General features: G+C 66.7%; 91 protein-coding genes, 1 tRNA gene and 2 pseudogenes (2 of these 94 cut by a window edge). 40 read left to right on the plus strand and 54 right to left on the minus strand.

The genetic code is table 11. The features are described from left to right. From CKY51_RS00945 to nudE, 5 genes are all read right to left on the minus strand, one after another. On the minus strand, positions 1–871 hold the 5' portion of the coding sequence (locus CKY51_RS00945; RefSeq protein WP_152248752.1) for an SPFH domain-containing protein. It extends 95 nt beyond the left edge of the window; the window shows 871 of its 966 coding nt (coding positions 1–871); the start codon lies at positions 869–871; the stop codon falls past the left edge of the window. Positions 872–1,002: 131 nt separating this feature from the next. Then, entirely contained in the window at positions 1,003–1,338 is a 336-nt protein-coding gene (locus CKY51_RS00950) for a YnfA family protein (RefSeq protein WP_022973902.1), read from the minus strand. Further along, entirely contained in the window at positions 1,335–2,159 is an 825-nt protein-coding gene (gene mazG, locus CKY51_RS00955) for a nucleoside triphosphate pyrophosphohydrolase (protein ID WP_022973901.1), read from the minus strand. Before mazG ends, CKY51_RS00950 begins: the two co-directional genes overlap by 4 nt. Positions 2,160–2,192: 33 nt before the next feature. Further along, on the minus strand, positions 2,193–2,993 hold the full coding sequence (gene cysQ, locus CKY51_RS00960; RefSeq protein WP_022973900.1) for a 3'(2'),5'-bisphosphate nucleotidase CysQ: 801 nt from the start codon (positions 2,991–2,993) through the stop codon (positions 2,193–2,195). After that, positions 2,990–3,538, minus strand: a complete 549-nt coding sequence (gene nudE / locus CKY51_RS00965; protein ID WP_022973899.1) for an ADP compounds hydrolase NudE — start codon at positions 3,536–3,538, stop codon at positions 2,990–2,992. The genes cysQ and nudE overlap by 4 nt, the downstream gene beginning before the upstream one ends. Positions 3,539–3,579: 41 nt before the next feature. Here nudE and bioA point away from each other — a divergent pair, with 41 nt between their 5' ends. Together bioA and CKY51_RS00975 are read left to right on the plus strand one after the other, a co-directional pair. After that, positions 3,580–4,998 carry an adenosylmethionine--8-amino-7-oxononanoate transaminase gene (gene bioA / locus CKY51_RS00970; protein ID WP_031340585.1) on the plus strand — a complete coding sequence of 473 codons (1,419 nt, stop codon included), beginning with the start codon at positions 3,580–3,582 and terminating at the stop codon, positions 4,996–4,998. Continuing rightward, a complete protein-coding gene (locus CKY51_RS00975; RefSeq protein WP_022973897.1) occupies positions 4,989–5,726 on the plus strand; it encodes a 16S rRNA (uracil(1498)-N(3))-methyltransferase in 738 nt (245 codons plus the stop codon). Before bioA ends, CKY51_RS00975 begins: the two co-directional genes overlap by 10 nt. Positions 5,727–5,924: 198 nt before the next feature. Here CKY51_RS00975 and CKY51_RS00980 read toward each other — a convergent pair whose 3' ends face one another. Then, on the minus strand, positions 5,925–6,941 hold the full coding sequence (locus CKY51_RS00980) for a glucokinase family protein (RefSeq protein ID WP_038222752.1): 1,017 nt from the start codon (positions 6,939–6,941) through the stop codon (positions 5,925–5,927). A gap of 717 nt (positions 6,942–7,658) precedes the next feature. On the opposite strand from CKY51_RS00980, the gene CKY51_RS00985 reads away from it, so the two are divergent. From CKY51_RS00985 to CKY51_RS01050, 15 genes are all read left to right on the plus strand, one after another. Further along, positions 7,659–10,346, plus strand: a complete 2,688-nt coding sequence (locus CKY51_RS00985) for a TonB-dependent receptor (RefSeq protein ID WP_152248754.1) — start codon at positions 7,659–7,661, stop codon at positions 10,344–10,346. Positions 10,347–10,550: 204 nt separating this feature from the next. Then, positions 10,551–12,236 (plus strand): alpha-L-fucosidase, encoded by a 1,686-nt coding sequence (locus tag CKY51_RS00990; protein ID WP_152248755.1) that lies wholly within the window; start codon positions 10,551–10,553, stop codon positions 12,234–12,236. A gap of 3 nt (positions 12,237–12,239) precedes the next feature. After that, a complete protein-coding gene (locus tag CKY51_RS00995) occupies positions 12,240–13,307 on the plus strand; it encodes a glycosyl hydrolase family 18 protein (protein ID WP_170292281.1) in 1,068 nt (355 codons plus the stop codon). A 248-nt stretch (positions 13,308–13,555) separates the two neighbouring features. Beyond that, positions 13,556–15,994: a family 20 glycosylhydrolase gene (locus CKY51_RS22320; protein ID WP_022973892.1), complete on the plus strand. Its 2,439-nt coding sequence runs from the start codon at positions 13,556–13,558 to the stop codon at positions 15,992–15,994. 20 nt (positions 15,995–16,014) lie between these two features. After that, the gene (locus CKY51_RS22325) at positions 16,015–18,699 is read left to right on the plus strand and encodes a beta-mannosidase (RefSeq protein WP_022973891.1); all 2,685 of its coding nucleotides are present in this window, start codon (positions 16,015–16,017) and stop codon (positions 18,697–18,699) included. Positions 18,700–18,968: 269 nt separating this feature from the next. Then, complete coding sequence (locus CKY51_RS01005) at positions 18,969–21,629, plus strand: glycoside hydrolase family 3 C-terminal domain-containing protein (protein WP_022973890.1); 2,661 nt, start codon at positions 18,969–18,971, stop codon at positions 21,627–21,629. A gap of 752 nt (positions 21,630–22,381) precedes the next feature. Continuing rightward, entirely contained in the window at positions 22,382–25,312 is a 2,931-nt protein-coding gene (locus CKY51_RS01010; RefSeq protein WP_152248777.1) for a TonB-dependent receptor, read from the plus strand. A 68-nt stretch (positions 25,313–25,380) separates the two neighbouring features. Then, positions 25,381–27,282, plus strand: a complete 1,902-nt coding sequence (locus CKY51_RS01015; protein WP_031340569.1) for a beta-galactosidase — start codon at positions 25,381–25,383, stop codon at positions 27,280–27,282. After that, positions 27,276–28,649 (plus strand): APC family permease, encoded by a 1,374-nt coding sequence (locus tag CKY51_RS01020; RefSeq protein WP_022973887.1) that lies wholly within the window; start codon positions 27,276–27,278, stop codon positions 28,647–28,649. The genes CKY51_RS01015 and CKY51_RS01020 overlap by 7 nt, the downstream gene beginning before the upstream one ends. Then, positions 28,628–29,557 carry a carbohydrate kinase family protein gene (locus CKY51_RS01025; RefSeq protein WP_238319578.1) on the plus strand — a complete coding sequence of 310 codons (930 nt, stop codon included), beginning with the start codon at positions 28,628–28,630 and terminating at the stop codon, positions 29,555–29,557. The genes CKY51_RS01020 and CKY51_RS01025 overlap by 22 nt, the downstream gene beginning before the upstream one ends. Next, a complete protein-coding gene (locus CKY51_RS01030; RefSeq protein ID WP_022973885.1) occupies positions 29,554–30,960 on the plus strand; it encodes a 6-phospho-beta-glucosidase in 1,407 nt (468 codons plus the stop codon). Before CKY51_RS01025 ends, CKY51_RS01030 begins: the two co-directional genes overlap by 4 nt. A gap of 179 nt (positions 30,961–31,139) precedes the next feature. Then, complete coding sequence (locus CKY51_RS01035; RefSeq protein ID WP_022973884.1) at positions 31,140–32,591, plus strand: glycoside hydrolase family 125 protein; 1,452 nt, start codon at positions 31,140–31,142, stop codon at positions 32,589–32,591. A 73-nt stretch (positions 32,592–32,664) separates the two neighbouring features. Next, a complete protein-coding gene (locus CKY51_RS01040; RefSeq protein ID WP_022973883.1) occupies positions 32,665–35,007 on the plus strand; it encodes a GH92 family glycosyl hydrolase in 2,343 nt (780 codons plus the stop codon). 49 nt (positions 35,008–35,056) lie between these two features. Next, the gene (locus tag CKY51_RS01045) at positions 35,057–36,898 is read left to right on the plus strand and encodes a glycoside hydrolase family 35 protein (protein ID WP_031340567.1); all 1,842 of its coding nucleotides are present in this window, start codon (positions 35,057–35,059) and stop codon (positions 36,896–36,898) included. A gap of 333 nt (positions 36,899–37,231) precedes the next feature. Beyond that, the gene (locus tag CKY51_RS01050) at positions 37,232–37,432 is read left to right on the plus strand and encodes a hypothetical protein (protein ID WP_022973882.1); all 201 of its coding nucleotides are present in this window, start codon (positions 37,232–37,234) and stop codon (positions 37,430–37,432) included. Positions 37,433–37,904: 472 nt separating this feature from the next. Here CKY51_RS01050 and CKY51_RS01055 read toward each other — a convergent pair whose 3' ends face one another. After that, complete coding sequence (locus tag CKY51_RS01055) at positions 37,905–38,171, minus strand: hypothetical protein (protein WP_022973880.1); 267 nt, start codon at positions 38,169–38,171, stop codon at positions 37,905–37,907. A gap of 110 nt (positions 38,172–38,281) precedes the next feature. On the opposite strand from CKY51_RS01055, the gene CKY51_RS01060 reads away from it, so the two are divergent. Beyond that, positions 38,282–39,358 carry a sialidase family protein gene (locus tag CKY51_RS01060; protein WP_022973879.1) on the plus strand — a complete coding sequence of 359 codons (1,077 nt, stop codon included), beginning with the start codon at positions 38,282–38,284 and terminating at the stop codon, positions 39,356–39,358. A gap of 32 nt (positions 39,359–39,390) precedes the next feature. Here the strand turns inward: CKY51_RS01060 and CKY51_RS22330 are convergent, their stop codons facing one another. From CKY51_RS22330 to pilG, 13 genes and pseudogenes are all read right to left on the minus strand, one after another. Continuing rightward, a complete protein-coding gene (locus CKY51_RS22330) occupies positions 39,391–39,789 on the minus strand; it encodes a hypothetical protein (RefSeq protein ID WP_155975911.1) in 399 nt (132 codons plus the stop codon). 327 nt (positions 39,790–40,116) lie between these two features. Next, positions 40,117–40,848, minus strand: coding sequence for a copper homeostasis protein CutC (locus CKY51_RS01065; protein WP_022973877.1), 732 nt, complete (start codon positions 40,846–40,848; stop codon positions 40,117–40,119). Next, complete coding sequence (locus tag CKY51_RS01070) at positions 40,845–41,903, minus strand: glycosylasparaginase (protein WP_031340564.1); 1,059 nt, start codon at positions 41,901–41,903, stop codon at positions 40,845–40,847. Before CKY51_RS01070 ends, CKY51_RS01065 begins: the two co-directional genes overlap by 4 nt. A gap of 178 nt (positions 41,904–42,081) precedes the next feature. Next, positions 42,082–42,234, minus strand: a complete 153-nt coding sequence (locus CKY51_RS22335) for a hypothetical protein (RefSeq protein ID WP_022973875.1) — start codon at positions 42,232–42,234, stop codon at positions 42,082–42,084. Between the two features lie 2 nt (positions 42,235–42,236). Then, positions 42,237–42,833 (minus strand): GNAT family N-acetyltransferase, encoded by a 597-nt coding sequence (locus CKY51_RS01075; RefSeq protein ID WP_022973874.1) that lies wholly within the window; start codon positions 42,831–42,833, stop codon positions 42,237–42,239. A 319-nt stretch (positions 42,834–43,152) separates the two neighbouring features. Next, a complete protein-coding gene (locus tag CKY51_RS01080; RefSeq protein WP_022973873.1) occupies positions 43,153–43,629 on the minus strand; it encodes a chemotaxis protein CheW in 477 nt (158 codons plus the stop codon). A 31-nt stretch (positions 43,630–43,660) separates the two neighbouring features. Next, positions 43,661–44,848 (minus strand): chemotaxis protein CheB, encoded by a 1,188-nt coding sequence (locus CKY51_RS01085; protein ID WP_022973872.1) that lies wholly within the window; start codon positions 44,846–44,848, stop codon positions 43,661–43,663. 7 nt (positions 44,849–44,855) lie between these two features. Continuing rightward, positions 44,856–49,979: pseudogene (locus CKY51_RS01090) on the minus strand (hybrid sensor histidine kinase/response regulator); the annotation flags it as partial. 1,542 nt (positions 49,980–51,521) lie between these two features. Then, positions 51,522–51,893, minus strand: a pseudogene (locus CKY51_RS22905) (Hpt domain-containing protein); the annotation flags it as partial. A 59-nt stretch (positions 51,894–51,952) separates the two neighbouring features. After that, positions 51,953–53,989, minus strand: coding sequence for a methyl-accepting chemotaxis protein (locus CKY51_RS01095; RefSeq protein ID WP_022973870.1), 2,037 nt, complete (start codon positions 53,987–53,989; stop codon positions 51,953–51,955). Between the two features lie 39 nt (positions 53,990–54,028). Next, complete coding sequence (locus tag CKY51_RS01100) at positions 54,029–54,559, minus strand: chemotaxis protein CheW (RefSeq protein WP_022973869.1); 531 nt, start codon at positions 54,557–54,559, stop codon at positions 54,029–54,031. Continuing rightward, complete coding sequence (locus CKY51_RS01105; protein ID WP_152248757.1) at positions 54,559–54,921, minus strand: response regulator; 363 nt, start codon at positions 54,919–54,921, stop codon at positions 54,559–54,561. Before CKY51_RS01105 ends, CKY51_RS01100 begins: the two co-directional genes overlap by 1 nt. Before the next feature lie 17 nt (positions 54,922–54,938). Beyond that, positions 54,939–55,340, minus strand: a complete 402-nt coding sequence (pilG, locus tag CKY51_RS01110; RefSeq protein WP_011038048.1) for a twitching motility response regulator PilG — start codon at positions 55,338–55,340, stop codon at positions 54,939–54,941. A 236-nt stretch (positions 55,341–55,576) separates the two neighbouring features. Between pilG and gshB the strand changes: the two genes are divergently transcribed. Then, on the plus strand, positions 55,577–56,527 hold the full coding sequence (gshB, locus tag CKY51_RS01115) for a glutathione synthase (RefSeq protein WP_022973866.1): 951 nt from the start codon (positions 55,577–55,579) through the stop codon (positions 56,525–56,527). Then, entirely contained in the window at positions 56,524–57,402 is an 879-nt protein-coding gene (locus CKY51_RS01120) for an energy transducer TonB family protein (RefSeq protein WP_022973865.1), read from the plus strand. Before gshB ends, CKY51_RS01120 begins: the two co-directional genes overlap by 4 nt. Before the next feature lie 40 nt (positions 57,403–57,442). Here the strand turns inward: CKY51_RS01120 and tsaB are convergent, their stop codons facing one another. The 4 genes from tsaB to mrcB all read right to left on the minus strand — a co-directional run bounded on the left by tsaB (position 57,443) and on the right by mrcB (position 63,675). Beyond that, on the minus strand, positions 57,443–58,159 hold the full coding sequence (gene tsaB / locus CKY51_RS01125) for a tRNA (adenosine(37)-N6)-threonylcarbamoyltransferase complex dimerization subunit type 1 TsaB (RefSeq protein WP_022973864.1): 717 nt from the start codon (positions 58,157–58,159) through the stop codon (positions 57,443–57,445). 338 nt (positions 58,160–58,497) lie between these two features. Then, complete coding sequence (yoaA, locus tag CKY51_RS01130; protein WP_022973863.1) at positions 58,498–60,498, minus strand: DNA repair helicase YoaA; 2,001 nt, start codon at positions 60,496–60,498, stop codon at positions 58,498–58,500. Between the two features lie 197 nt (positions 60,499–60,695). After that, positions 60,696–61,217 (minus strand): tetratricopeptide repeat protein, encoded by a 522-nt coding sequence (locus CKY51_RS01135; protein ID WP_022973862.1) that lies wholly within the window; start codon positions 61,215–61,217, stop codon positions 60,696–60,698. 13 nt (positions 61,218–61,230) lie between these two features. After that, positions 61,231–63,675: a penicillin-binding protein 1B gene (gene mrcB, locus CKY51_RS01140; RefSeq protein WP_022973861.1), complete on the minus strand. Its 2,445-nt coding sequence runs from the start codon at positions 63,673–63,675 to the stop codon at positions 61,231–61,233. Positions 63,676–63,769: 94 nt separating this feature from the next. Between mrcB and CKY51_RS01145 the strand changes: the two genes are divergently transcribed. Continuing rightward, complete coding sequence (locus CKY51_RS01145) at positions 63,770–65,872, plus strand: glycosyltransferase (protein WP_022973860.1); 2,103 nt, start codon at positions 63,770–63,772, stop codon at positions 65,870–65,872. A gap of 20 nt (positions 65,873–65,892) precedes the next feature. Here CKY51_RS01145 and CKY51_RS22340 read toward each other — a convergent pair whose 3' ends face one another. After that, the gene (locus tag CKY51_RS22340; RefSeq protein WP_022973859.1) at positions 65,893–67,407 is read right to left on the minus strand and encodes an ATP-binding protein; all 1,515 of its coding nucleotides are present in this window, start codon (positions 67,405–67,407) and stop codon (positions 65,893–65,895) included. Positions 67,408–67,508: 101 nt separating this feature from the next. Beyond that, positions 67,509–69,668, minus strand: coding sequence for a RelA/SpoT family protein (locus tag CKY51_RS01160; protein WP_022973858.1), 2,160 nt, complete (start codon positions 69,666–69,668; stop codon positions 67,509–67,511). A 310-nt stretch (positions 69,669–69,978) separates the two neighbouring features. Here CKY51_RS01160 and pqqA point away from each other — a divergent pair, with 310 nt between their 5' ends. The 8 genes from pqqA (at position 69,979) to CKY51_RS01200 (ending at position 77,917) form a co-directional block, all read left to right on the plus strand. Beyond that, positions 69,979–70,059, plus strand: a complete 81-nt coding sequence (gene pqqA / locus CKY51_RS01165) for a pyrroloquinoline quinone precursor peptide PqqA (RefSeq protein ID WP_022973857.1) — start codon at positions 69,979–69,981, stop codon at positions 70,057–70,059. A 61-nt stretch (positions 70,060–70,120) separates the two neighbouring features. Beyond that, positions 70,121–71,020, plus strand: coding sequence for a pyrroloquinoline quinone biosynthesis protein PqqB (pqqB, locus tag CKY51_RS01170; RefSeq protein WP_022973856.1), 900 nt, complete (start codon positions 70,121–70,123; stop codon positions 71,018–71,020). Further along, positions 71,017–71,769: a pyrroloquinoline-quinone synthase PqqC gene (gene pqqC / locus CKY51_RS01175; RefSeq protein ID WP_031340561.1), complete on the plus strand. Its 753-nt coding sequence runs from the start codon at positions 71,017–71,019 to the stop codon at positions 71,767–71,769. Before pqqB ends, pqqC begins: the two co-directional genes overlap by 4 nt. Beyond that, complete coding sequence (gene pqqD, locus CKY51_RS01180) at positions 71,766–72,044, plus strand: pyrroloquinoline quinone biosynthesis peptide chaperone PqqD (protein ID WP_031340560.1); 279 nt, start codon at positions 71,766–71,768, stop codon at positions 72,042–72,044. Before pqqC ends, pqqD begins: the two co-directional genes overlap by 4 nt. After that, positions 72,041–73,153, plus strand: coding sequence for a pyrroloquinoline quinone biosynthesis protein PqqE (gene pqqE / locus CKY51_RS01185; RefSeq protein WP_022973855.1), 1,113 nt, complete (start codon positions 72,041–72,043; stop codon positions 73,151–73,153). The genes pqqD and pqqE overlap by 4 nt, the downstream gene beginning before the upstream one ends. A gap of 79 nt (positions 73,154–73,232) precedes the next feature. After that, positions 73,233–73,739, plus strand: coding sequence for a hypothetical protein (locus tag CKY51_RS01190; RefSeq protein ID WP_022973854.1), 507 nt, complete (start codon positions 73,233–73,235; stop codon positions 73,737–73,739). Positions 73,740–74,155: 416 nt separating this feature from the next. Continuing rightward, a complete protein-coding gene (locus tag CKY51_RS01195) occupies positions 74,156–75,190 on the plus strand; it encodes a glucokinase (protein ID WP_022973853.1) in 1,035 nt (344 codons plus the stop codon). Between the two features lie 108 nt (positions 75,191–75,298). Continuing rightward, positions 75,299–77,917: a TonB-dependent receptor gene (locus CKY51_RS01200; RefSeq protein WP_152248759.1), complete on the plus strand. Its 2,619-nt coding sequence runs from the start codon at positions 75,299–75,301 to the stop codon at positions 77,915–77,917. A 52-nt stretch (positions 77,918–77,969) separates the two neighbouring features. On the opposite strand, the gene hrpA is transcribed toward CKY51_RS01200, so the two are convergent. Further along, positions 77,970–82,088 (minus strand): ATP-dependent RNA helicase HrpA, encoded by a 4,119-nt coding sequence (hrpA, locus tag CKY51_RS01205; RefSeq protein ID WP_022973851.1) that lies wholly within the window; start codon positions 82,086–82,088, stop codon positions 77,970–77,972. A gap of 88 nt (positions 82,089–82,176) precedes the next feature. Between hrpA and CKY51_RS01210 the strand changes: the two genes are divergently transcribed. Then, the gene (locus CKY51_RS01210) at positions 82,177–82,737 is read left to right on the plus strand and encodes a Dps family protein (RefSeq protein ID WP_022973850.1); all 561 of its coding nucleotides are present in this window, start codon (positions 82,177–82,179) and stop codon (positions 82,735–82,737) included. Between the two features lie 323 nt (positions 82,738–83,060). Here the strand turns inward: CKY51_RS01210 and CKY51_RS01215 are convergent, their stop codons facing one another. Both CKY51_RS01215 and CKY51_RS01220 read right to left on the minus strand, forming a co-directional pair. Beyond that, positions 83,061–83,483: a hypothetical protein gene (locus CKY51_RS01215; RefSeq protein WP_170292282.1), complete on the minus strand. Its 423-nt coding sequence runs from the start codon at positions 83,481–83,483 to the stop codon at positions 83,061–83,063. Positions 83,484–83,654: 171 nt separating this feature from the next. Then, positions 83,655–83,888, minus strand: coding sequence for a hypothetical protein (locus tag CKY51_RS01220; protein ID WP_152248761.1), 234 nt, complete (start codon positions 83,886–83,888; stop codon positions 83,655–83,657). 388 nt (positions 83,889–84,276) lie between these two features. On the opposite strand from CKY51_RS01220, the gene recQ reads away from it, so the two are divergent. The 3 genes from recQ (at position 84,277) to CKY51_RS01235 (ending at position 87,182) form a co-directional block, all read left to right on the plus strand. Next, positions 84,277–86,082 (plus strand): DNA helicase RecQ, encoded by a 1,806-nt coding sequence (gene recQ / locus CKY51_RS01225; RefSeq protein ID WP_022973848.1) that lies wholly within the window; start codon positions 84,277–84,279, stop codon positions 86,080–86,082. Positions 86,083–86,204: 122 nt separating this feature from the next. Then, the gene (locus CKY51_RS22345; protein WP_022973847.1) at positions 86,205–86,702 is read left to right on the plus strand and encodes a hypothetical protein; all 498 of its coding nucleotides are present in this window, start codon (positions 86,205–86,207) and stop codon (positions 86,700–86,702) included. A gap of 78 nt (positions 86,703–86,780) precedes the next feature. Then, on the plus strand, positions 86,781–87,182 hold the full coding sequence (locus CKY51_RS01235) for a response regulator (protein WP_031340556.1): 402 nt from the start codon (positions 86,781–86,783) through the stop codon (positions 87,180–87,182). A gap of 904 nt (positions 87,183–88,086) precedes the next feature. Here CKY51_RS01235 and CKY51_RS01245 read toward each other — a convergent pair. Then, positions 88,087–88,797 (minus strand): RNA pseudouridine synthase, encoded by a 711-nt coding sequence (locus CKY51_RS01245; protein WP_022973844.1) that lies wholly within the window; start codon positions 88,795–88,797, stop codon positions 88,087–88,089. A 161-nt stretch (positions 88,798–88,958) separates the two neighbouring features. On the opposite strand from CKY51_RS01245, the gene CKY51_RS01250 reads away from it, so the two are divergent. Continuing rightward, complete coding sequence (locus CKY51_RS01250) at positions 88,959–89,165, plus strand: hypothetical protein (protein ID WP_031340552.1); 207 nt, start codon at positions 88,959–88,961, stop codon at positions 89,163–89,165. Between the two features lie 100 nt (positions 89,166–89,265). Here the strand turns inward: CKY51_RS01250 and CKY51_RS01255 are convergent, their stop codons facing one another. Further along, a complete protein-coding gene (locus CKY51_RS01255) occupies positions 89,266–89,895 on the minus strand; it encodes a LysE/ArgO family amino acid transporter (RefSeq protein ID WP_031340551.1) in 630 nt (209 codons plus the stop codon). Between the two features lie 107 nt (positions 89,896–90,002). Between CKY51_RS01255 and CKY51_RS01260 the strand changes: the two genes are divergently transcribed. The 4 genes from CKY51_RS01260 to CKY51_RS01275 all read left to right on the plus strand — a co-directional run bounded on the left by CKY51_RS01260 (position 90,003) and on the right by CKY51_RS01275 (position 94,273). After that, on the plus strand, positions 90,003–90,908 hold the full coding sequence (locus CKY51_RS01260) for a LysR family transcriptional regulator ArgP (protein WP_022973841.1): 906 nt from the start codon (positions 90,003–90,005) through the stop codon (positions 90,906–90,908). Between the two features lie 488 nt (positions 90,909–91,396). After that, positions 91,397–92,674, plus strand: coding sequence for an alpha/beta hydrolase family protein (locus CKY51_RS01265; protein WP_038222669.1), 1,278 nt, complete (start codon positions 91,397–91,399; stop codon positions 92,672–92,674). A 409-nt stretch (positions 92,675–93,083) separates the two neighbouring features. Continuing rightward, positions 93,084–93,440 carry a hypothetical protein gene (locus CKY51_RS01270; protein ID WP_152248764.1) on the plus strand — a complete coding sequence of 119 codons (357 nt, stop codon included), beginning with the start codon at positions 93,084–93,086 and terminating at the stop codon, positions 93,438–93,440. Beyond that, the gene (locus CKY51_RS01275; protein WP_152248765.1) at positions 93,410–94,273 is read left to right on the plus strand and encodes a polymorphic toxin-type HINT domain-containing protein; all 864 of its coding nucleotides are present in this window, start codon (positions 93,410–93,412) and stop codon (positions 94,271–94,273) included. Before CKY51_RS01270 ends, CKY51_RS01275 begins: the two co-directional genes overlap by 31 nt. 237 nt (positions 94,274–94,510) lie before the next feature. Here the strand turns inward: CKY51_RS01275 and CKY51_RS01280 are convergent, their stop codons facing one another. The 22 genes from CKY51_RS01280 to aspS form a co-directional block, all read right to left on the minus strand. Further along, on the minus strand, positions 94,511–94,900 hold the full coding sequence (locus CKY51_RS01280) for a response regulator (RefSeq protein WP_022973838.1): 390 nt from the start codon (positions 94,898–94,900) through the stop codon (positions 94,511–94,513). Continuing rightward, positions 94,897–95,964, minus strand: a complete 1,068-nt coding sequence (locus tag CKY51_RS01285; RefSeq protein ID WP_425509499.1) for a sensor histidine kinase — start codon at positions 95,962–95,964, stop codon at positions 94,897–94,899. Before CKY51_RS01285 ends, CKY51_RS01280 begins: the two co-directional genes overlap by 4 nt. A gap of 321 nt (positions 95,965–96,285) precedes the next feature. Beyond that, positions 96,286–96,361 (minus strand) — tRNA-Lys (locus CKY51_RS01290). A 46-nt stretch (positions 96,362–96,407) separates the two neighbouring features. Next, entirely contained in the window at positions 96,408–97,082 is a 675-nt protein-coding gene (gene queC / locus CKY51_RS01295) for a 7-cyano-7-deazaguanine synthase QueC (RefSeq protein WP_022973836.1), read from the minus strand. 80 nt (positions 97,083–97,162) lie between these two features. Then, positions 97,163–97,846 (minus strand): 7-carboxy-7-deazaguanine synthase QueE, encoded by a 684-nt coding sequence (gene queE / locus CKY51_RS01300; RefSeq protein WP_022973835.1) that lies wholly within the window; start codon positions 97,844–97,846, stop codon positions 97,163–97,165. Positions 97,847–97,890: 44 nt separating this feature from the next. Then, positions 97,891–98,709, minus strand: a complete 819-nt coding sequence (gene ybgF / locus CKY51_RS01305; protein ID WP_022973834.1) for a tol-pal system protein YbgF — start codon at positions 98,707–98,709, stop codon at positions 97,891–97,893. A 6-nt stretch (positions 98,710–98,715) separates the two neighbouring features. Continuing rightward, positions 98,716–99,234, minus strand: a complete 519-nt coding sequence (gene pal, locus CKY51_RS01310; protein WP_152248766.1) for a peptidoglycan-associated lipoprotein Pal — start codon at positions 99,232–99,234, stop codon at positions 98,716–98,718. A 58-nt stretch (positions 99,235–99,292) separates the two neighbouring features. After that, on the minus strand, positions 99,293–100,612 hold the full coding sequence (gene tolB, locus CKY51_RS01315) for a Tol-Pal system beta propeller repeat protein TolB (protein WP_022973832.1): 1,320 nt from the start codon (positions 100,610–100,612) through the stop codon (positions 99,293–99,295). Positions 100,613–100,817: 205 nt separating this feature from the next. Next, a complete protein-coding gene (gene tolA / locus CKY51_RS01320; RefSeq protein ID WP_022973831.1) occupies positions 100,818–101,861 on the minus strand; it encodes a cell envelope integrity protein TolA in 1,044 nt (347 codons plus the stop codon). After that, a complete protein-coding gene (gene tolR, locus CKY51_RS01325; protein ID WP_022973830.1) occupies positions 101,851–102,300 on the minus strand; it encodes a protein TolR in 450 nt (149 codons plus the stop codon). Before tolR ends, tolA begins: the two co-directional genes overlap by 11 nt. Positions 102,301–102,412: 112 nt before the next feature. Next, a complete protein-coding gene (gene tolQ, locus CKY51_RS01330; RefSeq protein ID WP_022973829.1) occupies positions 102,413–103,192 on the minus strand; it encodes a protein TolQ in 780 nt (259 codons plus the stop codon). A gap of 11 nt (positions 103,193–103,203) precedes the next feature. Beyond that, entirely contained in the window at positions 103,204–103,662 is a 459-nt protein-coding gene (gene ybgC / locus CKY51_RS01335; RefSeq protein ID WP_031340542.1) for a tol-pal system-associated acyl-CoA thioesterase, read from the minus strand. Between the two features lie 53 nt (positions 103,663–103,715). After that, positions 103,716–104,756 (minus strand): Holliday junction branch migration DNA helicase RuvB, encoded by a 1,041-nt coding sequence (gene ruvB / locus CKY51_RS01340; RefSeq protein ID WP_022973827.1) that lies wholly within the window; start codon positions 104,754–104,756, stop codon positions 103,716–103,718. A gap of 50 nt (positions 104,757–104,806) precedes the next feature. Then, complete coding sequence (locus CKY51_RS01345; protein ID WP_022973826.1) at positions 104,807–105,925, minus strand: SMI1/KNR4 family protein; 1,119 nt, start codon at positions 105,923–105,925, stop codon at positions 104,807–104,809. Positions 105,926–105,927: 2 nt separating this feature from the next. Continuing rightward, on the minus strand, positions 105,928–107,841 hold the full coding sequence (locus CKY51_RS01350) for a potassium transporter Kup (protein ID WP_022973825.1): 1,914 nt from the start codon (positions 107,839–107,841) through the stop codon (positions 105,928–105,930). 57 nt (positions 107,842–107,898) lie between these two features. After that, positions 107,899–108,483, minus strand: a complete 585-nt coding sequence (gene ruvA, locus CKY51_RS01355; protein WP_022973824.1) for a Holliday junction branch migration protein RuvA — start codon at positions 108,481–108,483, stop codon at positions 107,899–107,901. A 133-nt stretch (positions 108,484–108,616) separates the two neighbouring features. Continuing rightward, the gene (gene ruvC, locus CKY51_RS01360) at positions 108,617–109,138 is read right to left on the minus strand and encodes a crossover junction endodeoxyribonuclease RuvC (RefSeq protein ID WP_022973823.1); all 522 of its coding nucleotides are present in this window, start codon (positions 109,136–109,138) and stop codon (positions 108,617–108,619) included. A 124-nt stretch (positions 109,139–109,262) separates the two neighbouring features. Beyond that, the gene (locus tag CKY51_RS01365; RefSeq protein WP_022973822.1) at positions 109,263–109,997 is read right to left on the minus strand and encodes a YebC/PmpR family DNA-binding transcriptional regulator; all 735 of its coding nucleotides are present in this window, start codon (positions 109,995–109,997) and stop codon (positions 109,263–109,265) included. Between the two features lie 72 nt (positions 109,998–110,069). Next, the gene (locus tag CKY51_RS01370; RefSeq protein ID WP_031340540.1) at positions 110,070–110,741 is read right to left on the minus strand and encodes an esterase/lipase family protein; all 672 of its coding nucleotides are present in this window, start codon (positions 110,739–110,741) and stop codon (positions 110,070–110,072) included. A 12-nt stretch (positions 110,742–110,753) separates the two neighbouring features. Further along, positions 110,754–111,278, minus strand: coding sequence for a GNAT family N-acetyltransferase (locus CKY51_RS01375; RefSeq protein WP_022973820.1), 525 nt, complete (start codon positions 111,276–111,278; stop codon positions 110,754–110,756). 3 nt (positions 111,279–111,281) lie between these two features. Next, entirely contained in the window at positions 111,282–111,575 is a 294-nt protein-coding gene (locus tag CKY51_RS22565) for a hypothetical protein (protein WP_022973819.1), read from the minus strand. 30 nt (positions 111,576–111,605) lie between these two features. Further along, positions 111,606–113,357, minus strand: coding sequence for an aspartate--tRNA ligase (aspS, locus tag CKY51_RS01385; RefSeq protein WP_022973818.1), 1,752 nt, complete (start codon positions 113,355–113,357; stop codon positions 111,606–111,608). 154 nt (positions 113,358–113,511) lie between these two features. Here aspS and CKY51_RS01390 point away from each other — a divergent pair, with 154 nt between their 5' ends. After that, positions 113,512–114,255 carry a DUF3011 domain-containing protein gene (locus CKY51_RS01390; RefSeq protein ID WP_152248767.1) on the plus strand — a complete coding sequence of 248 codons (744 nt, stop codon included), beginning with the start codon at positions 113,512–113,514 and terminating at the stop codon, positions 114,253–114,255. Between the two features lie 108 nt (positions 114,256–114,363). Here the strand turns inward: CKY51_RS01390 and CKY51_RS01395 are convergent, their stop codons facing one another. Further along, positions 114,364–114,669 (minus strand): FmdB family zinc ribbon protein, encoded by a 306-nt coding sequence (locus tag CKY51_RS01395; RefSeq protein ID WP_022973815.1) that lies wholly within the window; start codon positions 114,667–114,669, stop codon positions 114,364–114,366. 163 nt (positions 114,670–114,832) lie between these two features. Here CKY51_RS01395 and CKY51_RS01400 point away from each other — a divergent pair, with 163 nt between their 5' ends. After that, positions 114,833–115,343, plus strand: partial view of an MFS transporter gene (locus CKY51_RS01400; protein ID WP_022973814.1) — the 5' portion only. It continues 734 nt past the right edge of the window; only the first 511 of its 1,245 coding nucleotides appear in the window; it begins with the start codon at positions 114,833–114,835; its stop codon lies off the right edge, out of view.

A 115,343-nucleotide genomic window follows, 5' to 3' on the forward strand; every position in this document is an offset into this window, starting at 1 on the left:
TCGAGCCAATGATGCCGCTCGCCTCCATTGGCATCAGCACGAACTTCTGGTTGGGAGCGGTCGCCAAGGCCTTGAACGCTTCCACATACTTCTGGGCGACGAAATAGTTGATCGCCTGCACGCTGCCCTGGGCGATCGCGTCGGACACCACCTGGGTCGCGCGTGCCTCGGCCTGGGCCAGTCGCTCGCGCGCTTCCGCATCCCGGAACGCTGCCTCCTTGCGCCCTTCCGCCTCCAGGACGGCGGCCTGCTTTTCGCCATCGGCGCGCAGGATCTCCGACTGCCGTGAACCCTCCGCCTCGAGGATCTGCGCGCGCTTCTCGCGCTCGGCCTTCATCTGCCGCGCCATCGCGTCCACCAGATCGCGCGGCGGCTGGATGTCGCGAATCTCGATGCGGGTGACCTTGATCCCCCAGGGGTTGGTCGCATGGTCGACCACGTTCAACAGCTGCGCGTTGATGGTCTCGCGCTGGCTGAGCGATTCGTCCAGGTCCATCGACCCGATCACCGTGCGGATATTGGTCTGCACCAGGGCGATGGTGGCGATTTCCAGATTCGACACTTCATAGGCCGCCTTGGCGGCATCCAGCACCTGGAAGAACACCACCCCGTCCACGCGCACGACGGCGTTGTCCTTGGTGATCACGTCCTGGCTGGGGACATCGAGCACCTGCTCCATCATGTTGATCTTGCGACCGACGCCGTAGACGATCGGCACCAGAAAATGCAGACCTGGCGTCATGGTGTGGGTGTAGCGCCCAAAGCGCTCCACCGTCCACTCGAAGCCCTGCGGCACCATGCGGACGGCCTTGAACAACGCGATCACACACGCGATCAGAATGACGACGGCCAAGAACGAAGTCGGAAACATCAGTGCTCTCCTTGCTGGATCGGTCCAGACGAAAGTATGCCTCAAGCGGCACGCACCTCGCCGCAGACGTGGCGAGGCTGACGCGAGCGCTAGACCTTCTCTATCTTATGGATGACGCAGCCGTGCGGCCGTCAGGCCGGTCGCGGGGCAAACATGATGACGGCCATGCCAAGCAGACAGCATGCGGCGCCCAGCAGATCCCAGCGGGTCGGCGCCACGCCATCCACCCACCACAACCACAACAGCGCGCAAGCGATATAGACGCCCCCATACGCTGCATAGACACGCCCGCTGGCGGTGGGATGCAAACTCAACAACCAGACGAACGCCGCTAGGCTCAGCGCCGCCGGCGGCAGCAACCAAGCACTGCCCTGCTTGCGCAGCCATAGGTACGGCAGATAGCACCCCAGCAACTCGGCCACCGCGGTTGCGAAGAACAGCAGCACTGTCTGCGGCAACGCGCTCATCCGGGCAAGGACTCCTGCCGCTTGACCTGCTTCCAGAGCGCTTCCTGCGCATCCAGCGGCAAGGCATCCAGCGATGTGCCACTGGCCTGCGCCAATGCCTCCATTGCGCGAAAGCGCCGTTCGAACTTCAGATTGGCGTGGCGCAAGGCCGCACCGACATCGACCTGGGCGTGACGGGCCAGGTTGGCGCAGACGAACAACACGTCGCCCAGTTCGTCCTCCAGGCGTGCCTGGTTGTCGCCGACCGGGCCGCGATCGAACTCGGCACGCAATTCGCCGATCTCTTCCTGCAACTTATCCAGCACTGGCGCCGGACCGGGCCAGTCGAAGCCGACCCGGGCCGCCCGCGACTGCAACTTGGTGGCGCGCTGCCACTCGGGCAGTCCGCGCGCGACGCCGGCCAGCGCGGACGCATCCTGTTCGCCAGCGGCCTTCCGTTCGGCGCGCTTGATCTGCTCCCAACTGGTGGCAACGGCCTGGGCATCATCGGCCTGCGCATCGCCAAACACATGCGGGTGGCGGCGGCGCAACTTGGCGCTGAGTCCGGCAACCACGTCGGCAAAGCCGAAAGCGCCCTGTTCGTGCGCCATCTGCGCATGAAAGACCACCTGCAACAACAGATCGCCCAATTCGTCGCGCAGACCGGGCAGATCGTTGCGATCGATCGCGTCGGCGACTTCGTACGCCTCTTCGATCGTGTACGGCGCGATCGTCGCGAAGCTTTGCGCGAGATCCCAGGGACAGCCATGAACGGGATCACGCAGTCGCGCCATCAGGTGCAGCAGGCCGGCGATGTCGCCGGGCGGAGGCGTCTGGCTCATGCCATCTCCAATGTCGAACGGTAGCGACCGACCTCACACCACCCAGTCGCGCCATGGCAGGCCGGGATCGCCCAGGGCGATGAAATCGCCGTTGAGCAGGGTCGGCCGGCGGTTGTAGCGGAACGGCTTGCCGGTATCGGCCGCGATCAGCATGCCGCCAGCGGCATGCAGCACGCACTGGCCGGCGGCGGTATCCCATTCGGAAGTCGGGCCGAAGCGCGGGTAGACGTCCAGGCTGCCCTCGGCGATCCGGCAGAACTTCAGCGACGAGCCCTGCGCAATCACATCGACCGGTCCCATCCGTTCGAGCGCGGCAGCGGTGCGTGCGTCGCGATGGGATCGGCTGGCGGCAACGCGCAATGGCGCGGCCGCCGGCATCCGCGTCTGCAGCAGTTCATCGCGATGACCATCGCGGCGGTAGGCGTTCTCACCACGTGCGGCATACCAGATGCGCCCATCCACCGGCGCCTGCACCACGCCCAGCACCGGCGCGCCCATGTGGATCAGCGCGATATTGACGCTGAACTCGCCATTGCGCTTGACGAACTCACGGGTGCCATCGAGCGGATCCACCAACCAATAGCTGGTCCAGTGCTGGCGAATCTGCCAGTCCACCTGCGCCGATTCTTCCGACAGCACCGGCACATCCGGGGTCACCCGCCGCAGTCCGTCGACGATGACGCGATGCGCCGCCAGATCGGCCTGGGTCAGCGGGCTGGCGTCGTCCTTCAGCTCGACAGCGAAGTCTTGTGCGTAAACCCGCATGATGGCATCGCCGGCATCGCGGGCGATGGCGATCACCGTCTCCCGCAGCTCCATCGGAATCTTGATCACGCGTGTCGCTCCAGCCACTCGCGGGCGATGAACAAGGCCGCCAATGAACGCCCCTCGGAAAAGTCCTCGCGCAGCATCAGCTCGTCCAGCCGCGCCAGCGGCCACGGTACGACCTCCAGCTCTTCCGGCTCGTCGCCTGGCAGCCGCTCCGGATACAGGTCGCGTGCAACCACCAGCCAGGACTGGTGACTCATATAAGTAGGTGCCAGCGTCATCGCCCGCAGCACCTGCAGCTGGCGCGCGCCGTAACCGGCTTCTTCCTTGAGCTCGCGGTCAGCCGCCTGCACCGGGGTCTCGCCGGCATCGATGCGGCCCTTGACCAGGCCGAGCTCGTAACGATGCACGCCGGCGGCGTATTCGCGCACCAGCAGCACGGTCTGCGCATCGAGCATCGGCACCACCACCACCGCACCATGCCCCTGGCTGAGTTGACGCTCATACAGCCGGCGCTCGCCGTTGGAAAACTCCAGGTCCAGCTGCTGACGGCGGAACGGCCCCTCGCCTATTTCGGTGATCGTGTGGATGGTCGGCAGGCGAAGGCTCACAGGCGACACGCAGCGGCAAAGCCGACCGATAGAATAGGGTGATGCATCGACATATTCATGAGCCCGAAATCCTAGCAGACCCGGCAGCCTCCCACGCTGTCGATCAATGGCGGCAGCGCGACCTGGCGGTACTGTGGCATCCCTGCACGCAGATGCGTGAGCACCCGCACACCTTGCCGCTGGTCCCGATCGCGCGCGGCGACGGCGCCTGGCTGATCGACCACGCCGGCAATCGCTATCTGGACGCGGTCAGCAGTTGGTGGACCAACCTGTTCGGCCACAGCGAGCCGCGCATCGCCGCGGCCATCGCCCGTCAGGCAGGAACCCTTGAGCAGGTGATGCTGGCCGGCTTCACGCATGCGCCGGCGGTACAACTGGCCGAGCGCTTGTTGGCGATCGCGCCGCGCCAGGCCGACCGCGCCCCGCTGGCCAAGGTCTTCTATGCCGACAATGGCTCGTCCGGAGTGGAAGTGGCGTTGAAGATGGCCTTCCATTACTTCCACAATCGTGGCGAGCACGGTCGCACCCGCTTCATCGCGCTGGAGAACGGTTACCACGGCGAAACCATCGGCGCGCTCTCGGTCGGCGACATCCCGCTCTATCGCCGCGTTTACGCCCCCTTGCTGCTGGAGGCGACGTTCGCGCCATCCCCCGACGCTTACCTGGCCGCACCTGGCCAGAGTGCAGAAGAGCACGCCCTGCAGGCGGCCGATGCGTTGCAGCAACTGTTCGAACGATCGCCCGGGGAAATCTGCGCACTGATCCTGGAGCCGCGCCTGCAATGCGCCGGCGGCATGCGCATGTACCACCCTGCCTATCTCCGGCGCGCACGCGCCATCTGCGACGCGCACGGGGCGTTCCTGATTGCCGATGAGATCGCCACCGGCTTCGGCCGCACCGGTACGCTGTTCGCCTGCGAGCAGGCCGGGATCATGCCGGACCTGTTGTGCCTGTCCAAAGGATTGACCGGCGGGTTCCTGCCGCTGTCGGCGGTCCTGGCCACCCAGGCGCTCTACGACGCCTTCCTGGACGACTCGCGCGAGCGCGCCTTCCTGCATTCGCACAGCTACACCGGCAATCCGCTTGCCTGTGCGGCGGCATTGGCCAGCCTGCAGATCTTCGAGGACGACGGCATCATCGCGCGCAACCGACACACGGCCGCGCAGATGCAGCAGCTTGCTGCCGAGGTCGGCACGCATCCGGCGGTGGCCGACGTACGCCAAGCCGGCATGGTGGTCGCGTTCGAGCTGACCCAAGACGGCGATCGGCGCACGCCCTTTCCCGCTGCCGCGCGCGTCGGCCTGCATGCCTACCGGGCGGCGCTGGCGCGCGGGGTGGTGCTGCGTCCGCTGGGCGACGTGCTGTATTGGATGCCACCCTACTGCGTGGACGAGACGCAGCTGCGCCTGCTGGCCGACACCACCCGTGACGCCATCGAAGAGGCTGTCGCATGCGTCTGACTCGCTCCCATGTCGACTTGCCGCTGGCGGTTGGGCAGGACGTGCAACTGCCGGAGGAAGCAGCCAATCATCTGCTGCGCGTGCTACGCCTGCGCGAAGGCGACGCCTGCGTGCTGTTCAACGGCGACGGCATCGACTATCACGCACGCATCAGCGCCGCCGGCAAACGCGACGCACGCGCGTCGGTGACGCAGGCCGAGCCGGTCGACAACGAATCGCCGCGGGCGATCGTGCTGATCCAGGGCATCGCCCGCGGCGAAAAGATGGACCTGATCCTGCAGAAAGCCACCGAACTGGGCGTGAGCGCGATCGTGCCGGTCAATGCCGAGCGCACCGAGGTCAAGCTGGACGCCGGACGCCTGGAGAAACGCATCGCGCACTGGCGCAGTGTGATCGTCTCGGCCTGCGAGCAATCCGGGCGTGCACGCATTCCCCGCCTGGCCATCCCTTCGTCGCTGGCGGATGCTGCCGCCGCCACGCGCGATGGCCAATCGCTGCGCTTGACCTTGGATCCGCAGGGTGAGCACCGGCTGGCGACATTGTCGATGAGCGACGATCGTGCGGTACAGATCGCGATTGGCCCGGAGGGCGGCTGGTCGCCACGCGACCGCGCCACCCTGGCCGAGGCTGGCTTTACCGGTTTACGACTGGGGCCACGCATTCTGCGCACCGAAACCGCCGGGCTTGCGGCGATCGCGGCATTGCAGGCGCGCTTCGGCGATCTCTAACGCGTGTGATGTGCTTTGAGGTGCATGCGAAGCCTCCTGTGGCACGTCGAGGCAAGGGCTTGGCTTGCCCTGGCGGCCAGCCAAGCCAGCGCCACGCAGCATCCGCTGCGCAGCGCGGACGGCCAATGCCTCTCATTTCAACGTGCATCACACGCGCCAGGTCGCCCGGCTCGCTGACGGGCGGAGCGGGTGGCCGGCTCAGCGCCCGTATTGAAGAAACCAGCTGGCCGCGCCGATCACGCCCAGCTGGCCATGCTCGACGATGCGCACCGGCACCTGCGCCAGCGCCGGACGCAGCGTGCCCTTGTCGAGCAATCGCTCGACGAAGGAACTGCGGGCGATGAAGTCGGCGATCTGCGGCAGGAAGCCACCCGCCAAGTAGACGCCGCTGCGAATGCCGTACAGCAGCATCATGTCGCCGACGACGCTTCCCAGAAAACCGCAGAACGTCTGCAAGGCCTCGACCGCCAGCGGATCGCTGCCGGCGATGGCCGCGGCAGTGACCTCGGCAGGCGTGGCATGCACGACGGCGGCGCGACGCAAGTGGGCCAGGGTCGTGTAGAGATTGAGCAAGCCGGGGCCGGACAGCAGGTGTTCGGTGCCGACGTGCGAGCGCGTCTGCCGCCATTCCTGCAACAACGCCAGTTCCAGATCGCTGGCGGCGGCCAGTGCCGCATGACCGGCCTCGGTCGGCAGCACCACTGCACCGGCGCCACTGGGAATCCAGACCGCCGCGCCCAGTCCAGTGCCGGGGCCCAGCACCAATGCCGGCCCCTGCGCCCCCTGCTGCGGCCCCGATAGCTGCGCCACCTGGTTGCCGACCATGTAGTTGGCGGCGTAAGCCACCGCCTCGAAGTCGTTGACCAGATGCAGCGTCTGCATCCCGAGTTGCTGACGAATCTGCTCCGGCACCAGGGGCCAGGGCAGATTGGCGGTGATGACGCTACCGTCTTCCAGTGCGTAACCGGCGCTGGCGATCACGCCGCGACGCGTCGGCGGGCATCCCAGCTCGGCGAAGAACGCAGAAAAGATCGCTGCCAGATCCGGATAATCGGCGCAGCGATACGTGCGGTATTCCAGCACTGTCACCGGCTTGCGCGTATCGGCGTTCTCGCGCACCAGCGCCAGGCGCACATGGGTTCCGCCGACGTCCGCGGCGGCGAAGGTCTCAGCACGCGGAAATGCCACCGTTTCCATTGGACTGCTTGCGCTCACGCATTCTCCCGATCAAGTGGCGCGGCCTCCTGATTGAGTGGCAGCGGCCGATAACAATACCAATCCGCGACCGCGAATCGGCAGACAACGTTGTCAGTATTTCCCTGACAACGCAACTGGCAGGGAGATCCAACGGCTGCCAGGAGCCGGATTCGACACCACACGGAAGTGAGCATTTTCACTGGCTATTTCGGCACCGACCCTGAGGAGCGAGCGACCAATACCATCCGCGAAGAAACCGTACGGCAGCGATGGACGCTTCCGTCCGCTTATCCAAGCAACGACGACCGAGAGGAGGAGACACCGCAAAACCCCAAAATTTGCTGCAGTGCAGCGCATTTACAGCCGATCCAGCAATCTGTGACGACGTGTTGACAACGCTGTCAGGGCTACGCGAGACTCGCCGCAAATCGGGGTTTGGGCAGGAGGGGCCATGAACGATTTTCAGCTGAGTGATCGGCTGTCTCCTCGCCCGGAAGGTCCAGGTTCGTGGGTGGCGCGTCGTTCTGGCGCTCGACTCGCTGATGTCGCATCCGCTTCACCGCAACACCGAACGGGGGACACCTCCTCTGCCACGCGCATCGCCAAGGCCGGACTTCGCATGCAAGTCCCTCCGCACGGCGCTCCCGGCTCTGGAAGTGTTGTTTTGCCGCCACGCCGGACGCTCGACCGACAAATGGGTCCCGCGCCCACAGCACTAACCAACGAGGTTTAGTCATGCACAGCCGCACCACGACGTTAGCACTCTGTATCACCGCCGCTCTCTATTGCTCCGGCTCTGCAATGGCGGCTGGGCAGGAACAGACTGCGCCTTCCGGCGCATCCTCGACCACCACCGAGCTGGATACCATCACCGTGACCGGCTACCGCGCGTCGCTGGAGAAGAGCCAGGCGGTCAAGCGCTCGGCCAACTCCATCGTCGATGCGATCAGCGCTGAAGACATCGGCAAGTTCCCGGACACCAATGCGGCCGAGTCGCTGGCGCATCTTCCCGGTATCAGCGTCGACCGCCAGTTTGGCGAAGGTGAAAAAGTCAGCATCAACGGCACCGACCCGGCCTTGAACCGCGTGCTGCTGAATGGCCAGACCATCGCCTCGGGCGATTGGGGCGGCAATCCGACCGACACCAGCGGCCGTACCTTCAACTACACCTTGCTGTCGCCGGAAATCATCGGCTTGATGGAGGTCTACAAGACCCCGGAAGCGCGCATCGACGAAGGCTCGATCGGCGGCACGGTGATCGTGCATACCCGCAAGCCGCTGGATCTGCCCAAGAACACCATCCGCGGCTCGATCGGCTACAACTACAACGACCGCTCCGAAGAAGGCAACCCGCGCGGTTCGGCACTGTGGAGCTGGAAGAACGACGACGAAACCTTCGGCGCGTTGATTTCGGCCACCCATGACAAGCAGGATCTGGCACGCGCCGGCATCGAGTTCTTCGGCTACAGCACCGGCACCACCTACAACGCCGACGGCACGGTTTCCTCGCGCATCAATCCGGCTGCCCAAATCAACGGCAGCGGCGATATCAACACCGCCAAGTTCCCGGTCGGCATCAACAGCGCCTTCTTCCAGCAGACCCGCGAGCGCAACGGCCTGCAGGGCGCACTGCAGTGGAAGCCAAACGAGCAGAACGAATTCAATCTGACCGGCATCTACATCAAGGGCAAGTACAACAACTTCAGCGAATCGCGCTACGTCTGCCCTGGCTGCGGCGATCGCGACAAGTTCACCGAAGCCACCCTCAACAATGGTTACATCGTCGAAGGCCAGTTGTCCGATGCAACCGGCAATGGACAGCCTTACGCGCAGCTCGATACCAACTATCGCGAGAGCACGGTTACCACCAAGAGCCTGAATCTGCGCCACGATTTCTATGGCGAAAACTGGGTGTTCACCACCCAGGCCGGCGACACCAAGGCCACCGGCGGCAAGAACCCCGAGTACCTGATGAAGTTCCTGCTGCAGGACGGCGGCTACAACTTCGCCTACGACGGCAGCCACACCAGCGTGAACTATCAGAACGGCGCAGCCTCCAACTGGGCCCTGCCGGGCAGCCCGGCAGGCCTGCCGGCAGGTTCGACCGCCAACGGCGCAATGCAGGCCGGCGGTATCTACTACGCCAAGAGCGAAGATCAGGAAAAGTACTTCCAGTGGGATGCCGCGCGTGACCTGGCCTGGGGCCCGTTCACCAAGCTGCAGTTCGGCTATAAGTACATCAACCACGATAACGGCGTCGATGCCCGTGGCAATCGCATCAACACCACCGATGCGGTGTCGCTGACCCAGTTCAGCCCCGGCACCACCCCGAGCGGCCTGTACGACGGCCTTGGCGCCAGCGGCGATCTGACCAACTGGTCCACCGCCAACCTGCGTTCGGTGATCAACTACCTGCGCGGCCAGCCGCAGGGCCCCTACAGCATCGACTACGGCTCCTCGTTCGATGTCAAGGAAATCACCCATAACTTCTACACCCAGCTGAACTTCGAGTCCGGCAAGTGGCGCGGCAACCTTGGCGTGCGCTTGGTCGACACCAAGGACAAGTCGCTGTACTGGCAGAACAGCGGTGGCAGCGACTACAGCCATGTCGCGCAGACCACCGACTACTTCAAGCCGTTGCCGAGCTTCAACATCGCCTACGACATGACCGATGATGCCGTGCTGCGCTTCTCGGCCGCCAAGGTCATCGCGCGTCCGCGCTACGGCGATCTGGCCGGTGCCTTCACGTTCAACAGCACCAACACCCAGAACCTGACCGCCAGCGGCGGCAACCCCAACCTGAAGCCCTACGAGTCGACCAACTACGACCTCGCGGCGGAATGGTATTTCGCGCCGTCGAGCATGCTGTCCGGTGAAGTCTTCTATCGCGATATCGGCTCCTACATCGTGACCGACACCAGCGAGCGGCAGCTGACCGATCCGGTCAGTGGGGTCACCGGGCTGTACACGGTCAGTTCGCCCATCAACGTGTCCAACGCCAAGGTCAAGGGTGCGTCGATCAACTATCAGCAGACCTTCGGCTACGGCTTCGGCTTGCAGACCAACTACACCTATGCCGAAGCCAACACCAGCGCTGGCCTGAACCTGCCCTACCTGTCGCGCAACACCTACAACGTCATTCCCTACTGGGAACAGGGTCCGTGGACGGTGCGCGTCAACTACAGCTACCGCTCCAAGTACTTCACCCAGATCGGCCGCTTGGATTCGAAGGTCTTCACCGACGAATACAAGCAGCTGGATCTGACTGCCTCCTATCAGATCAACGATTGGATGGGCGTCAGCTTCAGCGCGACCAACCTGCTGGATTCGACGTACTACTGGTACAACGAAGTGAAGTACGCGCCGATCGGCATGTACAAGAACGGCCGCGGCTACCAGGCGCAGCTGAACTTCAAGTTCTGATGTAACCAGAGCGCGCCACCGACCCTCCACGGTGGCGCGCTCTTTTTTTGCCTGTCGATTGCAATGCAGCGACACGCCATTGTTGTATGCAGGAGTGGATCTGGCCATCGCCCTTGATGCAGGGGCGATGGCGAGGCCCGCTTCCGCCATCTACGCCGCGGTTACCCTGGCTGCGACGTCTCTGCTTACAGGAGTGCAGTTCCCATGACGACCGATAGCCGCGCCCACGCGGCTCCATTCCGCCGCCACGCCGGAGCTGCCCCCAGGAGTCGAACGCTCGCGCTCGCTCTGTTGCTGGCCTGTCCGCTGCTGTCCGCGCATGCTGCCGACGCGCCGACCGCCGCCACTGCAACCACCCTGAGCCCCGAGGCGATCGACCAGCAATGGCTCGATGCCACCGCCCAATACGCCCCCGAGCGCGAGCGACTGGTCCGCGAAGCCGAGGCTGGCGCACGCAAGGGACCATTCCGTCCCGACTGGACCGCGCTGAAGACCTATCGCTCGCCGGCGTGGTACGACAACGCCAAGTTCGGCATCTTCATCCACTGGGGCGTGTTCTCGGTGCCGGCCTTCGGCAGCGAGTGGTACTCGCGCAACATGTACCTGCAAGGCTCCAAGGAATTCGCCCATCACGTGGCAACCTACGGTCCGCAGGCAACGTTCGGCTACAAGGACCTGATTCCCAAGTTCACCGCGCCCAAGTTCGATCCGAATGCGTGGGCCAAGCTGTTCCGCGAGGCGGGTGCGCGCTACGTGGTGCCAGTGGCCGAACACCACGATGGCTTCGCCCTCTATGACTCCAAACTGTCGGACTGGACCGCGATGAAGATGGGACCCAAGCGCGATCTGCTGGGCGAGTTGTCCAAGGCGATCCGCGCACAGGGACTGCACTTCGGCTTGTCCTCGCACCGTGCCGAGCACAACTGGTTCTTCGACGGCGGCCGCACGTTCGATTCGGACGTCAACGATCCCCGCTACGCGGCGCTGTACGGGCCGGCACAGGTGCGCCTGCCGGGCAAGGACGACGCCGATGTCACCAACGACTGGACGCCGGTCTCGCAAGCCTGGCTGGATGACTGGTTGGCGCGCACCACCGAGTTGATCGACACCTACCAACCGGACCTGATCTATTTCGACTGGTGGATCGCCCACCCGACCTTCCGTCGCAGCCTGCCGACCATGTTGGCGTACTACTACAACCAGGGCGCGGCGCGCACCGAACCCGACCGCGGGGTCGTGGTGAACTACAAACTCGGCGCATTCCCGGAAGGTGCGGGCACGCTGGATATCGAGCGCGGTCAGCTCACCGGCATCCACCCGACCCATTGGCAGACCGATACCTCGGTCAGCAATGCCTCCTGGGGCTACATCGAAAACGACACCTACAAGTCGCCTACCTTCATCATCCACATGCTGGCCGACGTGGTGGCCAAGAACGGCAACCTGATGCTCAACATCGGCCCGCGCGCCGATGGTTCGATCCCGGATACCGAGCGCAACATCCTGCTGGCGATCGGCCGCTGGCTCAAGACCAATGGCACGGCGATCTACGACAGCAAACCGTGGCGTGTCTATGGCGAAGGCCCGACCGAAGTGGTGGGCGGCACCTTCCAGGACACCAAGACCAAGCCGTACACGCCCGAGGATTTCCGCTTCACCACGCGCGACGGCGCCCTGTATGCGATCGAACTGGGCTGGCCGAGCAACGGCGAAGCGGTGATCCGCTCGTTGACACCGGCCGATGGCGTACGCGGCGTCAGCTTGCTGGCCAACGGCAAGAAGATCCCCTTCGAACAACGTGCCGACGGCCTGCACCTGCGGCTGCCGGTGAAGCCGGTTGGCGAAAGTGCCTACGTTTTCCGCATCGACCTCTCCTCCCCCACTCCCTAACGGATGTTGTCTTCCATGAGTAAGCGATTGACCTGGATGTTGCTCGCGCTGGCGTTTGCCTGCGCCCCGGCCCTGGCCAAGAACCCCACGGCGTTGTTCTATCTGATGAACACGCAGAAATCGACCAACTCGTTTCTGGCCAATGTCGACAAGATCGACGTGCTGGTACCGACCTGGTATGGCGTGGACCAGAACGGCCTGGTTAGCGGCGGCCCCAACGACTACATCTACACCATCGCCAAGCAGAAGAACCTGCCAGTGATGCCGATCCTGTCGATGACCACCGGCCGCGACGGCTTCCACAAGCTGATGCACGACGAGCAAGCCAAGCAGCGCATGATCGCCTCGCTGCTGATCCAGGGCCGCCAACACAAGTTCTACGGCTTCCAGTTCGACTTTGAGAACATCGCCTGGACCGATCGCGATGCCTATTCGCTGATGGTCAAGCAGACTGCCGATGCCTTGCACAAGGCGGGCTTCAAGATGTCGGTGGCGGTGGTGCCCAATGCGCCTGGCCACGCCGAGGGCGGCCAGTTCGCCAAGTGGATGTGGGAATACTGGCGCGGCGCCTACGACCTGAAGGCACTGGGCCAGGCGGCGGACCTGGTGAGCCTGATGACCTACGACCAGCACACCCGCTGGACCACGCCCGGCCCGGTCGATGGCATGGTGTGGATGAAGAAGCATCTCGACTATGCGCTGACCCAGGTGCCCAAGGACAAGCTCTCGCTCGGCATCGCCACTTACGGCTACCGCTGGTACACCGGCAATCCGGTCAAGGAAGACGGCACCGAAGCGTCGAACATCTCCGCGACCTATATCGATGCCGACGAGTCGTTCCCGCTGGCGATCGAGCAGAACGCCACCGTGCAATGGGATCCGGTCGAGCAGGAATCGTGGTTCTACTTCTACCGCGACGATATGCGCGAGTGGGTGTTCCGCCCGGACGCGCGCAGCTTCAAGGCGCGCTACGACCTGGTCAAACAGTACGGCCTGCAGGGTTTCAGCTGTTGGGTGCTGGGCGCAGAAGATCCCAAGGTGTGGGACGAATTGCCGACGGCACAACGCTGATCGGATAATGCCAGGGCCTTGGCGGGACGCGAAGCGTGCGCCAGGCCCTGCGCAGCACACCGCCGCTTTGCTAACCTGCGGCCGGCCGGTGTCTCGAAACACGCGGCGTCTGCAGCGCGCGCCACCGGCCGCGACTGCAGGCAGCATTGCCATCGCGCGGCCAGACTTGCACGCGCGCGACAGGCGCATGCAGGGTCGTCGACCGTGCCATGGCATGCTGCGCCGCCATCTGTGGGGAAGCTGATCGCATGAGCTACGACGTCATCCACGCCCGCCACCGGCCGCGCGCATCTTTGCTGACGAAGCTGCTGGCGCTGCTCGTCGGCACCATTGCCCTGGCGGGCTGTGCACAGCGCAGCCCCGGCGATGCCTCGCCACGCACCGCTGCACGCACGACGCCCTCCAGTACCGCCAATGCCCCCTTGCCGCTGATTCCCGCTCCGGCGGAAAGCCGCCGCGGCTCCGGCAGTCTGCGCGTGGGACCGGGGACGGTGATCTCGATTGCCGACGGCGACGGCGATGCACGGCGTGCCGGCGAACACCTGGCCATGCTGTTGCAACGCACGCGCGGCCTGAGGTTGGAGGTGCGCAGCGAGACGCAGGCCTCGCCGGCCAGCATCCGCCTGCAGCGCAATGCGCAGACACCGGTGACGCAGCCGGAAGGTTACAGCCTGGAGGCGGACGACCACGGCCTGCGCATCCAGGCGCGCGATGGCGCCGGCCTGTTCTATGGCGCCATCAGCGCCTGGCAACTGCTGACACCGGACGGCGGCAAGGGCCCCGTGGTGATACCGGCAGTGTCCATCCGCGACTGGCCGCGCTTCCGTTGGCGCGGCCAGCATCTGGACGTCGCGCGCCACTTCCACGACGTGGCGACGGTCAAGCACGTGCTCGACACGATGGCCATGCACAAGCTCAATGTGCTGCACTGGCATCTCACCGACGACCAGGGTTGGCGCATCGAGATCAAGCGCTATCCCAAGCTCACCGACATCGGTGCCTGGCGCACGCCGCCGGGCGCAGGCCGGCACGGCACGCCGGAGCGTTATGGCGGTTTCTACACGCAGGAACAGATCAGCGAGATCGTCGCCTATGCGGCGCGGCTGCACATCACCGTGTTGCCCGAGCTGGACATGCCCGGGCATGCGCAGGCAGCCGTTGCCGCCTATCCCGAAGAAGTTGGCGTCCCCGGCGTGCGCACCCAGGTAGGTGTGAACTGGGGCGTCAACCCGTACCTGTTCAACACCAGCGAACGCAGCCTGACCTTCATTACCAACGTGCTGGATGAAGTACTGACGTTGTTCCCGTCGACCTACATCCATATCGGCGGCGATGAGGCGGTCAAGGACCAGTGGGAAGCCTCGCCGGCGGTGCGCGCACAGATGCGCAAGCTCGGGATCAAGGACGCGCATGCGATGCAGGGTTGGTTTAACGAGCAACTGGCGCAGTATCTGACCGCGCATGGTCGCCGCATGATCGGCTGGGACGAGATTCTTGAAAGCGGCGTGCCAGCCAGTGCGTCGGTGATGTCGTGGCGTGGCGTCGAAGGCGCCGTGGCCGCGGCCCGGCAAGGGCACGACGTGGTATTGGCGCCGGGCGACTGGCTCTACCTGGATAACCTGCAGAGCACACGCAGCGACGAGCCCAATGGCCGTCTGACCACGTTGCCGCTGGAACGTGTATACGGCTTCGACCCGGTACCGAGCGGCCTGAGTGCCGAACAAGCCCAGCACGTGCTCGGTGCACAAGGCGCGTTGTGGTCCGAATACATTCCGTCCCGCTGGCATGTGGACCATGCGCTGTTCCCGCGCCTGTCGGCGGTGGCCGAAGTGACCTGGTCGCCGATGAGCGCACGCAGCTGGCCGGGCTTCCTGGCCCGCCTGCCGGCGCAGCTGCAGCGATACCGGGCGTTGGGCATCGACTATAGCGATGCCGCCTTCGCCGCCGACATCGCACTCGATGGCGGCCCCAATCCGGTGCTGGCAGGTGCCCCGGCCAAGGTGGTGCTGAGCACGCAGACCGGGGCCGGCCAGTTGCACTACACCACCGATGGCAGCACGCCGACACCGGCCTCGCCACGCTATACCGCGCCGTTCACGATCTCCCTGCCGAGCACGGTCAAGGCGACCGCCTTCAGCGCCGATGGCGTGGCATTGGCAGCAGTGCGCGGCCGTCAGTTCGACCGGCCCACGCTGCTGCGACTGGACAGCCAAGGACTACGCCACTGCGTGGACCAGGGCGCACTCGGCCTGCGCCTGCCGTTGCTGCCGGACATGGCCGGTGCCGATACGCCGGTCTACAACGTCGATCTGTTCCATGCGTGTCGGCTGTATCCGCAGGCACGGCTGGATGGTATCGGCGCCATCCGGATCGAGGCGGCGCGGCTGGCCAACAATTTCGGCCTGGCGCATGAGCAATCCAAGGTGGTGCAGTACCCGGCGCGCAGCCGCGGCGGCGAGCTGGAAGTGCGCCAGGGGTGCGATGGCGAACTGATCGCCAGCATGCAGCTGCCCAACAGCGACATGCTGGGCGAACAGTTCACGCTGGAAACCCCACTACCTCCACGCACGGGCATCCATGATCTGTGCCTGCGCTTCACTGCCCCCATTCGCGGCCCGTTGTACGCCATCGGTGCCGTCCAGTTGATCGAAACCACCGCGCAGGCGCCCCCCGCCGCCACGCGCTGAGCCCTCAAGGAGAGTCATCCATGCCCCTGTCCCCTCGCCGTTCCGCATCCGCCGCCCTCGGGCTCGCCGTCGCCGTCGCCCTCTCGCCGGCCTGGGCCGCACCGCCCAGTGCGACGCGCTTGGACAGCGGCTGGCAGGTGCGCCTGGTCCCGGGACAGTCGCAGGCCAAGACCTATCCGAAGGCAGCCGACTGGCTGCCGGCGCAGGTGCCGGGCGTGGTGCAGACCGACCTGATCGCCGCCAAGGTGGTGCCCGATCCGTTCTACCGCGATAACGAAGGCAAGATCCAATGGGTGGGCTTGAGCGACTGGCAGTACCGCAGCCACTTCAACGTCGATGCCGCCACCCTCAAGCGCGAGCACGTGGAGCTGGTGTTCGACGGCCTGGACACGCTGGCGGAGGTCACCCTCAACGGCAAGAAGCTGCTCAGTGCCGACAACATGTTCCGGCAGTGGCGGGTGGACGCCAAACCGCTGCTCAAGCGCGGCGACAACGTTCTGGAGATCACGTTCTTTTCGCCGATCAAGAAGATCCAGCCGTGGTTGGCCAAACAGCCCTATGCGCTGCCCGGCGCCTACGACTCGGCGTTCGGCGACGAGCCGGAAGCGCGTCATAGCTCGACCTATGTGCGCAAGGCGCCCTATAGCTACGGCTGGGACTGGGGCCCGCGCATGGTCAATGCCGGCATCTGGAAGGACGTGCGGCTGGAAGCGTGGGATGCACTGCGGGTGGACGGCCTGCATATCGCGCAACAACGCGTGGACGCTGACAGTGCGCAGCTGCAGGCGCAGTTGGAAGTGCAGGCCGGCCGCAGTGGCCCGGTGCAGGTGACACTGGACGTGCTCGGTCCGGATGGCCAGAAGGTCGGGCAGTTCAGCCAGCAGGCGGTGGTCGATCCCGGCCAGAACCGCATCGACCTGCCGGTGCGCATCGCCAAGCCCAAGCGCTGGTTTCCGCTCGGGTATGGCGCACAGGATCGCTATACCTTCGTCGCCAGCGTGCGCGATGCCGATGGCGACAGCCAGCAGGTCAAGCGCGTCACCGGCCTGCGTTCGGTCGAACTGCGGCGCGAGAAGGATCAGTGGGGCAAGAGCATGGAGTTCGTGGTCAACGGCATCCCGATCTTCGCCAAGGGCGCCAACCTGATTCCGCTGGAGGCCTTCCCCACCCGCGTCGACCACGCACGCATGCGCAGCACCCTGCAGGATGCGCGCGACGCCAACATGAACATGCTGCGCATGTGGGGCGGCGGCCATTACCAGGACGACTATTTCTACGACGTCGCCGACGAGCTGGGCATCATGATCTGGCAGGACTTCATGTTCGGCGGCGCGGTGCCGCCGTACGACGTCGCCTTCCGCGAGAACACCCGGCAGGAGGCCATCGAACAGGTCAAGCGGCTGCGCGACCATCCCAGCATCGTGCTCTGGTGCGGCAACAACGAGGTGCAGACCGGCTGGGAAAACTGGGGCGACCGGGTCAAATTCAAGCAATCGCTGGATCCGGAGGAACGTAGCCGCATCGAGCGCGGCATGACCACCTTGTTCGGCACCGTGTTCGGTGAAGTGGTCGCCACCTACGACAGCGACGTGCCGTACTGGGCGACTTCGCCCGGTACCAATTTCGATGGCCCTGCCGACCAGCCCAACGATGGCGACATGCATTATTGGAAAGTCTGGGGTGGCCCTGCGCTGCCGGTCACCGAATACCTCAACGTGACCCCGCGCTTCATGTCCGAATACGGTCTGCAGTCGTTCCCGGACATGCGCACCGTGCGCGCCTTCGCGCAGCCGGGCGATCTGGATCCGGAATCGCCGGTGATGCGCGTGCACCAGAAGTTCGACAAGGGCAACGGCAACAAGCGGCTGATGCTGTACATCCGCCGCGAGTTTGGCGAACCCAAGGATTTCGAGAGCTTCGTCTATCTGAGCCAGTTGATGCAGGCCGAAGGCATCAGCCTGGCTGCCTCGCATCTGCGTGCATCGCGTCCGCAGTCGATGGGCTCGCTGTACTGGCAGCTCAACGACGTCTGGCCCGGCGCCTCCTGGTCCAGCGTGGATTACGACGGCCGCTGGAAGGCGCTGCACTACCATGCGCGTCGGTTCTATGCGCCGGAGCTGATCGCTGCGCTGCGCAACGACAAGGGCCAGACCGAGGTCTCGCTGGTGTCCGATCGCACCACCGCCTTGAATGCGCGTTGGCGCATGCGGGTGATGCGCATGGACGGCAAGCTGCTGAGCAAGCGCGAGCAGAAGGTCACGGTCAAACCGCTCAGCAGCCTGCGCGTGGGCGACTTCAGCGACAAGCAACTGTTGGGCAACGCCGATCCGAAGCAGACCTATGTGGTGTTCGAGCTGTTCGACGGCGACAGGCTGCTGTCGCGTGAGACGGTGTTCTTCGCGCCGGCCAAGCAGCTCGCATTGCCGACCGCGAAGATCGAAAGCCAGTGGCGTGCCGACGGCGATGGCTATGCGCTCACACTGACCAGCAACACGCTGGCGCGCGAGGTCTGGCTGTCGTTCGGCGATGTGGATGCCACGCTGTCGGACAACGCCTTCGACCTGCTGCCGGGCGAGCCAATCACCGTGCGCGTGAGCAGCAAGACGGCGCTGGCGCAGTTGCAGGCCACGCTGCAGGTGCGCGATCTGGCCGCAACGTTGGCCGGCGCTCCGACGGAGCGGCAGGAGGCCGCGGCTACGAAATGAGGAGTAAGCGCCCCTCATCCGCCCTTCGGGCACCTTCTCCCGCGACGCGGGAGAAGGACGCAAGTGCTTGCGATGAATATTCTGCTTCGTTCAAGAGCCCTTCTCCCGCTAGCGGGAGAAGGTGCCCCGCAGGGGCGGATGAGGGCCCAGCGCAGGACCAGTCCCAACCATCACCGATGGCGCGCATGACACCGCGCACCACACCCTTCAGACTGCGGCGCTACCAGAACCATGCCCAGCGGCCTTTGCCGCTGCCCAGGAGTGAATTCATGTCGTCCGTGTTTGTATCGCGCCTTGCCATGGCATTCGGCCTCGGCCTGACGCTGCCAAGCCTTACCCTTGCCGCCCCGGCCGAACGGGACGGATCGCCTGAACAGCGTGCCGCCGCCCTGGTCGCGCACATGAGCCGCGAAGAAAAAGTGGCGCAGGCGATGAACGATGCACCGGCGATTCCGCGGCTGGGCATCCCCGCCTATGAATGGTGGAGCGAAGGCCTGCATGGCATTGCGCGTAATGGCTATGCCACGGTGTTTCCGCAGGCGATCGGGCTGGCCGCAAGCTGGAACACCGAGCTGCTGCAGCAGGTCGGCACGGTCACCTCGACCGAGGCGCGGGCCAAGTTCAATCTGGCCGGCGGTCCCGGCAAGGACCACACGCGCTACGCCGGGCTGACCATCTGGTCGCCCAATATCAACATCTTCCGCGACCCGCGCTGGGGACGTGGCATGGAGACCTACGGCGAAGACCCCTATCTCACCGGGCAACTGGCGGTCGGCTTCATCCGCGGCCTGCAAGGCGACGACCCCAACCATCCGCGCACCATCGCCACGCCCAAGCACTTGGCCGTGCACAGCGGGCCGGAACCGGGCCGCCACGGCTTTGATGTCGATGTCTCCCCGCATGATGTCGAGGCCACCTACACCCCGGCCTTCCGTGCCGCCATCGTCGACGGACAGGCGGGGTCGGTGATGTGCGCCTACAACGCGCTGCACGGCACGCCGGCGTGCGCCGCCGACTGGTTGATCAACGGCCGCGTGCGAGGCGACTGGGGATTCAAGGGCTTCGTGGTCTCCGATTGCGACGCGGTCGACGACATGACCCAGTTTCATTACTTCCGCCCGGACAACGCCGGCTCGTCGGCCGCCGCGCTCAAGGCCGGGCACGATCTCAACTGCGGCCACGCCTATCGCGAGCTGGGAACCGCCATCGCCCGTGGCGACGTCGACGAGGCCTTGCTCGATCAATCGCTGGTGCGGCTGTTCGCGGCGCGCTACCGCCTGGGCGAGCTGCAAGCGCCACGCAAGGATGCCTACGCTCGCCTGGGCGCCAAGGACATCGACAGTGCCGCGCATCAGGCCTTGGCCTTGCGCGCGGCCGCCGAATCACTGGTGCTGCTGAAGAACGCGGGCGGTCTCTTGCCGCTCAAGCCTGGCCTGCGGCTGGCCGTGATCGGCCCCAATGCCGATGCGCTGGCCGCGCTGGAAGCCAATTACCAGGGCACCTCGTCGGCGCCGGTGACACCGCTGCTGGGGTTGCGCCAGCGCTTCGGCGCTCAGCAGGTGCGCTATGCGCAAGGCGCGCCGCTGGCCGCCGGCGTGCCGGGCATGATTCCGGAGACCGCCTTGCGCAGCGACGGCCAGCCTGGCCTGCGCGGCGAATACTTCGACAATGTCGACATGAGCGGCGCTGCCCGCGTCGTCCGCCAGGACCGCGTGGTGAGCTTCAACTGGGATCAGGTCGCGCCGGCCAAGGGCCTGCCGGCCGATCGCTACGCGGTGCGCTGGAGCGGCGAGCTGCTGCCACCCGGGCCCGGCGACTACACCCTGGCGGTTCGCGTGGCGCGCTGCTTCGATTGCACAGGTCACGACCCGGTGCGGCTGTACATCGACGACCAGTTGGTCGTGGCCGGCAATGCCGAAGACAAGCATGTGCCCGCCGGGATGCATAACGCCGACGGTCGCAATGTCGAAACCGTGTTGCACTTCGACGACACTCGCCCACGCAAGATCCGGCTGGAAATGGAACACCGCGGCCAGGATCAGGGCGTGCGCCTGGAGTGGCTGGCACCGACGGCGCCGCAATTGGCCGAAGCCGAGCAAGCGGTCGCACAGGCCGATGCGGTGGTGGCCTTCGTCGGCTTGTCGCCGGACGTGGAAGGCGAAGAGTTGCGGATCGACGTCCCCGGCTTCGACGGCGGCGACCGCAACGACATCGCCCTGCCCGCACCGCAACAGGCGTTGCTGGAGCGCGCCAAGGCCAGCGGCAAACCGCTGGTGGTGGTGCTGATGAGCGGCAGTGCGGTGGCGCTGAATTGGGCCAAGACGCACGCCGATGCGATCGTGGCAGCCTGGTACCCGGGCCAATCCGGCGGCGTCGCCATCGCACGTGCGCTGGCCGGCGACGACAACCCCGCCGGCCGCTTGCCGGTGACCTTCTACCGCTCGACCAAGGACTTGCCGCCCTACGTCAGCTACGACATGAAGGGACGCACCTATCGCTACTTCAAGGGCGAGCCGTTGTTTCCGTTCGGTTACGGTTTGAGCTACACCCAGTTCGCCTACGACGCGCCGCAGCTGTCGACCGCCAACGTGCAAGCGGGCGATGCGCTGCAGCTCACCGCCATGGTGCGTAACACCGGCAAGCGTGCCGGCGACGAGGTCGTGCAGGTGTACCTGCAAGGGCCGCAGGCCCCACTGTCGCCGTTGCGCAGCCTGGTGGGATTCCAACGCGTACATCTGCAGCCGGGCGAACAGCGTGCCGTGCGCTTCACGCTGGATGCGCGCGCCCTGAGCTCGGTCGACCGCAGCGGAACCCGTGCGGTGGAAGCCGGCGAGTACCGGCTGTTCGTCGGCGGTGGCCAGCCGGAGACCGGCGCTCCCGGCCAGACCGCGAGCTTTGCGATCCAGGGCCGTTCGCCGTTGCCGAAGTAAGACCGTGTTCGGCCGCGCCGCGGCTGCCGCTCACAGGCGGCAGCCGCTCTGGGCATTGCAACGCCCAGAGCGGCTGCATCCACCCAAGGCCACCTCAACGCGCCGCATCAGCACGACTGTGCGGCAACGCGCGCAGTTGCACGCCGTGCACGCCGTGCAGTCAACGGCTCCCCCCTGCGATGCCCAGCAGGCGCGATGCGTTGTCACTGTCATCGCGCGTGCATTTCCTCTTGACAGGAGGCGCCGGTGCGCCTATCAATGCTCGCGTTCGGTAAAACTGCAAACGGCAGCACAATCGAACGCCGAGTGACGGCAGCATCGTCTTTCCATACCGCACGCGCACTGGAAGAGGGTTGTATGCAGCACCACCGTGTCCAACACACGTTCCGCGTCACGATCGCCATTGCGCAGTGCAGCGCGATCGTCCGCATGGCTGCATTGCCGGCTCACCTGTCATGACCAAGCACTATAAGCTGAGCGCACTGCGATCGCGCGCCAAGTGCATTGCCGGCTATTCCCCGCCCACCCGCTAGTCCCTGTATCGCTGTCCCAGCTGGCAGCGCCCCCGACATCACCCGTTCGGCTGTCCGCCCACGCTTGCTTGCGTGCTGCGGTGGTCCCGCGTGCGTCGCCGTGGAGCGCTGTCGACACGCAAGGCATCGCAGGGCGTTGCCGACGGCAACGTTGCCCAGCATCTGGCGAGGTGGCACGTGGAAAAGCGCGAACGTTTGAACGGAAAGCAGTGGATTGCGATGTTGCTGGCGACCACCGGCATCGCCTCGGCCACTGCCGCCGTGGCCGGCACGGTGGAAGGAGACGTCAAGGACAGCCGCAACGGCAAGCCCGTTGCCAACGCGACGGTACGCATCACCGGGACCGCGTTCAGTGCAGTGGCCGACGCGACTGGCCATTTCGTCATCCATGACGTGCCTGCCGGGCAGTATGCGCTGGCGCTGGATGCGCCTGGCCTCAGCGCTGCCGAGACCGCGTTGCAGGTCGGCGACAGCGGCAGTACTGCGGTGACGATCACCGCACAGGAGGCCACCCAGATGCGCACGGTCAGTGTGGTCGGCAATCGCTACGATGCCAGCACGCTGAAGAGCAATGCGGCCAATACTGTCGACGTGCTATCGGCCAACGATCTGCAGCGCACCGCCGTGCATAACGTCGCCGAGGCACTGGGTCTGATCTCGGGCATCAATATCACCAACACCGGCTCGGGCTACTTCGGCGGTATCGATGGCGCTGCCCGCGGCGAAGGCATGTTCGCCTCTGTGCGCGGGCTACCGTCCGAATACAACGTCAACATGATCGATGGCGTCACCGTCGCCCAGGGCATGCCCTATAGCCGGAGCGTGCAACTGAGCCTGTTGCCGCCGACCGGGCTGCAGACCATCGTCGCCAACAAGACGTCCACCGTCGAGATGGATGGCGATGCGATCGGCGGCACGCTGGACTTCCGCACTCCTACCGCCTACGACTTCAAGTCCACCACCAGCGGCAGCGTGAACGGCAGCGGCCGGGTGGAGAGCCGCGCGCGCGACTACGGCGGCGACGGCCTGGGCGGCGGTGTCGGCGGCGAGTTCCAGCACAAGTTCGGCCAGGAGCAGCAGGTCGGTTTGTATGTCAGCGGCTATTACGACTACCGCACCACCACCAATAGCGAGGCGGCGGCGGCCACCAGTGCGCTCAACGACGGCTCCTGGCAATTCCTCAACACCGATGCCAGCGGCGCCAACGCGCCGGGCTTCGATCCGCAGCACAACCTCACCAGCACCGGAATGAACGCCGGCATCGCCGCCGGCTGGGAACGCCGCTATGGCGGCAACGCCTCGTTGGACTGGCATGTCGACGACAGCCTGTCGCTGTATGCGCGCATGACCTACGCCTACGCCAAAACCGCGCAGGGCACGACCTTCGTGCAGTTGCTGCCGAAGAATGTGCGTTATGTCACGGGCGCCATGCCGGGCCTCTACACCCCCGATATCGGCCGCATCGCGGCGCGCTTCTGGTACGAGACCAACCCGGAAGTCGCCGACCTGGCGACCTTCCAGATCGGTGCGCGCAAGACGGTCGGCAACTGGACGCTGATGCCGAACGTGTTCTACAGCTTCGGCGACAACGACCGCCCCGACCATGTCGAGATCGATGGCCGCGAAGACAAGTTCTCCGATGCCAATTTCGCCTATTCCGGCAGCAGCCTGATGCAGTACGGCCACGGCGCGTTTCCGTATCCGCAACTGACGCCGGCCTTGCTGGCGCAGGTCAACGCCATCCCCTCGCTGTATGCCGGCAGTTATGGCGAGCTCACCAAGATCTATTCAGGGCAGAAAAAGGGCGGCTTCCGCTTCGACACCCGCTACGACGTCGGCGAGGGCCCGCTGTCGACGCTACAGTTCGGCGTGAAGTACAGCAGGAGCCGGCGCAGCTACAGCAACCGCGACTGGTATACCGGCGGTATCGACGATACGACCACGCTGGGCGACCTGGGCATCTTCAGCGGCAACTATGCGGCGATCTTCCCGGGCAAATACCACTGGACCACGCCGCGGGTCAGCGAGGCGGCAGTGGCTGGCGTCATCGACCAGCATCTGCGCGACGACGATCTGGATACCTGCGGTAACGCTCTGTACGTCAACAACTTCAACTGCAACACCATGCGCGGCACCGAGGCGGTGGGTGCCGCCTACGCCAGCGCCACCTTCGACGTGGGCAACCTGGAAATCGTGCCGGGCGCGCGCGTGGAGCATACCGACATCCACAACACCTTCTGGGTGACGCCGGTCGACGCCGACGGCAACGAGATCGCTGGCGCCTTCGACCACAACCACACCACCTATACCCAGCCGCTGCCGAGCGTGTTCCTGACCTGGCGCCCCGATCAGCGCACGGTCTATCGCGCCTCGTTCTGGAGCAGCTACACGCGCCCGGCCTTCATCCAGTTGGGCGGCGGCAGGCAGGTGAGCGTCTCCAACGGCATCACCACCATCACCCAAGGCAATCCCGACCTCAAGCCGATCACCTCGAACAATTTCGACCTGTCAGGCGAATGGTCCACCGAGCATGGCGGCTTCTTCTCGGTGGCAGGCTTCTACAAGCAGCTGCGCCACTACATCTACGATGCCGGCTCGGCGCAGGCCAATAGCGACACCACCGGAAGCGGGACCACCTTCTACCACATGCCCACCAATGGCGGCGAAGGACGCGTCTACGGTGCCGAGCTGAGCGCGCGCCAACGCTTCCAGGATCTGCCCGCGCCATTCGACGGCCTGGGCGTGAGCGTCAACGCCACCCGTCAGCATGCGCGTGCCGACCTCGGCATGGACGGCTTCGACAACGAGCACATGCAATCGGCGCCCGCTGCCATGGCCAATGCCGAGTTGTTCTACGAACACAGCGGCTTCTCGTTGAACCTGAGCTACCACTTCAGCAGTTCCTATCTGCTGAGCTACGACTTCCTGCATCAGGGCGCCCCCTGGAACGATCTGTGGGCCCGCCCGACCCGACGGGTGGACCTGCACACCGGCTATCGCTTCGACGATGGCTGGGCATTGGATCTGTCGATCTCCAACCTGACCCGCGAATACAGCTACTGGGGACACGTCGGTCGCCACAATCTGGCGATCTCCGACATCGTCGATGCCGGGATGACCACGCTGCTGACCGCCAAGTACGCGTTCTGATCGACGGCCGCACCGGGCCTTGGCGGGCCTGGTGCCCTACAGCTACGCCTTTGCTGATGGAGACGCCGATGAAACGCAGAAGCCTGTGCGCGTTCGGCCTGCTGGCGCCCTTGGGGCTGGCGGCAGTGCCTGTGCTGCAAGACCCGCAGCATGCTCCGCGGCCGGACGGCCGCGTGCATACCTTCGGTCTGGCAGACGGGCGGTTTTTGCTGGACGGGCGGCCGTGGCAGATCCGCAGCGGCGAACTGCATCCGCTCCGGATCGCGCGCGCCGATTGGCAGCACCGCATCCGCATGGTCAAGGCGATGGGCTTGAACACCATCGCGCTGTACCTGATGTGGAATGCGCTGGAGCGCGAGCCCGGCCAGTTCGACCTGGACAGCGGTGAGCGCGATTTCGCCGCCTTCATCCGTCTCTGCCAGCAGGAAGGCCTGTGGGTGTATCTGCGCCCTGGCCCATATGTCTGCGCCGAGTGGACGCTGGGCGGCCTGCCTCCCTACCTGTTGCGTGAACCTGGCATCCGCCTGCGCGATCGCCACGATGCACGCTACATGCAGGCGGTGCAGCGCTATATCGCTACGGTGGCGCCGCGCATCGCGCCGTTGATGGCCAGCGCCGGCGGGCCGGTGCTGATGCTGCAGATCGAAAACGAGTACAGCATGCACGGCAGCGACGTTGGCTATTTGCAGGCATTAGCCGCGCTGTGGCGCGCCAACGGCATCGACGGCCCGTTCTCGTTGGCCGAAGGCCTGCGCGACCTGCGCCGACGCAAGGCGTATCTGCCGGGCGCGGCCTTGGGCCTGGACGGTGCCGACCTGGCGGAGCTGCGCGACGCTGCTGGTATCGCCGGACAGCCACCGGTGTGGGTCGCCGAGGGATATCCCGGCTGGTTGACGCATTGGGGTGAGCCGGACTTCGCGCGCCGCGACTATGCGCCGAGGCTGCAACAGCTGATGGCCGCCGGCTATTCGTTCAACCTCTACATGGCGCATGGCGGCACCAACTACGGCCTCGGTGCAGGCGCCAATGCCGAAGACGACGGCTCGCAGTTCCAACCGGTCATCACCAGCTACGACTATGGCGCACCGATCGATGAAGGCGGCCGCGCCACCGACGCCTACTTCCAGCTGCGGCGGATCATCGCCGCACATGGCGGTGCCACCCCGCCACTGCCGCCCACACCGGTACGCGCGCGCTTCGCAGCGGTGCTGGCGCAGCCGCTGGCGGCACTGTGGGACAACCTGGCCGACCCGGTGCCGACTGCGCTGCCCACCGACAACCAGCGCCTGCTGCGGCAGGACCAGGGACTGGTGGTCTATCGCCGCCGCATCGAAGGCGGCACCGAGCTGCGGCTTGGGCGAGTGCATGACTATGCGGTGGTGCAGGTCGACGGCGCCGAGCTGGGCCATGTGTCGCGGATGCTGCATCCACGGCTCAATAGCACGCCGCACCTGCGATTGCCGGAGACCGGCGCCTCGACACGGACGCTGGATGTGGTGGTGGACAGCTTCGGCCATATCAATTTCGGTCCGGCACTGGGCGACCCCAAGGGTCTGCTCGGACCGGTGCAACTCGACGGTGACAGCTTGCACGACTGGCAGGTGCACGCGTTCGCGCTGGACGGCGAACGTGCACCGGTGCTGCAACCGCTGCGCGGTCCGGTCAGCAGGCCCGGGCTGTTCTTCGCTGCCGAGATCGTGCTGGAAACGCGCGGCGACCTGTATCTGGACATGCGGCAATGGCGCAAAGGCTATCTCTGGATCAATGACCGCCTGCTTGGGCGCTATTGGGACATCGGACCGCAGCAGTGCCTGTACTGCCCCGCCGCCTGGTTGCAGCCTGGGCGCAATCGCGTGCTGGTGCTGGACCTGCATCGACGCGAGCCCGCCTGGCTACGGTGTGCGGACGGATTGACCGTCGCCGCGCGCGCGGCCGATGCAGCGAGCGATGCGCGGTGCTGCACATGTTGACGCCGGCCGCTACCTCGCTGGCGGCAACGTCCCAGCCCACCGCGCCGCCGCGCACGCTGGGATTCTGGAGCGCGTTGTCGGCCAATCTGCTCAACATGATCGGCATCGGTCCGTTCATCACCATTCCACTGGCGCTGTCCGCGTTGGCGGGACCTGCGGTACTGCTGGGTTGGCTGGCAGGCGCATTGCTCTGCCTGTGCGACGGTCTGGTTTGGGCCGAACTGGGCTCGGCGATTCCGCGCTCGGGCGGGCCCTACCATTATCTACGCGAGGCCTACGGCCGCGAGCGCTGGGGACGTTTGTTCGGCTTCCTGTATCTGTGGCAGACGCTGTTGACCGCACCATTGTCGGTGGCCTCGGCGGCGGTGGGCTGCGCGCAATACCTGGCCTTTCTGCTGCCCGGCCTGCAGCAGGGGCACCGCATCGTCATGGCGATGGCGCTGTGCCTGTTCAACACCGCGTTGTTGTACCGACGGGTGCGCTCGGTGCAGATGCTGTCGGTCGCCATCAGCGCAGTCGTGCTGGCGGCCTGTGCTTGGATCGTACTGAGCGGCCTGCTGCATTTCGACATGCGCACCGCCGGCGATTTCCTGCACGCGCGCGCCGCTTCGCCGCAGGGATTCTGGCTGGGATTCGGCGCAGTGGCGCTCATCGCCGTCTACGACTACGGCGGCTACAACAACGTGTGCATGCTGGGCGGCGAGATCCGCAAGCCGCGACGCACGATTCCACGCGCGGTGCTGATCTCGATCCCGCTGGTGGCGCTGCTCTACATGGGCCTCAACATCTCACTGCTCGGGGTGCTGCCGTGGCAGCAGGCGGCACAGTCCAAGGCGGTGGTCGCCGACTTCATGCAGGCGATCTACGGGCCCATCGGCGGCACCGTGGCGGTGCTGCTGATCGTGCTGGCCAGTTGGGGATCGGCCCTGGTCGTGCTGCTGGGCTACTCGCGCGTGCCGTATGCGGCCGCAGCATCCGGGCAGTTCTTCGCGGTGTTCGCACGACTGCATCCACGGGGTGGCTTTCCCACCGTTTCGTTGGTCAGCGTCGGCATCGGCTCGGCACTGGCCTGCCTGCTGTCGCTGGACGATCTGATCGCCACCTTGATGATCATCCAGATCCTGTTCCAGTTCCTGGCGCAGTGCCTGGCGGTGATGCTGCTGCGTCGGGACCGGCCGCGGCGCGGCCGTTTCACCATGCCGCTGTATCCATGGCCATTGCTGATCAGCGTGATCGGCTGGCTGTCTCTGCTGGCCACCAGCCCGGGACGCCGCGTGCTGGCGGCGCTGGCGGCGCTGGGCGTAGGGGCGGCGCTGTATCTGATCCAAGCCAGGAGGACGCGGACATGGCCGTTCCCACTGCAATGAGCGCTGCCGACGTGATGGTGGTCGGCGAGATCTATCTCGACCATATCTTCGGCGGCTTCGCCGCCTGGCCCGCGCCGGGCGAGGAGGCCTTCGCCAGCGACTATCGTCGCGAGCTCGGCGGCGGCACCATCATCACCGCCTGCGGATTGGCGCGGCTGGGTCGGCGCGTCGGCGTGATCGGCGCGATCGGTGCCGACGACCGCCCGCTGTTCGCGCAACGGCTACAGGCGTTCGGCATCTCGATCGACGGCTTGGCCGATGTCGCCGCCGGCACCGGAGTCACCACCAGTGTGTCGTTGCAGAACGATCGCTCGTTCTTTACCTATCACGGCGCCAACGCCGCGCTGACCGAACTGCTGCTGCGCGAACACACCCTCGCGACGCTGTGCGCAGCGCGCCATGTCCATTTCGCCATGCCGTTGCCGGCCGAGCTGGCACAGCACGTGCTGCCGCCGCTGGCACAGGCCGGCTGCAGCACATCGCTGGATGTTGGCTTCTCGCCGGCCTGGCTGACCGATCCGGCCAACCATGCCACCTGCCGCGCCGTCACCACCTTCCTGCCCAACCAGAAGGAAGCCGCGTTGATGGGCTGCGGCGACAGTACCGACGCCAGCCTGGCCTGGGCGCGCGCGCTCGGTCTGCAGCAGGCAGTGATCAAGCTCGGCGCCGCCGGCGCGATGGTCGTCGACGCCAGCGGTGCACGTCGCATCGCCGCGCCGGCCGTGCAGGTGCGCGACACCACCGGCGCCGGTGACGCGTTCGATGCCGGCTTCATCGATGGCTGTCTGCGGCACTGGCCGCTGGACGCCTGCGCACGCCAAGGCTGCCTGTGCGGCGCGGCCTGCTGTACCGCACTCGGTGCCCTGGATGGCCTTCCCACCTCTCCCACCCTCGAGGAATTTGCATGAGCAGTCCCCAGCAAGATCGCAAGATCACCCTGATCGGCGGCGGCGGCGTCCGCGCGCCGCTGGTCGTCTATGGCGTCAACGAAGCCGCCGAAGCGCTCGGCGCGCGCGAGATCGTGCTGTACGACCCGGACCAGGAACGACTGGCGCTGATGGTCGCGCTGGGCCAGGCCATCGTTGCCGAATCCGGTGGCGCCCTGCAGGTGCGCGCCGCGTCCTCGCTGGAAGCGGCGATCGAAGGCGCGCACTTCGTGCTCAGCAGCATCCGCGTCGGCGGCATTGCCCAACGCGCCGCCGACGAACAGATCATCATCCGCCACGGCTATTCCGGCCAGGAAACCACCGGCCCCGGTGGCGTCGCCAAGGCTCTGCGCACGGTGCCTGTCGCCATCGAGCAGGCGCGTCTGGTGGAGCGCCTCAGCCCCGAGGCCTGGCTGGTCAGTTTCACCAATCCGGCCGGACTGATCACCCAGGCCATCAGCCGCCATACCCGTGCACGCGTGGTCGGCATCTGCGACACCCCGGTCGAATTGTTCCACAACATCGCCCGCGCGCTCGGCGAGCCCAGCGAGGCGATCGCCTGCGACTACGTCGGCCTCAATCACCTGGGCTGGATTCGCGGCGTGCGGCTGCGTGGGGAAGACATCCTCGATCGCATCCTGGCCGACGATGCCATCCTGCGCCAGCTGTACCTGGCACCGTTGTTCGACTTCGACATGCTGCGCGCGTTGCGGCTGATCCCGACCGAGTATCTGTACTTCTACTACGAGCGCGGCCGCGCCCTGCACAACCAACGCGCCAGCGGCGCCAGTCGCGGTGGCGAGATCGAGCGCCTCAACCGCACCTTGATGGCGGACCTGCGCAGCCGGCTGGAGGCTGGCGACGACAGCGGCGCCGTGCAGACCTATGCGGCCTATCTGGCGCAGCGCTCCGGCTCGTACATGAAACTCGAGGCCGAGGCCGGCTCGGCGTTCGCGGCGGATCTGGCACCGCAGCCGGATCCGTTCCGCGCCAGCACCGGCTACCACCGCATCGCCGTCGACGTGATGAGTGCGCTGACCGGTGCCCGCCCCGGCCAGCACGTGGTCAATGTGCGCAACCGCGGCGCGATGGCGGAGCTGGCCGACGACGACATCGTCGAGATCGCCGCGCAGATCGATCGCGACCGCATCACGCCACTGCCGGCAGCCGCCCTGCCGGACGCGGTGCATGGCCTGGTCCGCGCCGCCAAGGCCTACGAACACGCCGCGATCGACGCCGCACTCAGCGGCAGTCATCTGGACGCCTGCAAGGCCATGTTGATCCACCCGGCGATCGGCGAGTGGAGTCCGGCCCGGCGTCTGCTGGAGGACTTGTTCGACCAGGCGAGCGACGACTCGCATTGGCGCAGCACCGCGCACGGGTGACGCCAGGGCGGCCGGCGTACGGGCCCGGATTGTGCGTCCGCACTATGCACTCGCGGCGCACACGTTGTATGTTCATTGGGAATTGGTCATGCATAGGTCTCATCACCGACATGGCCGTCCCTGGACGGCACGGGCGATGTCGCTGCCGGCCACCTGCCACTCGAGGACGCTTCACGCCCATGCCTACCCGTCGCCAACTTCTTCAACTCCTTGGCGTCAGCGCAAGCGCCGGCCTGCTGGCCGGTGCCCTGCCCGCGCTGGCCGCGCCCCCCGCAGCTGGCGCAGGCAATTTCGTCAGCAAGCGCCCGCCCAAGGCGCAGCGCCGTTTCGTCAGCGCGGCGGTGGAGCGACAGATTGCCCAGGTCAAGGCGCGCATCGCCGACCCGGAACTGGCCTGGTTGTTCGAGAACTGCTACCCCAACACCCTCGACACCACGGTCGAGACCGGTACCCGCAACGGCAAGCCAGATACCTTCGTCATCACCGGCGACATCCACGCGATGTGGCTGCGTGACTCGTCGGCGCAGGTGCATCCCTATGTTCCGCTGGCCAAACACGATGCCGCGCTGCGGCGCATGTTCCATGGCCTGATCCAGCGTCAGGCCGCCTGCATCCAGCTCGATCCGTATGCCAACGCCTTTCTGCCCGATGGCCAGACCCAGCGGCTCAAGTGGTCGCTCCACGACATCACCGAGATGAAACCCGGCGTCGGCGAGCGCAAGTGGGAAGTGGACTCACTGTGCTATCCGATCCGCATCGCGCACGAATACTGGCGTGCGACCGGCGATCGCGCACCGTTCGACGACGACTGGCGCGCGGCCATGCACCTGGTGGTGAAGACCTTCCGCGAGCAGCAGCGCAAGCATGACCGCGGGCCCTACACGTTCCAGCGGCCTTCGCCACTGGCGACCGAGACGGTGGTGCTGGAAGGCTACGGTCAACCGACCCGGCCCAACGGCATGATCCATTCGATGTTCCGTCCATCCGACGACGCCTGCCTGTTTCCGCTGTTCGTGCCGGCCAATCTGTTCGCGGTGACCTCGCTGCGGCAACTGGCGACGATGAGCACGCAACTGCATCGCGACACCGTCTTCGCCGCCGAGTGCACCGCCTTGGCCGACGAGGTCGAGACAGCGACGCGTCAATTCGGCCAGATGCGCGATGACGATGGCCAGCCGTTCTGGGCCTACGAGGTCGATGGTTACGGCAACCAAGTGTTCATCGACGACGCCAATGCCCCCGGCCTGCTCAGCCTGGCCTACCTGGGGTGCTGCGAGCGCGACGACCCGGTCTTTCTGCGCACCCGCCAACTGGCCTGGAGCGCACGCAACCCGTATTTCTCGCAGGGGCGCGCGGCCGAGGGCGTGGGCAGCCCGCACAGCGGCCTGGGCACCATCTGGCCGATGTCCATCATCCAGTACGCACTGGTCAGCGACGACGACGCGCAACTGCGCCAATGCCTGCATTGGCTCAAGACCACCCACGCCGGCACCGGCTTCATGCACGAGGCGTTCAACAAGGACGATCCCAGCACCTTCACCCGCGACTGGTTCGCCTGGGCCAACACCTTGTTCGGCGAGTTGATCCTGGATCTGATGCAGCGCAAGCCGCAGCTGTTACGCGCAGCCTGATCCTCCTTCCACGCGCAGAGGCAGCGTCTGACGGCTGCCGACGCGCGAGTCACCGATTCTCGAGAGCATATCCATGGCAACACGACGCGGTTTTCTTCAAGGCGCCATCGCTGCTGCACTGTTCGGCAGCGTCGGCCTGCCCGGTCTGGCACGGGCACGCGCCGGCACCTACGCGCTGCCGGCCGACGCCCGCGCGCGCGCCGAGCTCACCCGCCACGTGGACGTGTTCATCGGCACCGGCGGCCACGGCCATACCTTCCCAGGCGCCACGGTGCCGTTCGGCATGGTGCAGCTGAGCCCGGACACCTACAACGCGGTCTGGGATTCGTGTTCCGGCTATCACGAGTCCGACGGCTCGATCATGGGCTTCTCGCACACCCATCTGTCCGGCACCGGCATCGGCGACATGCTCGACTTCCTGCTGGTGCCCGCCACCGGCGACGTCAAGCTGGTACCGGGCCCACTGGACAATCCCGATGCCGGCTACCGCTCGCGTTTCGATCAAGCCGACGAAGCCGCATCGCCGGGTTACTACCGCGTTCGGCTGAAAGACAGCGGCGTGCATGCCGAGTTGACCGCCACCACGCGTGCCGGCCTGCATCGTTATCACTTCCCCAAGGGCAAGCCGGCGCATCTGCTGCTGGACCTATGCCACGGCATGCAGGACAAGCCGGAGATCCCGACCCGGGTCAGCGATGCGCAACTGCGCGTGGTCGACGCGCAGACCATCACCGGCGGGCGCCGCGTCTACCAGTGGGCCAAGGGTCGCTACATCTACTTCGCCATGCGGCTGTCGCGCCCGTTCGCGCAGGCGCAGCTGTATGCCGAAGACCAGCCGATGGCCAGCGACGCACGCCAGGCCGATGGCACGCATCTGAAAGCCGCCCTGCATTACCCGGATGCGGCCGACTCGCCGCTGTTGGTCAAGGTCGGCATTTCGGCGGTCAGCGCCGACAACGCACTGGCCAACCTGGACGCCGAGCTGGTCGATTTCGACTTCGCACGCGTGCATGCGCAAGCGGTCGCGGCGTGGGAAAAGGAACTGGGCCGGGTGCACATCGACAGCGATGACGATGCCCAGCGCCGCATCTTCTATACCGCCCTGTACCACAGCCTGCTCGCGCCCACGCTGTTCAGCGATAGCGACGGCCGCTATCGCGGCATGGACCTGCAAATCCACCAGGCGCCTGCCGGTTACCACAACTACAGCACCTATTCGTTGTGGGATACCTACCGCGCCCTGCATCCGCTGCTGACCTTGGTGCAACCGGAGCGGGTGCCGGACCTGGTGCAGTGCCTGGTGCGCGGCGCCAACGAAGGCCCGGCCGGGGTGGGCATCTGGCCGCTGCAAGGCGTGGAGACCGATTGCATGATCGGCTATCACTCGGCGGTGGTGCTGGCCGAGGCGCATGCCAAGGGCTTTACCGGGATCGACTGGAAGGCCGCCTGGCCGGCATGGCGCAAGCGCGCGATGGACGATGACGTGCATGGCCTGGCGCTGTACCGAACGCTTGGCTACATCCCCTGCGACAAGGTCGACGAGGCGGTCAGCCGCACGCTGGAATTCGCTTACGACGATTGGGCGGTTGCCCACATCGCGCAGGCTGCCGGGGCCAACGACGACGCGCGGCAGTTGCGCGAGCGCTCGCGCAACTATCGCAATGTGTTCAATCGCGCCAGCGGCTTCGTGCAACCGCGTCTGCAGGACGGGCAATGGGCCAGCCCATTCGATCCCCGCGCCATGGGCCATCTGCAGAAATGGCGCGACTTCACCGAATCCAATGCCTGGCAGGCCACCTTCCTCAACCAGCACGATCTGTACGGGTATATGGATCTGTTCGGCGGTCGCGACGGTTTCGTCGCCAAGCTCGACGAATTGTTCTCCACCAGTTCGGAGCTGCCGGCCGATGCGCCACCGGACATCGACGGGATGGTCGGTCAGTACGCCCATGGCAACGAGCCCAGCCACCACGTGGCCTATCTGTATGCCTACGCCGGCCAGCCGTACAAGACCCAGGCGATGGTGCGCCGCCTGCTGCGCGAGCAGTACCACGATGCCCGCAACGGCCTGTCGGGCAACGAGGATTGCGGACAGATGAGCGCCTGGTTCGTCCTCAGTGCGTTGGGGCTGTATGCGGTGGACCCGGTCAGCGGCAACTGGATCCTCGGCAGTCCGTTGTTCAAGCGCGCCGAGCTGGACGTCGGCCACGGCCGCCGCCTGCGCATCGTCGCCCACGACAACAGCGCCAGCAACGTCTACGTCCAACGCGCCCGCTGGAACGGCAAGCCGTACACCCGCAGCTGGCTACGCCACGCCGACCTCGCCGCGGGCGGCACGCTGGAACTGGAGATGGGCCCCAAGCCCAACACCGCGTTCGGCGCAGGCAAGGACGATTTGCCGCCTTCTTTCAGCTGACGCCCCGTTGCCCGTCATGCCCGAATTCGCTAACGGAAGAATCCCCCACATGCTGCGTCGCTCCCTGTCTGCCCTCGCCCTGTCGCTCCTGCTGTCGCTCCCCGCATCCGCGCAGCAGGCGCATCGCAACGCCTGGCCGACCTTCGCCACCGAAGGCACGCACTTCATCCGCGACGGCAAGCCGTACCAACTCCTTTCCGGCGCCATCCATTTCCAGCGCATTCCGCGCGCCTATTGGAAGGACCGCTTGCAGAAGGCGCGCGCCCTGGGTTTGAACACGGTGGAAACCTATGTGTTCTGGAATCTGGTCGAGCCGCAGCAAGGTCGCTTCGACTTCAGCGGCAATAACGACGTCGCCGCGTTCGTACGCGAAGCGGCCGCGCAAGGCCTGAATGTGATCCTGCGTCCCGGCCCGTACACCTGCGCCGAGTGGGAAGCCGGCGGCTATCCGGCCTGGCTGTTCGGCCCAGGCGATATCCGCGTGCGCAGCCGCGATCCGCGTTTCCTGGCCGCCAGCCAGGCGTACCTGGACGCGCTCGCCACTCAGGTGGGGCCGCTGCTCAACGGTCATGGCGGCCCCATCATCGCCGTGCAGGTCGAGAACGAATACGGATCCTATGGCGACGACCACGCCTACATGGCGGCCAACCGCGCCATGTTCGTCAAGGCCGGCTTCGATCAGGCCTTGCTGTTCACCTCCGACGGCGCAGACATGCTGGCCAATGGCACGCTGCCCGATACGCTGGCAGTGGTGAACTTCGCCCCCGGCGAAGCCAAGAGCGCGTTCGACAAACTGATCAAGGCACGCCCCGCGCAGCCGCATATGGTCGGCGAGTACTGGGCTGGCTGGTTCGACCATTGGGGCAAGGCGCATGCCCGCACCGACGCCAAGCAACAGAGCGAGGAACTGGAGTGGATCCTGCGCCAGGGCTACTCGGCCAATCTGTACATGTTCGTCGGCGGCACCAGCTTCGGCTTCATGAATGGCGCCAACTTCCAGACCAATCCCAGCGACCACTACGCACCGCAGACCACCAGCTACGACTACGACGCCGTGCTCAACGAAGCCGGCCAACCCACACCCAAGTTCGCGCTGATGCGCGATGCCATCGCCCGCGTCACCGGCATACAGCCGCCAGCCCTGCCCAAGCCGATCGCCAGCGCAACGCTGCCGGAAACGGCGCTGCCCGAATCGGCGTCGCTGTGGGACAACCTGCCGGCGCCGATCGCCATCGAGACGCCGCAGCCGATGGAGCAGTTCGGCCAGGACTACGGCTACATCCTCTATCGCACCCGCGTCAGCGGCCCACGCAAGGGCAGCCTGTACCTGGGCGACGTGCGCGACGTGGCACGCGTCTACCTGGACCAGAAGCAGGTCGGCAGCGTGGAGCGGCGCCTGCAGCAGGTCGCCACGCCGATCGACATTCCGGCCGGCGAACACACGCTGGACGTGCTGGTGGAAAACAGCGGCCGCATCAACTACGGCCTGCGCCTGGCCGACGGCCGCGCCGGACTGGTCGACCCGGTGCTGCTGGACAACCAGGCCTTGACCGGCTGGCAGGCCTTCCCCTTGCCGATGCGCACCCCCGACACCCTGCGTGGCTGGACCCGCGCCAAGGTCGACGGGCCCGCCTTCCACCGCGGCAGCCTGCGCATCGGCACGCCCACCGACACCTTCCTGGACATGCGTGCCTTCAGCAAGGGCGTGGCCTGGGCCAACGGCGTCAACCTGGGCCGGCACTGGGCCATCGGCCCGCAGCGTGCGCTCTATTTCCCGGCGCCATTCCAGCGCAAGGGCGACAACCAGGTGGTGGTGTTCGATCTGGACAGCGTGGCGACGCCGCGCGTTTCCGGCCTGCGCCAGCAGGTCTGGGTCACCCCGCAGGACTGATCCAGGTCGTGGATGGCTGCTGCGCGCCGCCAGCCGCGCGGCCGCCGCAGCCCTGCCTGCTGACAACGGCAACGCTGGCGGATCAGGCCACTGCGCTAGGCGGCGTCTGCCCTGTGGCGCCTGGCGGGATGCCCACCGGCCTTCCGATCTGCGGTCTTCAGCGCCGCCCGCACTGGCCGCTATTGGGAACAGCCAGATCGGCAGGACTGCCGCACCGACGTGCTTCCATCGGCGCGGCCGTCCAGGCAAGATCACCGGCCCGCGGGGGCACGCCTCGGCGGTCTTGGCCGTTGTCCCAACGGATAGCGGCATGTCGTGGTCCCAGGAGTGTTCATGTCGTCGCTCGCCGTTACGCAAGACCCGGTCTCCGCGGTATCGGAGCAGACCCAGCACGCATTCGCCGCCCAGCTGCAGACCGGTTCGGTCGGCCGCGCCGAAGCCGCGCATCTGATGGCCTTCCTGTGCCAGACGCAGTCGGCCAAGCAGCCGCAGACCTTGTTGCCGCCGCAAGGCCGCGATCAGGACGCGGCCTGACGCGACCTCGGCGCGCGTCGCGCATCGATCAGCGCGGACACCGGGATCGATGGCAACGTCCGCGACCGACCGACAGCGCACATCGCCCACACGATAGAGCCCCCTCCCCCACGCCCAGCGCTGCGTGATGGTGGGTGGCGATCAGCGCGTGGCAGCGCCGTTGCCGGCATTGAACAACTGCAATTGCGCAGATGCACCGCAGCGAAGCTGGATGGGATGTTCAGACGCATGCGCGAGGCCGTCACCGGGGCGAAGTGATCGATCTTCATGCGACCGATCGCCTGCGCGGTGGCCAGCGGCGCCCACGTGCCGTCCTGCCAGACGTCCACGACGGACTGCCGCACGCGCCGGCCGTCGTTGGTCCGTTCCATGCGCATCGCCGTATCGACGCTCAGCAGCGGCTTGAACTGCCGCTCCATGACCGCGGTCTGCAATCGCGCCAGCGCGCTGCACACGGTGCGGCGCTCACTGTTCACTGCGGCGGCGATGCAGTGCTTTGCTCGATTGCACGCAACCAGATCGCGGTTGCCGCCTCAGCGCCTGGATTGCCCGACCGATCCCGATAGACGCACGACATCGGCCTCCGCAGCAGGCCGCGCCTGTCCGGTGCGATGACCAGCACCGGCTGGCACTCCACGCCGAACTCCGGCACCTGCCAGGCGACCTGCTCAGGCGGGACCAGCGCGTTCCAACCGATCGCAGACAGTTGGCGCACTGGCGACAGCGGCCCGGTCGGCATCGCGGATCTCGGTCATGCTCGGCAAACGACGCAGACGGAGGTGACCGGGGGATATGGTATTTAATAGATCACAAATAGGTATCTTTCTAAGCAAGACAGGACTGGACCAGATGCGACCGTTGGCGCTGTTGCTGTGTTGCCTGACCTCCGTGGCGAGCGCCCAATCCGCCTCGCCCCTGGTCTCGAGCGAATTCATCGCCGATGCACCGCCGACGCCGCAGGCGCACGCCTCCACCCTGCTGGAAACCCACGATGGCACGCTGCTGGCGGCGTGGTTCGGCGGCGACCACGAAGGTGCGGCCGATGTCGGCATCTGGTTGAGCCGACGCGGTGCCGAGCACTGGGAGGCCGCTCGCCGGGTCGCCGACGGTGCCAGCGCCGGTGCGGGAGGCGCGCCGGTGCCGGCCTGGAATCCGGTGCTGTTCCAGGCCCGCAACGGCCAGGTCCAGCTGTACTACAAACTCGGCCCCAATCCCCGTACGTGGTGGGGCATGCGCCTGAGCTCCAGCGACGATGGCGCGCACTGGGCGCCGCCCACGCGCCTGCCCGCCGGCATCCTCGGCCCGATCAAGAACAAGCCGCTGCAATTGCCGGATGGGCGCGTCCTGGCGCCGAGCAGCAGCGAAGATCGCGGCTGGCGCGCGCATATCGAATGGAGCGACGACGACGGTGCGCACTGGCAGCGCGGCATGCCGCTCAACGACCCGACCCGGATCGGCGCGATCCAACCCAGCCTGTTGCGCTATCCCGATGGTCGCCTGCAGGCCTTGGGCCGCAGCCAGCAGAACCGGCTCTTCAGCACCTTCTCCTCCGATGGCGGCCTGCATTGGCAGCCGATGCAGTTGCTGGAACTGAGCAACCCCAACTCAGGCACCGACGCGGTGATGCTGCGCGACGGCCGCGCCTTGCTGGTCTACAACCCTGGCGTTGCCGGCAAGAACTGGTGGGACGGCCGCGGCACCTTGGCGGTGGCGCTGTCCACCGATGGCGTGCACTGGCAGCGCGTGCTGACACTGGAAGACAGCCCGAAGGACGAGTTCTCCTATCCGGCGGTGATCCAGACCCATGACGGCCTGGTGCACATCAGCTACACCTGGAAACGGCAGCGCATCAAGCACGTCGTGATCGATCCTGCACGACTGCAATGGGCCCCAGCGGAGCAGCACTCGCCGAACGCGGCGCAGTGACTGGCGGCGCTGCCACAGGACTGGCAGCGCGATCAGCGCACGCTGATGTGATAAGCGCGATAGTCCTGCAGGCGCCACCCATGCCCGCCCCAGACGTATGGCCACGTCCGCCCCGCCCCCAGGCGCGCGAAGGTCACTTCAACGACATCTCCCTCGGCACCACTGGCCGGCAATGGCGTGACGGACGGCGGCGTGTCCGATGTTGCTCGCCGCACCACGACGCTCACCTTGCCCAAGTCGGCGGCTGGGCCCAGTTCCGCATCGACAGGGGACTGCGAATGCTGGCTCAGCCAATCACGCACCTGCTTGGCCTGGACGCTCGCCGCCGAAACGGACGTGCGGTGCACCCTGATCTGGGCGATCGCAATGCCCAGGACCGCCACTGCCAGCACAAGCATCCCCCATCCACGTGACGCGCGGATTTTTTTCACTTCGTTTCCTTGAGTGGGACGCATTGTTGAGAGCAGACGTTTCGACCTGATCACCACGTGCGATCCCGCGAGCGGGCCGGCTCGCGGCCCAATCGCCAGAGCATGTTTATGCACGTTGAGATGAGAGGCGTTGGCCGTCACCGGTGCGGAGCGGTGCTGCGTGGCGCCGGCTTGGCGGGCGCCACGGCAAGCGCTGCGGCGCACGCTCCGTGCCGCTGACGGTCAACCTGCGGCAAGCGCGCTGTGACGCGCCGAGACCGCGTTGTGCGCCCTGTCTCTGCTCCCCACAGAACGCGTCGCACTCCCCCTCAAAGGACATAACACGCTCTAGGATTCCTGCAGCAAGCCGACGATCCGCCGGACCCGCGCCACGTCGGTACGCTGGTAATCGCCACCGAGATCGCGGATATGGGCATGCAGGGCGGCCACCTGCGCGGCCACTGGCGAGCGGACCGAGGCATGAAACTCCTGCGCCCCCGTGTGGGCACGCAGCGCCATGACATTGTGCTCGGAGACGCCCGCCCCCGGCATTACACGGATCCGGTCGCCGGCCTGGCGTACCAGTGCAGCGATCGTGTCGATGCCATCCAGCGCCGTGGCGCGCGCGCCGGAGGTCAACACGCGCGCGCAACCCAAGCTGATCGCGTCCTCGAGCGTGCGCGCGGGATCGGCGCTGACATCGATGGCGCGATGGAAGGTCACGCTCAGCGAGCCTGCCGCTGCGATCAGCACGCGCATCGTCGCCAGGTCGACCTCGCCGGCCGCATTCAGCGCACCGAGTACCACGCCATCGCAGCCCAGCCGCACGCATTGCTCGACATCGCGGCGCATCACCTCCACCTCCGCCGCGTCGAACACGAAATCGCCCACCCGCGGACGGATCAACGCATACAGCGGAATACGCAGACGCTCGCGCACCACGGCCAGGGTGCCGAACGAGGGCGTCAAGCCACCGCCGTCCAGTCCTCCGCACAGTTCCACCCGGATCGCCCCACCGGCTTGCGCGGCGAGCGCCGAGCCGACCGAATCGGCCGCCACTTCCAATCCCAATGCGCTCATGCTGCCGGCTCGCTGTGGTAATGGCTGTCGCCGGGCACCAGCAGGTCCTGTCGCTGCGCATCGCAGACGGCGTAGCTGAAGCCCTTCTGGATCGCGAATGCACCGACCTCGCCCCGCTTGTTCATCGCCAGGAAGCCGACCTGCAGCGTGCGGGTCAGCTCGGGCTTGCGATGGATCAGACGCATCACCACCTCGCGGCAGGCCTCGGCCGGCGACTTGCCCTGGCGCATCATTTCCACCACCGCGAAACTGCCGACATTGCGGATCACTTCCTCGCCCACGCCGGTGGAGGTGGCGCCTCCCACCGCGTTGTCCACGTACAGGCCGGCACCGATGATCGGGCTGTCGCCGACCCGGCCATGCATCTTCCAGGCCATGCCGCTGGTGGTGCAGGCGCCGGACAGATTGCCGTGCGCATCCAACGCCAGGATGCCGATCGTGTCGTGGTTGTCCTTGCCGCCCGGCAGCTTGGAGTCGCGCCAGGCGCGGTTCTCGATATTGGCCTCGGGCGCGTAATGGGAGGTCTTCAACCATTGCTTCCAGGCCGCTTCGGCATCGGGCGTCAGCAGCTTGGTCTTCGGGAATCCCTGCGCCAAGGCGAACTGGCGTGCGCCATCGCCGACCAACATCACATGCGGGGTCTTTTCCATCACCGCACGCGCCACCGATACCGCATGCACCACGTCCTCCAGCGAGGCGACCGCACCGCAGTTGCCAAGATGATCCATGATGCAGGCGTCCAGCGTCACCCGCCCATCGCGGTCCGGGTAGCCGCCCAGGCCGACCGTGGGGTTGTGCGGATCGGCCTCGGGAACGCGTGCGCCAGCTTCCACCGCATCGAGGGCATTGCCGCCGGCCGCGAGGATCTTCCACGCGGCCTGGTTGGCCGCCACACCGAAATCCCAGGTGGAAATCACCCGGGGCGCGCCGGCCGGCAACGTCGACACCGGCTGCGCAGCATCGGCGGCCGCCTGCGCGCGCGCGCTCCAGCCGGCCAACGAGGAAGCGATCGCGCCGAGCGTGGCGTGCTTGAGGAAATGACGACGTTGGATCATCCAGGCGACTCCAGCAGTAATGAACGCCGTGCACGACGGCTCCCGCGATGATGCGCCAGTGACCGCCATCGCGAAACCGTTGCCGACCACATCGTCGATGCGGATTGCGGCACGATGCCGCAGTGCAGGCAGGCAGGCAGGCTCGTCGCTTGCGCCACGCAACAGGCAGGGCGGCATGTCATCGCGCCACACAGAAAACGCCAGCGCCGGGCGAGGAATCGCCAGCCAGCCAGCCGATGCCGATGCCGATGCCGATGAGTACGCTTGTCATCGCAATGTGCCCGGTGACATCGCGCTCGGCCGCGCCACCAGCAGCAACCACGGCCTTCATGCTCACTCGGTCACCGAGGCCGGCGAGCCGTCTGCAGGCGGTGGCGGATCGTCCACCAATCGACTGGTCAGCACGTGATCGCGCCAGTGGCCGTTCAATTGCAGATAGCGACGCGCATAGCCCTCGACCTGGAAGCCCAACCGTTGCAGCACACGCGCGCTGCGCAGGTTGCCCGGCACGTATTGCGCCATCACCCGCCGCAGGCCGAGCGGACCGAACATGAAGGCGATCCCATGCCCGCCGGCCCAGTGAATCCAGCCGCGGCCCTGGCAGGTCGCGTCGACGCCGTACCCCAAGTGGCAGGCCTGGAAGGCGCCGCGCTGGATCTGGGTAAAACCGACGGTGCCCACCACCTGCCCGTTCCGCAGCAAGACCAATTGCACCTCGCGCTGGCCGGGCTGTGCATTGACATACGCCAGGCACAAGCGCCGCCAGCCCTCGACGGTGTAGAACGCGGCAGGACGCAACGGCATGGCATCGGCCAGATGAGCGCGATTACGTGCGTGATAATCGGCCATGGCGTCCGGCGCAACCGCCGACAGGTCGGCCAGCACCACCCCATCGGGATGCTGCAGGGACGCGAACACCGGCAGCTTCATCGCTGGCTCACCGCTGCGGTCTCGGCCGCGACGATGCACCACGCGAGCCGCGTCCACATCTGGCACGAGCGATACAGGATCGAGGGCGGTCGCCAAGCGATGCAAGACCGTGCTTGGCCATCTGATCGCGCACACCGCCGCCTTGCGCACGCTGCAAGCGCAGCACCCGCGCGCCGCACCGACCATGCTTGCGCGCCAAAACAGTTCAACGGCCGCTCGCAGCGGCACGGGGATCTACCGACTGGCTCAGCACGACAGGTCGGTCAACGCATGGTGTGGATGGCACCGGCGCGTCTCCTGCGCAGGCGCCGCGATCGTCTCAGGCCGCGGCCGCGGCCAGCGCCTGGCCGATCTGGGCTTCGATCGCATCGAGGTTGGGCAACAAGGCGCTCTGTTCGCCCAACAACACGCGCATGTGCACACCGTCTGGCAGCGCGTCTTCGGACGCATCGGCCAGCAGACCATCGCGCGGGATCGAGATCAGCTGCGGGAACGAGGCCGTCAGCAAGGCGAAGTACGGCAACGCCGGATTGCCGCCCAGCGCCTTGAGCACGATCACCTTGTTGTTGACCGCGGTGGATTCCTCGCCCAGCCCGCTGAACCGCGCGAACGACAGCAGCGGCACCTTCCAACCATACCAATCGATGCGGCCCACCACCCAGCGCGGCATGTCGGCCAGCGGCTCGACCGCCACGCGCGACATCACCTCGGCGACGGTGGCGTTGGGTAACAGCACGCGTTCCTGCCCGGCCTGGATCAGGACGCCGCGGATTTCGTCATTGTTGGCGTAGCTCATGGCTTCGATTCCGGTCTGGGAGGGCGCCGGCTCAGGCCGGCCAACGCTGTGCCAAGGTCTGCGCCAGCTGCGCAGGATCGGCGGACGGCAGGCCACGCTGGGCCAGGCGTGCGGCGGCGGCCGGATCGTAGCAACCGTCGGCGGATTGGCCGGCGACCAGCGCCCCCTGTTCGGCCAGCGACAGCGTCGCCTCCACCAGGGCCTCGCTAGCACCGCTGAGCATCAGCACGGCACTATCGGCCGGCGGCAGCGCCGCGACCAGGGCCGCCGGATCCGCCTGCGCCACGAACACCAGCGCACCGCCCTGCGGTTGCACGCCGACGGCGTCTGACAGCACATGGACCTTGCCTGCAGTCACCGGCTGACCGATCTCGGCCAGCTCCACAGGCAAGGTCGACACCCGGCCCATCTGCCGCACCAGGTTGCCGTACTGACCGCCGTCGAGCGTCATCCGCACCAACACCGCGCGCGGGAACTCCGCCGGCAAGGCGCCCAGCAGCCGCCGGATCGCATCCGGACCACCGATGCCGGCCATCACCAGCACCGCACCGCTGGCCGACGCGCCAGGTTCGTCCAGGTCGACCAACGACAACCCGCCGGTGGACAGCGCAGCGACATCCGGCTCGGCGCGCGTCCGCACCACGACTGCGACATCGTCGACCAGGCCCCAGGTACTGGAATCGCCCAACGACAGGCTGGCCGCAGCCGGCGCAGCAGGCGCGGCCGCCGCTTGGGCAGCGCTGAACAAGGCGTCGCCCGGCACCTGCTCGAAGGCATGTGCGGCCAGTTCCAGATGGCGGTCGATCTGTTGCGGGGAATCCTGCCGGTTGGACGGAATGTCCAGCCCGGGCTCGGGCTGCAGCGACGGCTCGCATTCGGTGCCCGGCGGCAGCACATCGGCGTGGCCGTGCAGCTTGGCCGCCAGATGGCGCACCCAGCGCTGCGCTTCCCAGCCTTCGCGGCGTACGGTCAACTCGGCTTCGTCGAAGATCACCGTCAGGCCGGGCCGGGTCAGGACCGGCTCCAGCGCCTCGAGCGCATCCTCGATCGCCGGTTCCAGCGCCACCAACACGGCGCTGGGATCGACATCGCGCAGCGTCTGCACATCGATCGCGCTGGGTTCGTCTTCCAGCACCACCTGGGCGCCGGCCAAGGCCAGCGCCTCGCGCAAGCGTTCGCGTGCCTGCCCAGGGCGCCCCAGCAGGGCGACCGGCGTCATTGCGCCATTACTCTCGGACACGGGCGATCCCCAGCAGGTCGTACACGTTTCGCATCAGATCCAACTCTTGATAGGGCTTGCCGAGGTAGCGCTGCACGCCGATCTCGAACGCGCGCTGGCGATGCTTCTCTCCACTGCGCGAGGTGATCATCACGATCGGCACCGCCTTGAAGCGCGGGTCGGCACGCATCGCGGTGGCCAGCTCGTAGCCGTCCATGCGCGGCATCTCGATGTCGAGCAGCATCAGGTCTGGCACGCGCTCTTCCAGCAGCTCCAGCGCTTCCACGCCATCGCGGGCGGTGGTCACGTCCAGGTTGTGGCGTTCCAGCACGCGGCTGGTCACCTTGCGCATGGTCAGCGAGTCGTCGACCACCATCACCAGCGGCACGTGCCGCTGCGATTCGGCCTGCGTCGTCTGCGTTGGGCCGGCCGGCTGGGCCAGGTAACGACGCACCAGCGGCGCCACGTCCAGGATCACCACCACGCGGCCATCGCCGGTGATGGTGGCGCCGTAGATACCCGGCACCGAGGCGATCTGCAGACCCACCGGCTTGACCACGATTTCGCGATTACCCAGCACCTGGTCGATCGCCACCGCTGCCCGCAGGTCGCCTGCGCGCACCAACAGCAACGGCACCTGCGCCTGTCCTTCGGCACCCGCAGCGGCCTGGCCGACCAGCGAGCCGAGGTCGTGCAACACGTATTCCTCGCCGGCGTAGTGGTAACCACCCTCGCCCGACTCGTAACGCGCCCGCGAGATCCGGCCGATACCGCTGACCGAGGCCACCGGCACCGCAAAGGTGGTTTCGCCGATGCGGACGAACACCGCCTGGGTGACCGCCAGCGTCTGCGGCAGGCGCAGGGTGAAGGTAACGCCCTGGCCACGCACCGAGTGGATGTCCACCGAGCCGCCCAGCTGACGAACCTCGTTGCGCACCACGTCCATGCCGACGCCGCGGCCAGCCAGCTGGCTGACCTGGTCGGAGGTACTGAAGCCGGACGCGAAGATCAGTGCATCCAGTTCGGTATCGGTCAGCGCCTGATCCGGTTCGATCAGGCCACGCTGTTCGCCACGACGACGGATCGCCTCGCGGTCCAGCCCGGCGCCGTCGTCGGCCACTTCCAGCACGATTTCCGAGCCTTCGCGACGCAGACGGATCGCGATGCTGCCTTCCTCCGGCTTGCCGGCCGCGCGCCGCTGTTCCGGCGTTTCCAGGCCATGCGCCACCGAGTTGCGCAGCATGTGTTCCAACGGCGCGACCATGCGATCGAGCACGTTGCGATCGAGTTCGCCCTGGGTTCCTTCCAGCACCAGATGCACTTGCTTGCCGGTATCGGTGCCGGCCTGGCGGACCACGCGGCGCAGGCGCGGCACCAACCCGTCGAACGGCACCATGCGCGCACGCATCAGGCCGTCCTGCAGCTCGGAGCTGACGCGCGACTGCTGTTGCAGCAAGCCGTCGTATTGGCGCGAGAGATCTTCCAGCACACCTTGCAGGCCACCCAAGTCGGCCGCCGATTCGTTCAGTGCGCGGCTGAGCTGCTGCAAGGTGGAGAAGCGGTCCAGTTCCAGCGGGTCGAAGGTGCGGTCGCCCTGATCCTGCTCGCGCTGGTAGCGCGCCACGATCTGCGCTTCGGTTTCCAGATCCAGACGCCGCAACTGATCGCGCAGACGGGCGTTGGTGCGATCCAGTTCGCCCATCGCGCCACGGAAGGCACCCAGCTGCTGTTCCAGCCGCGAACGGTAGATCGCCACTTCGCCGGCATGGTTGACCAGGCGGTCGAGCAGATCGGCGCGCACACGCACCTGTTCCTGCTGCACGCGCGGCAGGAAGTCTTCGTCGGCCTGGCCTTCCAGCGGAATCGGCGCCGACAGCGGTGCCGGTTCCACCGAGACCTTGGCGATCGCACGCACATCCGCGGCGGTCGGCGCAGCGGCGTCGCGACCGCGGGTACGGGTCTCGAAGGCTTCCACCAGGTCGGTCGGCATCGCCACCGCCCGGTGCATGCCGGTGCGGGTCAACAACTGATGCAGACGGTCGAAGCCACGCTCGAACAGACGCACGTCGTCGCGGTCGATGTCGGTGCGATTGGCCGCCACGGCTTCCAGCAGCGATTCGATCGCATGCCCAAGATCGCCGATGGCATTGATGCCGGCCATGCGTGCACCGCCCTTGAGCGTGTGCAGATCGCGCTGCAGTCCGTTGAGGACATCGCGGTCTTCCGGCACTTCGCGCATGCGGGCGATCAGACCATCGCAATGGTCCAGCAGATCGCGGCCTTCCTCGACGAAGATGTCGACCAGCTCGCCGTCGAGCTGATCGAAATTGAGCGGACCGACGTCGAGCGCGGCGCTGGCATCGTTGCCGGTGGCGTCGGACATGGCGCTGGCCTCTTCCACCGGCGCACTGAGCGCTTCCGGCTCGACATGGACAGACTCGTCTGCGGTCACGGCGTGGGCGTCGTCGCCGTCCACTGCCGGTGCATCGGCAGCAACGCTGGCTTCGGCTTCCACGGCGACCGGCAACTCGGCACTCGTTGCCACGTGTGTCTCCTCCTGAGCGGCCTGCACGTCGGCAGGCACGCTTTCCGGCGCGCCGAGTTCGGCAACATCGGCCGACAACAGCGGGTCGGTCTCGGCAGGCGCATCGGCGGTTTCGTCGACGCGTTCGGACACCTGCGCCATCTCGAAGGCCTGCACCGACTCGATGGTGGCCTCCGGCACGGACGCGTCGTGCGGCGGCGCCAACGGGGCGTCGGCGGACGCATCGTTGGCCTGCACATCGGCCTGCATCGGCAACGACGCGACTGTCTCGGCATCCGGCTGCGACGGCTCGACGGGGTCGGACTGCTCGGTCTCGGCGACCGGTTCCGGTGCGATGGTGGTCGCCTCCGGCGCTGCCGCTGCGACGTCGTGTTCCGTCGGGGCGGCTGCGTCGAGCATGTCGCCGTGCACGTGCTCCTGCTCCGATGTCGGCTGCTGCGCATCGGCAGCATGGTCCGGCATGGCCTCGAACGGATGTCCGGCCTGGTCGAGCAGTGCCGTCTCCGCCGAGGCGGTTTCGGTCTCGGCGTCGGTCTCGGCAACTGGCTGATCCACTGCCTCGACAGCTGCACGCTGGTCGTCCGCGTCCACGACGCTGTCGCTTGGCGTCTGCAACTGCAGAGCATCCTCGTCAGACAGCGACGACGCGACCGGCTCGCCCAGGCTCTGTTCCTGCCCCAGCGTCGCCTCGGCCTCGGCCAGTTCGTCCACTGCCACCGCTGGCTCCGTATCGGCAGCCGTGTATTCGACAGCGTCATGAGCCTGCGCATGCGCAACGGCGTCGACGGCTACGACATCGGCAGTGTCGGCATCGGCCGGCACGTGGATCGGGGCCACCGGTACGTCAGTCAGCTGCGCTGCGTCGGCGCTGACGTCGGCCGGCACGGCGTCGACGACGTGGGCCTGTTCGTCCTCGACAGCAATCGCGTCCGTCACCTGCTGATCGGCGCCGTCCGCAACGGCGTGCGGTGCCTCGGCTTCGTCGGCCTCGGCAGGCGTCTGCACATGTGGCTGTGCCGAAACCTCGTCCGTCGGCGGCGCGCCGATGAATTCGGCCTGCTCGCCTTGCACATGCGCATCGTCTGCGATGCCCTGCGCTGCGTCGGCGTGCTCGCGCCACGGCTGCGCAAGCGTCTCTTCGCTGGGCGTCGCGTGCGCCGAATCGTTGTGCAATGCATGCTCGGGTGCGACTTCGGCTTCCGCCGTGGCCAGCTCGTCGACGACGATGGGCGCCTCGGCGGCCGGCGGCAGCGCGGCGGTATCCAGGTACTGCGACAGGTCTTGCGCACCGGTCAACTCGACCGTGGGCTCGGCGTCGTGCAGTGCGGTGTCGGTCTCGGCGTCCTCGAGCTCCTCGAGGAACGCCTCCGGCGGCCACTGTGCTTCGGGCAAGCTATCGACCAGCACGCGCAGGCGTGCGGTCAACGGCGCGAAGGAGGGGATCAACGGCGCGTCGGCACGCAGCGCGCTGACCGTGGTGGCGATCGCCGCGGCCATCGCGGCCAGCGCATCCACGCCCTCGTTCGACGGCGTCGCCGCGGCCGCCAGCAGCCGCTTGACGTAGCTTTCGGCCGGCGTGGTCACCAGGGTGATTTCCGGCACATCGGTCATCGCGAAGGCGCCGCTCATCGTATGCACCGCACGCAACAGCTCTTCGCTGGCCGGTTGCGGCGCCACCTGTGCCGCCTGCAGCCAGGCGTGCACGGTTTCCAGATGGGTGGCGACTTCGGCTTCGAGGATCTCGCGCAACACGCTGTCGACCGAGGCCGGCGTGCCAGCGGTTGCCGCCACGCCAGTGTCGACCGGCGCGACCGCGCCGACGTCGGTGGCAGTGTCCTGCGGCGTGGCGACGTAATACGCGTCCTCACCGGCGGCAATGCGATCGGCGACCGTCTGGATGGCGATGACATCGGCCTGGATCTGCCCTTGCTCACGCAAGGCGGCGTTGAATTGCGGCAGCACCTCGTAGGCCAGCTCGACCATCGTCACCACCGCCGGACTGGCCGGCCGGGTGTTGTCGAGCACGCGGTTGAGCATGCTCTCGATCTTCCAGCTGAACTCACCCAAGGCGGCGGCGCCGACCAGCCGGCCGCTGCCCTTGAGCGTATGGAAGACGCGACGGATCGGCCGCAGGTTGTCCTGGCTGTGCGGAGCAGCGCGCCAGACCGGCAGCAACTGACCGAGGTTCACCAGTTCCTCGTCGAACTCCTCGAGGAAGACCTCGCGGATATCGTCGTCGATCTCGGCATCGGCGAAGCCACCGAACACGCTCGCTGCCGGTTCGACGGCGGCAGGCGTGTGCGTGGCCACGGCGGGCGCGGCCGGCGTCGGCGCAGCAACCGCGCCGGTGTCGGCGCTGCTGGCCGGGGTGGAACTCAAGCGATCCACATCGAACTGCGCGACAGCCGCATCGAGCTGCTGCAGGAACGCGGCCGAGTCGGCGTCGAGCTCGATCTTGTTGACCACCGCTTCCTGCACCCGCGGTGCAGCAGGCGCTGCGTCGGACACCGGTGCCGATGGCGTCTCGGTGGACGGCTCGACGAACGGATCCTGCGGCTCGGGCGGCGAGAACGCATCGGCCAGATCGAAGCGGGGGGCAGGCGTCGCAGCCGGTGCGTCCAGCGCGCCCGGCGCGTCATCGACGGCCGTGACCGTCGCATCCTGCGGCGGCGGCTCGGCGATCTGCTGGGCGTCGACCGGGACGCTGTCGTCGTCGCGCTCCAATGCACTCAGGTCGACCGTGTAGCTGACCTGCGCGGCCTCGGTCGGCAGGCTGGCACCTTGCTCGGCCGAGACCGGATCGAACGTCGAGGCCACCGACCCCGGCTGCTCGCTGGTCTCCAACTGCCAGCTGCCCGGTGCCTGACCGCCATCGCCGGACAGATCCAGCGGCGCGATCGTGAACGGCACGTGGGCCTGACCGGAAGCGGTCTCCTCGGCGGCGACCGGGTCGAACGAAAACACGCTATCGCTGGCGGCCGCACCGACGTCCTGCACGGCGCTGGCCGCGAACGGCGCTTCGTGCAGGGTCTGGTTGGCCCACTCCAGCGGCGGTGCCGCATCGTTGGCCGCCGGCAGCAGTTCAGGCGAGGACGGCGCGGGTGCCGCGGCGACCGGCGCTGCGACCGACGCGTCCAGCGGGACACCCGGCGCCGCGCTGCCGACCGGCAGCTCGGAGGGCTCGCTTGCCGGCAACGGCCAGTAACGCAGCGTTTCCAGGCTGTTACGGGTGATGTCCAGGATTTCTTCGCGGCCGGGACGGCGCTCGCGCAAGGCCTCCAGGTAGTACTCCAGGCTGGCCATCGCATCGGCCAGGGTGTCGAGCTGGCGGCCGCTGGGCACGCGCTGCTTGCCGATCAGTTCCAGATCGACATAGCGCCGCACGCCTTCCAAGTAATCGGCCGCTTGCGGCAGCTCGAGGATGCGCAGTGCACCGCCGACTTCGCCGAGCAGATGCGGCACATCGGCCAGGCGGGCGTGATCCCAGTTGGTTTCGATGAAGGCGACGAAGTGTTCGCGCGCCGAACCGAAGTTGGCGATGGCCTCCTGTGCCAGCACGTCGACCGTGCGGCGCACTTCCGAGGCGTTGGCGCTGCCGCTGCCGCTGCCGTCATCGCTGGCGCTGACCTCCGCGCCGAGGCTGGCGACCTGGTCGTCCAGCGAGGCGTCCACGTACAGCAACGCGCCGGCGATATCCAGCAGCACGCCTTCGTCCATGCGGTCCTGGCCATCGACCACGCGGGCCAGCGCGTCGCGCTGCTGGATCACCACGTTGCGGGCCACGCCCAAACCCATCATGCCCAAGGTGTCGGCGACGCTGCCGAGATCCTTGACCTGGCTCTGCAACTCGGCGATGTCGCCGCCCGTGCGCAAGTGCAGATCCAGCGCATCCTTGACGCGCAGCAATTCTTCCTTGACCGCGCTACCGACGGTGTCGAGCAGTTCACGATTGCGCCCGCTCAAGCTGCCGCGGGCGTGCTCCAGTTCGGCCTGGGTGGCTTCGCCGGCCTGCGGGTCGATCGCAAACAGCACGCTCTCGCTCAACCCGGGTTGGCCGCGGGTGGCGCGAATCTCGTTGAGCAGCGGCAGCAGCACGATCGGGATGTCGCGGTGGCCGTTCTGCAAGCGCTCCAGGTAATCCGGCAGCAGCACCGTACCGCGCATCAACATCGCGCAGGCTTCGTCGCGATCGGCGACCTCGCCGTCCTGTACGGCCTTGGCCAACAGTTCCAGTTCCTCGGCCACCATCGCCGGGGCATACAGTTCGACCATGCGCAAGGTGCCCTGCACCTGGTGCAGGTAACCGGCGCAGAACCGCATCCGGCTGGTGTCGGACGGTTCCTCGGCGAAGTATTCGATCTCGTTGCGCGCCTGGCGCAAGGTCTCGTCCAGCTCCGGCTTCACCCAGCCCAGCGCGGCATGGCTCATCGCATCGCGAAGCGCGCTCATTGCAGCCCCCTGACAAGGACCGAACGGCCGCCTTGGCGGCAGTGGGCCCATTCCTGCATCGACGTAACACTACGCGCCATCTGAAGATCCTTTCCCGTTCCGCGTCGTGGTCACGCCGGCAGTTTGAAGTCGGCGACGGAACGGCGCAGATCGGCAGCGAGCTGCGCCAGGTTGCCGATCGATTCGGCCGTCTGTTCCGCACCCTGCGATGTCTGGCTGGTGATCTGTCGGATCACGCCCATGGTCTGTGTGATATCTGTCGCCGCGGCCGACTGCTGGTGCGCGGCGATGGAGATGTTCTTAATCAGGTTATTCAAGGCGTTGGACACGCGCTCGATTTCGGTCAGCGCGGTGCCGGCGTCCTCGGCCAGGCGCGCACCGGACACCACTTCGGAGGTGGTCTGCTCCATCGAGCTGACCGCTTCGTTGGTATCGGCCTGAATGGTCTGCACCAGACCTTCGATCCGGCGGGTCGCGTTGGAGGTGCGTTCTGCCAGGCGCTGCACTTCGTCGGCCACGACCGCGAAACCGCGACCGGCCTCGCCTGCCGACGCCGCCTGCACCGCGGCGTTGAGCGCCAGGATGTTGGTCTGTTCGGAAATGTCGTTGATCAGTTCCACGATCGAGCCGATTTCCTGCGAAGACTCACCCAGCCGCTTGATGCGCTTGGAGGTCTCCTGGATCTGGTCGCGAATCTGGTCCATGCCCTGGATCGTCTCGCGCACCACGCCGGCACCCTCGGCGGCGATGACCACCGAGCGCTGCGCCACTTCGGCCGACTCGGTGGAGTTGCGCGACACCTGTTCGATGCTGGCGGCGATTTCGCTGATGCGCTCGGAGGCGGTGGTGATCTGGTTGGCCTGCTGGCCGGCCGCTTCGGCCAGCTGCATCGCGGTGGCCTGGGTCTCCTGGGTCGACACGGCGACCTTGGCCGAGGTGTCGTTGATCGTGGTCACCAGGTGGCGCAGCTCGTCCACTGCGTAGTTGATTGCGTCGGCGATCGCGCCGGTCATGTCCTCGGTCACCGACGCCTTGACGGTCAGGTCGCCCTCACCGAGCGAGCTGATTTCGTCCAGCAGCCGCATGATCGCTTGCTGGTTGCGGCTATTGAATTCCACCTGCGCCTGGTAGCGCACGTCTTGTTCGCGCGAGCGTGCACGCACCGAGCTCCAGACGAAGCCGACGATAGCCAGCAACGACAGCAGGCCCGACACCACGCCGACCCAGAAGTTCGGGAAGATGCGGGTGTCGCGTACCGAGCCGAACGCCGAAAAGGCATCGAACAGCTTCTTGCTGTCGTCGAGCATCTTGCCCGAGCCGGCGGTCAGTGCGGCCGCCGAGGACTGCGCGGCGAACAGGCTGCGCGAGGTGGCCAGGATGGCGTCGACGTCCTTCTTCATCGTCGCCCATTGCGCCTGCGACTGCTCCAGCGCCGACAACGCGGCCGGGTTGCGGACCGCGGCGATGCCGAGTTCCTCGTTACCGGCGCGCAGGCCTTCCAGCATCTGCGTGAACACCACCGAGTCGCGCGCCAGCGCGTCACCGGAGGCGGCGGCATTGTCTTCGCCGGCGCGGATTTCGGTCACCCGCCGCGCCATGGTTCCGGCAACCACGACCTGCTGCAAGGTGTTGTAGATCTGCGAGGCCGGCGCGCCGCTGACGGTCATCGCGCGCACCACCTCGTTCAACTGCGCCTGCAGCTGCGGCACGTTGCCGGAGAAACGCTCGGCGTTGCCTGCGAGCGCCAGCACCGCCTGTTCGCTGGCGATGACCTGATCGGCATTCTTGCCCAACGGCACCCAGGTCGCCTTGAGCTGCGCCAGCGGGCTGGACACCGTGCCTTCCCGGCTGTAACGGTTGTCGAGTTCGTTGACCGTGGCATCGATGCGCGCCTTGGTCTCCTTGAACGCGGCGAAGGCCTTGGCGTCGCCGGAGACCGCTTCGCGGCCCTGGTTGGCCAACTGCTGCGACAGCACCTGCAAGTCGGCCGCACCGGTACTGGCGCCAGCCAGGCGGCTGCCCTGCCAGGTGGCCACACCGGTGTTGGCACCGAACAGGATCATCGACAGGACCAGCAGGCCAAGCCAGAAGCTGGTGCTGACGCTGCCGAGCTTGTTGGTCTTGCGGGCGTCCGGGGCGGTACTCATGGTTCGACCTCGATCTGTATGACGTGACGCGACTGCGGCTTATGCCGCGGCCTGCCGGAATTCAGGAGTGCGCGACAGCAATGCCAGGGAGAACACACCCCAGTCCTGCGTCTCGTTGCGAAAGGCACGATCGATGAAATGGGCATAGCGGCCTTGCGCCAGCTCGCCCGGCTCGACAGCCTGGGCCTGCTCGAAGCTGCGCTGGCCATAAAGCTCGTCGATGGTCAGGGCGACGTCGCCACCGCTCTGCCGCATGATCAGCACGCGCTGGCCTTCTTGCAGCACCGTGCGACGCCCTTCCAGGAACTGCTTGAGGTCGATCACCGGAAACAGGTTGCCGCGCAGATTGCCCACGCCCAACAACCAGGGCTGTGCGCCCGGCACCGGGGTGATCGAGGGGATCGGCACGATTTCGGCCACCTCGCGGAAGTCCGACACCAACCGGCGCGTCCCCACGCGATAGCCGACGCCACGCCAGATGTCGGTGGAGAACTGCCGCTCCGGCAACGGCGTGGCATGCGCCAAGCTGCGACGTTCGTAATCATCGAGGATATCGAAGGGCGAACGCATCAGCGCACCAACTGTTTGATGCGGGCGAGCAGGTCGTCTTCGCGCGGCGGCTTGACGACGTAGTCGCTGGCCCCCTGCCGCAGTCCCCAGGCGCGGTCCGTTTCCATCCCCTTGGTGCTGACCAGCAACACCGGGATGTCCTTGGTCGCCTGGTCGCGCGCAAGCGCACGCGTGGCCTGGAAGCCACTCATGCCGGGCAGCACCACGTCCATCAGCACCAGATCGGGGGACTGGCTACGCACCAGTTCCAACCCCTCTTCAGCGTTGTCGGCGGCGACAACCGTATGGCCAGCCTTCTCCAGCCATTGACTGAAGACCGCCCGGTCGGTGGGCGAATCCTCGATCAACACAATTCGAGCCATGTTGCCTTTCCCCCTGGTCAGGCGTTGACGTACGTACGGATCGCGCTCAGTAGCTCTTCACGGGTGAATGGCTTGGTCAAATATTGCTCGGAGCCGACGATGCGGCCACGCGCCTTGTCGAACAGGCCATCCTTGGAAGACAACATGATGACCGGCGTCGACTTGAAGAGCTGGTTGCCCTTGATCAACGCACAGGTCTGGTACCCATCCAGACGCGGCATCATGATGTCCACGAAAATGATCTGAGGCTGCTGGTCGGCGATCTTGGCCAGTGCCTCGAATCCATCGGTCGCTGTCACCACCTCACAGCCTTCGCGCTTGAGCAGCGTTTCGGCGGTGCGGCGGATGGTCTTCGAATCGTCGATGACCATCACCTTCAGTCCTGCGAGTTCCCCACCCGCAGCCATGTTTTCAGTCATGCAAATATCCCCGAGCGCGCGACGCTTCATCCCTCCGACGTCGCTACGAAACTGCATGTATATCCCAAGACCCGCGTAGACTGTCAAGGGTGCATTGCCGGGGCCCCGCCAGGCGGGCGTTCCGACCGCGCCAGGGAGCGTTTCGCCAGGTCTGCCGCGCATTCCGCGACCTCCCCGGCGCGCCATCGCCCACCGCTTGACGTTACCATCGGCAGCCGGTTCGAAAGGTTTAGCCCATGTCGCTCGACGTCGTCGTGGTGATGGATCCCATCGCTGCCATCAAGATCGCCAAAGACACCACCTTCGCCATGCTGCTGGAAGCCCAGCGCCGTGGCCACCGTCTGCACTACGTCCGCCCCGGCGGGCTGAGTCTGCGCGACGGGCGGGCGGTGGCGCAGGTGGCACCGCTGAACGTGCGCGACGACAGCGCCGGCTGGTTCACCCTGGGCAGCTTCGCCGAACTGGCGTTTGGCCGCGGCCAGGTGGTGCTGATGCGCAAGGACCCGCCGGTCGATGCCGAATTCATCTACGACACCCAGGTCCTGGCCGTGGCCCAGCGCGCCGGTGCGCAGGTGATCAACGACCCGCAGGGTCTGCGCGACTACAACGAGAAACTGGCCGCCCTGCTGTTTCCGCAGTGCTGCCCGCCGACCCTGGTCAGCCGCGACCCTGCCGCATTGAAGGCCTTCGTACTGGAACACGGCCAGGCGGTGCTCAAGCCACTGGACGGCATGGGCGGACGCTCGATCTTCCGCAGCGGCACCGGGGATCCCAACCTCAATGTGATCCTGGAGACCCTGACCGATGGCGGCCGCCGCCTGAGCCTGGCCCAGCGCTTCATTCCCGATATCACTGCCGGCGACAAGCGCATCCTGCTGGTGGATGGCACGCCGGTGGACTACTGCCTGGCACGCATCCCGCAGGGGGACGAGTTCCGCGGCAACCTGGCGGCCGGTGGACGCGGCGAAGGCCGCCCCTTGTCCGAGCGTGATCGCTGGATCGCCGCCCAGGTCGGCCCGGAAATGCGCCGGCGCGGCATGCGCTTCGTCGGCCTGGACGTGATCGGCGACTACCTGACCGAGGTCAACGTCACCAGCCCCACCTGCGTGCGTGAACTGGACGCACAGTTCGGCCTGAATATCGCCGGGCTGCTGTTCGACGCGATCGAGGCCGGCGCACCGCAATGAGCACGGCCGCGGCCCTGCCCTCGCCGGTGGCGGAGGAACGTCGGCGCCTGGGCATCACGCTGGCGCTGTCGTTGCTGGTGCATGGCGCACTGATCCTGGGCGTGGGCTTCGCGGTCAGCGACGAGGCGCCGCTGGTGCCGACCCTGGATGTGATCTTCAGCCAGACCAGCACGCCGCTGACGCCCAAGCAGGCCGACTTCCTGGCCCAGGCCAACCAGCAGGGCGGCGGCGACCACGACACCGCGCAGCGCCCGCGCGACAGCCAGCCGGGCGTGGTTCCGCAGGACCGCAATGGGCTCGCGCCGCAGGCCCAGCGCGCCACCAGCGTACAGGCACCCGCCCCGACCCAGACCCGGGTGGTGTCCAGCCGCCGCGGCGAGCAGTCGGTGCCGACCCCGCAACTCAACCCGCAGACCGATCCATTGTCCCCAGCCGACGCGCAACGGGTGCAACGCGATGCCGAAATGGCCCGCCTGGCCGCAGAAGTGCACCTGCGGTCTGAACAGTACGCCAAGCGGCCCAATCGCAAGTTCGTCTCTGCCAGTACCCGCGAGTACGTCTATGCCAACTACCTGCGCGCCTGGGTCGACCGCGCCGAGCGGGTCGGCAACCTCAACTATCCCGACGAAGCGCGCCGACGCCGGCTCGGCGGCAAGGTGGTGATCACGGTGGGCGTGCGCCGCGACGGCAGCGTGGAGAGCAGTCGCGTGCTGATCTCCAGCGGTACGCCGGTGCTCGACGCGGCCGCGTTGCGCGTGGTGCAACTGGCACAACCGTTCCCGCCATTGCCCCGCACCAAGGACGACGTCGATATCCTGCAGGTCACCCGCACCTGGCTGTTCCTGCCCGGCGGCGAATTGCACGACGACCGCTGAGCGATCCGTCGGACACGCCGATGACGGCGTTGGCGCCCGCTCAATTGCCGGCAGCGGCTTTGGCCGCGCGCGCCGCCTGTTGTTCGACCAGGGTCAACGCCACGTTGTCGCGCAGATAGGCTGGCTCGACACGCTCGGGCGCCATGCCTTCGCCGCGCTGCAGCGCCGGCCCCGCCAAGGCCAGCAGGTCGGCGGCATGCGGCAACGCCGCTGCATCGACGCTCGCCAAGCGACCAGCCAGGCGTTGCTGCAATACACCGTCGACCGCGGCGAAGCCGGTGCCCACGCCGATCCACGGCGCCGCCGCGTCCGGCACCACCACCTGGTCCGGCGCACAGATGACTTCGCCGGCCAACGGTTCCAGGGTGTCGCCGCGTCGCGCATACGCGCCGAGGTAGACCTCGCCCATGCGGGCATCGATGCAGGCCAGTACCTGGCGCGCCTCCGGCGGCGCGCGCAGGGCCAGCACCTGCAGGGTGGAGATCGCGATCACCGGCCGATCCAGGGCCAACGCAATCCCTTGCGCCAAGCCGATCGCCAGGCGGACGCCGGTGAAGGCACCAGGGCCGCGCCCAACCGCGACCGCGTCCAGCTGGCGCCGCGACAGTCCCGCCTCGGCGAGCAATTGCTCGGCCCACGGCAATGCCAGTTCGGCGTGCCGACGCGGCGCCAGTTCAAAGCGCTCAAGCACCCGACCATCCACCTGAACGGCGACAGAGCAGGCCTCGGTGGAAGTTTCGAAGGCGAGCAGGTTCATGGGAATGCCGGGACCCGGGAATCGGGACCTGGGACCCGAAACGGCGAGAGCCCTGAGAGTGTGAGGATGTGCAGTTGCATGCGGAGCGCCGGATGCGGGAGTGGGCGGATTTTAATGCATCAGCCGGGCGGGCGGCGGCGCGCCGCAATCGCGGCGCGCCGGGAGCGGCCTGCTGCTGTTGGCGCAGTGGGCCTGTCCTGACGCTGCGATACGCGCATCGGCAATGGGAGATCAGATGCGCAACCGTGCAGGTGCGTTGCGGGTGCGCAGGCCTCCTGTCCATTCGCCTCCCGGCCACAACCGTCGCATCGACGATGCGTCTACCGCCCTCGCCCGCGCTAACCGGGGTCGGTATCGCGCGTCACGGCTTCGCTGGCCGGTGCCGCAGTGCCAAAAAAGTCCTGCACCGCAGCGATGTCGCGAGTACGCGCGAACGGCGGCAACGACTCGAGGAAGGTGCGGCCGTAGCCCTTGCTCAGCAAGCGCGGGTCGCACAGCACCAGCACGCCGCGATCGGTCTCGCTGCGGATCAGCCGTCCCACGCCCTGCTTGAGTGCGATCACCGCCTGCGGCAGCTGTTCGTCGCGGAACGGATTGCCGCCCTCGCGCCGGATCGCATCCAACCGCGCCTCGAACACCGGGTCGTCCGGCGCGGCGAACGGCAGCTTGTCGATCACGACCACGCTCAAGGCATCGCCCACCACGTCCACACCCTCGCGGAAGCTAGCCGATCCGAGCAAGACGCCGTTGCCGGAGGCGCGAAAGCGCTGCAGCAAGGTGGCACGCGGCGCCTCGCCCTGCACGAACAACGGCCACGGCGCGTCGCGCAGGGCCTCGGCCGCCTCGCGCAGCGCGCGGTGCGAGGCAAACAACAGGAAGGCGCGACCGTTGGATGCCTCCAGCACGGGGCGCAGCGCGGCGATCAAGGCGGTACCAAACCCGCGCGCGGCCGGATCGGGCAACCCCGGCGGCAGATAGCACAGCGCCTGGCGCGCCCAGTCGAAAGGACTGGGCTGCAACAAGGTCTGCGGATCGTCCAAGCCCAACCGCGTGGCGATATGCGCAAACTCCCCGCCGACCGCCAGCGTTGCCGAGGTAAAGATCCAGGCCGCCAGCGATTTTTCCCGATGCGCGCGCAGTGGCCCGGACACATCCAGCGGCGTGCGCTGACAGCGGAAGCCACGCGGACTCAGCTCATACCACAGCACGTCGTTGTCGACCGCCTCGGCCGGCTCCTGGTCGAAGTCCGGCACCAGCGCATCCTCGCCGAGCCAACGCGACAACCGTGCCAACGCTTCCTGCGCGCGGGCGCTGCAGCCATCGAATCCTGGGGAAGCCTCGCGCAGCGGCAGCAAGGCCTCGCCCAGCCGCGCCAGCGCCGTCAATACCGCATCGAATCCCTCACGTACCTGCGGCCGCGATAGCGCGCGCCACTGGGTGCCGCGCGCCGGCAAGCCCTCCATCCCGCCCCGCAGCGACCGCAAGGCCTCGTCCAGCGCCAGGATCGGCTGCTGCAGGCTGGCTTGCGCACCGGCCACCAGCCGCGCCTCGGCCATGCAGTCGCGTGCCAGCTCCTGCCACGGCCGCATGCCGAAGCTTTCGCCGAAGAAGTTGGCCGCCAGTTCCGGCAACTGATGCGCCTCGTCGATGACGAAGGCCTGCGCGCCCGGCAGGATCTCGCCAAAGCCTTCCTGCTTGAGCGCCAGGTCAGCCAGCAGCAGGTGATGATTGACCACCACCAGATCGGCCGCCTGCGCGCGCTGGCGCGCCTGTACCACGAAGCATTCGCCGTAGAACGGGCAGTCGGTGCCCAGGCAGTTGTCGACGGTGGAGGTGACCATCGGCAGCAGTGGCGAATCGTCCGGCAAGGCCTCCAGTTCGGCCATGTCGCCGAACTGGGTGCGGCCGCTCCAGGCGACGATGCGCTGGAACTGCGAGACCTGCTCGGGCGAGGTGAAGCGCGGTTCGCCGCGGGCCTGCTGGGTGCGGTACTTGCACAGATAGTTGGCGCGTCCTTTCAGCAGCGCACTGCGCAGTCCGATGCCCAAGGCGGCACGTACGCGCGGCAGGTCGCGATGGAACAACTGGTCCTGCAGCGCGCGCGTACCGGTCGAGACGATGGTCTTCAGCCCGGACAACAGCACCGGCACCAGGTAGGCATAGGTCTTGCCGGTGCCGGTGCCGGCCTCGGCCAGCAGCACATCGCGCTGCTGCAAGGTGTCGGCGATGGCGGCCGTCAGCCGCAGCTGCGCCGGGCGCGGACGGAAAGCATCCAGTTGGCGTGCCAGCGCACCGCCCGCACTGAGGGCTTCGGTACTGGCGGCGGCGAGTTCGGACATGGAAACGACGGCAGGAACGCGAACGGACGGCCGGACAGCCTAGCGGGTGTGGAGCGGCGACGGGGCAGTACCGCGTGACGACAGCCACCGCGCAGCTTCGCCGCGACCACCGCGATGGATGCTGCCAGCTGCGGGCATCCTCCTCCGCAGGTCGGCCGCACATGACGGCGCACTGCGATCAGAGCCCACTGCCGCGACTAGAACCGCTTTATTCCCGGCACGGTGCAGGAGGCGATCTGCGCCTTGGCCGAGGCCGCGTTCTCCAGCTCGCCGCGTGCGATGCGTGCCTGCTCGATGGTCGCCCAATGCCGGCGGCACAGCGGGCCGGTGCGCGAGCCCAGGTCCACCGCCTGCTTGGCATAGCGCTCGGCCGCAACCCAATCGCCTTGCAGTACGGCCACTTCGGCACGTTCCTGCAGCACCGCCGGATCGCCAGCGACCAGCGCCAGCGCCTGATCCAATGCCTTGGCGGCAGCGGGCAGATCGCCAACCTGGCGCTTGGCCTTGGCGGTCTCGCGCAGGTCTTCCACCTGCGGGTCGCGCAATGGCTGGATGGACAGCTCGGTGTCGTCGACGCCGCCGACCTTTTCGATCATGGCCAGGCGCTGCGCGGGCGTGGTGGTGTCGCGCGGTGCCGGCGGCGGCGGCGGCGCGGACACGCAGGCCGCCAAGGCGCTGGCGAGCACGATGAGGATGAGCAGGCGAGGCAATGCAGTCATGGCGAACCGTCCATCAATGCGCAGGTGGGGCCGAAGCCGGTGCAGGGGTGGGGGTCTCCTGCTTCTTGTCCAGGCCGAAGAAACGGCGCCAGCCGCCACCGGACGCCGGCGCGGATGCCTCCGCTGCCTCGGTGGGGGCCGCGGTCTCGACCGACGGAGCATAGCCGGCACAGGGGGCATGCGCCGGGGTGAAGCCAACCACGAACGGGAATTGCCGCGCGCCTGGGCAGCCGGCATCGGTCACCCCGGTGCCGCTGGCATCCACCCATTGCCAATCCAACCCCTTGCCGCTGACCTTCAACGGCGCGCTCGGCAGACGGGCGAAGATGCTCGACCACACCCGCATCGCGCCCGTTGCGCCATACAGGCCGGTCTGTTCGTTCTGGTCGTTGCCCATCCAGATCACCGCCAGATGATCGCCGGTGTAGCCGGCATACCAGCTGTCGCGCCCATCGTTGGAGGTACCGGTTTTGCCGGCCGGCGACAATCGACCGAGCCCATCGCTCAACAACTGGCGCGCGGTGCCGCCGGTCACCACCTGTTGCAGGCCGACACTGATCAGGTTGGCGGCCACCGAGTCGCCTTCCTGCGCCGGCGCCGGGGTCTTGTCGTAGCGCTTGAGCAGGTTGCCCTGCGGATCGAGCACGCCGCGCACCGCATGCAGCGGCTGGATTTCGCCGCCCGCGGCAAGGAACTGGTACAGCTGCGCCATGCCATAGGGGCTCTGGTCGGTGGCCCCCAGGATCAGCGACGGATTGCTGTCGGCCTTGATGCCGGCCAGGACCTGGATCAGCTGCGCCACCCGCTCCGGACCGACCTGCATGCCGACCCGCACTGTGGCCTGGTTGTAGGAATGCGCCAGCGCATCGATCAATCGGACCGTGCCGTGGCTACGGTTGTCGGAGTTGTCCGGCGACCAGGTCCGACCACGTCCCAGTTGCACCGTCACCGGCGAATCGTCGACCCAGCTGGACAACGACCAGCGGTCCGGCGATGCCAGCGCCAGCAGATACACGAAGGGTTTGAGCAGCGAACCGACCTGGCGCTGGGCCTCGACCGCACGATTGAACCCCGGCTTGGCGACATCGCGGCTGCCGACCACCGCCAGCACATCGCCGTTGTGCACATCGGTCACCACCAGGCCGGCCTGCAGCGGCGGCCGCTTCTTGTTCTCCAACCGCTTGATGGTGCCGGTCACCGCGCCTTCGGCATACGCCTGTGCGGACGGCGACATGCCGGTCAGCACACTCATGCCGGCGCCCTGCAGCACGCTTTCCGGGTAATCGTGGGCCAGCTGGCGCCGCACCAGGTCGACGTAGGCCGGGAAGCGGTTGGCCGCGACCAAGCCCGGCTCCTTCGGCACGCCCAGCGGCGCGGCCAGCGCGCGCTTGTACTCGGCATCGTCGATCAGATTGCTCTCGCGCAGCTTGCCGAGCACGAAGTTGCGTCGATCCAGGGCACGCTCGGGGCTGCGCCGCGGGTCATAGTAGGACGGCCCTTTGACCAGGCCGATCAGCAACGCGATCTGCTCGGTGGTCATCGAGGTCAGCTCGCGCCCGAACCAGAACTCCGCGCCCGATGACACGCCATGCACGGCTTGGCCGCCGCGTTGCCCCAGGTAGACCTGGTTGAGATAGGCCTCCAGGATGGTGCGCTTGTCGTAGCGCGCTTCCATGATCAAGGCATAGAGAATCTCGTTGAGCTTGCGGGTGAGCGTCTGTTCCTTGCCGATGCCGAGCAGGCCGCTGCGGGCCAGCTGTTGGGTCAGGGTGCTGGCGCCCTGGCGAACCTGCCCGCCCGAGCGCGCCATCACCCAGGCCGCCCGCACCATGCCGCTGATGTCGATACCGTGGTGGCTGTTGAAATCGCGGTCTTCCACCGCCTGCAGCCCGGTCACCAGCAATTCCGGCACCTCTTCCATGCGGACCAACCGGCGCTCTTCCTGCTTTTGCCCGTACAGCGTCGCTATGCGGGCCGGGTCAAGACGCGCATTCTTGAGCGCTTTGCGGTCCGCAGCATTACGCAGAGTCGCGACCCGTCCGCTGGCGAGGGTGACTTCGATCCGCCGCGCCGGCACCCGCCCGTCGACATCGACATAGCCGCGACTGGCGATCACAAAGCGCCCGCCGTCCTGCCGATAGGTGCCGGCCAGCACGCCCTGCCCGTCCTCACGGTAGGAAGCGGCGTCCAGTTCGGTCTTCAAGGTCGGCGCATCCAGTGCCAGTCCGGGCGACAGCACCAGCGGGCGCGCATAGACGCGGGTCGGGATCTGCCAGCGCAATTCGCCGAACCGCTGGGTGACCTGCGAGTTCAGATAGACCGTGTACGGAATCAGGAAGCCCAGCGCCAGCGCCAGTGCGGCCAGTGCCCAGACGATCAGTCGGCGCGGCCAGGGAGAATCCTGTGGGGTGTCGTCCTCGAAATCGTCGGGATCGTCGTGTTCGTAGCGTCGGGGCACGGGAATGCGAGAATGTAGAGTCCGGCGAGTCTATCGCAGGCCTGTCATGGCTGTGGAAGCGCTTGCCCCCTGCTTAAGCTGGAGTTCCAACGGCATGTCATTCACCCTGGCCGAGGCGCGGTATCTATTCAACCGCGCACTCGGCCTGATCCACCGCAGCCTGGCCAGCCTGCGTACCCGCGGCTGGCGCGCCACCTGGCAGCGCATCCGCGTCCACACCCAAGCGCCACCGGTTGCGCTCGGCACGCCGCTGTGGCTGCCGGAAGCGGCGCCGTTCGCGCCATTTGCCGTGCCACTGGACGCCCTGCCGCGCGCGACGGTGGTCATCCCGGTCTATAACCAGATCGGCCATACCCTGGCCTGCCTGCGTGCGCTGGCGACGCATCCGCCGCGGCTACCGGTCGAGATCGTCGTGGTGGACGACGGCAGCAGCGATGCCACCCCCACCCAATTGCCGCAGGTGCAGGGGCTGCACTACCACCGGCGTGCCGCCAATGGCGGCTTCATCGCCGCCTGCAACGATGGCATCGCGCTGGCGCGTGGCGACTACGTGGTGTTGCTCAACAACGATACGATTCCGCAGCCAGGCTGGCTGGATCGGTTGATCGCCACCTTCGACCAGGTCCCCGAGGCCGGCCTGGTGGGGGCGCAGCTGGTGTATCCGGATGGCCGACTGCAGGAATCCGGTGGCGTGGTATTCGCCGATGGCAGCGCCTGGAGCTATGGACGGTTCGAGTCGGTCGACGACCCGCGCTATGCCTATCTGCGATCGATGGACTACTGCTCCGGCGCGGCGATCGCGCTGCCGCGGGCGCTGCTGCAGCGCCTAGGCGGACTGGATCGCCGCTACATGCCGGCCTACTACGAAGATACCGACCTGGCCTTCGCGGTCCGCGCGGCGGGCAAGCGCGTACTGGTACAACCGGCCAGCGTGGTGGTGCACGACGAAGGCACCAGCAATGGCACCGATCTGCGCACCGGCGTGAAGGCCTACCAGGTCCGCAACCAGACAGTATTTGCAGAAAAATGGCGTCAGGTCTTGACCGGCCAGCTGGCAGCGGGAACCGTCCCGGGGCCTGCCCTGCTGCATCGCCACCAACGGCAGGTGCTGATCCTCGACGAGTGTGTCCCGCAGCCGGACCGCGACTCTGGTTCGCTGCGCCAGTTCAACCTGATCCGCCTGCTGTGCGCAGAAGGCGCGCATGTCGTGTTCGTGCCCACCCGTCGCGAACACGCCGGCGAACACACGCGAGCGCTGCAACAGCTGGGCGTGGAGGTTTGGTACGCGCCGTTCCTCGATGGCATCGGCACGTGGTTGCGCCAACATGGCGTGCGTTTCTCCAGCGTCCTGCTGGTGCGCCACCATGTCGCCCACGCCTGCCTGCCGCTGCTGCAGCAATATGCACCGCAGGCGCGCACCTTGTTCGACACGGTCGACTTGCACTATCTACGCGAACGCCGCGGCGCCGAGATCGCGGGCGACGCCAACCTGTTGCGCGCGGCCGAACGCACCCGCCAGCGCGAACTGGAGATCATGGCAGCGACCGACGTCACCGTACTGGTCTCGGCAGCGGAGCAGGAGCAGTTGCGCGCCGATGCGCCGAAGATCCGCACCGCCCTGCTGTCCAACCTGCATGAGGTCGCCGGCCCGGGCGGCAGCTTTGCGCAACGCCGCGATCTGGTGTTCGTCGGCGGCTTCCGTCACCCGCCCAACGCCGACGCGATGCAATGGTTCATCAGCACGATCTTTCCGCTGATTCGCGCACAACTGCCGGAAGTGACCTTTCATTGCATCGGCGCCGACCTCCCCGCTGCGCTGCAGCTGCTGGCCGATGAATGCCCCGGCGTACAGGTGCATGGTCACGTGCCCGATCTGCGGCCCTACATGGAGCAGGCACGGGTGGCGGTGGCGCCGTTGCGCTTCGGCGCCGGGGTCAAGGGCAAGATCAACCTGAGCATGGCGCACGGGCAACCGGTCGTCGGCACGTCGTGCGCAGTGGAAGGCATGCACCTGCGCGATGGCGAGGATGTCTGCGTGGCCGATGACGCAGATGCCTTCGCTGCCGCGGTCGTGCGGCTCTACCAGGACCCGGTGCTGTGGCAGCGACTGGCCGACAATGGCCTGCACAATGTCGCTCGCCACTTCTCGCTGGATGCCGCGCGGGCGACGGTCCGCACGCTGTTCATCGACGGCTGACGCTGGCGCTAGCGCTGCGTTCAGCGCCGATCGGTCGCCGCTCGCACGCGGCGACTGAATTCGGCCAGTTCCGGCAGCGACGGATCCAGTTGCTGCGCCTGCTCCTGCGCCCGCCGCGCAAACAGCGCGTCCTCCTGACCCAGCCGCTCGCTCCCCACCGCGATCCAGCGCTGCGCCAGGCGCCGACGCGCCTCGCCCACGGCATCCCCGGACGGAGTCAAGGCCTGCCAGGCATCCAGACAACCGCGTGCAGCGCGCAGGCGATTGTTGCGCAACTCCTCCTCGAAGCAGCGCCGACTCTCCGGCACCACCCGCGCGGCCGCCTGCAGCACGCGCGGGTCGCGCGGCGCCAACGCCTGCGCGGCACGTACCGCGTCGTACGCACTGTCTCCGGGCGGGGCCAGCCACTGTTGCCGCGCTTCGGCCGCCTGTGCCTGCTGCAACAAGCGCCGCAGGCGGGTCTCGCGTGCGGCGCGCGAGAGCCGACTCTCTGGGCCGCGCTGCGCCTCGCGGGCGCGCGTCAGCGCTTGCTCGGCCTGGGCGATCGCCGGCAGATCCGCCACCAGTGCACGCGCCTGCTGCAGCGAGTTCTGTGCGGCGTCGAACTGGAAATCGGCCGCCTGGCGCGCGCCCTGGGCTGCATATTCGGCCGCCACCTGCTCCAGTCCACGGCGGGCCATCGCATCGTCTGGCGCGGCGGCGAGCACGGCCTGGAAATCGCGCGCGGACGGCGCCAGCCGCCCCCGTTGCAGCAAGCGTTCGGCGCGTCGTCGGCGCTGATCCAGCGCCCGGTGATAATGCCCTTCGGTCAGCGGCACATCGGCATGCCCGGCGTCGAAGCGCTTGGCCGCCGCCAGCAGCGCACCGGCAGTGACCAGATCTTCGCGCCCGAGCGCCGCACGCGCCTGCGCCAGCACATCGGTCAGCGCATCCTCGCGCCCTTCCAGCGCATCGGTCCGGTCCGGCGCCAACGCCAACACTCGCTGATACAGCGGCAGCGCGCTGTCCGACGTGCCGTCCAGCCGTCCTTCCCGCTGCGCGGCCGCTGCCTGTGCGACCAAGGCATCCAGGCCGACACGCTGTGCGCGCTGACGGCGCAACGGCACCGCCACCGCATCGATCTGCGCTTGCGGCACCTGCAAGGCGCTGGCCAGCGACAGCGCCTGCTGGGCCTGTTCGAGCTGACCGGCGGCCAAGGCCGCGCGCGCCTGCCGAACCGCTGCCGCGCCGGTACGCACCAAACCAGCGCGGGCTTCGCTGCGATCGCTGTCCAGCGCCAGCGCGGCGGCGAACAGATCGCGCGCGCCGCTGCCATCGGCGGCGCTCAGTCGGCCTTGCGCCAACGCCGTCTCGCCCGCCTGCAGCAGTTGCTGGATCCGGGTATCTGGCCATAGCGAATCGGCGAGCGGGCGGCGCAACGCCACCAGGCCGATCGTCAGCGCTACCGCCAACACCACGACCAGCCGCCATAGCGCAGGACTGCGCAACGGTCGCCAAAGGCGCGGCGAGCGGGCCCAGCGCGGCAACAGGGGCATACGGTGGCGTCCATCCTTGGCGCGACCTGACGGGGACGCGTTCACGGCGCAATGGTAACTGGCCGCCGCGAAGACCGCGTTCGTACGCCGTCCGCCCCCCATTACCCGAGCCGTCGGACCTCGCTGACACCGGGCAGCGCATCGAGCTTGCCGAGCAAGGCCGACAACTGCCCGTAGTCGCTGACCTTCAGCCGCAACCGCAGCTGCGCGCGGCCGCTGTCGCGCACATTGTCGCTGTTGATCTCCAGGACGTGCGCGTCCTCCTGCGCGATCACGTTGCTGATGTCCTTGAGCAGCCAACGCCGGTCCACCGCCCTGACCTGCACGTCGACCTCATAGCCGCTGCCAGCCTGTCCCCATTCCACTGGCAGGACCCGCTGCGGATGCGCGGCCGCCAGACGCGACAACGCCGCGCAATCGGTGCGGTGCACGGTGACGCCGCGGCCACGGGTGAGATAGCCGGCGATCGGCTCGCCGGCCACCGGCTGGCAGCAACGCGCCAGTTGCACCAGCAGATTGCCGACGCCCTGCACGGTGAACTTGGACTTGCCCAGGCCCTGCCGGCGTGCCGTCGGCCGTGGCGGCGCCGGGGTCTGCGGCTGCGACGCCGCGCGCTCGGCTTCCAGCAAGGCGCGACTGATCTGGCTGGGCCCGGTATCGCCCAGCGCCACCTGGATGTAGAGATCGTCCACGCTGTCGGCGTGGAACTTGCGCGTGGCCGCGCCCAGATCGGCGTGCTGCAGGCCCAGCCGCTTGAGTTCGCGATCCAGTAGCTCCTTGCCTGCCTGCACGTTGCGCGCGCGGTCCAGCTTGTGGAACCAGGCGCGCACCTTGTCTCGCGAGCGCCCGCTGGCCAGAAAGCCGTTCGATGCCAACAGCCAGTCGCGGCGCGGATCGGCTTCCTTGGCGGTCATGATCTCCACCCGGTCGCCGCTGCGCAGGCGGTAGGTCAGCGGCACGATGCGATCATTGACCCGCGCACCGCGACAGCGATGCCCCACCATCGTGTGCACGTGGTAGGCGAAGTCCAGCGGCGTGGCGCCCTGCGGCAAGTCGATGACCTCGCCCTTGGGCGTCAGCGCATAGACCCGGTCCTCGATCAGCTCGGCGTCCAGCGCGCCGGCCAGCTCGCCATGCTCGCCGTCCTGCACCTGCTCGAGCAGTTGGCGCATCCACAGGATCTTGCGATCGAAGGCCTTCTCCGCGCCCTTGCCGCCTTCCTTGTATTTCCAGTGTGCGGCCACGCCCAGCTCGGCCTGGGCGTGCATCTCGTGGGTACGGATCTGGATCTCGATCGTGCGGCCTTCCGGCCCCACCACCGCGGTGTGCAGCGATCGGTAATCGTTGGCCTTGGGCCGGGCGATGTAGTCGTCGAACTCGCTGGGCACCGGCGTCCACAGTGCATGCACCGCGCCCAACGCTGCGTAGCAGGCGGCCACGTCGTCGACCATCACCCGCACGGCGCGCACGTCGTACAGCTGGTCGAAGGCCAGCCGCTTCTTCTGCATCTTCCGCCAGATGCTGTAGATGTGCTTCGGCCGGCCACTGACCTCGGCGTGCAGGCCTTGCTGGGCCAGCGCCGACGACAGGCTACGCTTGACCGCTTCGATGTAGCGCTCGCGCGCCACCCGGGTCTCATCGACCTCGCGCGCGATGCGCCGATAGGTCTCCGGCTCCAGGTGCCGGAACGCCAAGTCCTCCAGCTCCCACTTGAGCTGCCAGATACCCAGCCGGTTGGCCAGCGGCGCATGGATGTCGCGGGTCAGCTGCGCCAACGCACGGCGCCGCTCCTCGCCCAGCCGGTCGGCGACCCGCATGCGCGCCAGTTGCCGCGCCAGCAGGATCGGCACCACGCGCAGATCGTGGATGATGGCCAGCAACAATCGGCGCAGACCCTCGCTGTTGCGCCCGGCATCGCGCCCGGCGTGCAGCGCCCACACCTGGTCGGCGGCATCCAACCCGTCCAGCAAGCCTTCGACGGCACCGCGCCGTTCGGCCGGCTGCCAAGGCAGCGCGGCCAGGCATGCCCGCAACGGAGCTAGTTCGAACACCAAGGCGGCCACCAAGGTCGCCTCGTCGGCGGCCAATAACGCCAGCGCATCGACCGTATCGGCCAACACCGGCCAGGCGACCTCATCGGCAGGTGCGGACGGCAGCACGCGCCAGGCGTCTGCCAGTCCCGCCCGCAACGCCGGGGACAGGGACGCCAGCGCGGGACGCTGCAACAAGGCGTCCAGGCGTTCGGATGAGGTGCTGATCACAACAGGTGGGCAATCGGAGACAGTGCTGACGACTACGGTAACGTGCGCGTCACCCTCTTCACAACGCAGCCTGACGGACCAGGTCGCGCCGGGCCGCAGGCGCCAACTTTAACTGCGGTTCACCTGCATCGTCTTGATTTGCGAGCCGTCGGTCACGTTCGCGCGGGCGCGACCACGGCGACGCGCTGCCGCCACAGCGGCTTTTACACCAGATTTACAACTCCACCAGACCTGCTGCCTATGCTCGATTGGCATCGCGCCGGCTCTCTACGCCCAAGCGGTGCCGTCCCTTCCAACACCGAGGTAGCCCATGAAGACCTGGAACAAGCCCGTCGTGCGTGAAGTGAACTGTGGCGCCGAGATCAACTGCTACGTCTCCGGCGAGCTCTGACCACAGCGGTCGCTGCCCAACGCATGTCCGGCTGTTGCCGGCAACCAGGTAACAGCCTTTCATGCGCATCATCGTTCTCGGATCGGCGGCCGGCGGCGGGCATCCGCAGTGGAATTGCCACACCCCCGCGAGTCTGCGGGCCTGGCAATGCGCTGAGGGTGCCCAACGTCGCACCCAGGCCAGCATCGCAGTCAGCGCGGATGGTCAACGCTGGGTCCTGATCAATGCCTCCCCTGATGTCCGCCAGCAGATCCTGGCAACCCCGAGCCTGTGGCCGCAGCAAGGACTGCGGCATTCGCCGATCGAGGCGGTGCTGCTGACCAGCGGCGAGATCGACCATATCGCTGGCCTGCTGTCGCTACGCGAGAGCCAGCGTTTCTCGTTGCATGCCAGTGCGCGTGTGCTCGAGCTGCTGGCAGGCAATCCGATCTTCGATGCGCTCAACCCGCAGTTCGTCGATCGCCAGCCGTTCGCGCTGGACACGCCGCTATCGCTGCTGGGCCTGCAGTTCACACCTTTCTCTGTACCCGGCAAGGTGCCGTTGTTCATGGAGTCGCGCAGCGGTGGCGATCTGGCCGGCTCCAACGAGGAGACGCTTGGCCTGACCATCGACGACGGTCGCCATCGCCTGCACTACATTCCCGGTTGCGCTGCAATGACCGACGCGTTGCGGGCGCGCCTGCGGGGTGCAGAACTGGTGTTCTTCGACGGCACGCTGTGGCGCGACGACGAGATGGTGCAGCTGGGCGTCAGCCAAAAGACCGGCCAGCGCATGGGCCATATGAGCATCGATGGCGACGACGGCGCCATTGCCGCCTTCGCACCGCTGCAGGTGGCGCGCAAGGTCTTCATCCACATCAACACCACCAACCCCGTGCTCAATGCCCATTCCGCCGAGTGCGCCGCCGCGCGCGCCGCCGGTTGGGAGATCGCGCACGATGGCATGGAGATCGCCCTGTGAGCGCACTGCTATCCCCCGATCAATTGGAAGCCGAGCTGCGCGCGATCGGCGCACGGCTCTACCATGACCGCCATCCGTTCCACGCCTTGTTGCACGGCGGCCAGCTCGATCGCGGCCAGGTCCAGGCCTGGGCATTGAATCGCTTCGAATATCAGCGCTGCATCCCGTTGAAGGACGCAGCGATCCTAGCGCGAATGGACGACCCGGCGCTGCGGCGCATCTGGCGTCAGCGCATCCTCGACCACGATGGCGATGGCGCCACCGACGGTGGCATCGCGCGCTGGCTGTGCTTGACCGATGCCTTGGGATTGGATCGCGCGCTGGTGCAGTCCGGGCGTGCGCTGCTGCCGGGCACGCGCTTCGCGGTACAGGCCTATCTGCAATTCGTGCGCGAGAAGAGCCTGCTGGAGGCGATCGCATCGTCGCTGACCGAGCTGTTCTCTCCGCAAATCATCGGCCAACGGGTGGCCGGCATGCTCAAGCACTACGACTTCGTGTCGTCCGACGCGCTGGCCTACTTCGAGCACCGCCTCAGCGAGGCACCGCGCGATTCGGATTTCGCCCTCGACTACGTCAAGCAACATGCCGACACGCCCGAGAAACAGGCCCTGGTCAAGGCCGCGCTGGAATTCAAGTGTTCGGTGCTGTGGGCGCAGCTGGACGCTCTTCATCTGGCCTACGTCACCCCGGGCATCCGCTGGCCGGGGGCCTTCGTGCCGGAAGACGCCGACCGTCGGGCCGCCGCATGAGTGCGATCACCCGCGATAGCCGGCCGGCCTTGCGCGCCGGCGTGCGCCTGCAACACGACCGCGCCCGCGAGCGCTGGGTGCTGCTGGCGCCCGAACGGGTAGTGGAACTGGACGACACTGCCGCGGCGATCGCGCAGCGTTACGACGGCAGCCGTTCGTTGACCGATATCGCGGCCGAGCTGGCGGCCGAATTCGCTGCCGACGCGGCCGTGATCGAGGCCGATGTGGTCGAATTCACCGACACCTTGCAGCAGAAGCGCCTGCTGCGCGTATGAGCCAGGTGCCGCCGCCGCTGTCGGTCCTGCTGGAGCTGACGCACCGCTGCCCGCTCGCCTGCCCGTACTGCTCCAATCCCATCGCCCTGGCGGCGATGCGCGAGGAAATGGACACCGCCGGCTGGCGCTCGTTGCTCGATCAGGCGGCCGCGCTCGGCGTGCTGCAAGCGCATTTTTCTGGCGGCGAACCGATGCTGCGCAAGGATCTGCCGGCGCTGGTCGCGCACGCGCGCACGCTCGGTCTGTACAGCAATCTGATCACCTCCGGCGTGGCCGGCGGTGAGGCAATGCTCGACCAATTGCGGGACGCGGGCCTGGAACACGTGCAACTGAGCGTGCAGGATGTCGATCCCGCCGGTGCCGACCGCATTGCCGGCTATCGCAACAGCCTGGACAAGAAACGCAGCTTTGCCGCTGCGGCGCGCGCACGCGGGCTGCCGTTGACCATCAACGCGGTGATCCACCGCCACAATGCCGGGCGCGTGCCGGAGATGATCGCGCTGGCGCTCGACTGGCAAGCCGAACGCATCGAGGTGGCGCATACCCAGTACTACGGCTGGGGACTGCGCAACCGGGCCGCCCTGATGCCCAGCCGCGAACAACTGCTGGCCACCATCGCCGCAGTGGAGCAGGCCCGCCGCGAAGTCGGCGAGCGCCTGGCGATCGATTTCGTCACTCCGGACTACTACGCGCGCCAACCCAAGCCCTGCATGGGCGGCTGGGGGCAGCGCTTCGTCAATATTTCTCCGCGCGGCGATGTGCTGCCCTGCCATGCCGCGGAAACCATCCAGGGACTGCGCTTCGACAATCTGCGTGATCGCTCGCTGGCCGATATCTGGGCCCACGGCGACGCCTTCGTTCGCTTCCGTGGGACTGACTGGATGCCGGCGGTGTGCCAGGAGTGCCCCAAACGCGAGATCGACTGGGGTGGCTGTCGCTGCCAGGCGCTGGCCCTCAGCGGCGACGCGGCGACGCTGGATCCAGTCTGCGAGCGCTCGCCCGACCACATGGTGGTACGCGCCACCGCCGGGCAGGAGGCGGCCGCAGCGCCACCGGCACTGGTCTACCGCCGGCCCGCTCGGAGCACGGCAGGCGCGACTCAGGACTAGCGCCGGCACAGACGGCAAGGTCAGTGGCGCGATCGGAGACTGCGACTACACTAACCGCCTTCTCCATTGGATCGCCTCCATGCCCGCCGCGTGCCGCCTTCTTCTGCTGACTGCGCTGTCCCTCGCTGCCGTTCCGGCATTGGCCCAACACAACGCGCACGCCGATCTGCAGTCGCAGATGAGTCCCGAACAATTCAAGGCTGCCGGTCTGAACAAGCTGGACGCGCGCGAACTGGCGGCACTGAACGATTGGCTGCAGGGCAAGGTCGCCACACAGTCGGCGGCTGCGGTCGAACAAGCCAAGGAAGCCGGCCGCCAGGAGGTGATCGTCAAGAATCGTGGCTTCTTCGATTTCGGCAGCAAGGAACCGATCCAGAGCACGCTGGTCGGCGAGTTTGCCGGCTTCGCCAAGAGCCGCGTCTACGTGCTGGCCAACGGCCAGGAGTGGGAACAGACCGACAGCAGCAGCCTGCCGGGCGTACGCAAGTCATCGCCCAAGGTGCAGATCAAGCCGGGCCTGGTCGGCGTGTGGTATTTGCAGATCGACGGCTACAACACCCAAGCCAAGGTGCGTCGCATCAAGTAACGCTGGTGGCCCGGGCGCCGCCGGGCATGCGTCGCAGCGCGTTGTGGCAGCGTGTACAAGCTGACAGCATTGACCTGCATCGACGCCGCGTGGCGCCGATCGCCCGTGCTTGCTGTTTCTACGCATTGACGTCCATCGATGTCATCAATGCCCGCTTGCGGGACTCGCATCCTGGCTGCTGCGTGCATCCGCATTGCTCGGCGGCCGCAGACCACCTCCATCGCCCGCTACGCTTGCCGCGGAACAGTTGCGCGCTTGCGCGCCGCTCGCTGGCAATTCCGCCCAACATGGCAAATCAGTGCTTGGGCCCGCCAGCAAGATCGATCCAACCCGGCTGATCCATTGACATCGTTGTCAGCAATTCCTACACAGCGGCTACCGGCGATCGCGCCGGAGTCCTCGATCAAGGATTGCCCGTGGTTGCGACCCCGCGTTCCGCCCCTGCTTCTGCGTGGCCGGCTACCTCCAGCGGCACGGGCCTGATTGCCGCCGATGTCGGTGGTACGCATGTCCGCATCGCCAGCGTGCATGCCCACGGCGCTGCCATGGAGCTGGCGCACTACCGCACCTATCGCTGCGCCGAACACGCCAGTCTGGAAGCGATCGTGGGCGACTTCCTGGCCGCGACGGCGGTGCCCCGGCAATCATTGGTGATCGCTGCGCCCGGCGTGGCACTGGACGATGGCAACGTGGTCAGCAACAACCTGCCATGGCCGCTGTCGCGGCATCGGTTGCGTGCCACGCTGGAGCTGCGCAGCGTGCAACTGGTCAACGACTTCGAAGCAGTCGCCTATGCGGCGCCGCAGATGGCGCTCAGCGCAGTGGCCCAGCTCAGCGGACCGACGCCGCGGCATGCACGCGCCACCGGGCCGATCCTGGTGGTCGGTCCCGGTACCGGGTTGGGGGCCGCCGTCTGGATCGACGCGACGCCGCATCCGGTCGTGTTGGCGACCGAGGCCGGACAGATGGCCTTGGCCAGTGACCAGCCGCAGGAACAGCTGCTGCTGCAACGCATGCGTCGGGGACAGTCTTACCTGCCGCTGGAGCACGTGCTGTCCGGCCCCGGGCTACAACGTCTGTACCTGGCGTTGTGCGATCGGCAGGGCGAGCAGCCGCGCCATGCGCAACCGGATGCGATCACCCATGCCGCCCTGCATACGGACGATGCGCTGGCGCGCACCTGCCTGCAGCTGTTCTGCGGTTGGCTCGGCAGCGCGGTCGGCGACATGGCGCTCGCCTACGCCGCGACCGGCGGCATCTACCTTGCCGGCGGCATCCTGCCCTCGCTGGCGCCGTTCCTGGCCAGTAGCGAGTTCCGAGTGCGCTTTCTGGACAAGGGCCGCATGCGCGCCGTCCTGGAAGGCATTCCGGTGCATGTGGTCGAACATGGACAGCTCGGCGTGCGTGGCGCCGCCAGCTGGTATCTGCAACAGCGGCACGATCAGTCCTAGCAGTTCCCCGCCTGCATCCCTTTCCCCGCGGATGCAGACGGCTGTGTGACGAGTCTCCGGCGGACAGGCGTCCACCGGCCATCCCGATGCATGATGAGGAGAGACATCATGAAGCACCGTCCTGCTTTGCTGTCCGGCGCGATTGCCGCCGCCCTGACGTTTGCCGCACACGCGCAACAGGCCACCGACCTGGATGCCGTGCAGGTCGTCGGCATCCGTGCCAGCCTGGAAAAATCGCTGGATACCAAACGCAACAACGCCGGCGTGTCCGAAGCCATCACCGCCGAAGACATTGGCAAGTTTCCCAGCACCAATGTCGCCGAGGCCTTGTCGCAGATTCCCGGCGTCACCCTGGATCGCCGCTTCGGCCAGGGCGAGCGCGTCAGCATCGACGGCACCGACCCCAGCCTCAATCTGTCCTTCCTCGACGGCCATCCGGTCGCGCAAGCCATCTGGCTGTATGGCGAGCAGCCCAATCGCGGCTTCGACTACACCTTGCTGGCGCCGCAGATTCTTGGTCGGGCCGAGATTATCAAATCCTCCGAAGCGCGCCTCACCGAAGGCAGCCTGGGCGGCACGGTGCTGATGCAGACCCGGCAACCGCTGGATCTGGACGTCAACGAAGTGGCGGCGTCGGTCGGCTACAGTTATAGCGCACAGGCCAGCCAGGGCAAGCCGAACGCGGCGATCCTCTACAGCTGGAAGAATCCGGCGCAGACCTTCGGCATCGCAGTGTCCGCGCAGCATTACGAAGAGCGGGTGGATCGCCGCGGCATGGAGGTGTTCGGCTATGCGCCGGCCTCCACCTTCGCCAATGCCGCTGGCGTCCCGGCCGATGCGGATGTTCCCAACTCGATCAACTCTGCCTGGTTCCAGCAGGACCGCGAACGCGACAGTGCCGTGGTCAACCTGCAGTTCAAACCCAGTGACGCGCTGGAATTCAATCTCAGCGGTCTGTACATCAACGAGAGCTTCGACAACTACAACCAGTCGATGTACAGCTTCCTGACCTGGAATCCCGGGACCGTGGCCGCGGTGGACCGGCTGGGCGATGTCCGCAATGGCGTGGTGAACAGCGGCCACTCCAGCGCCAATGCCGACCCGCTGGGCGGCACGGTGATCTACGACAACAACGTGCGTGAGTCGGAGGTCACCACGCGCGGCCTGGATCTGCGCGGCGCGTTCCGCGGCGAGCGCTGGGGGCTGAAAGGGCAACTGGGCCAGAGCAAGTCGGAGAACAACGATTTATCGCAATACTTCATCGAGCCGTTCTACAACGGCGGCTTCAGCTGGGACACCCGCCGCGGCATTCGTTTCGACGATCCGGCCGCTGCGCGCGCCCCGGCCAACTGGGGCTCGGCCGGCGGCTGGTTCGGCAACAACGGGATCTTCTCCACCGAGAGCAAGGACCGCTACGGCCAGCTGGATCTGGATCTGCGCATGGATGGACCGTTCAACCAGCTGCTGCTGGGTGTACGCCACGGCAAGCACGAGGAGCGCTTCGTGCTGAACGTCTATGGCGGCGTCACCCCGGGGACGCTGGCCGATGTCGGCACCATCGGACTGACCGACCTGCAGGGCTTCTACCCGGATCATGGCCGCCACGTGCAGGCCGGCCGCAACAACGTGCTGGCCTGGATCCGCAACAGCCCGGTCGACTACGGCGCACCGGACCCGTCCAGTTATCTCAACAACACCTGGGCGCTGGAGCAGACCAATAACGCCGCCTATGCGCAGCTCAACTTTTCCGCCAACGGCTTGCGCGGCAATCTCGGCCTGCGCTATGTCGATTCCAAGACCGAAGGGAGCGGCTTCGTCTATAGCGGCACGCCCACGCTGCAGAACGCCGACAGCCTGTGGCAGACCCGCACGCGCAAGGAAGACTTTCTGCTGCCGTCGCTGACCCTGGCTTACGACGTCGGCGAAGACTGGGTGCTGCGCTTTGCGGCCGCCAAGGTGATTGCCTGGGCGCCCTACAACCAGATGGTCAACAACACCTTCCTCAACGACACCACCCTGACCGGCAGCGGCGGCAATGCCGACCTGTCGCCCTACCAATCATGGAATTTCAACCTCTCGGCCGAGTATTACTTCGCCCGGCAGGCGGTGGTGGCGTGGTCGGTGTTCTACAAGAAGATCGACAACTACATCGACACCAGCGCGCGCATCGAGCGCCAATACAACGCCTTGCGCGACACCGCGCCGCAGAGCTGGGCGCAAGTGGTCGGCAGCAATGGCTGCACCGCCGACGGCTATTGCGACTACAGCATCCAGCGCCCGCGCAATGCCGGCGATGGCAAGGTCAAGGGCTTCACCCTGGCGTTCCAGCAACCCTTCGGCGACAGCGGCTTCGGCCTGACCAGCAGCTACACCTACGCCAGCGGCGAGAACAATACCGGCGACCCGCTGCCTTACCAGTCCCGCAACAGCATCGCGGTCAGCCCGTACTTCGAAAAAGGCCCGCTCAATGCACGCCTTACCTACAACTGGCGCGACAGTTACCTGGCCGGCGGCTACGTGGCCGGTGCCGCGCCCGCCAGCGTGGACGACTATGCCGAACTCGGGGCCAGCATCGGCTACGCGTTCGACGCGCATTGGTCGCTGCAACTGGACGCACAGAATCTGCTCGACGAAGAGTATCTGCAGTATCTGGGCGACAAGGACCATCTGGCAGGCCGCTACAAGAGCGGCCGTCGCTACATGGCCACGCTGCATCTGAAGTTCTGACGATGCCGACCGGCCATCCTCAGGGTGGCCGGTCGGGTGTCGGGCGGCTGGGTCATCCGCCCAGTGCCGCCACCCGTTGCGCCAGCTTTTTGGCCGAAATCCCTGACTTCGCACCCAGCTCCTGCGCGAACACCGACACCCGTAACTCCTCCAGATCCCAACGCAGTGCCTGCCACTCCGGGCGCTGCGTCAACCCGCGGGCGGCGGCGTCCTGTAGCGCATCGACGAACGGCTTGAGTTCGAGCATCCGCGCCTGATCGCGGGCCGGATCGCGCTTGGCCCGCTCGGTGCGCAGAATCATCGCCTTCAGATAGCGCGGATAGTTCGCCAATGCCTCGGCCGGGGTCTGGCGGAGGAATCCGGCATGCACCAGCGCCTGCAACTGCGCCTCCATGTCGTCCAGATTGCCGCGCGCCCACCCCATCAAGGGTGCCTCCAGCAATGGCTTGAGTTCGGCCACCGCGGCCAGAATGGCTTCGGCCAACTTCAACCGCTCCATCGCCTCGCCGAACAAGCGCTTGGACGCGTCGTCGCGGCGCTGTGCGAACGCACCGGGATCGCGGATCGCCGCCAGGCCCTCGGCCAGTACCGCGTTCAGCGCGGCATCGACCAGATCGCCGCGCAAGCGTTCCTGCGACTCGATCGCCGCGTACAGCAAGCCGGTCTTGGGCGAGACCGGCAACTGCTTGCGTGCCTGCTTGATCTTGTCGGCCAGCGCGATCTCGAGCAGGCGGCGGACACCGCCGGGGTGCGCCTGTAGCGCCTGGGTGCGGTCGGCGAAGATCTGCAGCGCGGCGGCATCGCCTTGATCCACCAGGGCCGGATACGCAGGCACGCCGGCTTCGCCCGGTACCTGCGCGGGAATCGGCGCCGCCGGAAACTCGCGCAGTCCTTCGGCCGCCAGCGCGCGACCGGCACGCGCAGCGAACGCCTGCCCGGCACGCTCGCCGAAGCGGGCGCGCAGCGCAGCCAGATCGCGCGATTCGGCCAGCACCTTGCCCTGCTCATCGCGCAGTCGCAGGTTCATGCGCAGATGCGGCTCCAGCGCCGCCTCATCGAAGTCCAGTGCGACCACCGGCACGCCGGTGGCCTTGGCGAGAAAACGCGCCAGCTCGCCACGCATCTCATCGGCCGACGGCGTGCCGTAGGCTTCGTAGAAGGCGCGCGCGAAATCCGGAGCCGGCACGAAATTGCGGCGTTGCGCCTTGGGCAGGCCACGGATCAAGGCGGCTGCCTTGTCGGCGACGAAGCCAGGCGCCAACCAGGATAGCCGCGCCGGATCCAGCGCATTGAGCAAATGCAGCGGCACCTCCAGCGTCACGCCGTCGTCGGCAGCGCCCGGCTCGAAGCGATAATGCAGCGCCAACCGCGCATCGCCCAGCGGCAAATACTTGGGGTACCGATCCGCCTCGCTGCCTTCGCCCGGCAACAGATCCAGCAATGACCAGTGCAGCCCGCGCCGCTTGTCCGCCGGCAGGTTCTTCCACCACGCGTCCAGCCCGCTGGCCGAATGCAACTCGGCAGGCACGCGGTCCAGATACCAACGCGCCTGCCAGTCCTCGTCGGCGACGATGCCTGCCCGCCGCAACTTGGCTTCCTCTTCACGCGCCTGCTCCAGCACCTTCAGGTTGTCGGCGACGAAACCGGCGCGCGTATTGATCTCGCCGGGGACCAAGCCCTGGCGAACGAACAGGTCGTGTGCAGCGGCCGGATCGATCTTGCTAAAATGCACCGGCTTCTTCGGCGCCAGCACCAGTCCGAACAGACTGATCTGCTCGGAAGCGATCACCTGCCCCTGCGCGCGCGACCAGTGCGGGTCGAAGTGCTTGCGCGCCAGTAGATGCGGCAATTCGGCAATGGCCCATTCCGGTTCGATCGCCGCATTGGTCAGGCCCCAGACCTTCTGGGTGTCGAGCAAGGTCGCTGCCAGGATCCACGGCGGCGGCTTGCGCGCCAGGGTCGAACCAGGAAACGGCAGGAACCTGCGCTGCCGCGCCGCCAGAAAATCGCCCTTCTCGGTGCGATGTCCGATCTGCGTCGGCAGGCCGGCCAGCAGTGCGCGATGCAGGGCCTGATAGGCGGCTGCGCGTTCGCGTTCGTTGCGACGCGGCGACGCCTGCCCGGCCTGCTCCTGGGTGCTGATGGCGAGCGCGGGGCCTTCAGGCGTGGTCGTCGGATCGGACTTGCCCTCGCGCGCCAGTCGCGCGGCGCGATGCAACTGGCCGCGGGTCGGACGGTTGGACGCCTGGCCATCGTCGCGCAACGGCGCATTGGACCCTGCCAACAACGGGGTGAACGTGGCCTCGGCCGGTTCCTCGCTCCACCCCAGTTCCTCGCACAACAGACGCAGTTGCCGATGTAGCTCGCGCCACTCGCGCATGCGCAGGAAGCCGAGGAAATGGCGACCGCACCAGTCGCGCAAGCGCGACTGCGTCAGGTCCTCATGGGCCTGCCGGTAGGCCTCCCACAAGCGGAGGATGCCGACGAATTCCGAGCGCGCATCGGCGAACTGCGCGTGCGCGTTGTCGGCCGCCTCGCGCGCTTCCGGCGGTCGCTCACGCGGATCCTGGATCCCCAGGAACGCGGCGATCACGATCATCGCGCGCAGGCAGCCGTGCTGGTGCGCGGCCACCAGCATGCGGGCGAGCTTGACGTCGACCGGCAACCGCGCCATCTGCCGCCCGATCGTCGTCAACCGCCGCTCGCCATCGATGGCGCCCAGCTCCAGCAATTGCTGCCAGCCATCGGCCACGGCGCGTTCGTCCGGCGCTTCCAGAAACGGGAAGTCCTCGATCCGGCCCAGGCCCAGCTGCAGCATGCGCAGGATCACCCCGGCCAGCGAAGAACGCCGGATCTCCGGATCGGTGAAGGCCGGGCGTGCGGCGAAATCCGCTTCCGCGTACAGGCGATAGCAGATGCCCTCGGCGACGCGGCCGCAACGCCCCATGCGTTGATTGGCACTGGCCTGCGACACCGGCTCGATGTGCAGACGGTCGAGCTTCTGCCGCGGACTGTAGCGCTTGACCCGCGCCAGCCCGGGATCGACCACGTAGCGGATACGCGGCACCGTCAGCGAGGTCTCGGCGACGTTGGTGGCCAGCACCAGTCGGCGCTGCGGTCCGGGTTGGAACACCCGATCCTGGTCGTTGGCCGATAGCCGCGCATACAGCGGCACCACTTCGGTCTGGCGGTACTTGCGCCGCTCCAGCGCCTGATGCGCATCGCGGATCTCGCGCTCGCCCGGCAGGAAGACCAGCACATCGCCACGCGGATCGGCCTGGGTGATCTCGTCGACGGCCGCCACGATCGCCTCGTTGAGCGTGCGCTCGCCATTGCGGCCGTCCTCGTCGTCGCCGTCCGCATCGGCAGCGGCCTGGCCCTCCAATGGACGATAGCGCACCTGGACCGGATAGGTGCGTCCTTCCACCCCGATCACCGGCGCATCGCCGAAATGGCGCGCGAAGCGTTCGGTATCGATGGTCGCCGAGGTCACGATCAGCTTCAGGTCCGGCCGCTTCTTCAGCAACTGTTTCAGATAGCCGAGCAGGAAGTCGATGTTGAGGCTGCGCTCGTGCGCCTCGTCGATGATCAAGGTGTCGTAGGCCGACAGCCAGCGATCGCTGGCGATTTCAGCCAGCAGGATGCCGTCGGTCATGAACTTGATGCGCGACTGCTCGCCGACGCGGTCGGTGAAGCGCACCTGGAAGCCGACCGTCGTCCCCAGCGGCGTCTGCAACTCCTCGGCCACGCGCGCGGCCACCGCGCGCGCAGCGATCCGGCGCGGTTGCGTGCACCCGATCATGCCGGCCACGCCGCGCCCGGCCGCCAGGCACAGCTTGGGCAACTGGGTGGTCTTGCCGGAACCGGTCTCGCCCGCGATCACCACCACCTGGTGGTCGCGGATCAGCGCCACGATGCGCTCGGCCTCGCGTGCGATCGGCAGCTGCGCGTCGAGCGTGATCGCCGGGGCGTCCTCTGCGCGCGCCTGCCGCTGCGCCTGCGACGCCGCCAACGCCTGTTCGAAGGCCTCGCGCAGCTGGGTATTGCCGGGCTTGCTCTGCCAGCGCGACCATAGCCCGAGCAGGCGGCCGCGGTCGCGGCTCATGGCCGCGTCGACGGCGCGCCGGCGCTCACGCAAGGTGGCGGCAAGCGTCTGATCGATAGCGCTCATCGATGCGTTGGTGTGAAAAATTGCATGACAAAAGATCCTTTAGCCTGTCTATTGTGACGCCATATCTCTTCCCGAGGAGGATTTCCCGATGGCCAAGAAGAACGCATCTCCCAAGTCCAGCTCCCCCAAGCGCAGCGGCAAGGACACCCTGCCGATGTCGGCACCGTCGGCGCCACAGATCGATATCGGGATCAAGGACGCCGATCGCAAGAAGATCTCCGATGGTCTGGCCCGCTACATGGCCGACGCTTTCACCCTGTACCTGAAGACCCACAACTTCCACTGGAACGTCACCGGGTCGATGTTCAATTCGCTGCACACCATGTTCGAGACCCAGTACACCGAGCAGTGGGGCGCGCTGGACGAGGTGGCCGAGCGCATCCGTGCGCTGGGATACAACGCGCCGGGCTCGTACCGCGAATTCGTCGCACTGACCTCGATTCCCGAGGAGCCGGGCCTGAGCGATAGCGCCGACTGGCGTGAAATGGTGCGCCAGCTGGTCAGCGGCAACGAGGCGGTCTGCCGCACCGCGCGCAAGGTACTGGGCACTGCCGACGATGCCGGCGACGACCCGACCGTGGACCTGTTGACCCAGCGCCTGCAGACCCACGAGAAGTACGCCTGGATGCTGCGCTCGCTGTTGCAGTAGGCGGTCACGGCAGGGACAGAAGCCATTGCGTGCGGAGACGCAATGGCATGACTCGCGTGCAACATCCGGATCGAGCCCGGAGGGACAGGCAGCGCAACGTTTCAATCGTGCTGCCCGTTCACGACAGCACATGCCAGGGCGCTACGCCTGGGCCAACAGCCATTATTGCAAGCCCGGCGCGCCTTTCCCTCCGCGCTGCACACGCAGATCGGCACTCTGCAGCGCAGGGCGCAGACAGCCACAAGACCCGTTCCGGCCCCGACCATTCAGACCGCCAGCGTCAGCAGAGCTGATGCACGGTCTGCAATCCAACGCCAGGCGTTCTAACGCAATCTGGAGACCAGAAACAACGGGCAGGTCAGCCGCATATTGGCCTCATCACGGCATATCACCACCGTATTTGAGTCCCAACGCAGCCAACGCGGAGCAGTCGATTCGAAGGTTCGACTGCGGATGGATGGGCGCTCGGCATACCCCAGCCGATGGAGTCGAGCCGCCATCGACGCTGCCTGGGCGGCGGGCAGGCATGTGGTGACCGGCAGATTGAGCAGGCGCATCGCGACCGCGGCGAGCATGGCGCCGATAGCCGCACCACGCGCCATTCCGGCATCGTCGAAAAGAAGCTGGATGAGCTCAGCGACGCAGCCGACGCTACCGATCACCACCACCAGCCACAGCCCCGCGTCTCGCCACGATCCGAAAGGATTGCAGGAGACGACCTGCCATTTTTTGCGTTCGCCCATCATTTTGCTTATCCAACTCTCGTTTGGAACGCTGACGCTGCAAAGCTGACGTCGCTCGCCCTGAAGACTACCGAGCCATTTCCAGCAGTTGCCAGGCGGGGGTTGGGGGGCGGCGCTTGGACGCCCCGGCCAGGCCCCGCCTCGCGGATACCAAGGCCTATCTGCTAGTTGCGCTTACTCGAGCGCCCGCCCCACCAGACCGCCGATCGCTGCCCCTGCTGCAGCCCCGATGATGATGCCTGCGACTTCGCCAGCCGGACCGCCGACCCAGCTGATCTCTGCCCCAATCGCCGCACCGGCGCGTGCACCAGCAAGCCAGCCGCCTGCGCCACCAGCTCCGGTGGCCGCATCGGCAATCACACCGGCACCGGACACCTGCATGACTTCGGACTCTGAGAGAACGAACATCTTCTATATTCCTTTCCATTTGACGGCAGTGTGCTCCTGCCTGAGCATCGGCTGACGGCGGTCGCCATCGTCGATCTGGGGAGGGCAGCAGACCGGTCGTGCCATATCTGCTGGCGTCTCGCCCGTTCATGGAAGCGCAGAGGTGCCCTGACCGACAAGCCAATTGCTGTGCGGCAAACGACATGCCTAGAACACCATGTCGAATGAATGCGACACCGCCTGGCGCGGCACACTGCACCGGGCAGAATCGAACACCGGCACCCGTGTCCCACGGTGCACCGATCACGATGGGAGACTTCTCCCGTCGCGGCAACTTCCGACGTTCGCTTGCGCACGGCACTCAGGCATTGACCGGGCCAAGGCTTGACCTGCGCGGTATCCTAGGCCGATGCCTTCCCCCGCCCACGAACTGCTCAGCCGCGTCTTCGGTTACGACGACTTCCGCGGCCCCCAGCAAGCGATCGTCGAGCATGTCGCTGCCGGCAACGACGCGCTGGTGCTGATGCCGACCGGCGGCGGCAAGTCGCTGTGCTATCAGGTGCCGGCCTTGCTGCGCCAGGGCATCGGCATCGTGGTCTCGCCGCTGATCGCCTTGATGCAGGACCAGGTCGAAGCCCTGCGCCAGCTCGGCGTGCGCGCCGAGTTCCTCAATTCCACCCTGGACGCGGAGAACGCGCAGCGGGTCGAACGGGCCCTGCTGGCCGGCGAGCTGGACCTGCTGTATGTCGCCCCGGAACGCCTGCTGACGCCACGCTTCCTGTCGCTGCTGGAGCGCAGCAGGATCGCCCTGTTCGCCATCGACGAGGCCCATTGCGTCTCGCAATGGGGGCACGACTTCCGTCCGGAATACCGCCAGCTGACCGTGTTGCACGAACGCTGGCCGCAGATCCCGCGCATGGCGCTGACCGCCACTGCCGACCCGCCGACCCAGCGCGAGATCGCAGAACGGCTGGATCTGGTGGAGGCGCGGCATTTCGTCAGCTCGTTCGACCGTCCCAATATCCGCTACACCGTGGTGCAGAAGGACAACGCACGCCGCCAGCTGCAGGACTTCCTGCACCGCCAGCGTGGCGTGGCCGGCATCGTCTATGCGATGTCGCGACGCAAGGTCGAGGAGACCGCGCAGCAGCTCTGCGCACAGGGCTTCAACGCCCTGCCCTACCACGCCGGCCTGCCGGCCGAGGTACGCGCGGAAAACCAGCGGCGTTTCCTGCGCGAAGACGGCATCGTCATGGTCGCCACGATCGCCTTCGGCATGGGGATCGACAAGCCGGACGTGCGCTTCGTGGCGCATGTGGACCTGCCGAAGTCGCTGGAAGGCTACTACCAGGAAACTGGCCGCGCCGGCCGCGATGGCGAGCCGGCCGAAGCCTGGCTCTGCTATGGCCTGGGCGATGTGGTGCTGCTCAAACAGATGATCGAGCAGGGCGAGGCTGCCGAAGAACGCAAGCGGCTGGAACGCGCCAAGCTCGACCACCTGCTCGGCTATTGCGAATCGATGCAATGCCGCCGTCAGGTCCTGCTGGCTGGCTTTGGCGAAACCTACCCCAAGCCCTGCGGCAACTGCGACAACTGCCTGACCCCGGCGGCGGCCTGGGATGCGACGATCGCCGCGCAGAAGGCGTTGAGCTGCGTCTATCGCAGCGGGCAGCGCTTCGGTGTCGGCCACCTGATCGACATCCTGCGCGGTAGCGACAACGAGCGCATCCGCCAACTTGGCCATGCCCAATTGAGCACCTACGGCATCGGCCGCGACCTGGACGAGCGGACCTGGCGCAGCGTCTTCCGCCAGCTGGTGGCGGCCAGCCTGCTGGAAGTCGACAGCGAGGGCCACGGCGGCCTGCGCCTGACCGATGCCAGCCGACAGGTGCTCAAGGGCGCCCGCCAGGTCATGATGCGACGCGAACATCCGGCCGCGGCGCGCGAGCGCGATCGCAGCAGCACCCCGCGCACCGGCGTGCCGGTGCAGCCGCAGGACCTGGCCTTGTTCAACGCCCTGCGCGGCCTCCGTGCCGAACTGGCACGCGCGCAGAACGTGCCGGCATTCGTGATCTTCCACGACAGCACGCTGCGCAACATCGCCGAACAGCGCCCGACCAGCATCGACGCATTGGCGCGCGTCGGTGGGATCGGCGGCGGCAAACTGGCGCGCTATGGCGACCAATTGATCGAGATCGTTCGCGAACAGGGTTGACCGCTGGTCGCGCCCGAACCGCCGCCAGCAGTGGTCATCGATTGCGACAGCGCGCATTCAATCAGCCATTGCTAGCTTTTCCCTGTGCCGGCACTGCTGTCGGCCCTTGCCGAGTCAGACCGATGAAACGCAGCCTGCTCCTCCTGGTCATGATGTCCGCCGCCGGTGGCGCCCTCGCGCAGAATGGCGACAGCACCGGCACCGATAGCGGCGCAACCGCAACCATGCCGCGCGGACTGGACCTGAGCGTGCCTTCCGCGCCGGTGCAGTACCGGTCCGACCCCACCTACAGCAACGACCCGCCAGGGACGTTCTACGGCGACAAGACCGGGCCCCGCCCGGCCATCAGCCAGCCTGGCGCTGCCACACTTGCCGCGGAGCGCGCCGAACAGTGCCAGGGGAAACTGCATGGTGCGGTCGAGACCGGCATCGGCTATTCCAGCCGTGGCGGCAACAGTAACTGGCAGGCCGCCAACCTGAATTCGTGCAAGACCTATTACGACGACGACGGCAAGGCGCACCAGATCGGCGTCAGCATCAGTGTCGGTCGCGGCGAAGGTCCCGTTTTCGGCCCGCGCTATGCCCCCGGCTATTACGGGCCACGTCCATTCGGCTGGTAAGCGTACAGTCGCGTCTGCGTTGACGGACGGTTCACCGCCGGTTTGCGGAGAATGCGGTCTGCCTCATGAGATGGTGTCATGTCACAAAACAAGGAACGGCCGGTTGTGTTCGTCGTCGAAGACGGTGATGGCACCCGACAACTCAGTTGCCTTGTGCTGGAGAGCTACGGCTTTACCTGCCGCAGCGCCGGTTCGGTCGAGGACGCTTTGGCGTTGATCGAGCAGGACCCCCGCGTCGATGTGCTGTTTTCGGATATCCACTTCCCAGGCGGCTTGACCGGTGTTGATCTGGCGGTGCGCGCGAGCGGCGCCCCCTACCACCTGCCCACGCTCCTGACCTCCGGCCTGGCAGTGGAATACGTGGAAGAAATCCTTCCGGAGGGTGTCGCCTTCCTTGAAAAGCCGTATACGCCGGATCAATTGTTGACCGCGATCCGGAGCGTGATGGCCCGGCATCGGGTCTCGACCTCGGTCGATTGACGATCGCGCGCCGGGCCACCGGCCGGCGGCAGTGCTAGCGCCGCAGGACAGGTCGTCAGGAACACACCGACAGACAAGTCGCACATGCCCGATTCCCGTGACCGACTTCTCGTTTAAACTGCCATCACCGGACGCGAGGCCAATGGCAGCTCGACTCGCGAGGCGCAGAGCACGCCCCCGCCGGAACATCGCCATCTGTGCATCGCCGATCCTGCGCACCGCTGCGCGCGGTCGGTGTTGTCGTGAGCGCACTTTCAAACAGCGTGCACCGTTGCGGATCGACGTGATCGCGAGAGGCAACCAGGCTGGCCTGCGGCGAGATGCCGCAACACGCCCAGCGCTCGACCTGCGAGCACCACGCAAGCTCTGACGCACCACCTCTCGCACAGGGTGTCGCGCCCGCGCAGCGCCAGCACCGTCATGGTCGTTGCGGTGGGGCTGTGGCATCGCATCACTGCTGACGCATCACTATCTCGCTAGCGCATGCGTACACGCATGCATTGCAACGCGTGCGTGCGCGCAACAGCGGCATGCAGTGCAGTGAACGCGCCCGGCAGTGTGCTCATCGACCCACGCGCAAGCGTACCGAAGCGCGTGCATTTCACATGCTCCATTCGGCATACACCGCTAGGCTGTGATGCAGCATCTTCCATGGTGGAAGGAGCATCAGGAGATCCCCATGGGCGACAACAGTTTTCTCTCACCGGCCTTCATCATTCTCGTTATCGCCATCATCGCGGTCGTGCTCTTTCTGGTGACGCGCGCGAAGAAGAAACGCAACAAGCGCTGACAAGGCGCATTAACTCAGTCGACAGCGAGCGATCGCCGCCGGCGCTGCCGTCTGCGCGAGATGACGGCGGGGCGTACGCCTCCCTGCCTTCGCCTTCGCCGCCGCTGCGTTGGCTCAGAAGCGCAGATCCCGTGGCAGATGGCACCATTGGCCTGCCGCGAGTTTGCCCAAGGGCACGCGACCGATCCGCAAGCGGCGAATCGCCGATACCTGCAATCCCACCTCGGCACACATGTCGCGTAGCGGTGCAGGCCGGACCGTCTTGAGCGCGATGCGCAGACGCCGCTCGCTCTGCCAGCTCGCCTTGCACGCCGGAAACCTCTCACCCCCGCACTGGAGGCCGAGCGCTAGCCGGCGCAGCCCGTACGGATGGATCTCGCCCTCGACCTCGAGCACGAACTCCTGCTCGATCGGAAATGCCGACGCATCGAGCCTGCGCAACACGCGTGGATCCTGGCTCAGCACGAGCAGCCCGCTGGCCTCGGCCTCCAGCGGCAACGGCGCCTGCAGAGATCGCAGCTGCTTCTGCAGCAGGCGTCCCTCGCTCGTCTCCAGCGGACTGCGCGTGGTGTCCGCCAGCAGCGCCGACGCCGCTTCGGCCGTGACCCCGACCGGCTTGTGCAGCAGGAAGGTCGCCGGCGCCGGTGCGCGGATGGGATCGCTGGCCAACACGATCGCCTGCTGATCGCTCACCAGGGTCTGCGGACGCTCGACCACCTGGGCGTCCACCTGGACGGCGCCCGCCTCGATGGCAAGCTGCGCCTGACCACGCGAGCAGCCGAACAGCTGGGCGACGCGCTTGTCCAGGCGGATCGGATCGGACATCGGGCATACTCGCGACAGGGGCCGGCAAGTGTACGCCGCCGATGCGAGCGTGCAGATGCGCGCTGCGATCGCGGCACACCGACATCGGCCGATAGACCGACAGCGCAATGCATCGCCCTTGCGACGCTGGCTTTCCAACCCACCACCAGGAGACTGCAAAGATGTTCATCCCTTTCGGCACCATGCGCGTTCGGCTCGATCACGTTTCCGTGGTGCACGACCCGTTCAATGCCGGCGAAAGCTTCGGTTCCTACTGCCATTCGGTGCGCCTGAGCCTGATCTCCGGACAGGACGTGTTCGCACGCTTCAATACCGAGGCCGGCGCCGAAGCGCTGCACGCGCAGGTGGTGGAGGCGCTGAATACCTGATCCAGGCGACGCGCTGGCGCGTCGCAATCGGCCTGCCACCACGCGGTGAACCGCGCTTTCCCGAGCCAGACCCGCTAGCCAATGGTCACGCTAGCGCCCGCTACATCCCAGGCGCGGTCCCTGGCCACACCAGCAGTCCGCACAAGACCAGCATCAGGGTGGCGATTGCGGCATCGAGCACGCGCCAGGCGCGCTGATCGCGAAACACTGGTTGCAGCGTCCGCGCGCCGTAGCCGAGTGCGGCAAACCAGCTCACGCTGGCCAAGCAGGCCCCGGCCGCGAACACCCAGCGCGCATCGCCGGCATGGCGGTTCGCCAAGCTGCCCAGCAGCACCATGGTGTCGAGATAGACGTGCGGATTGAGAAACGTAAAGGCCAGGCAGGTCAGCGCGATCCGATACCCGTCGCCTGGTGTGGCCGACTCGGCAGGAGCCAGCGCCTCTGCCCCCTGCCAGGCGCGTCGTGCCGCCAGCAGACCGTAACCGGCAAGGAAGGCCGCACCGGCATATCGCAGCACGATGAGCACCCCCGGCCAACGGGCAATGAGCGCACCAACGCCGGCGACTCCCAGTGTAATCAGACAGATATCGCACAGTGCGCAGATCGCCACTACCACGCCGACGTGACGGCGCTGCAGGCCTTGCCGCAGCACGAAGGCATTCTGCGCACCGATTGCCACGATGAGTCCGGCTCCAGCAAGAAAGCCGGCAAGTAGCGTGTGTGTGGCCATTGCGTCCAAGGCATCGTCCAGAATTGCCGCCAAGGATGGGCAAGCTTGCTGCATTAGAAAAACTCAATATTCTGGACTGTCTGTAGAAATTCTAATGCGAGGGCGGAATGGATCTATTGCACCCGCAACTGGCCGCGTTCACTGCTGTGCTGGAAGAAGGCAGCTTCGACGCCGCTGCCGATCGACTCAATGTCACTCCGTCGGCGATCTCCCAGCGCATCAAGGCATTGGAGGATCGCCTGGGCCAGGTGCTGATCGTGCGGCAGTCTCCCTGTCAACCGACGCCGGCGGGCGAGCGGCTCTTGCGGCATGCCCGTCCAATGCAGATGCTGGAAGCCGACGCGCTCGCGGATCTTGCGCCCGACAAACGCGCGCAGATGCCGATGCGCAGCATTGCGCTGGCGGTGAACGACGACTCGTTGCAGACCTGGTTGCTGGAGGCGCTGGCCACGTTGCACGACCGTCACCGGCTGTTGTTCGATCTGCGCGTGGACGATCAGGACCACACCCTGGAGCTGCTGCGAAGCGGCGCCGCGTTGGCGGCCGTCACCTCGGTCCGCACGCCCCTGCAGGGCTGCAACGTGCATGCGCTCGGCGTCATGCGCTATCACGCCATCGCCTCGCCGGACTTCGTGCGCAGGTACTTTTCCCAAGGCGTGAATGCCTCCAGCCTGGCGCAGGCGCCCATGCTGGTCTTCAATCGAAAGGACCGCCTGCAGGCGCGGTTCGTCAGACGCATCACCCGTGCCACGCTCACTCCCCCAATCCATTATGTGCCTACGTCGACCGGCTTCGTGGAAGCGGCGATACGGAGCTTGGGCTGGTGCCTGGCGCCCGAATCGATGGTCGCTCCGGCACTCGAACGGGCGGCACTCGTCACGCTGGATCCGACCCGCTGGCTCGATGTTCCGCTCTATTGGCAATACGCAGCGGTACGTTCTCCAACCCTGCTGGCGATGACCCAGGTTCTACGCGAAACGGCGAGCAGATCGCTGCGGCCGCTCTCCCATTAGGCAGATCGCCTTCGCGATCGCAGATGCAAACCCTGCGGTCACTCGCTGGATCGCATGCCAACAATCCCATCGGCCACGGCCATGCATCTGCGCGGACGACGCATGTCTCCATGGATTCCTGTGCAAAGACAGAACGCGCACTACGACGAGCACGCGGGACGAGAGGCTGCGCCATTGCTCATGAACTCGCAGCGAGACCAGAAGCCAGGCAGGCGCAGAAACGGCGCTACCGTAACGGTGTCACGGTGCTTCGCAACCAGCGTCCGCGTTTCGTCGCGCCGCCACCGCTGAGCGTGACATCGGCAGATAGTGTGCCCGCCCCGCCAGTGCGTTCGACATCGGTGCTTGCGATGTTCGGTCACTGGGGTGCTGAAGCGCGCCACGCCGTGAGGAACGTGCCGCGCACCACTGCAGGCACTTTCGCCATGGCGATGGAACCACACGACGATTCATTGGCATACATTCCACCAGACAACAAGGACATCACGATGCCCTGCCTGCCCCCTTCGAAGACGCTGTGTACTCTGACGATCGCCGTCGCCGCCGCGCTGCTGCCGACCCTGGGCGCCGCCGCGCCAGCGCGCGGCACGCTGTTGAACAGCAACGTGCTGACGCGCTATACCCATCAGGCTATCGGCCATCTCGACACCAACGCCGTCGCGACAGCCGCCACCGCCGCGTCCAAGACCGCACCCAGCTGCGATGTCAGCGTCGTCGAGCTGACGTACGCCACCGTCGGCGTCGATGGCGAACCCGCCACCGCGTCTGCCGCACTGCTGGTCCCGCAAGGCGCGCAATGCCACGGACCCTATCCGCTGTTGGGTTGGGGCGATGGCACCGAGACCCAGCGAAGCGCGGAACAGGCCAAGGACATTCGCCGGGCCAAGGGTGACGACCCGTTGGTGACCCAATTCGCGGCGCATGGCTATGTGGTGGTCAGCACCGACTACCTCGGCCTGGGCAAGTCCAACTACGCCTACCACCCGTATCTGCACGCTGCCTCGGAAGCGAGCGCGATCATCGACTCGCTGCGCGCAGCACGCGCTTACCTGCAAAAGCAGCAGGTGCCGCTGTCGGGCAAGGTCATGCTCTCGGGCAATTCGCAGGGCGGCCATGCTGCGCTGGCGGCGCAGCGCGAGATCGAGACGCATCTGTCGCACGAGTTCAATCTGGTCGCGAGTGCACCGATCTCCGGCCCTTACGCGCTCGAGCAGACGTTCGTCGATAGCTGGAGCGGGCGCAATGCCGTCGGCGAGAGCACCTTCGGCCTTGTACTCGCCAGCTACGCCATCGTCGGCATGCAACACGTCTACCAGAACATCTACAGCGCGCCGCAGCAGGTGTTCCAGGATCCGTGGGCTGGCAAGGTGGAATCGCTGTTCCCGGGCGTCTACAGCACGGAAGATCTTGCGCTCGGCATCCTGCCCACCATCGACCAGCGCAAGGCCTACTTCCAGGCGGGCTTCGACAACGACTTCGCTACCAATCCCAACAACAGCTTCCGTCGCGACCTGGCTCGCAATGACCTGTTGAATTGGGCACCGCGCACACCGACCCTGCTGTGTGGCTCGGATAACGATGCAACCGTTCCGCTAAAGAACGCCGAAACGGCGATCGCTTCGTTCCGTCAGCACGGCAGCAACAAGGTGTCCATGGTCGACGTGGGCAGCGGCGATCCCAAAGACAACAACGCCCTGGTGCACCTGTTCGTCAAAGAAGACTGCATCCCGGTCGTGCGGGAGCAATTGCTGGACAAGCGCCGCTGATCATCGGCGCCTGGCATGGATCGAGACGCGAGTGCTCGCGCATCGATCCGTGCCAACCGGTGACGAAATGACCGCGAGTGCGCGTGAGGTAGTCCGCGCACATTGCAATCCAGCATTGGCCTGGGTCGCACGCCCACACAACCCAAGCGAAGCGGCTGAGCGACATCCCGCCCCTAGCGCGTGTTATGGACTTTGAGGTGGACGCTTCCCGGAGGGTTGGCCGTCAGCGGCACGGAGCATGCTGCACGGCTTGCTTTGGCGCCAGGCAGCATCCGCTCCGCGCCGCTGACGGACAACGCACCGCAGCTCAACGTGCATAACACGCTCTAAGCCGTGGTGCACACTGCCTCGGATCAAAGGCGGTGACTGGCCGATCGCGGGCCTTTATATCGGTGGAGCGGGAGGCGCGTTGTTTGCCGCTATCGGCAAGCTGGTCGGTCGCGGAAGCGACCCCGTTCAGGGCAAGATTGGCCAGAACAACCCGAACGCGTCTCCAGCCGACACCATCGAGATGACCTCACCCAACAGCAATACCGGCATCAGCACGACCGCCGACAACACCCTGCCGTATGTCCGTCCCGGATCGACCGTGAGCGTGGCAGGCAAGCCCGCTTTTACTGCACCGAAGGCGGGATCGCTCGTCCTTGGCGACGCCTCAACCTGGTTTTCCCAGCAGGTGGCGCGCTTGCCGGAGATGATCGATACCTTGCTGCCCAGTTCGAACAGGCCTACCAATTGCGCCAGCTGCTGCGCGCGGCCAGCGTGAATGGCCTGGTCGACAGCACGCTGAGTGGCGAGTTCCTTGAGGACTTCGTGCTGGCCTCGCGCGAGAGCATCCGCGCAACGTTCGCCAACCAGTTCTCCGGCGACGCGCTGTACCGCAAGATGCTCGACGAGGTGCTCACCAAGGTCGACGCTACCATTGCCTCGGAAACCAGCTGCTTCATCGCTGGCACCTCCGTGTGGACGGAAGCGGGCGAGATCGCGATCGAGTTAATCAAGGAAGGCGACAAGGTGCTCTCGCAGCCTGAGGAAGGCGGTGAATTGGCTTATCGGTCCGTGGTCAGGACGATCAAGCACAGCAACAAGGTGATCGTTGGGATCTTCTATGTGGACCCCAATAGGCCGCAGGCCACGATTCCCACCTTCGCGACTGAAGACCACCCTTTCTGGGTGGAAGGACGTGGATGGGTCGCCGCTGGCGCACTACGACCGGGCTATGAACTACAGGGTAGCGATGGCAGCAAACTCCGCGTAACGCTGGTCTCGCCCGTCTATCGGACCGAGACCCCAGATGTCGGTTGGTGCCCACGCACGGCAACTTCACAACTTGGCAATGACTTCGACTCCAATGGACCTTCGTTGCGCCTGGTCAAGTCACGGACTTACCGACCTACTGAGAAGTTCATCGAGGGCCCAGTGCTGGGCGTGGACGTCTACAATCTTGAAGTGGATGGGTTCCACACTTACTACGTCGGCAAGGCCGGCGTGTGGGTTCACAACGCCAACTGCAACTTCCGCCTGATGAACGAAGGCAGTGGTGTGCTGCCGCCCAAAGGCACCAAGGACCATACGACCGAAGCCGAGCTGAAATCGTAGCTGACCGATGGCCAGACCGGTTTTGCGTTGGTGCGCAGCGTGACGCAGACCCATGTCGACAAGCTGACGTAACACGCCCCTCTCTCCCGAAGGGATCATTGCTGCGGACACAGGCTGTCGCTGCGGGCGTCACCAGATCATCGTCGCAATCGACAGGATTGCGCTTGCGATGACGTTCGACAATGCCCGTCGCCGTCGGATGCATCGAACCCCTCAACCCAGTGGGCTGCTCGGAGTCTACTGACAGTGCTCGCCGGCGCTTGCCGCGTCGGGTTTGCAACGCTGACTCAAGCGGCCGACGGCCTCCTGTAGATCGCGAAAATGAAAGGGCTTTTGCAAGCCGTGGTGGCACCGATAGCGCTCGGGAATCCCGGCCCGTGCGTATCCACTGACGAAGATGAAGGGAATGCCTCGCCGTTCCAATTCCTCGGCGACGGGAAACGATGGCGTTCCGCCCAGATTGATATCCAGCAACGCGAGGTCCAATCCGCCGGCCTCCACCACCGACATTGCCGCCGCTACCGTCGCCACCGTATCTGCGATCTCATAGCCCAGTTCCACCAGGCAGTCTTCGAGCAGCATGGCGACCAGCGACTCGTCTTCGACGATAAGCACGCGTGCGTTCATGGCAGCGCCGGCTCGGGCAGCGTGGGAAACGGCATGCAGACGCGGAAGACCACCCCCGTTGGCTCAAACAGCAACTCCACCGTGCCGTCGAGATCGTGCTTCAGCCCCCGCTCGAGCAGGCGGCTTCCGAAGCCACGCCGTTGCGGCGGAGTTACCGGCGGTCCGTCGCGCTCCTGCCACACCAGCAGGAGCATGTCCTTTCCATCGCGCGTCGTACGCTCCCACGACAACTGCACCCGTCCCTGCGGCGAGGACAGCGCGCCATACTTGACTGCATTGGTGCAAAGCTCATGCAGTGCCATCGACAAGGCCAATGCACGCCGCGGATCCAGCTGGCAGGCGTCGCCCTGTAGCAGCCACTGTTCGCCGTCGCCAGCCCCGTACAGCGCCGCGGCATCGCCGGCTAGCTCCACGATGTCGGCGCTGACCCAGTTCTGCCGCGTCAGGATGTCATGCGCCCTGGACAACGCAAGCAATCGCGCATCGATCTTTTCCCGCGCATCGTTGACATCGGCAGCGTTGTTGAAGGATTGCCGCGCCAGCGACTGCACCATCACCAGCGAGTTCTTGACCCGATGGTTCAACTCGTTGATCAGCAATTGCAGATGCTGCTCGTGTTGCTTGCGCTCGGTAATGTCGCGGGTGGCGCCAGCGATCGCCTCGACCTCGCCGTCCGGCCCGAACACCGGCGTAAAGATATAGTCGTAGATGCGCAGCCCTTTGCTGACATGCGGAAACGGCACCTCGCCACGCAACGGCTGCCGTGTCGCGATCACCTGTTCGATCTCGGCGTCGTGCATGGCCGCATGCCACGGTTCATAGCCCAGCTCCAGGCAGGTCTTGCCGCTCGCCTCCTCCCAGCGCATCCCCCACATCGACAGCAGCGCCTCATTGGCATAGATAAAGCGATGCTGGGTGTCGAACACATACAACAGATCGGGAGTTGCTTGCAGCAACGCCTTGTAGATGCGCGATTTGGTAGCGTCGTCCTGCTCGGCGATCACGTCGTTCAGATCCTTGATTTGCGATGCACGGTAAAGCCAGGGACGTGAATGCACGATCATCCCGGCCACCCGACGAGCTCGACGTGCGCCAGCGGCCGGAAATCAGCATCGGCTAGCGGTCAGGACAGGCGAACCGAGCCACGCATGGGCTCGTCGGGATCACTCAGGCCAGGGCGGCGGCGGCCAGCAGGACGCATTCGGCACCGACGAGGGCAACGGTGTCGACACATACCAGCGGTCCGTCCGGTCGCAATCACATCACCAGGAACGTCGTCGTGGCCGAGCACCCGGTGAGATCGCAGGACGCGCAAAAGCACGCACTTGCGCATCGTTGCGGAGCGAAAGTCCGGGCGGGGAATTGGCGCAACGCCTTGCTGTAGATGGTGGGCCGTGATGGATTCGAACCATCGACCAAAAGATTAAAAGTCTTCTGCTCTACCGACTGAGCTAACGGCCCACAGGCCCGGCAGACGCCGGGGTGCGCATTCTACCCTACCCGGGCGTCAAGGCGAAATCGCGTAGCGGGTGGGATCGGCTACGCCCGCGTCGGCGAAACCGGCGGCGCGCAGCCGACAGGCGTCGCAGTGTCCGCAGGCGCGTCCATCGGCATCTGCGCGATAGCACGACACGGTCAGGCCGAAGTCCACGCCCAAACGCAGCCCTTCGCGCACGATGTCCGCCTTGCTGAGGAATTGCAGCGGCGCATGCACGCGCAACCCGGCGCCTTCCACACCCGCCTTGGTAGCCAGATTGGCCAGTGTCTCGAAGGCGCTGATGAACTCCGGCCGGCAGTCCGGGTAGCCGGAATAATCGACCGCATTGACGCCGCAGAACAGGTCGGCGGCGCCGATTACCTCGGCCCAGCCCAAGGCCAGCGACAGCATAATGGTGTTGCGTGCGGGCACATACGTGACCGGGATGCCCTCACCACCGGCGTCCGGCACGTCGATATCGTCGGTCAGCGCCGATCCCCCGATGCTACGCAGATCCACATCGACCACCTTGTGCGCGACCACCCCTTGCGCCGCTGCGACCCGCGCGGCGGCAGCCAATTCGGAGGTATGGCGCTGGCCATAGCGCACGCTCAAGGCATGCACGGCGAAGCCCTGCTCCTGCGCAAGCGCGACGACGGCGGCGGAATCCATGCCACCGGACAACAGGACAACGGCGTTCTTCATGAGCGATCGGACATCACGATGGAATCGGAAAGGCTAGCAGGTAGGCGCGATGCAGCGGCGCGGCGGCGGGCACGCCTGCATCAGCGGCCGGGCTCGTCGTTCCACAGCAGCTTGTGCAACTGCATCTGGAAGCGCACGGGCAGGCGATCGGCGACGATCCAGTCGGCCAATTCGCGCGCGGACACTTCGCTCTTGCTGGGCGAGAACCAGACGGTGCAGCGACGATCCAATCCGTGCTCGGCAACCACCGCGCGCGACCAGTCATAGTCGGCACGGCTGCAGATGACGAACTTGATCTGGTCGTGCGGATTCAGCAGCGTCAGGTTTTCCCAGCGATTGCGGTGGACTTCGCCGGACGCGGGCGTCTTGATGTCCACGACCCGCGACACCCGCGCATCCACTGCCGCGACATCCAGCGCCCCGGACGTCTCCAGCGATACCTCCAGGCCGGCATCGCAGAGCTGTTCCAGCAGGGCCAGGCAGCGCTTTTGCGCCAGCGGCTCGCCACCGGTCACACAGACATGGCGCACGCCATGCCCCATCACCTCGGCCACGATCGCATCGATATCGCGCCACTGGCCGCCGTGAAAGGCGTAGGCGGTATCGCAATACTGGCAGCGCAGCGGGCAACCGGTCAGACGGACGAACACGGTCGGCCAGCCAGCCGTCTCCGCTTCACCTTGCAGGGACAGGAAGATCTCGGTGATCTTCAGTCGCGGCAAAGGCGATTGGACGATCTCGCTGGGGACGGCGGCGGCATTCATAGGAGTTCCGGGGCGTCGTCGCGACCACGGCAACGCAGGTTCGCTCAGCGCGTTTGCTGACCGAGACGGATGGACTGCAGGCGTTCCTGAGCGACGCGTGCGGCGTCCGAGCCCGGATACTGCGCCTGCACTTGCTGCAGCGTCTGCTGCGCTTCGCTGTTCTTGCCCTCGCCGTACTGCGCCAGGCCAAGCTTCAGCAGGCCGCCAGCAGCCTTGTCGTGGGTCGGATAGCGGCTGATGAGATCGCGAAATTGCGCCTCAGCCAGCGGGAAATTGCGTGTGGCGTAGTAGCTTTCGCCCAACCAATACAGTGCGTTGGGGGTGTAGACGCCATTGGGATAGAGCTCGAGAAAGCTCTGGAACAACTGCGAGGCATCGTCGTACTTGCCGTTCTTCAACGCGTCAAAAGCCACGTTGTAGGCGGTACGTTCGTCGTTGCCGACAGCCAGTGTGCCGGCATCGCCATGGACAGAAGGCGGCTTCTCGGAAGTTGCCGCCGACGAGGGCCGCGCGGCAGGTGCCGGGGCCGGAGTCGCGCTGCCGTTGGCAGGAGGCAGAGACGGCATTGCGCCACCCGCTCCTTCCAGACGGTTCAAACGCCCGTCCAGGTCCAGATACTGGTCCTTGACTTGCTGCTTGAGCTGTTCGTTGTCGTGCTGCAACTGTTCCACCGTCGAACGCAGCGACTGCAGGTCAGAACGCGCCTGCTGCAGCTGGTTGAGCAAATCGGTGTTGGCCTGCGTATTGGCCTGTTGCTGCTCGAGGACGGCAACGCGGTCGGCAAGACTCTGCCGCTGCGCAAACGCCGGCGCGGCGGCCACCAGGGCCGCCGCGACGAACAGGGATGTCGCCCAAAAGCGCATCGCTTCTTACTGCGCCGTGTAGACGATCTCGACGCGACGGTTCTGCGACCAGCAGCTTTCGTTGCTCTCGGTGCAGACCGGACGCTCTTCGCCGTAGCTGACAACGGTCAGCTGGCTGGCGGCACCACCGGCAGCCTGCAGCGCGGACGACACGGCATTGCCGCGACGCTCGCCCAGGCCCATGTTGTACTCGCGCGAACCGCGCTCGTCGGTGTTGCCTTGCAGGGTGATGCGCGAGGACGGACGGTCACGCAGGTACTTGGCGTGGCAGGCCATGATCGCCTGGAACTCAGGCTTCACGGCGTCCTGATCCAGATCGAAGTAGACGACGCGCTGGCGCAGGCAGGCATCGGTATCCAGGTCGCCCGGGCCGTACAGGCCGGAGGTGGCCGGACCGGTCGGGGCGGTGGAACCGCTGGTGGTGTCGGTCGCAGGAGGCGGAGTTTCCTTCACCTTCTTCGAGCAACCAGCGAGCACGGCGACGGACAGCAGGGAGACAAGCAAGACGCGGGTGGACTTGTTCATGGGATACCTATGGTGGCTCCTGGGCCAATGAGGGGTGTAACGCAGCGAAATATTAACATTAATGCGCGGTTCGGTAAGGCCCCCAAGCGGGTTCTCTTACATCCCCATCGGCCAGGACCAACCGTTGGCGGACCCGAGCGTCGGCGGAGACGGCATACAGCACACCGCGCCCCCCCTCACGTGCAGCGTACAGCACCATGCTGGCATTGGGTGCAAAGCTGGGCGACTCGTCCAACGATCCGGGGGACAAGGTGCTCCAGCTCGGCGAACCGAGGCTGCGATCCATCATCGCGATCCGGTAGGTATTGCCGCTGCCCTGCGCCACCGCGATCTTCTTACCGTCGAACGACACACTCGCGGTGGCGTTGTAGTTGCCCTGGAAGGTCACGCGATTGGCGCTGCCACCGCTGGCCGCCACCTGGTAGATCTGCGGACGACCGCCACGATCGGAGGTGAAGTAGATGCTGCCGCCATCCGGAGCCCAGGTCGGCTCGGTGTCGATACCGAAGTGATTGGTCAGCTGGGTCAGCTGCTTGCTGCCCAGGTCCATCACATAGATCTCCGGGTTGCCGCTGCGCGACAGCGCCAGCGCCAGGCGGCGACCATCGGGCGAGAACGACGGCGCGCCGTTGATGCCACGGAAGCTGGACACCAGCTCGCGCGCGCCGGTCGCGATGTCCTGGATATAGATCGACGAATTGCCGCGCTCAAAGCTCACGTAGGCCAGCTTCTTGCCGTCCGGACTCCAGTTCGGCGACAGCAGCGGTTCGGCCGAGCGCACGATGGTTTGCGGGTTGTAGCCGTCCGAATCGGCAACCATCAGCGCATAGCGCATCGCGCCGCCGCTGCCGCTGGCGGTCACGTAGGCGATGCGGGTCCAGAAGGCGCCACGCACGCCGGTGATCTTTTCGTAGATCGCGTCGGCCATCTGGTGGGCGACGTCGCGCATGGCGTTGGCACGCGCGGTCATCGCCAGACCGAGCAGGCGCTCGCCCTTGGCGACGTCGAACAGTTCGTACTCGACGCGGTATGCACCCTCGCCGGCATCCATCACCCGGCCGACGACGATGTAGTTCTGCTTGAGCGCGCGCCAGGTCTGGAACTGGATATCGGTACCGCGGGTCGGCTTCTCGACGATCTGCGCAGCCGGCAAGGTACGGAACTGCCCGGAGCGATCGAGGTCGGCGCCCACCACGGCCGACACATCGGTTTGCGGGGCGCTGCCCGAGCCCTGGTAGGGCATCGGCACAACGGTGATCGGCGTGGCCGAAGCGCTGCCGCCGACGATATCGATAGTGAGACCCTGCTGCTGCGCGAGTGCGCTCAGCGGCAACAACAGGGCGGTCAAGGCGGCTAGCCAACGCAGCGATTTCTTCATGGACGGCTCGGATCGGGCGGGAAAGTGGGCAAGGGATACCAATCGACGAGTGAACATACTCGCAATCGTGAACGAGACAACGTGAAAATGAAGCGAGCGCAGCACCGCACTCTCGACAAGCGGCGTGGCGTGCGTGTCACACCGGGCTCGAAGACGGCATCGGTACTGCGCCGCGGCGCCCGAGTGGGCTGCCGGCAGGCACGCATCACTGATCCTGGGCAGTGAACACGAACGTCAGGTTGCGCTGGAACACCGCCTCGAAGCCACGGTATGGCAGCGGCTGGGCACTGAGGACGGCCGCTTCGATCGAGCGCTGGCCGGCCTCGTCGTATGGGCAACCCGGCGCCACCTTGGCTTCCATGACGCTGCCGCCCGGCAGCTGGCGGATGTTGATCGTGCACTTCTGGCCGATCGGCACCGACGGCGGACGCACCCACTGCGCCAGCACCTTTTGCTGGATCGCGGCGGCATACTTGGCCGATAGATCGGTATTCGTGCCCCCCTGCCCCGCGGTCGGCTGCGCGCTGCTGGCCGCGGCCGCCGAGGCCTGCTGAGCGCGCGCGGCAGCCAGCTGACGCAATTTCTGCTCGGCCAGCTTGGCGTCCTTGTCGGCCTGCTCGCGCTGGCGACGGATCTCGGCGATCTTCTTTTCGCGCTCGGCCTGCTCGGCCTGCTGCTGCGCGGCGGCCGCCTGCTTCTTCTTGGCGTCTTCCTCTTCCTGCTGCTTGGCCAGGCGCAGTTTCTGCTCGGCCTCTTCCTGCCGTTTGCGCTCGGTGAGATCGATCTGTTCCTGCCGCCGCTTGGCTTCCTGCTCCTGCTTGGCCTTCTCGGCCGACACCGCCAACGCGTCGACCTGATCCTGGTCGACCTTGTCCGGCTGCGCCACGCGCTCCTGCGCCTGCGACTGCTGCGGCGTCGGTGCGTCTTGCGGTCGCGGTTCGGGGATCGGCTGCGGTGGCGGCACGGTGTCTTCCGGCGCTGGCTCGGGCAGCGGCGCCGGTGGCGGCGGTTGACTGACCGGCGTGGCCTTCAGGGCCTGCTGTGCAACCCGCGCCTCGGCGGCGGAGACGTCCAGGGATGCCTCCATGCTCGGATCGCCGGCAGCCGGCTCGACCGAGCGTTTCGGCGACCACAGCCAGCCGGCGATGAAGACCAGCGCGACCAGCACGTGCACGACCAGGGCGAGCAAGACCGGGCGGAACCAGCCCTCGTCCTGCGCCCGCTGCGAGGGAAGCGTATCAGCGTGCATTGCTGCTTGCGGTACCGCCGGAGTCGGAAATCAGGCCAACCTTTTCGACCTTGGCCTGCTTGAGCGCATCGATGGCGTCCATGATCTTCTGGTAGGGCGCGGCGCGGTCGCCGGCCACCACCACGCGCGCATCCTTGTCCTGCGCGACGATCGCCGACAGCTGCGCCTGCAGGGTCGGCACGTCCATCGCCTGCGGCTTGCCCTTGGGCAGCTGCAGCGCCAGCGCGCCATCGGCGGCCACCACCACCACGATCGGGTCTTGCTTGCTCTCCAGCGCCTTGGCGCGCGAGCTGGGCAGCGTGACATCGGTGCTGAGGGTCAGCAGCGGCGCGGTGACCATGAAGATGATCAACAAGACCAGCATCACGTCGATATACGGCACGACGTTGATGTCGGATTTGAGTTTGCGCTTCTTGCGGCGGGAAATACCGGAGATCATCGCGGAACGTTCCAGTTGGATCCCCGCACCTGCCGGTGCGGGCTGTTGCGAGCCAGGCGGCGATCGGCAGATCCGTGGATCTGCCGAGGCGCGCCGTGACGACGGATGCCGCTCACTCCTCGGCGCCGGCCTGGCGCTGAAGGATCGAGCTGAACTCGTCGGCGAAGGTCTCGTAGCGCACCGACAGCCGCTCGACCCGCGTGGTGAAGCGGTTGTAGGCCCACACGGCCGGGATCGCCACGAACAAGCCGATGGCGGTGGCGAACAGGGCTTCGGAAATACCCGGTGCGACCGAGGCGATACCGGCCTGCTCGCCGCTGCTGATCATGTCGTGCATGGTGACCATGATGCCGAACACCGTGCCGACCAGGCCCACGTACGGCGCGGTCGAGCCGATGTTGGCGAGCAGTTCGAGATTGCGCTCGAGCTGGTCGACCTCGCGGGTGAAGGTGGTACGCATTGCGCGCTGGGCGCCTTCCAGCTGGATACGGGAGTCCAGGCGGCGACGATCGCGCAGACGGGAAAACTCGCGAAAGCCGCTTTCGAACATCGCCTCCAGGCCGCCGACGGTGCGGTTGCGATCGGTCGCAGAGGCATACAGCTTGGACAGATCGGCACCGGACCAGAAGCGGTTCTCGAACTCGTCCGCTTCGCGGTTGGCCTGCTTGAAGGCACGCGCCTTGCGGAAAATGATCACCCAGCTGATGAACGACCCCAGCAGCAACAGCAGCACGATGATCTTCACCGGGATGCTGGCGCGCAGGATCAGCTCGGCATAGTTGATGCCGCTGTTGTGCGCCACGCTGGCGGTCTGCGCCGCTGCGGCGGTGACATCCTGCGGCAGTGCTTCCACTACCGTGTCCTGCAGGGCCAGGAGCAATGCGATCGACATCCGTTTGTTCCTCAGTATTCGGATTCTGGGGTTTCTTGAGCTTTCAAAACGTCATACAGCGCGTCGTCCATGCCGCGGGGTCGGAAGTCGCCGGCCCCGAGCGCGGCGACCCGCACCTCGGCGGTCAGCAGCACCGCGCCCTCGCAGCGGATGGACTGAGCGAATACCAGGCTGGCCCGCTTGCACCTCACCAACTCCGCAGACACCGCCAATGCATCGTCCAACCGGGCTGGCTTGAGAAACTCCATTTGCATGGAGCGGACCGCGAACACCAGCGCGTGTTGCTGCCGCATGCGCTCCTGCCCGTAGCCCAATGCCCGCATCCACTCGGTCCGCGCCCGCTCCAGGAAGGCGACGTAACGCGCGTGGTAGACCACCCCACCGGCGTCGGTATCTTCCCAATAGACGCGTGTCGGCCAACTGAATAGTGAACGGGTTCCTGGACCCGAGGCATGGGGCTCGTCAGGCAAGCGCGCCTGCGATCCGGCGATCGCCGCGGGCGCGGCGGGGCGGTCTGTCGAAGTCAAAACAGGTCTCCTGGCTCGCCCATGGCCATTCCGCGCTCGCGCGGCGGCTTCAGGCCCAGATGCAGATAGGCCTTCTGCGTGGCCATGCGCCCGCGTGCGGTACGGATCAGGAAGCCCTGCTGGATCAGGTAGGGCTCGATGACGTCCTCCAGCGTGCCGCGCTCTTCCGACAGCGAGGCCGCCAGCGATTCCACACCGACCGGGCCGCCATCGAAATGCTCGACGATGGTGCGCAGCATCCTGCGGTCGAGCTCGTCGAAGCCCTCCGGATCGACATTGAGCATCTGCATGGCGGCCTGCGCCACCGCCAGGTCGATCCGCCCGGCCGCCTTGACCTGCGCGAAGTCGCGCACACGTCGCAGCAGGCGGTTGGCGATGCGGGGCGTGCCGCGGGCCCGGCGCGCGATCTCGGCGGCGCCGTCGGCAGTGCAATCGATGCCCAGGATGACCGCCGAGCGACTGACGATCCGGGTCAGCTCGGCCGGCGAGTAGAACTCCAACCGCTGCACGATGCCGAAACGGTCGCGCAGCGGCGCCGTCAACAGTCCGGCGCGGGTGGTGGCGCCGATCAGGGTAAACGGCGGCAGGTCGATCTTGATCGAACGCGCGGCCGGCCCGTCGCCGATCATGATGTCGATCTGAAAGTCTTCCATCGCTGGGTACAGCACTTCCTCCACGACCGGCGAGAGGCGGTGGATCTCATCGATGAACAGCACGTCGTGCGGCTGTAGATTGGTCAGCAGCGCGGCCAGATCGCCGGCCTTCTCGATCACCGGTCCGGAGGTGACCCGCAGGCTGACCCCCAGCTCGTTGGCGATCACGTGGCTCAACGTGGTCTTGCCCAGCCCGGGCGGCCCGAAGATCAGCAGGTGATCCATCGCCTCGCCACGCGCCTTGGCGGCCTGGATGTAGATCTCCATCTGCTCGCGCACCGGCTGCTGGCCGAGATAGTCAGCCAGGCGCCGTGGACGGATGCTGGCATCCGCGGTGTCGTCCTCGCGGGTCGCGCCAGCGGCAATGATGCGCTGTTCGGTCATCCGCCCATCATCGCATGCCGCGTGCGGCGGGCACAGCACCGCACCTACGCTCAGGTGTCGAGTTCGGCCTGCCGCAGCAGACCGAAGAACGCGTCGAAGCTCGGCGCCCGCCAGGTCGGCACCAGCCCCTCCCAGCGTTCGATGTACACCACCTCCGGCTCATGCTGCGGACCGCGCGCGCGGTAGTCCAGGCACAACAGGCAATCGACGTTGTGGGCCGACAGCACCAGCACCTGCTCCAGACCGGCATGCAGGCAGGCTACCCCATTGAAGTCGTCTGGATCTTCGAAGGCGGCGGCCATGTCCAGCACGCTCCCGACCTGCGCCAAGGGCAGCAGATGACGATCCACCAGCACACAGTCCCAGTCCACGTAACGGTCGGACGGAAAACGGGTGCGCGGCACCCAGCACCACTGGGTATCGCCGCCGTCCTGTACGCCGTAGAGACGTTTGAACAGCGCAGGCAGGCGTACGCCCAGCCGCGCTTCGGCAGCGGACAAGGCCTGCTGGTCCGCCGGCGCGCCTGCCGCATTCCAGTGCCCGGGGCCACTCCAGAAGGTTGCCAACGCCGGTGGCTGCGGCTGCCACTCCAACACGTCGCCATCGTGCCTGGCCTGCAACGCGGGCGACCAATACACGACGTCGACCAATTGCGACAGCAGCGCATCCACGCTCTCGAATGCGATCAGGCGTCGTTTGCTGTGCGCGTCGACGTACACGAGGCCGGGCTCGGCGTCGGGGGATGGGTAATCCAGACACAGCGCGCGGCCAGGGGCGCGGTCGTCGGCGGCAATGACGATCAGCAGGCGATCGTCGTCACTGACGGCCAGGCCGGCGTAGGCGTCGTCGCGATACTCCTCGCGCGCCCGCACCTCGGCAAAGGAAAACAGGCCGGCAGCCCCGAGCAGGCGCGCGCGCGGAATCAACCACTCGGCCTTCAGCCAGGCATCCGGGCGATCCAGCGAGCGCCCGCGCGCCATCTGTACCGCGCCGCCGTCGTAGCGCGCATACAACTGCCGCAACCACGCCGGCAGCCGCACCCCGAGGCGCTGCTCGGCCGCCGCGATCGCTGTAGCCGTGGCCGGCTCTCGGCCCAGATTCAGCCCTTCATCCCACAGCGTCTCCAGGGACGGCCCGCTTCCATAGACCATCCACTTGAGATCGGCCATGGTCAGATCTCGACTTGCGCGCCCAGTTCGACCAGGCGATTGCCGGGGATGCGGAAAAATCCGGTCGCCGGGGCAGCGTTGCGATGCATCAGCGCAAACAGCTTGTCGCGCCAGATCGGCATGCCGCGATTGGCACTGGCGACGATGGTCTCGCGGCTGGCGAAATAGGTGGTACCCATCGGGTCGAAATAGATCCCGCCCTGGTCGCAGGAGCGCATCAGCGCCAGCGGCACGTCCGGGGTCTCCATGAAGCCGAAGCGCACGATCACCCGGTAGAACTCGTCGCCGATGGCGTCCATCTTCAGCCGCTGCTTGGCCGAGGCGTACGGTACCTGCAGGGTCTCCACGGTCAGGAACACGTTGCGCTCGTGCAGCACCTTGTTGTGTTTGAGGTTGTGCATCAGCGCATGCGGCACCACCATCGGGTCGGCGGTCAGGAACACCGCGGTGCCGGGCACGCGCACCGGCGGCGCCAGCATCAGCCCGGGCAGGAAGGTGTCGAGCTTGATGCCGTCCTTGCGGATCTCGTCGTGCAGCAGCTTGCGGCCGCGGCGCCAGGTGCGCATCAGGGTGAACAGGATCAGGCCCAGCAGCAGCGGGAACCAGGCGCCGTCCAGGAACTTGATGATGTTGGCGTAGAAGAACGCGCAGTCCACCGCCAGGAACACCAGCGCGAACAGCCACAGCGCCGCCCTGGGCACGCGCGGGTTGGCGCGCGCGTAGATGACCATCAGCACGGTGGTGATCAGCATGGTGCCGGTCACCGAGACGCCGTAGGCGGTGGCCAGCGAGGTGGAGTCGCCGAAGCCGATCACTGCCACCACCACCAGCGCCAGCAGGCACCAGTTCACTGCGGGCACGTAGATCTGGCCGATGGTGGAATGCGAGGTGTGGCGGATGTGCATGCGCGGGATGTAGCCCAGTTGCATCGCCTGGCTGGCCACCGAGTAGGCGCCGGTGATCAGCGCCTGCGAGGCGATCACCGTGGCCGCGGTGGCCAGCACGATCATTGGGTACAGCGCCCACTCCGGCACCGCCTCGTAGAACGGGTTGCTGACCGCGGCCGGGTCGCGCAGCACCAGCGCACCCTGCCCGAGGTAGGTCAGGGTCAGCATCGGCAACACCACGAACTGCCACGAGCGGCGGATCGCCCTGGCGCCGAAATGGCCCATGTCCGCGTACAGCGCTTCGCCGCCGGTGACCGCCAGCACCACTGCGCCAAGCACGAACACCGCATGCCAGTTGTGTTCTGCAAAGAAGCGCACGCCCCACCAGGGGTTCAGCGCATGCAGCACTTCCGGCGCGCGCGTCATGTTGTAGATGCCGATCGCGCCCAGTGCCACGAACCAGACCAGGGTGATCGGCCCGAACGCCTTGCCCACCCGCTCGGTGCCGAAGCGCTGAGCCATGAACAGGATGCCCAGCACCACCAGAGTGATCGGCACCACGAACGGCTCCAGCCTGGGCGCGGCCACCTCCAGGCCTTCCACCGCCGACAGCACCGAGATGGCCGGGGTGATCACGCCATCGCCGAAGAACAGCGACGCGCCGAAAATGCCGAGGATGCCGACCACGTACATCGAGCGCGAGCCGCCCGGCAGAGTGCGCTGCGCCAGCGCGGTCAGCGCCATGATGCCGCCCTCGCCATCGTTGTCGGCGCGCATGATCACGGTGACGTACTTGACCGTGACCACCAGCATCAATGCCCAGAACACCAGCGACAGGATGCCCAGCACGGTGTCGTGGTCCGGGGTCAGCCCGTAATGCGGCGAGAACGCTTCCTTGAGCGTGTACAGCGGACTGGTGCCGATGTCGCCGAAGACGACGCCGATGGCGGTCAGCATCACCCCAAAGCCCGTCTTGGCATGCGGATCGTGGCTGCCCGGGCGGGCGGCGGAACTGGAGGAGCTGGACATGGAGGGAAGAGTAGCGCCAGAACGTGAAGAAAGCGGGTAGCCGGGCCGACCGGGCGGTCAGCGCAGCGCGGCCTGCAAGGCCTTGCGGATCACCGTGGCGACGTCGTCCCCCTCGGCCCCCGCATCGCGCGCCATGCGCGCCGCCTCGGCGGGTTTGTAGCCCAGCTGCTGCAGGGCGACGGTGGCCTCGGACACCGCGTCCGGACCGAGCTGGCCTGTGATCGGCGCGCCGCTGCTGAAATCGGCCGCACGATCGCGCAGCTCCACCACCATACGCTCGGCAGTCTTCTTGCCGATGCCGGGAATACGCGTCAGCGCGGTGATGTCGCCGGCGGTGATCAGGCGGGCGAACTCGTCGACGCTGACCCCCGACAACACGGCCAGGGCGATCTTGGCACCGATGCCACTGACCTTCTGCACGTCGCGAAACAGCCGTCGTTCGCCTTCGCGCAGGAAGCCGTACAGCGCCACGCTGTCTTCCTTCTGGGCGTAATGGGTGAACAGGATGACGTCGCGACCGACATCGGGCAGATCGTAGAAGGTGCTCATCGGCGCCTCCAGCTCATAGCCGACCCCACCGACATCGATCACCAGCCACGGCGGCTGCTTATAGGCGAGGATCCCGCGCAGACGGCCGATCATGCGGAAGCTCCGGGACCCGGGACCCGGGACCCGGGACTCGTAAAGGCGATGCTCGCCGGAGCTTCATCGCTCGATGCTGGTCGCGTCCCGGGTCCCGCGTCCCCAGTCCCGGCCTTTCCCGACATCTTCATGCTCATTTCCGGCTCCACGCCTGTTGAGGATTGACGCCCAATCGCTGCGCCGTGGCGCGCACATGGGCGTGGGTGATGGCCACCGCCAGCGCATCGGCGGCGTCGGCCTGCAGCTTGCCTTGCAACTGGAGCATGAGCCCGACCATATGCTGGACCTGCCCCTTGTCCGCGCCGCCGCGACCGACCAGGGCCAGCTTGATCTCGGTCGCCGCATACTCGTGGACGGCCAGATCGCGCAACACTGCCGCGCAGATCGCCGCGCCGCGCGCCTGGCCGAGCTTGAGCGCCGAGTCGGCACTCTTGCCGACGAACACCTTCTCGATCGCCACTTCCTGCGGCCGGTAGGTCTCGATCACCTCCGACAACCCATGCAGCAAACGCTTCAGGCGCTGGGCGAAATCGCCCTCGCCCAGCAGCAGCAAGGGCGCGTGATACACATGACGACTGCGCCCGCCAGCATCCACATCGATGATCCCGATGCCGGTGCGCTGCGATCCCGGGTCGATGCCGAGGATGCGAATCACACCGGGAGCGGGAACCTGCGATGAGGGGCTGGCAACCGCCAGCTCGGCGACGACCCGACGGCTGCCAACGCGCGTCCGGGACCCCGGCCCCGCGTCCCGGGTCCCGTTGGGAGGCATCGCGCGCCTACGCCCCCGCGCCCAGCGCGGCCTGGTCGACGTTGGAATACACGTCCTGCACGTCGTCGAGGTCTTCGAGCATGTCCAGCAGCTTGCGCACCTGCACGGCAGTGTCGCCATCGACGGCGATATCGTTTTCGGCACGGAACGTGATCTCGGCGTGCGCCGGCACCAGGCCGGCGGCCGTCAGCGCGTCGCGTACCTGGGCGAAGCTTTCCGGTGCGGTCAGCACGTCGATGGCGCCGTCTTCCGGATACACCACCACGTCGTCGGCGCCGGCGTCGATCGCCGCCTCGGTCACCGCATCTTCGTCGGCACCGGCGGCATAACTGAACACGCCCAGGCGCTTGAACATGAAGGACACCGAGCCATCGGTTCCCATGTTGCCGCCGCATTTGCTAAAAGCATGGCGAACATCGGCCACCGTGCGCACGCGATTGTCGGTCAGGCAGTCGACGATCACTGCCACGCCGCCGGGGGCATAGCCCTCGTAGCGCACTTCCTCGTACTCCACGCCTTCCAGCTCGCCGGTGGCCTTCTTGATGGCGCGCTCGATCACGTCCTTGGGCATGTTGGACGCCAATCCCTTGTCCATCGCCACGCGCAGGCGCGGATTGTTGGCGGCATCGCCACCGCCGGCGCGCGCGGCCACGCTGATCTCGCGGATGATCTTGGTGAAAATCTTGCCGCGCTTGGCGTCGGACGCGTTCTTGCGGGCTTCGATCGAGGGGCCTCTACCCATGGAGCATTCCAGACTGGCTGAAGACAGGGCGCGGATTTTACCTGATTGGCGCCCCCTTACGCGGCGGCCACCTCAGTGCTGGAATCGCCCGCTGCCCAGAAAGGCCAATGCCTGCCGCGCCGCGGCTGGCGACAGCAACAGGCCGCTGTGGCTGGCGCGGACCACACAATGGTCGCGCAGGCCGGGCAGCTGCGTTTCGCCCAGGCTCACGGTTCCGTCCGACACCGCGCCAAGCGGAGCCAACCAGTGGCCCAGCCCGCGCGGGACGCAGCCGGCGACCTGGCCGATCTCGGCTGGGCCGTCCCAGTGCCCCACGCCCTGCTGCAGCAAGTCGGCACTGCGACCCATCGCCCACGGCAGGCCGCGTCTGGCCAACCCACGCGCCACACCGCTGCCGGCCAGCGGGCTTCCCAGGCAGACCACCCGTCGCACCGGCAGCTCCGGCGCACTGCGCAGGGCTTGTGCGGCAATCAAGCCGCCAAGGCTGTGACAGACCAGCGCTTGCGCGCCGGTCGCGCGCAGGCGGCCAATCAGCCGCGGCACCGCCTGCGCGGGACCGCCCAGGACGCTGGCGTAGCCGAACAGCGCCGGCCGATACCCCCCCTGCCGCAATCGACGTGCCAGTGGCAGCAACCAGAGCGGGGAATTCCAGATGCCATGCACCAGCAGGACATCGGCCAGTGCGCTGCCGCCGGCGTCGGCTGGCGCCAGCACGCGCAGGGGCACGACAGGCGGAGACGACATCGACGTGACCGCTCAGCGGGACGACAGGCGCGGCTCCCGCCGCAGGATGAATTCGCGATCGACAGTCGCGCCGACCGGGAAATCGTATTCGCCGACCTGCACGAAGCCATAGCGCGCATAGAAGCGTTGGGCGCCGAAGTTTTCCGACCACACGCCGATCCATAGCGTCCGTGGGCCGTCGCGCTCCAGCCACTGCAACGCCGTCTCGAACAGGCGGCTGCCCCAACCGCAACTCTGGTATTGCTTGAGCAGGTAGAGCCGTTTCAGTTCGCCATCGCCCGGACGCACCTCGGCATGCGGCAGGCCGCAGGGACCGGCGGCGGCATGGCCAATGGCCACGCCCTCATGCTCCAGCAACCAGATCGCATAGTTGGGATGGCCGAGCACGATCTGCGCACGCTCGACCGAAAAGGTCTCGATCAGGAAGTCGCGCAGATCCTGTTCGGGATAGAGATGACCGAAGGTCTCGGTAAAGGTGGCGGTAGCGATCCGCGCGACCGCCGCGGCATCGTCCAACGTGGCGCGGCGGATCTGCATGGCTCAACGGCCCTCTTCGGCCTCGTCGTCCTCTTCCTCTTCTTCGTCCTCGGACTCCTCGTCTTCGGACTCTTCATCGTCCTCGTACTCGTAGTCGTCCTCGCCGAAGTCCTCGCCATCCCAGCGCCCTTCCGGATCGGGGACGAAGGTCAACGGCGCGTTGGCACCGGCGCCGACGCGCACCAGCCAGCCGCCGAAGACGCGCGCACGCTGGGTGGTGATGGTGTCTGTGGCCCCTTCATTTTCCAGCGTCTCCCACTCGAGGGCGAAGGCCTGGTCGTTATCGGTCTCACTCATGTCGCTGTCTCCGCTGGGAGGGATGGGGAATCACTTGGCCTGCGGCCGGACCTGCACGTGCACTTCGGCCAGCTGCGCATCGGCAATTGGCGACGGCGCATCGGTCATCAGGTCCTGCGCACCGGTGGTCTTGGGGAAGGGAATCACGTCGCGGATCGACTCGGTGCCGGCCATCAGCGCGGCGATACGGTCGATCCCGAAGGCGATGCCGCCATGCGGGGGTGCGCCGTAGTTCAGCGCATCGAGCAGGAAGCCGAACTTGGCGCGCGCTTCCTCGGCACCGATGCCGAGCAGCTCGAACACCGCGCTCTGCATGTCCGGGCGATGGATACGGATCGAACCGCCACCGATCTCGTTGCCGTTGAGCACCATGTCGTAGCCGCGCGAGACCGCGGTCCTGGCATTGGCACGCAGGTCGGCGATGTCGTCCACTGCCGGCGCGGTGAAAGGGTGATGCAGGGCGACATAGCGTTGCGCCTCCTCATCCCATTCGAACATCGGGAAGTCGGTGACCCACAACGGACGCCAGCCCTCGGCGACCAGGCCAAAGTCCTTGCCGGCCTTCAAGCGCAGCGCGCCCATGAAGTCGGACACCTTGGTGTAGCTGCCAGCGCCGAAGAACACCAGGTCGCCATTGCCGGCACCGACGTGGGCCACCAGCGCAGCGAAGGCCGGCTCGCTGAAGAATTTCTGGATCGGCGAGCTGATCTCGCCGTTGTCGGCGATCTTGATGTAAGCCAGGCCCTTGGCGCCGTACTTGGCGGCATGCGCGGCGTATTCGTCGATCTGCTTGCGCGACAGGCTGGCGCCGCCGGGAATGCGCAGTGCGGCGACACGACCATCGGCATCGCTAGCCGGGCCGGTGAACACCGCAAATTCGCTGTCCTTGACCAGGTCGGCCACGTCGACCAGCTCCAGGGCGATGCGCAGGTCCGGCTTGTCCGAGCCGTAGCGACGCATCGCCTCGGCCCAGGTCATGCGCGGGAAGCTGGCGTCCAGCTCGACCTCGGCCACTTCCTTGAAGATCGCGCGGATCATCTCCTCGACGAAGTCCTGCACATCGCGCTCGCGCACGAAGGCGAACTCCATGTCCAGCTGGGTGAATTCCAGCTGGCGGTCGGCACGCAGGGCTTCGTCGCGGAAGCAACGGGCGATCTGGTAGTAGCGGTCGAAGCCAGCCACCATCAGGATCTGCTTGAACAACTGCGGGCTCTGCGGCAGTGCGTAGAACTCGCCCGGATGCATGCGCGCCGGCACCAGGAAATCGCGCGCGCCTTCCGGCGTGGCCTTGGTCAGGATCGGGGTCTCGATGTCCTGGAAGCCGCGCGCATCCAGATGGCGGCGCAGCGCCTGTACCAGCTTGATGCGGGTGCGCTGCATGCGCTGCATCTCCGGGCGGCGCAGATCCAGATAGCGATACTTCAGGCGGGTGTCCTCGCCCGGGTTTTCGTGCGCGTGGAACGGCAACGGCGCGGCCTTGTTCAACACGGTGATACGGCTGGCGATCACTTCCACCTTGCCAGTGCGCATCTTGTCGTTGACCGCGTGGCGGGCACGCACCACGCCTTCCACCTGCAGCACGTCTTCGTAGCCCAGCGACGCGGCCACCGCGAACACCTCGGCGTTGTCGACTTCCACCGTCACCTGCACGATGCCTTCGTGATCGCGCAGATCGATGAAACAGACGCCGCCCTGGTTACGGGCCACGTCGGTCCAGCCGGCGAGGGTGACGGTTTGGCCGATCAGGGTCTCGTCGACCAGGCCGCAGAAGTGGGTACGCATCGAAAGCTCCGCTGGAAACCGGCGCAGGACGGCGCCGGAGAGCCGGGTATTCTGCGGCCCACGGCCGGCCGGGGCAAATGCGCAGGCGGTCACGGTCGCTTAAGTCGGCGCTAGGCTGAATAGGCACAACCTCCTCTCGTTGCAGGACAAGACCATGTCGCGCACAGCCTTGCTCTTTGCCGCCTGCCTGGCCCTGCCCGGCCTCCTGATCAGCCGCCATGCCCACGCCCAGGACCGCGGCTGGGACGGGCCATCGATCACCTGTTCCAGCAACGACAATCGCCGCCGCGAGTGCGACACCCCATTTCGCGGGCGCGCGGTGCTGGTGGAGAACATTTCCGGCACTCGATGCATCGAAGGACGCAACTGGGGCAGCGCGCGTGGGCGGATCTGGGTGGACAACGGCTGCCGGGGCCGCTTTGTCGAGGCCCGCGGCGGCTGGGGTGGCGGCTGGGACCGCGACGACGGCCCGGCCGCCGCCGGCACGGTGCGCTGCGAAAGCCGCGACCAGCGCCAGGCGGTCTGCCAGACCGGCTGGCGTCGCGCCACCCTGGTGCGCCAGCTCTCGGACACCCGCTGTGTCGAGGGCCGCAACTGGCGCCAGGCACCGGGACGCATCTGGGTGGACGATGGCTGCCGCGGCGAGTTCGCCGAAGCCCGTGGCGGTTGGGACGGTGGCTGGGGTGGCGGCCGCCCGGCGAACGACTACGCGATCACCTGCAGCAGCGACGACCGGCGGCTGCGCACCTGTGGCTGGGACGGCCGCTACGGCGATCCGGTGCTGACCCGCCAACTCTCCGACACCCGCTGCGAAGAAGGTCGCACCTGGGGATACGACCGTCGCCGCGCCACGGTCTGGGTCAACGACGGCTGCCGCGCCCGCTTCGAGGCGCGCTGAGCGCGCAAGCGCGGTTGCTCGAACATGCGCCGACGTGGCCGCAGCGCAGACTCGCTAACCGCGTGTTCGCCAGCGACGGCGCCGGAGTGTCCAGCAGTGTCGGCCTGCTCAGGACGCGGCGGATGGGCTCGCCGACGTCGCTGCGGCCGGCTTGGCGGAGGCAGCATCCGCCGCAGGTGCGCTGCCGGCAGCAGCGCCGCTGTCGACCAGGTTCTTCTTCTTTTCGCCGGCGGACTTGAAGTCGGTTTCGTACCACCCGCTTCCGGACAGGCGAAAGGCCGGTGCAGTGACCTGGCGGCGGACGCTGCCGACGGCAGCGCAGGTTGGGCATTGCTGCGGATCCGGATCGGCCATCTTCTGCAGGCGATCGAAGGCGTGGCCACAGCTGGAGCATTGGAACGCGTAGATAGGCATCGTGCGGTAGGTGCGGTGCGGATGGAGCGGCCGCAGATTCTACGGTGCGCGCTGGCATCAATGCAGCAGCGCCGGCGCCTCCCCTGCCCCTCGGCGCTGTTCGGAGGGACTGTTACACTGGCCCGGTGACCGACGCGCCTTTCCCCACACGAGGGCCGCAGCCGTGTTGCGGCTGACCGCCCTATTGCTCGGCGTCGGCCTGCTGCTGACCGGCAGCGGGCTGCTGGGCACCTTGCTCGCCGTGCGCGGGAGCCAGATCGGCTTCGACGCGCGCGCGCTCGGCCTGATCATGTCCGGCTACTTCGCCGGCTTTTTCCTCGGCACCTTCTTCGCTCCGCCGCTGATCCGACGGATCGGGCATGTGCGCGCATTCGCCTTCTACGCCGCCTTGGCGGCGATTGCGGTGCTGCTGCATCCGATCTGGCTCGACGCCTGGGGCTGGGGGCTGCTACGGCTGCTGACCGGCGTGGCGCTGGTCGGCCTGTACACGGTGATCGAAAGCTGGTTGAACGCCGAGCCGGACGCACGTCGGCGCAGCCGGGTGTTTTCGGTCTACATGGCGGTGAATCTATCGGCATTGGCATTGGGCCAGTTGCTGTTGCGGGCCGGCGATGCGGCCGCGCCGGCAATGTTCACGCTGACGGCGATCCTGATCTGCGCGGCGGTGATGCCGG

The organism is Xanthomonas maliensis (genome assembly GCF_009192945.1).
GTDB classification, from domain to species: Bacteria; Pseudomonadota; Gammaproteobacteria; order Xanthomonadales; family Xanthomonadaceae; genus Xanthomonas; species Xanthomonas maliensis.

Bases quoted from the DNA above. Each gene is read 5' to 3' on its own strand.
- pqqA (WP_022973857.1), top strand. From the start codon at position 69,979: ATGAAGACCTGGAACAAGCCCGTCGTGCGTGAAGTGAACTGTGGCGCC.
- tolA (WP_022973831.1), bottom strand. From the start codon at position 101,861: ATGCACGCTGATACGCTTCCCTCGCAGCGGGCGCAGGACGAGGGCTGG.
- gshB (WP_022973866.1), top strand. From the start codon at position 55,577: ATGTCGCTCGACGTCGTCGTGGTGATGGATCCCATCGCTGCCATCAAG.
- CKY51_RS01085 (WP_022973872.1), bottom strand. From the start codon at position 44,848: ATGACGCCGGTCGCCCTGCTGGGGCGCCCTGGGCAGGCACGCGAACGC.
- CKY51_RS01285 (WP_425509499.1), bottom strand. From the start codon at position 95,964: ATGATCGTGCATTCACGTCCCTGGCTTTACCGTGCATCGCAAATCAAG.
- CKY51_RS01255 (WP_031340551.1), bottom strand. From the start codon at position 89,895: ATGGCCACACACACGCTACTTGCCGGCTTTCTTGCTGGAGCCGGACTC.
- recQ (WP_022973848.1), top strand. From the start codon at position 84,277: ATGCCTTCCCCCGCCCACGAACTGCTCAGCCGCGTCTTCGGTTACGAC.
- CKY51_RS01080 (WP_022973873.1), bottom strand. From the start codon at position 43,629: ATGAGCTACGCCAACAATGACGAAATCCGCGGCGTCCTGATCCAGGCC.
- queE (WP_022973835.1), bottom strand. From the start codon at position 97,846: ATGAATGCCGCCGCCGTCCCCAGCGAGATCGTCCAATCGCCTTTGCCG.
- mazG (WP_022973901.1), bottom strand. From the start codon at position 2,159: ATGAGCCAGACGCCTCCGCCCGGCGACATCGCCGGCCTGCTGCACCTG.
- CKY51_RS01280 (WP_022973838.1), bottom strand. From the start codon at position 94,900: ATGAACGCACGCGTGCTTATCGTCGAAGACGAGTCGCTGGTCGCCATG.
- CKY51_RS01350 (WP_022973825.1), bottom strand. From the start codon at position 107,841: ATGTCCAGCTCCTCCAGTTCCGCCGCCCGCCCGGGCAGCCACGATCCG.
- CKY51_RS01375 (WP_022973820.1), bottom strand. From the start codon at position 111,278: ATGCAGATCCGCCGCGCCACGTTGGACGATGCCGCGGCGGTCGCGCGG.
- CKY51_RS00950 (WP_022973902.1), bottom strand. From the start codon at position 1,338: ATGAGCGCGTTGCCGCAGACAGTGCTGCTGTTCTTCGCAACCGCGGTG.
- CKY51_RS22340 (WP_022973859.1), bottom strand. From the start codon at position 67,407: ATGCCCCTGTTGCCGCGCTGGGCCCGCTCGCCGCGCCTTTGGCGACCG.
- CKY51_RS22325 (WP_022973891.1), top strand. From the start codon at position 16,015: ATGCCCCTGTCCCCTCGCCGTTCCGCATCCGCCGCCCTCGGGCTCGCC.
- CKY51_RS01105 (WP_152248757.1), bottom strand. From the start codon at position 54,921: ATGGCTCGAATTGTGTTGATCGAGGATTCGCCCACCGACCGGGCGGTC.
- tolQ (WP_022973829.1), bottom strand. From the start codon at position 103,192: ATGTCGATCGCATTGCTCCTGGCCCTGCAGGACACGGTAGTGGAAGCA.
- CKY51_RS00990 (WP_152248755.1), top strand. From the start codon at position 10,551: ATGACGACCGATAGCCGCGCCCACGCGGCTCCATTCCGCCGCCACGCC.
- CKY51_RS01200 (WP_152248759.1), top strand. From the start codon at position 75,299: ATGAAGCACCGTCCTGCTTTGCTGTCCGGCGCGATTGCCGCCGCCCTG.
- CKY51_RS01365 (WP_022973822.1), bottom strand. From the start codon at position 109,997: ATGGGTAGAGGCCCCTCGATCGAAGCCCGCAAGAACGCGTCCGACGCC.
- ruvA (WP_022973824.1), bottom strand. From the start codon at position 108,483: ATGATCGGCCGTCTGCGCGGGATCCTCGCCTATAAGCAGCCGCCGTGG.
- ybgF (WP_022973834.1), bottom strand. From the start codon at position 98,709: ATGCGCTTTTGGGCGACATCCCTGTTCGTCGCGGCGGCCCTGGTGGCC.
- CKY51_RS01045 (WP_031340567.1), top strand. From the start codon at position 35,057: ATGCTGCGTCGCTCCCTGTCTGCCCTCGCCCTGTCGCTCCTGCTGTCG.
- bioA (WP_031340585.1), top strand. From the start codon at position 3,580: ATGCATCGACATATTCATGAGCCCGAAATCCTAGCAGACCCGGCAGCC.
- CKY51_RS01060 (WP_022973879.1), top strand. From the start codon at position 38,282: ATGCGACCGTTGGCGCTGTTGCTGTGTTGCCTGACCTCCGTGGCGAGC.
- CKY51_RS01055 (WP_022973880.1), bottom strand. From the start codon at position 38,171: ATGCCGACCGGGCCGCTGTCGCCAGTGCGCCAACTGTCTGCGATCGGT.
- CKY51_RS01190 (WP_022973854.1), top strand. From the start codon at position 73,233: ATGCCCGCCGCGTGCCGCCTTCTTCTGCTGACTGCGCTGTCCCTCGCT.
- queC (WP_022973836.1), bottom strand. From the start codon at position 97,082: ATGAAGAACGCCGTTGTCCTGTTGTCCGGTGGCATGGATTCCGCCGCC.
- CKY51_RS01020 (WP_022973887.1), top strand. From the start codon at position 27,276: ATGTTGACGCCGGCCGCTACCTCGCTGGCGGCAACGTCCCAGCCCACC.
- CKY51_RS01395 (WP_022973815.1), bottom strand. From the start codon at position 114,669: ATGCCTATCTACGCGTTCCAATGCTCCAGCTGTGGCCACGCCTTCGAT.
- CKY51_RS01070 (WP_031340564.1), bottom strand. From the start codon at position 41,903: ATGATCCAACGTCGTCATTTCCTCAAGCACGCCACGCTCGGCGCGATC.
- CKY51_RS00995 (WP_170292281.1), top strand. From the start codon at position 12,240: ATGTTGTCTTCCATGAGTAAGCGATTGACCTGGATGTTGCTCGCGCTG.
- CKY51_RS01265 (WP_038222669.1), top strand. From the start codon at position 91,397: ATGCCCTGCCTGCCCCCTTCGAAGACGCTGTGTACTCTGACGATCGCC.
- CKY51_RS01010 (WP_152248777.1), top strand. From the start codon at position 22,382: ATGTTGCTGGCGACCACCGGCATCGCCTCGGCCACTGCCGCCGTGGCC.
- CKY51_RS01260 (WP_022973841.1), top strand. From the start codon at position 90,003: ATGGATCTATTGCACCCGCAACTGGCCGCGTTCACTGCTGTGCTGGAA.
- CKY51_RS01120 (WP_022973865.1), top strand. From the start codon at position 56,524: ATGAGCACGGCCGCGGCCCTGCCCTCGCCGGTGGCGGAGGAACGTCGG.
- CKY51_RS22320 (WP_022973892.1), top strand. From the start codon at position 13,556: ATGAGCTACGACGTCATCCACGCCCGCCACCGGCCGCGCGCATCTTTG.
- CKY51_RS01345 (WP_022973826.1), bottom strand. From the start codon at position 105,925: ATGGCCGATCTCAAGTGGATGGTCTATGGAAGCGGGCCGTCCCTGGAG.
- pqqD (WP_031340560.1), top strand. From the start codon at position 71,766: ATGAGTGCGATCACCCGCGATAGCCGGCCGGCCTTGCGCGCCGGCGTG.
- CKY51_RS01035 (WP_022973884.1), top strand. From the start codon at position 31,140: ATGCCTACCCGTCGCCAACTTCTTCAACTCCTTGGCGTCAGCGCAAGC.
- CKY51_RS22335 (WP_022973875.1), bottom strand. From the start codon at position 42,234: ATGAAGGCCGTGGTTGCTGCTGGTGGCGCGGCCGAGCGCGATGTCACC.
- pal (WP_152248766.1), bottom strand. From the start codon at position 99,234: ATGAACAAGTCCACCCGCGTCTTGCTTGTCTCCCTGCTGTCCGTCGCC.
- CKY51_RS01025 (WP_238319578.1), top strand. From the start codon at position 28,628: ATGGCCGTTCCCACTGCAATGAGCGCTGCCGACGTGATGGTGGTCGGC.
- CKY51_RS01005 (WP_022973890.1), top strand. From the start codon at position 18,969: ATGTCGTCCGTGTTTGTATCGCGCCTTGCCATGGCATTCGGCCTCGGC.
- CKY51_RS01135 (WP_022973862.1), bottom strand. From the start codon at position 61,217: ATGACTGCATTGCCTCGCCTGCTCATCCTCATCGTGCTCGCCAGCGCC.
- pqqB (WP_022973856.1), top strand. From the start codon at position 70,121: ATGCGCATCATCGTTCTCGGATCGGCGGCCGGCGGCGGGCATCCGCAG.
- CKY51_RS01250 (WP_031340552.1), top strand. From the start codon at position 88,959: ATGTTCATCCCTTTCGGCACCATGCGCGTTCGGCTCGATCACGTTTCC.
- CKY51_RS01030 (WP_022973885.1), top strand. From the start codon at position 29,554: ATGAGCAGTCCCCAGCAAGATCGCAAGATCACCCTGATCGGCGGCGGC.
- aspS (WP_022973818.1), bottom strand. From the start codon at position 113,357: ATGCGTACCCACTTCTGCGGCCTGGTCGACGAGACCCTGATCGGCCAA.
- pqqE (WP_022973855.1), top strand. From the start codon at position 72,041: ATGAGCCAGGTGCCGCCGCCGCTGTCGGTCCTGCTGGAGCTGACGCAC.
- CKY51_RS01065 (WP_022973877.1), bottom strand. From the start codon at position 40,848: ATGAGCGCATTGGGATTGGAAGTGGCGGCCGATTCGGTCGGCTCGGCG.
- CKY51_RS01220 (WP_152248761.1), bottom strand. From the start codon at position 83,888: ATGTTCGTTCTCTCAGAGTCCGAAGTCATGCAGGTGTCCGGTGCCGGT.
- CKY51_RS01245 (WP_022973844.1), bottom strand. From the start codon at position 88,797: ATGTCCGATCCGATCCGCCTGGACAAGCGCGTCGCCCAGCTGTTCGGC.
- CKY51_RS01145 (WP_022973860.1), top strand. From the start codon at position 63,770: ATGTCATTCACCCTGGCCGAGGCGCGGTATCTATTCAACCGCGCACTC.
- CKY51_RS01100 (WP_022973869.1), bottom strand. From the start codon at position 54,559: ATGCGTTCGCCCTTCGATATCCTCGATGATTACGAACGTCGCAGCTTG.
- CKY51_RS22565 (WP_022973819.1), bottom strand. From the start codon at position 111,575: ATGAGTGAGACCGATAACGACCAGGCCTTCGCCCTCGAGTGGGAGACG.
- CKY51_RS01095 (WP_022973870.1), bottom strand. From the start codon at position 53,989: ATGAGTACCGCCCCGGACGCCCGCAAGACCAACAAGCTCGGCAGCGTC.
- CKY51_RS01040 (WP_022973883.1), top strand. From the start codon at position 32,665: ATGGCAACACGACGCGGTTTTCTTCAAGGCGCCATCGCTGCTGCACTG.
- tsaB (WP_022973864.1), bottom strand. From the start codon at position 58,159: ATGAACCTGCTCGCCTTCGAAACTTCCACCGAGGCCTGCTCTGTCGCC.
- tolR (WP_022973830.1), bottom strand. From the start codon at position 102,300: ATGATCTCCGGTATTTCCCGCCGCAAGAAGCGCAAACTCAAATCCGAC.
- CKY51_RS01235 (WP_031340556.1), top strand. From the start codon at position 86,781: ATGTCACAAAACAAGGAACGGCCGGTTGTGTTCGTCGTCGAAGACGGT.
- CKY51_RS22345 (WP_022973847.1), top strand. From the start codon at position 86,205: ATGAAACGCAGCCTGCTCCTCCTGGTCATGATGTCCGCCGCCGGTGGC.
- CKY51_RS01215 (WP_170292282.1), bottom strand. From the start codon at position 83,483: ATGATGGGCGAACGCAAAAAATGGCAGGTCGTCTCCTGCAATCCTTTC.
- CKY51_RS00975 (WP_022973897.1), top strand. From the start codon at position 4,989: ATGCGTCTGACTCGCTCCCATGTCGACTTGCCGCTGGCGGTTGGGCAG.
- CKY51_RS01050 (WP_022973882.1), top strand. From the start codon at position 37,232: ATGTCGTCGCTCGCCGTTACGCAAGACCCGGTCTCCGCGGTATCGGAG.
- CKY51_RS01210 (WP_022973850.1), top strand. From the start codon at position 82,177: ATGGCCAAGAAGAACGCATCTCCCAAGTCCAGCTCCCCCAAGCGCAGC.
- CKY51_RS01370 (WP_031340540.1), bottom strand. From the start codon at position 110,741: ATGTCGTCTCCGCCTGTCGTGCCCCTGCGCGTGCTGGCGCCAGCCGAC.
- pilG (WP_011038048.1), bottom strand. From the start codon at position 55,340: ATGACTGAAAACATGGCTGCGGGTGGGGAACTCGCAGGACTGAAGGTG.
- ruvB (WP_022973827.1), bottom strand. From the start codon at position 104,756: ATGACCGAACAGCGCATCATTGCCGCTGGCGCGACCCGCGAGGACGAC.
- tolB (WP_022973832.1), bottom strand. From the start codon at position 100,612: ATGAAGAAATCGCTGCGTTGGCTAGCCGCCTTGACCGCCCTGTTGTTG.
- yoaA (WP_022973863.1), bottom strand. From the start codon at position 60,498: ATGTCCGAACTCGCCGCCGCCAGTACCGAAGCCCTCAGTGCGGGCGGT.
- CKY51_RS01015 (WP_031340569.1), top strand. From the start codon at position 25,381: ATGAAACGCAGAAGCCTGTGCGCGTTCGGCCTGCTGGCGCCCTTGGGG.
- CKY51_RS00985 (WP_152248754.1), top strand. From the start codon at position 7,659: ATGCACAGCCGCACCACGACGTTAGCACTCTGTATCACCGCCGCTCTC.
- CKY51_RS01075 (WP_022973874.1), bottom strand. From the start codon at position 42,833: ATGAAGCTGCCGGTGTTCGCGTCCCTGCAGCATCCCGATGGGGTGGTG.
- hrpA (WP_022973851.1), bottom strand. From the start codon at position 82,088: ATGAGCGCTATCGATCAGACGCTTGCCGCCACCTTGCGTGAGCGCCGG.
- CKY51_RS01390 (WP_152248767.1), top strand. From the start codon at position 113,512: ATGTCGCGCACAGCCTTGCTCTTTGCCGCCTGCCTGGCCCTGCCCGGC.